Raw genomic sequence first — 109,145 nt, forward strand, 5'->3', positions numbered from 1 at the left:
TCTGGTCGTTCCAGACGTTGGGGTTCTCGAGGGAGGCGTTGACCTCGTTCAGTCGCAGTGCTTTGCGGTCGAAGTCAAAGATACCCCCTTAGCGCGTCGGTACGCGCTGTGAGGTCGGCAAGCGAGTTGCCAATTTGGTTGATGTGTTCGATGTCCATGTCAGGGCACGTCTTGTTCTGGCGAAAACGCGGATTTTCTCATGGGCCAGAATGAGACCGATGACAACGCCGACCCGCGACGACTATTGGCGCCGCACCCGCCGCCTCACCGCCTGGCTGCTGCTGGCCTGGGGTGTCGTCGCCTTCGTGCCGGTGTTCTTCGCGCGCGAGCTCAGTGTCGAGGTGTTCGGCTGGCCGCTGGCCTTCTGGCTGGCCTCCCAGGGCGCGCTGCTGGGCTTCTGCGCCATCGTCATCGTCTATGCCTGGCGCATGAAGCGTCTGGACGAGCAGGCACAGCCTCGGCAGGAGCGCTGACCCATCCTGCGCGCCGGGCGGCGCCGGGTGGCCCTTGGTTTCAGCGCGTGGTGGCCGCGTTGTACATGCGCCGTGTTTCGGCCTCGCCGAAATGCCGGACATAGGCCTGCCGCACCCAGCCGCTGCCCACCATCTGCGCCAGCCGCTTGTCGAGGGCGGCAATGGCCACTGCCGGCACGGCCTGCCGGTTGACGTAGAGCCCCAGCATCTGCGGCCGGGCCTCAGGGTCGTCGATGACGACGATGTCGGGCGGCAAGGCGCCGTCACGCTGCATCTTGACGTAGACCGCGTTGGGCATCATCGCGGCCTGCAGTCGGCGGGCGGCGAGCTTGGCGCTCAGGTTGGCGTAGTCGGGCGAGTATTCGGCCCGCCGGATGAAAAGCAGCTGTTCCACGTGGGCATCGATGCGGCTGTTGGTGCGGATGCCGCGCACGACGCCCAGGCGCATCTCCGGCCGCCGGATCAGGTCGGCGAGGCTGCGGATGCCGGCGGCGGCCTCGGGCAGTACGAGCAGATCGTGCTTGGTGTAGCCGTAGGGCAGGTAGGCGCCCAGCCGGTCGCGCTCGGGCGTGCGCAGCATGGACGTGACGATGTCGATCTCGCCGCGGTCGAATTCCAGCACCGCGCGGGCTCGGGGCAGCTGCACCAGCTCCAGCGGGCAGCCGCTGCGAGCCTGCAGTTCCTGCATCAGCTCAGGGATGATGCCGCGCACCTGGCCTTGCTCCACGTAGCTGCCCAGGCCCAGGTCCGACACCGCCACCTTCAGCGGCCGCTGGCAGGGGGTGGCTGCGTGTGCCGTGCATGCCAGCATCGCCAAGGCCAGCGCCAGCCAGCGGCGGCGGCCGGGGGTGGTGCTGCGGCGCCGCTCAGGCAAGGAAGGATTCCAGGCTCTCGGCCAGCGCCTCCGGCTGGTCGTGGTGCAGCATGTGGCCGGCGTCCTGCAGCACGGTGCGCGCCAGGCTGGGCACCAACGCGAGCCGCGCCTCGAAGTCCTCGCGCGGGTAGCGCTTGCCCCAGAAACGCGTCAGCTGGTCGTCGCTGCCCTCCACCCACAGCGTCGGCGCGGCAATGCGCTGCCAGCAGGCCAGCACCTCGGCCTTGCGGTAGAGCATGGGGTTGGCCAGCTTGTGGGCCGGGTCGGCGTTGAGCTGGAAGCCCTCCGGCGTCTCGCTCGCCCAGTGCTGGGCGAGCCAGCCCGCCTTGGCGGCCGGCAGGCGGGGGTTGTTCTTCATCAGCCGTTCCGCCACGTCAGCCAGGGTCGCGTAGGGCCGCAGCGAGGGCGGCTCCTTCAACTCGTCCAGCCACTTGGCCAGGCGCTCGGGCGCGGCGGCGGGCGAGATGTCGGGCATGCCGAAGCCTTCGAGATTGACGAGGCGCCGGATGCGCTGCGGGCGAACCCCGGCATAGCTCATCGCGACGTTGCCGCCCATGCTGTGGCCCAGCAGGTCCACCGGTGCATCAGGGCTGACGGCATCGAGCAAGGCATCGAGATCGCCGAGATAGTCGGGGAACCAGTAGCAATCCGCACCCGGTGTCGCGCTGAGGCCGAAGCCGCGCCAGTCCAGCGCGATGACCTCGCGGTCCTCCTTGAGCGCGTCGACGACGAACTGGAAGGACGCGCCGACGTCCATCCAGCCATGCACCATGACCAGGGGTGGGCGGCCGGGCAAGGGTTGACCCCAGCGAAGAATGTGGTGGCGCAGGCCACGCAGGCTCAGAAATTCGCTGCGGTGGCCGCGGCGCGGGGTGTAGACATCGGGCATACCGCACTTTAGGACAAGGGGCATGTCAGCCGACAATGGGCCATGCCCTCACGCCCCATCCTGCGCGCCGCCGAGCCGCGCGACCTGCCCGCCGTCGTCCAGCTCATTGGCGAACTTGCCGAGTTCGAGCATCTGACGCATCTGCTCGAAGTCACGCCCGCCAAGCTGGAGCCGCATCTCTTCGGGGACAACCCTGTTGCGGAGTGCACCCTTGGCGAGGTCGACGGCGAGGTCGTCGCCTTCGCGCTGTACTACACCAACTTCTCCACCTTCCTGGCCAAGCCGGGGCTGTACCTGGAAGACCTGTACGTGCGCCCGGCCCACCGCCGCAGCGGCCTCGGGCGGTCGCTGCTGGTGTACCTGGCCCAGCTGGCCTGCGAGCGTGGCTATGGCCGCTTCGACTGGACCGTGCTGAACTGGAACGAGGACGCCATCCGCTTCTACGAGAAGCTGGGCGCCGAGGTCATGCCCGACTGGCGTATCTGCCGCCTGACCGGCGACGCGCTGGAGCGCTACAGCGACGGCGACCGGCCGAGCATGTGGTCGCCCTCCGCCTGGCTCGGGCTGTAAGAAGCCTGGTTTCGGCCCCGGGCAATCCATGAGGTCGGCCCCTGGCAGGGTGGCTAGCATTCGCCCCCTTGTCCCAACCCGGGGTGGCCCATGGCGGAAGACCGTTACCAGCAGCTGCACGCCGCCTTCCGCTGGCAGGTGCCCCCGGACTTCAATATCGCCGAGGCCTGCTGCGGCCGTTGGGCGCGTGAGACGCCCAAGGCCACGGCCATCTACTTCGACAGCGAGAGCGGCTGCCGCGCGGTCTACAGCTACGCTCAGCTGCAACGCGCCGCCAACCGCCTGTCCAACGCGCTGCTGAACCAGGGCGTGCGCCGTGGCCACCGGGTGGCCATCCAGCTGCCGCAGCGCTTCGAGACGGCGGTGGCCCACATCGCCATCCAGCAGATCGGCGCGGTCGCGATGCCGCTGTCCATGCTCTTCGGCGGTGAGGCGCTGGAGTTCCGGCTGCAGGACAGCGGGGCCGTGCTGGCCATCGCGGCCTGCGAGGTGCTGCCGGCGCTGCGCGAAGTCAAGGCGAACTGCCCGGCGCTGCGGCGCATCCTCGTCGTCGGCGAATGCCCCGTGGACTGCGAGGAGCTGCCGTGGATGGAGGCTCTGCAGGCCGAGGAAGCCCGCTTCAAGCCGGTCGCCACCCAGGCCGACGACGCAGCCATCCTGATCTACACCAGCGGCACCACCGGCAACCCCAAGGGCGCGCTGATCCCGCAGCGGGCGCTGATCGGCAACCTGACCGGCTTCGTCGCCAGCCAGAACTGGTTCGGCTTCGACCCCTTCGATGCCAACCAACCCAGCGACGCCGTCTTCTGGAGCCCGGCCGACTGGGCCTGGACCGGCGGGCTGATGGACGCGCTGCTGCCCACGCTCTACTTCGGCCGACCCATCGTCGCCTTCCAGGGGCGCTTCTCGGCGGCCAAGGCCTTCGAGCTGATGGCGGCCTACGGCGTGACGCACAGCTTCCTGTTCCCGACGGCGCTGAAAGCCATGATGAAGGCCGAGCCGCGCCCGAAGCGCCACGGACTCAAGCTGCGCGCGCTGATGAGCGCCGGCGAGGCGGTGGGCGACGCCGTGTTCGCCTGGTGCCGCGACGCCCTGGGCGTGCCGGTCAACGAGATGTTCGGCCAGACCGAGATGAACTACGTCGTCGGCAACTGCCAGGCGCTGTGGCCGGCCAAGCCCGGCAGCATGGGCCGGGCCTACCCGGGCCATCGCGTGGCCGTCATCGACGACGACGGCCGCGAATGCGCGCCGGGCGAAACCGGCGAGGTGGCGGTGCATGCCCGCGACCGCCACGGCGTGGCCGACCCGGTGTTCTTCCTCAGCTACTGGAACAACGAGGCCGCCACCCGGGCCAAGTTCACCGGCGACCCGGCGGACAGCTGGTGCCGCACCGGCGACCTCGCGCGCAGCGACACCGACGGCACGCTCTGGTACGAGGGCCGGGCCGACGACGTGTTCAAGGCCGCCGGCTACCGCATCGGCCCCGGTGAGATCGAGAACTGCCTGCTCAAGCACCCGGCCGTGGCCAACGCGGCCGTGGTGCCCAAGCCCGACGCCGAGCGGGGCGCGCTGGTGAAGGCCTACGTCGTGCTGGCCGAGGGCCATGTGGGCGACCCGGCGTTGGTGGCGGCGTTGCAGGCCCATGTGAAGGCGCGCCTGGCGCCCTACGAGTACCCCAAGGAGATCGAGTTCATCGACGCCCTGCCGATGACGACGACCGGCAAGGTGCAGCGCCGCGTGCTGAGGCTGCGCGAGCTGGAGCGCGCTGCTTAGGAGCCCTTGATCGGCGCTGACAGGCTGCGCAGAAAGGCGACGAGGTCGGCCGTCTGCGCTGCGTCGAGGGTGATGGGGCTTCGCTCGGCGCGGCGTTGCCCGGCGCGGGCGAGCTCGCTGCGGCCGACCGCGGCGTCCGGTGCCGCCGTGTAGTGGGCGACGACCGCCTCCAGCGTCGCGATCTGGCCCGCATGCATGAAGGGCGCGTGCTCGGCAACGTTGCGCAAGCCAGGTGTCTTGAAAGCGCCCTCCATGCGTGGGTCGGCTTCGGCGATGAAGCGCAGCTCCTGGCAGGCCTCGGGCGGCGCATCGCTGAAGCGCCCCATGCAGTTGAAGGGGTCAGCCTGCACGCGGGCCACCGCCGGCGCACGGCCTCGGTCGGGCTGCAGCGGGTTGCGTGGTGCGACGCCGGTGTTGTGAAAGGCCTGGTCGGTCAGCAGCGGGCCGGCATGGCAGCTCACGCACTGGGCCTTGCCGATAAACAGGCGCAGGCCTCGCACTTCCTGCGGCGACAGCGCCGCCTCATCCTGCGCCGGCCCGCCAGTGACGGCGGCGACGTAGCGGTCGAAACGGCTCTCACCCGGCATCAACTTGCGTTCATAGGCCGCGATGGCCTTGCCGAGGTTGGCGAAGGCGCGGTTGACGGTCTCCTGCTGCTCGGCCGACAGCTGCCGCCAAGCTTCCCGCTCGGCCGCCGTGCCCAACGGGCTGGCCGCCGGCAGCCCCTTCAGCGGCGGCAGCGGGCCGAACACCGCTTCGTACTCTGGCCGGTAGGCGCGGGCGAGCAGCTGCACCAGCTGCACGCGGTTGGCGCCATGCTCGGCGCCGTCCTCCAGCGGGCCCAGGGCCTGGGACCAGAGGCTGTCCTTGCGGCCGTCCCAGAAGAACCAGCTCGCGTGGGCCGGCGCCAGCACCGGCATCGTGCGGCGGCTGCCGGTGGCGATACCCTGGCCCAGCGGGCGCCCGTCCTGGAAGCCGCGCTCCGGCGCGTGGCAGCTGGCGCAGGCCACCTGGCCGTTGGCGGACAAGCGGGTGTCGAAGAACAGCCGCTTGCCGAGAGCGGCTGCCTCGGGGTGGGCCTCCATGGCGTTCGACGGGTCGGCCGGCGCGGGTGCCAGCCTGCTGATGTGCAGCGTGGCTAGCGTCGCGCGCTCGGCCTCGGTCCAGCCCGCCGTGCCAGCGGAGGCCGGCCAGGGGCCGATGGCAGCCAGGGGCAGCAGGGCGGCAATGGCCAGCCAGATCCTCGGTGTCATGCGGCCTCCTCAGCGGCGATGCCGGCCGTCGTCCAGCACGACGTTGAACACCGCCGTGTCCGAGCGCTCGCCGGCGTGGATGCCCAGGCGCATGTCCCACCAGCCCGACATGCTGAACTTCACGCCGTCCAGTGCGTAGACGCCGGGGCTGATCTCGCGCGTGACACGTGGCTGGGTCGGGAAGCCGTGGCCGTGCTGGGGCATGCCGCCGCTGAACAGGATGCGGGCCTGCGAGACCGGCGTGCCGTCGGGTGCCGTCAGGCGCAGCTGCCAGGACTGGATCTGGTCGATGACGGGGCCGCTGGCCGGCGGCGTCAGGCCGACGACGAAATGGCCCTGCGTGCTGGCGTGCTGCAGCGACAGGTCGAGGTCTTTCGGTGGACTGCCGCAGGCGGTCAGGTAGGCGGCGCTGGCGAGGGCGGCTGCGGCGTTGAGGAAGGTGGAACGGGGCATGGTGGGAACTCCTTGGGGTTGAAGCGAGGGCGAGTGCGCCCCCGGGGCGTCGGGGCGCCCCATCGGTGGAACGGACGGGTAGGGAGGGGGGCTAGGGGTCGGGCTGGCGCGCAGCCTCGATCAGCCGGCGCAGTTCGGCAGGCACGGGCATCGGCTTGAATCCGCTGACGTCGGCGCCGCCGGTGTTGCCCACCGGCACCCAGGCCCAGGTCTTCAGCGCCGCGCCGGCCGTGCGCCAGGCCTGGCCCAGCAGCTCGTCAAGGTTTCGCTGGCGGTCAGCGCAAAGCAGCATGGCCCAGTGCACGCGGACATGCTCCAGCGTCGAGGCCTGGCCTAGGATGTGCGCGCGTTCCAGGTGGTGCCAGGCCAGATCGATGCAGCCGCGGGCCTCGTGCCACCGGGCCGCGGCGAGCTCGGCGGTCACGCTGGGGCGGATGCGTCGTGCGAAGTCCAGGGAGAGGTTCATCGTGGTCGTTGCCGGAGCTGCAGGAATGATCGGAATTCTTCGCGGGGTGACCGGATTGCGCTTGAACGAAACGGCTGACATGAAGGCGCTGGCATGACAGGGCCCGGCGCTGAATCGGTCCTGCCGTGGAGCCTCGCGGACCGCCCGGCGCGGGGCAGCGATGGCAGTGGCCGCATCTATTCCTGGCTAGGTGGCAGCCTGTGGATAGGCAGCAGCCAGGGCCGCACCGAATGGCACGCCCACCACGCCCATCAGCTGGCGTTGGCGCCCGAGGGCGAGCTGCGCTTTCGCACCGAGGCGCAAGGGCCTTGGACCGAGTTCACCGGCGCCCTGGTGCCCAGCCACTGCACGCATCAGTTCGAGGTGGACGGCCTGCGCGTCATCCACCTGTTCGTTGAACCCGAGAGCCGCGCCGGCCGGGCGCTTGTCCAGCGCTTTGGGGCGAGCCAGATGGCCTCTGTGCCGGCCGAGGAAGCACGCGCTGCGGCGCAGGCCTTGTTCGCGGCCTTTGCCGCGGACGCCGCGGCGCCAGCCATGCAACGAGCCGCGCTGGCGGCCATCGCAGCGCTGTGCGGTGCCACGACCGAGCCCGATGCCGAGCTGGACCCGCGGCTGACCCGGGCTCTGGAATTCATCCGCGCGCGCATCGCCCAGCCGCTGTCGCTGGGCGAGGTGGCAGCGTCGGTCTCCTTGTCGGAGAGCCGCTTCCGTCACCTGTTCGTCAGCGGTACCGGCAGCTCGTTTCGCGCCTATCTGCTGTGGCTGCGCATCAACTTGGCCATCAACGCCGCCATGGCCGGCGCGTCGTGGACGGCGGCCGCGCACGAGGCCGGCTTTGCCGACTCGGCCCACCTGAGCCGCACGCACAAGCGCATGTTCGGCATCGAGCCGACGGCCGTGCGGCCTCAGCCGCTGGCGCCCACCCGCTGAGCGCTCAGGCGGCGCGGTTGCGCAGCTTCAGCAGGCCCAGGCCCAGCAGCACGAACAGGCCGCCCGAGATGCGGTTGAACAGCCGCACGTGGCGCACCTCGGTCAGGAAGCGGCGCAGGCTGCGGAACAGGCCGACGTAGAAGGCGTGCGAGGCCAGCGCGAACGCCGTGAAGGTGGCTGTCAGCAGCAGGGTCTGCGTGACGACGGACTCACCCGGCGAGAGGAACTGCGGGAACAGCGCCATGAAGAACAGGATGGCCTTGGGGTTGGTGACAGCCACGCCCAGGCCCTGCAGGAAGAGCCGCCCGGCCGTGTGCGGCTGCGAGCCCGATGCCGGCGCGGCACCCAGTGGTAGCGGCGGGCTGCGCCATTGCTTGATGCCCAGGTAGACGAGATAAGCCGCGCCGACGAGCTTCACGGCGAGGAAGGCCGAGGCCGACACCGCCAGCAGCGCGCCCATGCCGGCCGTTGCCGCGCCCGACACGATGAAGAGCCCGACCGCATTGCCCAGCGAGCTGAACACCGTGTGCCGCGGGCCGACGGCAACCGAGTTCGAGATCGCCAGCAGCACGCCCGGGCCGGGCGAGAAGCTGGCGAGCAGGGCGGCGCCGCAGAACAGCAGCCAGGTCGAGAAGGGCATGGGTGTCGGGTTGGGGCTGGGACCTGGCCAGTCTAGGGCAGGGCGGCCGGCGCTGCTGCCGCCACTCAGTGTTCACTCGCTGCCACCAGGGTCTGTGTGTAGGGGTGCTGCGCCTCGCCCTGGCACAGCGCGTCGGTGCTCAGCGTCTCGACGATGCGGCCGTGCTGCATCACCGCCAGCCGGTCGCACAGATGCGCCACCACGCCCAGGTCGTGGCTCACCAGCAGATAGGTCAGGCCGTGGCGCTGCCGCAGTTCGGCCAGCAGGTTCAGCACCTCGGCCTGCACGGACACGTCCAGTGCCGAGGTCGGTTCGTCCAGCAGCACCAGCGGCGGCTGCAGGATGAGGGCGCGGGCGATGGCCACGCGCTGGCGCTGGCCGCCGGAGATCTGGTGCGGGTAGCGAAAGCGGAAGGCCGTGGACAGGCCCACCTGCTGCAGCACGTCGTCGATGCGCTCGTCCACACGGTCCAGCCCCTGGATGTGCAGCGGCTCTGCCAGCGCGGCGCGCACGGTGTGGCGGGGGTGCAGCGAGCCGTAGGGGTCCTGGAACACCATCTGCACGCGGCGCGCGTGGGCAGGGCTGCGTTCGCCGCGGAAGGCCTGGCCGTCGATAGACACCTGGCCCTGCCAGTGGCGGTACTGGCCGGCGAGGCAGCGCAGCACGCTGGTCTTGCCCGATCCGGACTCGCCCACCAGCCCGAAGGCCTGGCCGCGTGGCAGGTCCAGGTCCACGCCGTGCAGCACCTGGCGGGCTTGCGCGCCCTCGCCGAAAGAGAGGTTGAGGCCGCTGACGGACAGCATCGAAGCGGGCGTGCTCATGCGGCGCTCCAGGACGCTTCGCGCTGCAGCACCGGTAGCACCGCGCGCCGCCGCGCCAACGTCGGCATGGCCGCCATCAGCCCTTGTGTGTACGGATGCTCGGCACGGGCCAGGTCGGCGGCGGCCAGGCTTTCGACGACGCGGCCGGCGTACATCACCAGCACGCGGTCGCAGAAGCGCCCCACCATGTTCAGGTCATGGCTGATGAAGAGCAGCGAGAGGCCTTGCTCGGCCACCAGTTCGTCGAGCAGTGCCAGCACCTCCTGGCGCACCGACACGTCCAGCGCCGACGTCGGCTCGTCGGCGATCAGCAGCTGCGGGCGCTGGGCCAGCATCATGGCGATCATGACGCGCTGGCCCATGCCGCCGGACAGCTCGTGCGGGTACTGCCCCGCCACGCGCCCGGGCTCGCGAATGTGCACGCGGGCCAGCAAGGCCTCCACGCGCTCCTGGCATTCGGCGCGCGAGACGCCTGCCTCGGCGCGCTTGACGGCCTCGCCGATCTGCTGGCCGACGCTCATCACCGGGTTCAGCGAGTACTTGGGGTCTTGCATGATCATGGACAGGCGGCGCCCGCGCAGGGTCTGCATGTCGTTCTCGCTGGCGCGCAGCAGGTCCATGCCGTCGAACTGCAGGCGCTGCGCCGAGACGCGCGCCTGGCGCGGCAGCAGCCGCAGCAGCGCCCGGCCCACGGTGGTCTTGCCGGAGCCGGACTCGCCCACCACGGCCAGCTTCTCGCGGCCCAGCGTGAACGACACGCCGCGCACGATGGGGATGGGCGCGGCCGGCGTGCCATAGGCCACCTGCAGGCCTTCGACTTGGAGCAGAGGTTCGGTCATGACGATTGACGCGGGTCGAGCGCGTCGTTGAGGCCGTCGCCCAGCAGGTTGAAGGCCATGCTCACGGCGAGGATGGCGGTGCCGGGCGCGGCCACCGTCCACCAGCTGTCCAGCATGTAGCGCCGGCCCTCGGAGATCATGGACCCCCACTCGGGCAGCGGCGGCTGCGCGCCCAGACCGAGGAAGCCCAGGCCCGCGGCGGTGAGCACGACGGAGGCCATGTTCATGGTCAGCCGCACCAGCACCGAGGGCAGGCACAGCGGCGCGAGGTGGCGCCACAGCACGCGCAGGTGCGACGCGCCCTGCAACTGCGCCGCGACGATGAAATCAGCCTGCCGCAGCGTCATCGCCTCGGCGCGGGCCAGGCGGGCGATGGGCGGCCAGGCCGTGATGGCGATGGCCAGCACCGCGTGGTCCAGCCCCGGGCCCAGCGCCGCGACGAAGGCCAGCGCCAACACCAGGCTGGGGAAGGACAGGAAGACGTCGGCCACGCGCATGCAGACGGCGTCCACCCGGCCGCCGAAGTAGCCCGACACGACGCCCACCGCCATGCCCAGCGGCCCCACCACCACGGTGACCAGTACGACGATGAAGAGCGTGATGCGCGTGCCGTACACCAGCCGGCTGAAGACGTCGCGGCCGAACTCGTCGGTGCCGAACCAGTGCGCTGCGCCGGGCGGCAGAAGGGCCGATTCCAGGTGCTGCTGCAGCGGGTCGTGCGTTGCGATCCATGGTGCGAAAGCGGCAACGGCCACCAGCACGGCGACCACGGCCACGCCGATGGCCGTCAGCGGGTTGGCCAGCAGCTTGCGCACGGTGCCCAGGGCCTCGTGGCTCCAGGCCTGCCAGGCGCCCAGGGGCACGGCGGAAGTGGTTGCGGTCATGAGCGGGCTCTCGGGTCAAACACGCGGTACAAGGCGTCGGCGGTCAGGTTCAGCGCCACGAACAGGATGCCGATGATCAGCACCGACCCCATCACCGCGTTCATGTCGCCCAGCAGCAGGCTGCCGGTGAGGTAGCTGCCAAAGCCCGGCCAGCCGAACACGGTCTCCACCAGCACGGCGCCCTCCAGCAGGCCGCCGTAGGCCAGCGCGAGGATGGTGAGCAGCTGCACGCGGATGTTGAGGAAGGCATGGCCCCAAACCACCTGCCGCTGGCTCAAGCCCTTGACGCGGGCCGTGGTGACGTACTCCTGCGTGAGCTGGGCCAGCATGAAGCTGCGCGTCATGCGGCTGAGGTAGGCCATGGAATGCAGGCCCAGCACGCAGGCGGGCAGCACGAGGTGGCGTAGCGCGTTCCAGAACGCGGGGCTGTCGCCGGCCAGCAGGGTGTCCACCAGCATCAGGCCGGTGACGCGCGGCACCAGGCCCTCGTAGGCCAGGTCGATGCGGCCGATGCCGCCGGCCCAGCCCAGCCAGGCGTAGAACACCAGCAGGCCCATCATGCCGAACCAGAACACCGGCGTGGAGTGGCCCAGCAGGCCCAGCACACGGGCCAGGTGGTCGGGCATGCGGCGGTGGTGGGTGGCGGCCCACACGCCAAGCGGCACACCCAGCGTGGCGCCCAGCAGGATGGCCAGCGTGGCCAGCTCCAGCGTGGCCGGCAGCACCTGGGCCAGGTCTTGCGTGACCGGGCGGCCGGTAAGCAGTGCGTGCCCCAAGTCGCCGTGCGCCAGGTCACCCAGGTAGCGGGCGAACTGCACCCAGATGGGCCGGTCCAGGCCGAGCTGGCGGTAGACCTGCTCGTAGGTGGACTTGTCGGCGTCGGGCCCCACGATGGCCAGCACCGGGTCCAGCGGCATTACGCGGCCGATCAGGAAGGTCAGCAGCAGCAGGCCCAGCAAGGCCGTGAGGGCACTGGCAGTGCCTCGCATCCAGCGCGCGGTCATGGCTTGGCCCCCTTGTAAACCTCGCGCAGCCGCGTGGCCCCGCTGGGGTGGCCCACGTAGCCGTGCACGGCGCGGCGCAGCACCTGGGTGTCCAGCATCTGGTCCAGCGGCTGGATGGCGCCCACGGTGTCGTCAAAGCGCTGCTGCGCCTGGCGATAAAGCTCTGTCTGCTCGGCGGCGTCGCGCGTCAGCAGGGCTTGCTCGATGAGCCGGTTCAGCTCGGGGTCGGCATAGCCGGTGCGCCAGCCCTGGAAGTTGGTCAGCCGCGCGCTGTCGCGGTTGTCGGGGTTGTAGACGAGGGCCCGCAGGCTGGAGTGCGGGTGCCCCTCGGCGCCACCGCCGCCGCGGCCCACGACGATCTCGAAGCTGCGCTCGCGCATGGAGCCGTAGACCTGGTTGCCGGTGCCGGGCAGGATGCTGGCGCGGATACCGCCCAGCGCCAGCGTAGCCTGCAGGCTGGTGGCGATGCCGGTGAAGGGCGCCTCGGCCACCACGCGGATGGTGGTCTCGAAGCCGTCTGGCATGCCGGCCTCGGCCAGCAGGCGGCGGGCCGCCGCGGGGTTGAGCGCGTAGCCCGGTTGCGGCAGCGACGCCGGCAGGCCCAGGGGCACCGGGCGCATTTGCAACTCACCGTAGTAGGGCAGCACGCCATTGGCCAGGCCCTGGAAGTCGATAAGGTGGCGCAGCACCGCACGGCGCACGCGCTCGTCGGTGAAGCGGGGGTGGCGGGCATTCACGGCCACGTAGTGCATGGTGGCGCGGCGCACGCTGTCCACCACCAGCTCGGGCCGCTTGGCCAGCGCGCGCACGTCGGGGGCCGACATGCCGCCGGCCACGTCGAGGTCGCCGTGCATCAGCATCAGGCGCAGCGTTTGCGACTCGGTCATGTGCCGCATCACCACGCGCCGGAGTTTGGCCGGCTCGCGCCAGTGGCGGGCCGCGCGGCGCATGGTGAGCAACTCCTTGGGCCGCCAGTCCTCCAACTCGAAGGCGCCGGAGCCGGCCGCGTGCGTCGTCAGCCAGGCGTTGCCAAGGTCGCCCTTCACTTCATGCGCCAGCACCGCCTCGCGCTCGACCACGTAGCCGCTCATCGACGTGGCCAGCGTCATCAGCACCAGCGTGGGGTCGGTGGCCTGGGGCAGGTCCATCACCAGCGTGAGCGGGTCTTCGGCGCGGATGGCGCCGGGCGCGTTCGCGGCCGTGAAGCCGTAGCTCTTCCACACCGTGGCCAGCGCCAGGTTCAGCTTCAGCACCCGCTGCAGCGACCACGCCGCATGCCCCGCCGTCAACGGCCGGCCACTGGCGAACTGCAGGCCGGGGCGCAGGCGCAGCGTCAGCCGCCGGCCGCCGGCGTCCACGGCCCAGGCCTGGGCCAGGCTGGGCTTGAGCTGCGTGATGTCCGCCGCGTCCACCTCCAGCAGGCTGTCGTAGAGGTTGCAGGCCACGGTGACGGCGTCCAGCCCGGTGGCGGCGGCCGGGTCCAGCGAGAGCAGGTTGTTCATGCTCATGCCGATCAGCAACTGGTCGTCGGGCGAGTCGGCGCGGGCTACCGCGCTCCAGGCTGCGGCCGCAACGCCGGCGAGGTGGCGCCGGCGCAGCGGCAGGTGGGGTCCGGGCAACATGGCGGTCGGGTCAGTAGGTGGCGACCGTGTGGCGGGCGATGTAGTCGAAGTTGATGTCTTCGCCCAGGCCCGGGCCCTGGGGCAGGGCGACAAAACCTTGCGAATCCATCGGGTCGACGATGGCGTGCATGTAGGCCGGCACGTCCTCATAGTCCAGGAAGGGGTGCAGCAGCCCGCGCTCGTACCAGGTGCAGTTGCGGATGGCGCCGCACACGGCGAGGTTGGGGGCACCGTTGCCGTGCACCTCGCAGTTCATGCCGAAGGACTCGGCCAGGTGCGCCACCTTCATCGTCGGACTGATGCCGCCGCAGCCGGTGACGCCAGCGCGCAGGATGTCACTAGCTCCTGCCGTCACCCAGCCGGCCCGCGCGTAGTGCTTGCCCGACAGGCTCTCCGGGCCCAGGATGGGAATGCGCAACTGCTCGGCCAGCCAGGCGTAGGAGGCCGTGCTCTGCTCGTTCATCATTTCCTCGAACCAGGTGAACTCCAGCTCCTCCAGCGCGCGGCCGATGCGCAGCGCGTCGGTGCGGCTGTACTCGTGGTAACCGTCCAGCATCAGCGCGATGTCGGGGCCCACGGCCTTGCGCACCGCCGTGCAGGCCTTGATGTCCATGCCCGGGTCGGGTGCGAAGCGCACCGGCGGCATCCAGGTGTGCAGCTTGATGGCCTTGTAGCCGCGCGCCACCAATTGCAGCGCGAAGGCGGCGTATTCCTCGGGAGTTGACAGGCCTCCGGCGAGCTCATCGCCGCACATGGTGCTGCCGTAGGCGGGGATCTTGTCGCGGTATCCGCCCAGCAGTTGATAGACGGGCGTGTTGAAGGTGCGGCCCACCAGGTCCCAGATGGCGCTGTCCACCGCGCCCAGCGCGCGGTCGGTGAGCTGCCCGGCGCTGCCGCGCTGCCAGTGCTCCAGCTCGCACCACAGCTTTTCGCGGTTCAGCGCGTCGCCGCCCACCAGCACGCGGCGCACGAACTGATCGAGCACGTGGGGCCGCACCACCTGGGGCGGCGCGAAGCAGTGGCCTTCCACGCCGTCAGTGCTGCGCACGGTCAGCAACGCGAGGTGGCCCGTGCCCAGCGGGCCGGGGTGGGAGTGGCCGGCGGCGTCCACCGAACGCCGGGTGGGGTGGGTGAACTCCACCGCCTTCACGCTTTCGATCTTGATCATGGTGCGATTTCTCGTCAGTCGTCTGATGACTTGAAGTGTACATGCGATGAACTGGATATCCCATTTAATCGGGGTAAACAACTAGATTTGCCCGGAAATTAAGCCAAACAAGTTGTCTGATGACTTCTATACTGACATCAGTCGTCCGATGACTTGACCAACTTTGATCGATACCGCCGTGACCCAGCCCTCATCCCCCGCCGGTCGTACCCCCAGCCTCTCGCAGCGCGTGGTCGAAGGCGTCGCTGAGCGCATCGCCAGCGGCGCGCTCAAGCCGGGCGATCGCGTGCCGACCGAGCCTGTCCTGATGCAGGAGTTCGGCGTCAGCCGCAGCGTGGTGCGCGAAGCGCTGTCGCGGCTGCAGGCCAACGGGCTGCTGCGCACGCAGCAAGGCATAGGCAGCTTCGTGCTGGCGCCCAAGGTGGACGCATTGCCGCTGCAGCAGGCCCCGGGCGCCGAGCTGAGGCTGCAGCAGAAGCTGGCCATGCTGGAGCTGCGCCTCAGCCTTGAGCCCGAGGCGGCCGCGCTGGCAGCGCAGCGCCGCACGCCGGAGCAACTGGCCGACATGGAGCGTGCGCTGGACGACTTCGACACCCAGCACAGCACCGGCGAGGGCACAGCCGAGGCCGACTACCGCTTCCACGAGCTGATGGCTCAGGCCACGGGCAACGAGTACTTCGCCCATGTGCTGCGTGCAATGAGCAGCGCCACCATCCCGCGCCAGGCCGCAGGCGCAGTCAATCGCAAGCGGGGCGCCAAGGCCCCGCGCTTTGGCGAGCCCTCGCCCGAGCTGCGTTCAGGCAAGGACATCACCGCGCAGGAGCACCGCGCGGTGCTCGAAGCCATCCGCCGCGGTGACGCCGCGATGGCGCGCGCCGCCATGTTCATGCACTTGAACAACAGCCGCGAGCGCATGAAGAACACCAGCCGCTGAGCCTACGTCTCGGCCGTCCCTCAACCGCGATCCGCAAAAAACGATATTCCATTGGAGACAAGATCATGCGAATTCAACACCGCCCCACGGCCGTAGCCCTGGCCCTGCTGGGCCTCGCCACCGCGTCGCCGCTCGCGCAGGCACAGGAGCAGGGAAACCAGACGATTGAACGGGTCGAGATCACCGGCTCCATCATTCGCCGCTCGGTCAAGGACGAAGCCGCCTTGCCGGTCACGTCCATCAAGGCCAGCGAGCTGGATGCGCGGCTGAACACCGAGCTGAAGGACCTCATGCTCGAGCTGCCCCAGGCCAACTCCCTGGGCAGCTACGCCGGCACCGCCGGCCCCATGACCAGCCTGCGCGGCTTCGGCCCCATGCGCACGCTCACGCTGCTCAACGGCCGTCGTCTGGCCAAGGAGCCGCTGACCAACCAGTACGTCAGCGTCAACGTGATTCCGCGCATGGCCATGAGCCGCACCGACATCCTGCGCGACGGCGCCTCGTCGAGCTACGGCTCCGACGCCATGGGCGGCGTGCAGGCCTTCTACACGCTGGACCGCTACAAGGGCGTGGGCATCAAGCTGGAGACCGTACAGCCGGAGCGGTCCGGTGGTGGCTCGACCAAGTCCCTCGGATTGATCGGTGGCGTTGGCGACCTGGGCGCCGACGGCTGGAACGTCTATGCCGCGCTTGACGTGCAGCACCGCGACGTGCTGCCCCGCACGGCCCGCCCCGAACTCACCGACGGTTCCGCGCTGACGCAGCTGGGCATCAGCACCGCCCCGGGCCTGGGTGCCAACGCCACGCCGGGCAATTTCACCGACCCCAACAACCCCGCCGCAGCGCTGCGCACCGTGCGCTACAACCCGATGTACGCCGCCGGCTGCTTGCCGCCGTACTCGGTGCCCAGCACCTCGGGCGGCCGCCAGACCTGCTTCCTGGACGCCAACACACAGTACACGACGTTCAACAACAAGAACGACATCCTGAACTTCTATGCCCAGGGCAAGCTGCAGCTGCCCGGTGACCACCTGATCACGGCCGAGTTCAACCACAGCAAGTTCAGCGTCGATCAATACAACAACCCGGCCGCGCCGACGGTGCGGCTGACCAGCACCCATCCCTACTACCCCGGCAACGGCATCGTGCCCGCCGTGCCTGGCCTGAACCTCGCCGGCCGCCCCATCGACGTGCTGTGGTCGGTGGCCGATGCCGGCCCGCGCATCCGCGACGACATCCACACCAACGACCGCCTCGTCTTCACCGCCGAAGGCAGCCTCGGCGATTGGGAATACCGCGGAGGCCTCAACTTCGGCGCCTCCCAGCGCAAGACCCAGGCAGGCCCGGGCTGGCTGCATGTGACCGGCATCGCCAGCGTGCAGGGCACCACCTCGCGCACGCTCTTCCTCGACCCCAAGCTCAACCCCTTCGGCTTGCAGAGCGCCGAGGGCCTGGCGCTGCTGGCCGCCGCGGGCATGGATGGGCAGACGCTGCGCCTGCACAAGGCCGAGAACACCAGCATCGACGCCACCTTCAGCCGCAGCCTCATGAAGCTGTCCGGCGGCGACCTGATCCTCGCGCTGGGTGGTGAATTGCGTCGCGATACCTGGAAGGCCATCGGCCTGGCCAGCAACGACCTGTCTCCCGCGCTGAACGGCCAGATCGACCTGCTGGGTGGCGACAACATCGCCACCGGCGCCAACTCCAGCACCAGCACCAAGATCGGCCGCGACATCACCTCGCTGTATGCCGAGGCCGACGCCCCGCTGCTGAAGGACCTCACCTTGAACGTCTCGGTGCGTGGTGACAAGTACGGCGACCTGGGCGAGACGACCTGGAACCCCAAGCTCAGCGCACGCTGGACGCCCATCTCCAGCCTGGTGCTGCGGGCTTCGGCCAACACCGGCTACCGCGCACCCAGCCTGCCCGAGATCTACACCAAGGAAACCGAGCGCACGTCGATGGCGGTGTTCAACGACCCGCTGCTGTGCCCGACGGTCAACGGCGTGCCCACGCCCAAGGCCGGCTATGCGCCGGAAGTGGTGTGCGGCCTGACCGGCTACAACCAGATCACCAAGGTGCCCAACAACGCCGGTGTGAAGCCAGAGACCTCGCGCAGCCTGACCTTCGGCTTCGGCTACGAGCCCGTCAAGAACCTGACCCTCACGGTGGACTACTGGCGCACGCAGATCGACAGCGTCATCGGCAACCGCGCCATCGACTACATCCTCGCCAACCCCACGATCTACCCCAGCCTGTTCCTGCGCAACGCCGACGGCACGCTGGGTGTGCCGGCTGCATCGGGCGCCAAGGATGCCGTCATCAACACGCCGTCCAACGTGGGTGCGCTGCGCGGCGCGGGCCTTGACGTGAGCCTGAAGTACATCGCGCCCAAGCAAAGCTGGGGCACGCTGTCGGGCGGCATCGACATCGCCTACCTGACCCGCTGGGACGCCCGCTCCGAAGGCGTGAACAACGGCAACTGGGTCTCGGCTCTGGGCTTCTTCAACGACGTGGTGCCGGTGAACCCGAACGCCGGCCTGTCCAACGCTACTCGCGGCCTGAACAACCGTTGGCGCCACACGGCCCAGGTGGCCTGGCAGAGCCCGGACTGGATGGTGCAACTCTCGCAGCGCTACCAAAGCAAGATCGTTGACCAGAACCTCGCCGCGGCCACCGGCGCGGGCACCTCAGGCCCGCGCGACGTCAGCTCCTACGCCCAGTACAACTTGATGCTCAAGTACACCGGCATCAAGAACGTGGGCTTGTCGCTGGGCGTGAGCAACCTGCTCGACAAGCAGCCGCCGCTGACCAACCACAACGCCTACCGCGGCTACCTGACCAGCATCGCCGACGTGCTGGGCCGCGCCTACGTGCTGACGGCGGACTACAAGTTCTGAGGCACGCCGCTCACTTGCACTTGTAGGGCTTGCCGAACATCGGCACCGTGCGTGGCGCAACGCTGTTGTTGAAGGGGTCGGTGTCGGCGATGCGCGAGCGCAGCACCTCCACGCAGGTATCGCCGCGGCGTAACAGCGTGCGGTGGTCGCTGGTGCGCTCCGACACCCATTCGCCCGTGGCGGCGGCGGCGTCGGCGATGCGGTCTTCCAGCGTGCGCCGGGGCGTGTTGCTGCGCGCGTCGCTGAGGGCCGGGTTGCGCGCTGCCGCCGTGGAGGCGGCGTAGCCGGGCGGCAGCGTCAGGCGCAGCGTGCTGCGTGCGGGTTCGGTGCTGGCCGCCTCGGGCGGCGACACACCGGGCGCTGCAATGACGGGCGCGGCCGGAGGGGCCTCGGCCGTGAAGGCGGGCGGTGTGATGACCGGCGTGGCGGGCGCCACGATGCGTGGCGGGGGCAGGCGCATCTCGGGAGGCGGTGGCACCGTGAGCTTGGGCGGCACGATGCGCACCGTCGTCACGCGCTGCTCGCTGCGGACAAGGCTTGCGGGCTTGTGCAGCCACAGCGCCGTCAGCAGCGCCAGGTGCAGCCCGAGAACGAGGCCGCGTGCGACCCAGCGGTGGTCCACGTGCCTACAGCTTCACGCTGAGCTTGCTGCCTGCCGGCGCCACCAGTTGGGCCGCGTCGGGCCAGTTCTCCTGACCGGTCAGCAGCGCGCAGGGGCGGCTCTTCTCGCCTTTCTTGGTCTCCGGGTCGCGCTCGCCGGTGGCTTGCGGCAGCGGCAGGCCCAGCAGCTGGCCATTCTCCCGCCACTCCAGCTCCCAGGTCGGCGTGGGGCTGCAGATGCGCACGGCCTCGATGCGCGGGAAAAGCCAGCGCAGGTAGAAGGGCAGCAACTCCTCGCGCAGCGTGCGGGCCACGCGTATGACCTCGCGCACCTTGGCCAGGGTGAGCTGCTCCGGCGGCACGGTCAGCTCGAGGCTGCCGCGCACGGCCATCTGGCCCTTGGCGGCGTTGGTCGCGAGGTCGGCCGTCTTGCCTTCGGCCTCGGGCAGCACGGGCAGGTCGAAGCGGCCCTGGGCATCGAGCTTGAGGGGGTAGTCGGCATCGTCGCTGCGCACGGCCATGCGGATGTCGGGCAGCGGCACCTTGGTCTTGTCGAGGTCGACCCTGAAGTCCATGCGAAACAGGCCTTCGCCGTGCTTGCCCAGCTTGGTCAGCAGGCTATTGATCATCCCGTAGGGCAGCACGCTGCCGTCGCGCTTGAGTTCCGTCTTCACGGGGGGCAGCACCTCGGTCTGGGCCAGGGCGGCGCTGCAGGCGAGCAGAAGGGCAGTCAGGAGGAGGGGGCGCATCGGTCAGGTGGGTGTGAAGAGAGGGTCAACGCTGCTCGCAGCGGTAGGCCGGGGTGGCGCCCCAGGGCGTGGGTGCCGAGCTTTCGTTGAAAGGCTGCCGGCCGGCGGTGCGGTTGCGGTGCAGGTTGATGCAGGTGTTGCCGCGGCGCAGGCGCACGAAGTCAGCGTCCATGCGCTCTTCAACCCAGCGGCCATTGCCGCCCAGATCGTTGGCGATGCGGGCGCCGAAGCGGCTCACGGGCGTGTTGCCGCGCGGGTCGTCGAGCGCAGGCTGGCGCCGGGCGGCGTCGACCAACTCGGGCAGGTCCAGCCGCAGCGGATGCGGTGCCGGCGGGGCGGCGGGGCTGGGCGTGTCGGTCGGCTCCGGCGCGACCTCGGCGGGCGGGGCCAAGGCAGGTTCGGCGGCCGGCGCTGCCGCTGGCGCACGCAGCGCTGGCGTTGGCACCGCGGTGGGTGTCGAGGGCTCGGCGGCAGGCCGCACGGGGATGAGCCTCAGTTCGCTCCAGGGGCTTGGTGCGGTCTGGGCACTCCTGGAGCGGACGTTCAGCAGGGCCAGCATGCCGGCATGCAAGGCCAGGATCAGCAGCCAGGTCGGTGCCGACGGCGCGCGCCGTTCAGCCCACATCGCCGCCCTCCTCGGGCTCGGGGCCGGGCTCCCAGGCGAGCAGGTCGCCGGGCTGGCATTGCAGGACTTCGCAGATGCGCGAGAGGGTGTCGAAGCGCACGCCGCGCACCTTGCCGCTCTTGAGCAGCGACAGGTTGGCCTCGGTGATGCCCACGCGCTCGGCCAGCTCGCGCGAGCGCATCTTGCGCCGGGCGAGCATGACGTCGAGGGTGACGACGATAGGCATGGGCTTAGATGAATTCAGCGTTCTCGTCGGCGACGCGGGCGGCTTCTGCCAGCACCTGGGCCAAGGCCAGTAGCAGCAGGCCGAACAGCAGCGCGAGGTAGTGGTCGGCCGACAGCCCGAACCACAGCTGGCGCTGGCCCTTGGGGTTGCCCCAGGTCAGGGCCAGGATGGCCAGCGTCTGGCCCAGTGGCTGTGCGGCGGCCAGCGCGCACAGGCCCAGGCCCAGGCGTCGCAGATGCTGGGCCGGCCGGCGGGCCAGCAGCTCGCCCTGGGCGAAGCAGCCGAACAGCGACCACATCTGCCACAGCGCGAACAGGCTGACCGACGTGGGCAGCATCGAGGCCGCGAGGCCCCACAGGCGCGAGCCGATATCGAGCTGCAGCTTGTTGACGTTCCACAGATGCGACGCCACCTCGGCCACCCAGTCGGCCTCGGCCCAGAAGATGAAGGGCAGGGTGCCGATGACCACGACGCCGAGCAGGCAGAGCACCCGCACGACCCAGGCCAGGCGGCGGATGCGCCGCAGACCGTCGGCGGAGAAGGAGTCGGGCATGGTGACCTTCGCGAAACAAGAAAAACTTACTGTAAAACAATAATTGCTTGCTGTGATGAAGCAAGTAAACCTCTCCCCGAGAATTGGGGGATGAGCAAGAAGACCGCCCATGTCAGCGAAACCCCGGCAACCCAGGCCCTGAAGCGCGCCGGCGTTGCCTTCACCGAACACGTCTACGACTACGTCGAGCACGGCGGCACGGCGGAGTCGTCCAAGCAGCTGGGCGTCGAGGAGCACGCCGTCGTGAAGACGCTGGTGATGCAGGACGAAAAGGCCGAGCCGCTGATCGTGCTGATGCATGGCGACCGCACCGTCAGCCTGAAGGAGCTGGCGCGGCAGATCCCCTGCAAAAAGGTCGAACCCTGCAAGCCCGACGTGGCCCAGCGCCACAGCGGCTACCAGGTCGGCGGCACCTCGCCCTTCGGCGTGCGCAAGGCCATGCCGGTGTTCGTCGAGGCGAGCATCCTGGCGTTGGAGAAGATCTGCATCAACGGCGGCCGCCGCGGCTATCTCGTCGGCATCGAGCCGCGAGTGCTGACGGAGCTGCTGGGTGCACGGCCGGTGCACTGCGCCAACGCGGCGTGACGGCACTGGGAGGCGCGCGCCGCGGGCTCACCGCGAGCGGCGCGCTGTTGATCGAGTTCGCGCAGTTCGCGCGCAAGGAAGCGCAGGCCTGCCTGTTCGCGGGGCTGTTTTTCACGTCGGTGCTGTTCGTGCCGCGAGCGGGCGTGTTCGGCATCCCGCGCTACGACGCCCTGCTGCTGATCGCCGTGGTCATCCAGGCCTGGATGCTGTGGACCGGCCGCGAAACCTGGGACGAGCTGAAGGCCATCTGCCTGTTCCACGTGCTGGGGTTTGCGTTGGAGGCGTTCAAGACCTCGGGCGGCATCCGCTCGTGGTCGTACCCTGACTTTGCGTACACCAAGCTGTTCGGCGTGCCCCTGTTCTCGGGCTTCATGTACGCCGCGGTAGGCAGCTACATCATCCAGGCGTGGCGGCTGTTCCAGTTGCGCGTGGAGCACCACCCGCCGTATTGGATGGCCGGCCTGATCGCCAGCCTGCTGTACTTGAACTTCTTCACGCACCACTTCATCGGCGACTACCGGTGGATCCTGGCCGCGGCAGCGCTGGGGCTGTACGCCCGCTCGCGCGTGGTGTTCCGGCCGCACCTCGTCGACCGGCGCATGCCGCTGCCCCTGGCATTGGTGCTGGTCGGGTTCTTCATCTGGCTGGCCGAGAACATCGGCACCTTCTTCGGCTTGTGGGCCTACCCGCATCAGCTGGGTGCATGGGCGGCGGTGCACCTGAGCAAGTGGAGCGCGTGGTCGCTGCTGGTGCTCATGAGCTTCACCATCGTCACCAACCTCAAGCACATCAAGGCCAGCGTGCACGTGCCGCCTTGAGTGGGCATGGGAGCCGGGTTTGCGCAGGCGCGCGGCGACGGGCCTTGCTTCGGCAGCCGACGCCCGCTCGTTTTGCCGGGCATCGACCGCCCAGACCTGCCTGACAATCTCACGCCATGGACACCCTTTTCACCCTTCTTGCCGTCATCGCCGGCTACCTGATCGGTTCGCTGTCATTCGCCGTCATCATCAGCCGTGCGATGGGCCTGTCGGACCCACGCTCCTACGGTTCGGGCAATCCCGGCGCCACCAACGTGCTGCGCTCGGGCAACAAGGCCGCGGCCATCCTGACGCTGGTGTTCGACGCGCTCAAGGGCTATCTGCCCGTGCTCGCCGTGGTGATCTGGGGCCCCAGGTTCGGCCTCGGCGAGGGCACGGCAGCGCTGGTCGGCCTGGCGGCCTTCCTCGGCCATCTGTGGCCGGTGTTCTTCAAGTTCGTCGGCGGCAAGGGCGTGGCCACGGCGGCCGGCGTCATCTTCGGGCTCAACCCGCTGCTAGGGGTTGCGACGCTGGCGACCTGGCTCATCATTGCCTGGTTCAGCCGCTATTCGTCCCTGGCCGCCATCGTGTCGGCCGCGTTCGCGCCGATGTATCAGTTGCTCATTTGGGAAGCCGGCCCCACGGCGCTCGCCCTGATCATCATGGGTTTGCTGCTGGTGTGGCGCCACCAGGCCAACATCAAGAAGCTGCTGGCCGGCACCGAGAGCAAGCTCGGGGCCAAGGCCGCGGCCGCATCGAAAACCGTCAAACCTACCAAGAACCGGAAGAAAGCATGACCGCCTCCACCCCCGTTGAACGTTTCGACATCGGCGCCCGCCTGTCGGAGATGGCCGTCCACAACGGCGTGGCCTACCTCGCCGGCCAGGTGCCCGAGGACGCCAGCGCCGACATCACCGGCCAGACGGCCCAGGTGCTGAGCGCCATCGACAAGCTGCTGGCCCGCGCCGGCACCGACAAGAGCCGCATCCTGCGCGCCCAGATCTACCTGGCCGACCGCGCCGATTTCCCCGGCATGAACACCGCGTGGGACGCCTGGGTGTCCGCCGGGCACACGCCGCCGCGCGCCACCGTCATCGCCGGCCTGGCACGGCCGGAGTGGAAGGTGGAGATCGTCGTCACGGCGGCAGTGTGATGACTTTGCGGGACAGGCCGATCGAGCGAAGCGAGTAGCTCTGTCCCCAACTGATCAGGACTCGGCTGCGCGCTCGCGCCAGAACTCCACGTCGATGAGCTGCTCGGCGCCGGTGCGCGCGTTGACCAGCCAGAACTGACGCCCATCGGCGCTGATGCGCGCCACCTCGCCCACATGCCGCCCGGCCGCTACGCGCCGGCCGAGCGTGTTGGCCGGGAAGCCCGGCTCCCGCGCCAATTCCAGCAACGGCTGGGCCTCGCGGGTGTCGCCGGCCAGGCGCAGCCGCTGCACCAGCGGCGCCAGCAGCGGGCTCGCCGCATCGGCCGGCGACACGAACAGCACCAGCTTGGCCTGGGCGCGGCTCAAGCCCACGTTGAGCAGGCGCTGCGCCTCCTCGCCATGCAGGAAGGGCTGGGCGCCGTCGGCGGGGTCGAACAGCACCACGGGCGCCTCGCTGCCCTGGGCGCGATGCACGGTGCTGACGCGCAGCGACTCCGGCAGGCCCCGTGCGCGCAGCCGCTGGCGGATCAGCGCGCGCTGGGCGCGGAAGGGCGTCAGCACGATCAGCTCCTGCGGCTGCCACTGGCCGCTGGCCAGCGCGCGTTCCAGCAACTCGGCAATCGCCTCGGCTGACTCTCGCCGCACCGGCCCGCGTTCGGCGGCCACCCAGCCGCCATCCGTCTTCACGCGGTGTACATGCACATGCACGTCGGCGGCGATGTCGCCCAGCTGACGTTGGCGGGCCGCCTGCCAGTCGGGCGACGCTGCCGCGTCCGCCGCCACGCGCAGCGCGCCGTCGTAGAACAACTGGCTGACCAGCTCGCCGATGGGCGGCGCCATGCGCGACTGCTCGTCCAGCAGCGCAACGGACGCCCCGCCGCGCGGCATCTCCGCAAAGGCCGAGCGGCCCAGCCAGCGCCGCGCCAGGCGGTCGTCGCTGCGCAGCACCGGCGAGAGCTGTTGCGGGTCGCCCGCGAAGAGGCGCGCCCGGCCCAGCGGCATCAGCACCAGCGCATGTGCCAGGCTCACCTGGCTGGCTTCGTCGAACACCAGCAGGTCGAAGGGCGGCTCGCCATCGGGTGCCAGCTCGCGCAGGGCTTTCAGCGTGAAGGCCGCGCGCGTGGTGGTCATGCTGGCCAGGCGGCAGCGCTGCAACACCTTCAGCGACGCGCTGCGCAGCTCGTCGCGCAGCCCCGCCACGCGGTCGGCCCAGGCCTTCAGCGCGAGTGCATCGCGGGCCGACGGCCGGCCGGCTTCCGCGCGGGCCAGCCGCGTGATCAGCTCCCGGTCTTGCGTCGGGATGAGGTGTTCGCGGCCTTCGTAGGCGGCGGCGTCGAAGCGCGTGCCCAGGCGCTGCACGGCCTCGCGCAAGTGTTCACGCCGGCCTTTCTGCAAGGCCTTGTCCACGGCCAGCGTGGCCTGGTCCACCGCCTGGTTGGTGGTGGACAGCAGCAGCACGCGGGCGTGCGGGTTGCGGTCCAGGTACTCTGCCAGCAACACACCCAGCGTGGTGGTCTTGCCCGTGCCCGGTGGCCCCCACAGGAAGCCGCTGCTGTAGCCCGCCAACGCCAGCGCCGCGCGCTGGGCCGGGCGCAGCCAGCGGAAGGGCTCGCCCGTCAGCGCCGTGCCGCCGCGCAGTGGCTGCGGGCGCGACAGGTCGGGCAGGCAGGCGAGCGCCTGCTCGGCCCAGGGCGTGTCCCACCAGGCATCGGCCACGGCGTTCAGGAAGCGCGTGGGGTAGAGGCGGATCAGATGCCCGGCGGGCGGCGGCGGGCTGCTGGCGTTCTGCAGCACCAGTTGGTCGTCCTCGGCCACCACCGCCAGCACGCTTGCACCACCTTTGGCAGGCGCGCCCCACCAGGCCGCGGCACCGTCCAGGCTGTCGTCCAGCAGCGCCTGGGCCGACGCGGCGCCGGGCCGCTGGCCCTCGGCGAACACATAGCCGGGCTCCAGCGTCACCCGCCACAGCGTGCCGTCACGCTCGGTGTGCAGTACCTTGAAGTCGTAGTACTCGGGCGTGGCCGACAGCTCGGCGTTCAGGGCCGCTCGGAGGTCGGCGAGGCTCATGTCTCAGGGAAAGGGCAGGGCGGGGGAGGGCGCGACTGTAAGGGCCTTGGCAAAGGCGCCCGGGTAGCCCTACTGATCGCGCTGCAGCGCCGTCAGGGCTTTGAGTTCGCAGCTGACTTCCCTGGCATTTGAAAGTCCGCCGGCAGCAGCGTGACGACGCGCGTCATCTGCAGAGCCGGGACACCGTCGCTGCCACCGATCCTGTGCCCGAATGATTCGCCGGATGCGAGCATGCCCTTGTGCTCCCCCAGGGCCTTGCCGCCGTAGCTGGGCTGGGTCAGCACCTGCAGCTTGCCGTCGTCTGTGCGCGTGACCGTGAAGTCCAGCCGCCAGCTGTCGGCCGCCGTGGCGCCCCACTGCAGGCTGCTGCGTGCGCCCAGCGTCGTGATCAGCCGCGGCGCGGCCTTGAACTCGCCTGACGACACGTTGAGGCGGATCTCCACCTTCTGCTGTGCCGCGGCCTCGGCCGGCGATGCCGGTGCCGTGCTCTGCGCTGCATAGGCCAGGCCGGCGATGCCCAGCAGTGCCAGCCCGAGGGCGGCGCCACGGCGGCGCGACAAGAAGTGGGGGCGGTTCAACATGGCAATCCTTTCGACGAGAGGGTGGGAGCTGCCCCAGCGGCTCGCCAGTGGCGCGCCGAGGCTGTGAAGATCGTGGGCGGCCAGCAGCGCGCGGGTGTAGTCGGCCAACGCGCCCGGCCGTGAGGCCAGCACCGCGGCATCGCAGGCCAGTTCCTGGTCAGCCTGGAAGCGCCGCGCGGCCCACCAGGCCAGCGGGTTCCACCAGTGCAGGGCCGTGAGCCCGCAGGCCAGCAGGTTCCAGAGGTTGTCCAGGCGCTCGCGGTGCACCTGCTCGTGGGCCAGGATGAGTTCGCGCTGCGCAGGCGGGAAGCGCTGCTCGAAATCGGCGGGCAGGGCGATGCGTGGCCTCAGCAGGCCGACGAGTGCGGGGCTGCTGCCGGCCGGCAGGTGGCTGCCCAGGCGGGCGAGTCGCCATTGCCGATGGGCTTGAGCCAGGGCCACCAGCCCGGCGCCCGCCAACCACAGCGCCAGCCAGAACGCCGCCGTGTCTGTCGGTGGCCCCGGCAACGCGGGCAGCGTCGGTACAGCCTGTGTGCCCGTGGCCTGCAGCACCAGCCTCAGCGGCTCCTGCGCCGGCCGGGGCAGGGCGGGCGTCAGCAGCAGCGCCGGCACGAGCAGCCAAGCCGCGTAGACGGCCGCCGCACCCAGGCGCTTCAGCAGCACCGGCCGCAGCGCCCCCAGCAGCAGGATGGCCGCGCTGAAAAGCAGCGCCTGTCGAGCGAGCAGGGCGAGCCATGCCTCAGTCATGGCCCTGCTCCTTCAGCAGCGCCTTCAACGCCGCGATGTCGTCCGCGTTCAGCTTGCGCTCCGATGCGAACTGCGCCACCAGCGGCGCCAGCCGCCCGCCGAACAGCCGGTCGATCAGCGACAGGCCCGTGTCGGCCACCCAGGCGTCTTCGGGCACGGCGGGGGCGTACAGAAAGCGCCGGCCGTCGCGCTCGGCGGTGACGGCGCCTTTCTTCAACAGGCGGTTCAGCAGCGTCTTCACGGTGGCGAGCTGCCAGCCTTGCTGGGGGGCCAGCACCTCGGCGATTTCGTCGGCAGCCTGCGGTGCGCGTTGCCAGAGCAGGCGCATGACCTGGGCTTCGGCGTCGCTGATGGGGGTGGACGGATGGGTCATTGATTACGGCCGTAAACGATGACGAATGATTACGCGTGTAAACGCAACCGTCAAGCCCCTTGTCACAGCCCCGCCATGTCGCCCGCGTAGGCTCGCGGCCTACAGCCGCTGTTGCGGCCGGGAGCCGTTGTGAGCCACATCGAAGACGAGCTGGTGAAGCGCATTCACCGCGACCTGCAGGACGATTTCGACGAGGAGCTGGAGCTCGAACTGGAAGACCGCGATTACGGCGAGATGGCCAGCGACGCGCCGGCTGAGGCCCTGATCGAGCGCAAGCGCTATTTCCGCGAGCTGTTCAGGTTGCAGAGTGAGCTGGTCAAGCTGCAGGACTGGGTGCAGCACAGCGGCCACAAGGTCGTCATCCTGTTCGAGGGGCGCGATGCGGCGGGCAAGGGCGGCGTCATCAAGCGCATCACGCAGCGGCTGAACCCGCGTGTGTGCCGCGTGGCCGCGCTGCCGGCACCCAACGACCGCGAGCGCACGCAGTGGTATTTCCAGCGCTATGTGTCGCACCTGCCGGCGGCCGGTGAGATCGTGCTGTTCGACCGCAGTTGGTACAACCGCGCCGGCGTGGAGCGCGTGATGGGCTTCTGCACGGACGAGCAGTACGAGGAGTTCTTCCGCTCCGCGCCGGAGTTCGAGCGCATGCTGGCGCGCTCGGGCATCCAGCTCATCAAGTACTGGTTCTCCATCAGCGACGACGAGCAGCGCGTGCGCTTCCTGGGCCGCATCCACGACCCGCTCAAGCAGTGGAAGTTGAGCCCCATGGACCTGGAATCCCGCCGCCGCTGGGAGGAATACACCAAGGCCAAGGAGGTGATGCTGGAGCGCACCCACACGCCCGAGTCGCCGTGGTGGGTTGTGCCGGCCGACGACAAGAAGCGTGCGCGGCTGAACTGCATCCACCACCTGCTGTCGCAAATGCCCTACGAAGAGGTGCCGCACAGCGACATCGAGCTGCCCGCCCGCGAGCGCCGCGAGGACTACATCCGCCACCCGGTGGCGGGCGACATCATCGTTCCAGAGGTCTATTGAGGCGGCACTAGCATCGGGGCATGAAGTGGCCCCCGCTTTCGCTGCTTGTCGTCATCGCGTTGACGGCGTTGGCTTCCTGGGCCTGGCGTGGCCATCTGGCCGGCCAGGACGGACAACTGCTCGCGCAGCGCGTGAAGCCGGGCGATATCCGCATGATCTCGTCCGAGACCTGCCCCTGGTGCCTGGCCGCGCGGCGCTGGATGACCCAGCAGGGCATTCCGTTCCAGGAATGCTTCATCGAGCGGGACGCCACCTGCCTGGCTGACTACCAGGCCCTGGGCGCCGCGGGCACGCCCACGCTGATGGTGCGCGGCCAGCGTGTCATCGGCTTCGACCGCGCGCGGCTGATCGACATCCTGGGTCAACCGTGATGCCGCGCTGGCAGCGACTAAGCAGCCTCGGAATGCGCGTTTGGCGGCGCCGGGCTCAGCGCCTAGGCTCGCAGGCTTTGCCGTCCCTCGACCGGAGCTTGCCTTGCTGTTCAAGACCCTCGTGCTGCCACTGCTGACCCTGCTGCTCATCCTCGTTGCCGTGGCGGTGGCTGCCTTCCTGTGGCTGCGCGCACCGGACCTGCCGGCCGCCGAGCTGGAGGCCCGCTGGGCTACGCCGGCCGACCGCTATCTGGAGCTGAGCCCGGGCCTGCGCCTGCACTACCGCGACGAGGGGCGCGCGGATGCCCCGGTGCTGTTGCTGCTGCACGGCTATGGCGACGCCTACTCGACCTGGGAGGGCTGGGCCGCCGAGCTGAAGGCTGGCCACCGCGTCATCAGCCTGGACCTGCCCGGCCACGGCCTCACCGCGGCGCCCGAGGGCACCGTGCTGGACCGCGAGGCGCTGGCCCGCCTGGTGATCGACTTTGCGCAGCGCCTGCAGCTGCCGCCCTTCGTGCTCGCGGGCAACTCCATGGGCGGCGGCGTGGCCTGGCAGGCGGCGTTGCTAGCGCCGCAGACCCTGCGCGGCCTCGTGCTGGTGGACGCCGCTGGCTGGCCCATGCCGGCCAGCACGCCGTCGCTGGCCTTCCGCATCCTGGCGCACCCGCTGGGCCGCGCGGCGCTGGCGCGCATCGACAACCGGCCGCTGATCCGCCAGGGCCTGAGCGCGCAGGTCGGCGACAAGGCGCTGATCACCGACGAGCTGGTGGACCGCTGGGCGCTGTACCAGCGCTATCCTGGGCACCGTCCCATCCTGATGTCCGTCGCCCCGGGCGCCCAGACACCGGTCACCGCCGAGCTGCTCGCCGGCCTGCATCTGCCCACCCTCGTGCTGCACGGCGAGGTGGACACCATCCTGCCGGTCGAGCACTCGCGCCGCTTCGCCGCGGCCATCGCGGGGGCCGAGCTGATCGTCTACCCCGGCATCGGCCACCTGCCGCAGCGCGAGATCCCGGCGCGCTCGGCGGCCGATGTCGCCGCCTTCGTGGCACGGCTGCCCACTCAATGACTGCTGTCCGCCCTGGTCCTCTCAACCTGATCACCGATGTGCCCGGCCTCACGGTCGGCCACGTCACCGACGAAGCCGTGCGCTCCGGCGCCACGGTGCTGCTGGTCGACGGTTTCTGGGCCGCGGCCGTGGACGTGCGCGGCGGCGGCCCCGGCACACGGGAGACCGAAGCGCTGGCGCCCGAGAACCTCGTCGGCCGCGTGCATGCCATCGCGCTGGCGGGCGGCTCGGTCTTCGGCCTGGCCGCAGCCGATGGCGTGGTGGCCGCGCTGTCCAATCAGGGCAAGGGCCTGAAGCTCAAGCCCGGTTCGCCGGCCATCCCCGTCGTGCCGGCGGCCGTGCTGCACGACCTCGGCAACCGTGGCGACAAGGCCTGGGGCCTGGACCCGCCGTACCGGCTGTGGGGCCAGCAAGCGGTGGTGGTGGCGGGCAGGCCCTTCGCCCTTGGCCGCGTGGGCGCGGGCCGTGGCGCGATGGCGGGCTACCGGCCGGGCGGCATCGGCTCGGCGTCGCTGGACCTGGGGGACGGGTTCGTCGTCGGCGCGCTGGTGGCGGCCAACCCCATCGGCTCCGCCCACATGCCCGATGGCGAGAGCTTCTGGGCGTGGCCCTTCGAGATCGACGGCGAGTTCGGCGGCCACCGGCCCGACGGACACGCCCCGGTCATCGACCCGCTGCCCGACCTGTCGCGCCTGGCCGAGCTGGGCCGCACTCAGGCGGGCGCCAACACGACGCTGGCCGTCGTGGCCTGCAACGCCGACCTGACGACGGCCGAGTGCAAGCGGCTGGCGATGATGGCCCAGGACGGCATCGCCCGCGCCGTGCGGCCGGCACACACGCCGTTCGATGGCGACACGGTGTTTGCGCTGGCGTCGGGCGCTGCTCCGCTGGGCGAAGGCAACGCACGCGCGGTGCAGCTGGGGCGCCTGGGTTCTGCGGCGGCGGACTGCCTGGCCCGCGCCATCGCCCGCGCCGTCTACGAAGCCGGCCGCGGCTGATCCCGGTCGGCGAGCACGCGGGCGAGGTCGGGCGTGGCCGCCAGCAGCTCGGCCGTGTAGGCCTCGCGCGGCCGCGCAAAAACCTCCACCGTCGGCCCGCTCTCGATGAGCCGGCCGGCCTGCATCACGTAGAGCCTGTCCGTCGCCGCACGCACGACGCCGAGGTCATGCGTGACGAACAGCAGCGCGCTGCCTTGCTCGCGGCACAGCTGCTCCAGCAACGCAAGGATTTGCCCGCGCACGCTGACATCCAGCGCCGACACCGCCTCGTCCAGCACCAGCAGCGCGGGCTCCACGATCAGCGCACGGGCGATCGCCAGGCGCTGGCGCTGGCCGCCCGAGAACTGGTGGGCGAAGCGCTCGGCTGAATCTGCGCCGAGGCCCACCTGTGCCAGCCAGGCCTCGGCACGGCGGCGCTGCTCGGCGCGGCTGGGCACGGGGTCCAGCAGGGCCAGGGGCTCGGCCACCAGTTCCCAGGCGCGCCAGCGCGGGTCCAGGCTGCCGGCCGGGTCCTGGAAGACGATCTGCATCTGCCGGCGCAGCGCGCGCTCGGTGCCGCTGAAGCGCTGGCCGCCCAGGCTGATCTCGCCGGCCTGCAGCGGCTCCAGGCCGAGCAGCGCGCGCAGCAACGTGGATTTGCCGCAGCCCGACTCGCCCACCAGCCCGACGCGCTCGCCCGGCATCACCGTCAGCGACACCCCGTCCAGCGCCCGGTGCACGGTGGCGCGCTGCAGCAGGCCGCCGCCGTGCCGGTACTCACGCACCAGGCCGCGTGCGTCGAGCAGCGGCTCGCCGGGAGACACAACCTGTGGTTCGCGTGCGGGCAGTGCCGAGGCGGCGATCAGTGAGGAGGTAGTAGCCGTCTGTGGCGACCGCAGCAAGTCCAGCGCTGGCCCTTGCTCAACCAGGCGCCCACCCTGAAGCACCGCGATTCGGTCGGCCACGCCGGCCACCAGCGGCAGGTCGTGGCTGATGAGCAGCAGGCTGCCGCCCTGTTCGTGCACCAGCTCGCGCAGCAGCGCCAGGATCTGCGCCTGCGTGCGCACGTCGAGCGCCGTGGTGGGCTCGTCGGCGATCAGCAGGCGGGGCCGCAGCGCCATCGCGATGGCGATGACGCCGCGCTGGCGCTGGCCGCCCGAGAGTTCGTGCGGGTAGCGGCCCGCCGCGCCGGGCAGGCCCACGCGCGCCAGCGCCTGTTCAGCCGCCTCGGCCGCCGCACGCCGTGAAGTGGGGCGGTGCAGGCGCAGCGCCTCGGCCACTTGCTGGCCCAGCGTCATCAGCGGGTTCAGCGCATTCATCGGCTCCTGGAACACCAGGCCCAGCGCCGCGCCACGCCGCGCGTCCATCTCGCGTTCAGGCAGTGCCAGCAGCGCTTCGCCATCCAGCCGCACCTGGCCGCCGACCTCCGCACGCGGCGGCAGCAGGCCGGCAATGGCCAGCGCCGTCAGCGACTTGCCCGAACCCGACTCGCCCACGAGGCCCAGCACCTCGCCCGGCTTGAGCGCGAGGCTGAGGTCCTGCAGCAGCGCGCGGCCGCCCAGGCTGACGCTCAAGCCCTCCAGCTGCAGCAGCGGTGGCACGCTCATCGCGAGTCTCCGTGCGGGTCCAGCCGCTCGCGCAGGCCGTCGGCCAGCAGGTGAAAGGCCAGCACGGCCAGCGCGACGGCGAGGCCGGGGAAGAGGGCCAGCGTGGGCGACAGCGCCGTCAGCGTCTGCGCGTCGGCCAGCATGCGGCCCCAGCTCGGCTGCGGCGGCTGCGTGCCCAGGCCGATGTACGACAGGCCCGTCTCGGCCAGCAGCGCCAGAGACAACTGCAGGCTGAGCTGCACGATGAGCCCGCCGGCCAGGTTGGGCAGCACGTGCTCGCGCGAGATGCGCTCGCCGCTTTTCCCCGCCACGCGCGCGGCCAGCACGAACTCGCGCTGCCACAGCGGCAGCGCCAGGCCACGCGCCACGCGGGCGAACACCGGCACGTTGAACACGCCCACGGCCAGGATGGCGCTGACGGCGCCCGGCCCCAGCGCCGTCGTCAGCAGCACAGCCAGCAGCAGCGGCGGGAAGGCGAAGACGATGTCGTTGCCGCGCATCAGCAACTCGTCGGGCCAGCCCGCGCGCGCAGCCGCCCACAGGCCCAGCGGCACGCCGATGAGGGCGCCCAGCGTCACGGCCAGCGCCGCGACGCCCAGCGACGTGGCCGCGCCGCGCATCAGCAGCGACAGCACGTCGCGGCCGAGGTGGTCGGTGCCCAGCCAGTGGGTGGCGCCGGGCGGCAGCAGGCGCTCGGCGATGGCGAGGTGATCCAGCGGCGCGGGCGTCCAGACGAGGGACAGCAGCGCCGTGACGACGAAGGCGGCGGCCAGCGCCAGGCCCGCGATCAGCTTGCGGTTCATGCGCCACCTCCGCGCCGCGCCAGCCGTGGGTCCGCCGCACGGGCGGCCAGCTCAACGAGGGCCGACACGCCCACGCCCAGCGCCACCAGCACCAGCACCAGGCTCTGCACCAGCACCAGGTCGTGCGCCGTGACGGCCTGGAACAGCAGGCGGCCGACGCCGGGCAGGAAGAACACGTTCTCCACGATGACCGAGCCGGCCAGCAGATAAGCCGTTTGCAGGCCCAGCAGCGTCAGCACCGGCAGGCCCGCGTTGGGCAGCGCGTGGCGCCACAGCACGCGCCAGCGGCTCGCGCCCTTGGCCCGCGCGGTGCGCAGGAACTCGGCGTGAGCCAGCTCCGCCAGCGCGCCGCGCAGCACGCGCGTGAGGATGGCGGCCTGCGGCAGCGCCAGTGCCAGCGCGGGCAGGGCCAGCGAGCGCAGGCCCTCGACCAGGCCGGCATCCCAGCCCGCGAAGCCGCCCGCCGGCAGCCAGCGCAGCGCCACGGCGAACAGCCAGGCGCCCATGACGCCCAGCCAGAAGTCCGGCACCGACACGCCGAGCTGGCTGAACACGCCCACCGCGCGGTCCGCCAGGCCACCCGGGCGTCGCGCCGCCAGCAGTGCGGCCGGCAGCGCGACGGCCAGCGCCGTCAGCAGTGCCAGCGCCGCCAGCGGCATGGTCAGCGGCAGGCGCTCGGCCAGCAGCTGCGTGACGGGCACCTGGTAGGTCAGGCTGTTGCCGAGATCGCCCTGCAGCAGCGCGCCGATCCAACGGGCGTAGCGCGTCAGCGCCGGCGCGTTCAGGCCGAGCTGTTCGCGCAGCTGCGCCACGGCCTGCTCATCGGCCTGGATGCCCAGCACGTAGCGGGCCGGGTCGCCGGGTGCCACCTGCACCAGCGCAAAGATGATGACGCTGGCGACCGTGAGCGTCAGCAGCAGCGCCGCCAGCCGGCCCAGCAGCCAGCGCGGTTCGGCGCGGCGCAGCAGCGCGGCCAGGCCCAGCACCAACAGCACCAGCGCGGCGCCCGCCACGGCGCGTGGCACACCGCCGCGACCTTGTGCGTTGCCGGCGTTGGCGCCGTCCAGTGTGGCGCCGGCCAGTTCCAGGCTGCCCACCGCGTTGACCTGCACGCCCGCCAGCCCGGCACGCCGCACCTGCAGGCGCGGGTACTGGAACAGGAAGCCGTTGACGGCGTCGTCGCTCAACTGGCGTTGCAGGGCCTGCAGCGTCGCGCGGCGCTCGAGCGGCGCGGTCTGCTCGCCCAGCGTGCGCAGCAGGGCTTGCACGCGGTCGCTGTGATAGCCGAAGTAGTAGTCGTCGCGGCCGTAGATGCCGTAGTCCAGCGGCTCGGTGTGGGCCACGACGGTGAGGTCGAAGTCGTGCCGCACGAAGACCTGGTCCAGCCACTGCGCCCACTCCAGGTTCTCGACGCGGGTGCGGATGCCGACGGCGGCCAGCTGGCTCGCCAGGATCTCGCCGCTGCGGCGCGCGTAGGCCGTGGGCGGCAGCTTGAGGCTGAGCGTCAGGCCGTTGTCAAAGCCGGCCTCGGCCAGCAGCTTGCGGGCCTGGGCCGGGTCGTGCGGGCTGTTGCCCGTCAGGTCGATATAGGCGCTGTGGCGCGGCGAGAAGTGGCTGCCGATGGGCGTGCCGTAGCCGAACATCGCGCCGTCGATGAGGGCTTTGCGGTCGATGGCCAGCGCGATGGCGCGGCGCACGGCGAGCTGGTTCAGCGGCGCGTGGCGGTGGTTGGTGGACAGCAGCGTCTCGCCTTCGCTGATGCCCACCTGCAGCGCGAAGCGCTGGTCCGCTTTGATCTGCGCCAGGTGCTCGGGCGCGGGGAAGTTGGCGAAGAGGTCGATGTCGCCGGCCATCACCGCGGCGTAGGCGGCCGAGGGGTCGGCGATGAAGCGGTAGCTGAGACCGTCGAGACTGGCCTTGTCGCCCCAGTAGCCGTCGAAGCGGGCCAGTTCGATGGTGTTGCCGCGCTGCCAGCGCACGAAGCGCCAGGGGCCGGTGCCGTTGGGCTTTGTCGGGTTGGTGGCCACCGTGGCGGGCGCCACGATGACGAAGGCCGCGCTGCCCAGGCTTTGCAGCAGGCCGCCGTCGCGGCGCTTGAGACGGATCTCCAGCGTCAGTGGGTCCGGCGCGGTGATGGCCTCGATCGCGTCCAGCAGGCTGCGCTGCGGGTTGCCCGAGTTGGCGGCGCGGGCGCGGTCCAGCGCGAACTTGGCGGTGCTGGCGTCGAAGGGCGTGCCGTCGTGAAAGTGCACGCCGGCACGCAGTTGGAAGCGGATGCCGAGGCCGTCGGCGGCGATGTCCCAGCGCTCGGCCAGGCGCGGGCGCGGCTCGCCGTTCTCGGCCAGCGTGACGAGGCTTTCGAACAGGTTGCCGTAGACGACCTCGCTGATGGGCGCGGCGGCGCCGACGGTGGGGTCCAGCAGCGGAGGCTCCAGCTGCAGCGCGACGCGCAGCGTGCCGGCCATGGCGGGCAGGCACAGCGCGAACAGCAGAGCGGCGAGCAGGCGCCTCATGCGGCGAGCGCGCGCGCGTCGGCCGCGAGGCCGGGCAGCCCCAGGCGCTCGTACAGCACGGCCAGGCGGGCGTTGACGGGCACGTCCCGCGGGTCCACGAGGCGGCGCAGCTCCAGCGCCTGCTGGGCGTCGCCCCAGGCGCCGGCCTGCGTGGCGGCTTCGATCTGCAGCTGGGCGAACAGGTCGCGCTGCGCGTGGCTGCCGCCGATGCGGGCCAGGCGCGGCAGGGCCTGGGACAGCGCGCGGTCGGCGCCGGCGGCGTCGCCCTTGGCCAGCGCGATCAGGCCTTGTGCGGCGGGCAGGGCGGCTTCGGCCCAGGTGGCGCGGCGTTCGCCATCGGCGCGGATAGCTTGCGTGGCGATGGCGGCGAGCAGCGTGTGGGCTTCGGCGCGGCCGGCGCGCGCGAGGCCGTAGAGGTAGAGCAGGCTCAGGAAGGGCTCGGTCGTGTCTTCGGCGCGCGCGGCCAGGTGCTCGGCGAGCTGCTGCCAGCGCGGGCCCACGTCGATGCCCACCCACTCCAGCCGGGCCAGTAGCTGCACGGCGCCGATCTGGTCCTGCGAGTAGCCCGGCGACACGCCCCAGACCTCGCGGTCGTAGGCCGCCAGCGCCTCGGCGTTGCGGCCGCGCGCGAGGTAGAACAGGCACAGATGCCACCACAGGTGGGTGAGCATGAAGGAGTTCAGGTCCGTCCAGGTGGCCTGCACGCCTTCGAGGAAGCGCGTGCCCTCGTCCACCCGGCCGCGCGTGAGCAGCACATGGGCCAGGGCATGCTGTGCCCAGGGCTCGCGGCGCTTCAGCGTCAGGGCCAGCCGTGCGGCAGCCTCGGCCTCATCCAGTCGGTGGGCCTGCTCGTAGGCAAAGGCGGCCATGCCGTGGGCATGGGCGTTGTGGGCGTTGGCCGGCAGCACGGCCAGGATGCCGCGCAGCATGGCTGGCGCGTCGCCGCGGTTGAAGGCGAGGTACTGGGCCAGCTTGACGACGGCGAGGTCGTGCGGGAAGCGTGCCGTCAGCGCGGCGCTGCGCGCCTCGACGGCGGCGGTGTCGCCCGAGATCCAGCTTGCCAGCAGCTCGACGTGTTCCCGCTCGCGCTCATGGGCGGCTGTCGTGCCGGGCACGAGCGCTGCGCGGGCTGCGTCCAGGAAGGGCTGCGCCCTGGCCGGCGCCTCGGGCGCCTCCAGGAACATCCACAGCCAGCCGGCATACACCTGGGCCAGCACCGAGCCGGGAAAGGCTGCGGCGGTGGCCAGGATGCGTTCGGCCCGCGTCTCGTAGGCGAGAAAGCCGCCGACGAAGTCGTTCAGCCCCGCAATCAGCTCGGGGGTGTCGTCCAGCAGCGGGTTGCCGAGTTCGTCTTGCGCCATGGCGTCAGCATAGTCAGTAGGCGTAGCTGACCGTGGCTTGCCAGGTGCGCGGCTGGCCGGCGGCGGCCACGTTGAGGTCATCGGCCGTGCTGGGGCGGTTGCCGAAGAAGTTGCGCGTCAGGTCGTAGTGGCGGTCGAACAGGTTGCGCACGCCGAGGGTTGCCTGCCAGGGCGAGTTGGCGGGCGCGATCTCCAGCCGTGCGTTCGCCAGCCAGTAGGCCGGAATGTCGTACGCGTTGCCGCCGTCGACATTGAGCCGGTTCAGCCACGACGGGTAGCTGCTGCGGTAGCTGTAGTCGCCGGCCAGCTTCAGGTCCAGCCCGCTGGCCTGCCAGGCGTAGGCCACGGAGCCGCCGTAGCTGAGCTTGGGGATGAACTGGGCGTGGCCGGACAGGTTGCCCAGCAGCGGCGAGTTGAAGTCCTTGAACACCGCGTGCTTGTAGCCCAGCGACTGGCCGATGCTCAGGCCCGCCAGCGGCTTCCACTGCAGCTCGCCCTCGCCGCCGTCCACCTTGGAGCGGGCAATGTTGATGATCTTGCCGATCAGCGCGCCGGTGGGCGAGGTGGTGACGTCCTGGAACTGCTGGTCGCGGTAGTCGTAGTGGAAGAGGGCGGCGTTGATGCGCAGCTGGCGGCTCACGTCCGCCTTCACGCCGGCTTCCAGCGCGACGAGCTTCTCGGGCTGGAAGGGTGTCAGCGCGAAGGTGTTGAAGGTGTTGTGCGCCGTGATGCCGCCGGACTTCAGCCCGCGGCTCAGCGATGCATACAGTAGCGTGCCGGCCTCGGGCTTGAACTGCAGGGCCAGCTTGCCGGAGGTCTGGTTGCTGGTCAGCGAAGAGGCTGCGCCGCTGACGCCCAGGCCCTGGATGACCGGCGTGGTGCCGGTGCTGAAGTCGTGCACGCTGCGGGTCTCGCGCTCCTGGCGCAGGCCGGCCACCAGCGTCCACTGCGCGGCGAGCGGCACGTCCACCTGGCCGAACACGGCGCGGGTGCGACCGTCCTGGGCGTACTGGGTGCGCGTGATGAGGCCGTAGTCGTGGCGGAAGTCGGTGCGCCAGTCCTCGTCCAGGCCTTCCTTGGCGTAGTAGGCGCCTACAACCCAGGGCAGCGCGGCCTGCGGGCCGGAGGCCAGGCGCAGCTCCTGCGTCGTCACACGGGCGCTGTCCTGCCAGTAGACGTCGGAGTGGTTGACGGCGGTGCCGTCCCAGTCGCCCAGCTCGTGGCGGGTGAAGCGCTGGTGGGCGGTGATGCTGGTGAGCTTGGCGCCGCCGAGGTTCCAGTCCAGCGTCAGCGAGACGTTGGTGGCCTCGTTGTCCCGCCCGGGCTTGGCGCCGGGGCCGACGCCGATGAGCTGCGCGAAGTCGCTCTGCAGGCCCCAGCCGGTGCGGGTGGGGTCGGTGTCTGCCGCTTGGCTGGTGTGGCTGCGCGGCGTGAAGACGTAGAGCCCCTGCGCGTCGGAACGGTCCTGGTTGTGGCTGATGCTCAGGCGCGCCTGCAGATCGCGCGTGAGGTCCACCTCCAACTGGCCGCGCACGGCGTCCACGCGTTGGTCGCCGAGCTTTTCGCCGGTCAGGCGGTTGGTCTGCCAGGCGCCACCGCGCTCGCTGGCCACCGAGATCCGCCCGCGCACGCCGTCGCTGATCGGGCCGGACAGATAACCCTGGGCCTGCACGGCGGCATGCGAACCCAGCCCCAGGCTGAAGCCCGCCTCGGCCTGGCGGGTGGGCCGGCGCGACAGCAGGTTGATGGCGCCCGCCGTCGTGTTCTTGCCGTACAGCGTGCCCTGCGGCCCGCGCAGCACTTCCACGCGCTCCAGGTCGAACAGCAGGCCTTGCGTCTGCACCGGGAAGGCGTAGCCGACCTCGTCCACGTACACGCCCACCGGCGACGCGTTGTTGCTGCCGTAGTCCTGGAAGCCGATGCCGCGGATGCGGAACTGGGCCTGGCCGCTGCCGAACGCCGGCTCGATCTCCAGGCTGGGCAGCTCGCCCTGCAACTGGTTGATCTGGTTGATGCCCTTCGCCTTGAGTTCGTCGCCGGACAGCACGCTGATGGCGATGCCCACGTCCTGGGCGGACTCGGCCCGGCGCTGGGCTGTCACCTCGACGCGGTCCAGCGTGTTGACGTCGGCGGCGTGTGCTGCGGGGAGGAGCGCTGCGGCGAGGGCGGCAGCGAGGGTGTTCAGAAGGTGAGGGCGGTACTGCATGTCCCTGGAATCGCGAGCTGGAAAGCGTCGCACTCTAGGAACGCTGGCCGCGTTGGGCCACGAAGCATTGGGCGCATCGATATGCGCAAAAAAACACCGAGCCGAAGCGTCAGCGCTGACTCAGCAGCGTTGGCGATTCGGCTCGGCGGCGGTGGAAAAAGACGTCGTGTGCATGAGAGACGACGCCTGGTTCAGATGCGCTTGGTGCTGGTCTTGGCGGCAGCCAGGGTCTGGCGGGCCAGCGTGGCTTCGCTGAAACCGACGATGACGACGCGCGGCAGCTGGGCAACTTCACGTTGGGCGTAGCCGGTCACGACGACGCGCGGCAGTTGGGCGACTTCGCGGGTGGCCTTGCCGGTGACGACGACGCGTTCCAGCTTGACGGTGGCTTGCGGGGCGGCCTGGGCGGCGGCAGAGAAGGCCAGGGCGGCAACAGCGGCGAAGAGTGTGGTTTGCAGGCTCATGATGGACTCCGTTTGGCGGGTTTCGAACCGCGTGATTGCTTGTTCGATGGAGTCAGTTTCGGCAATGGACTCGCTCCCTTCCAGGCGCCTGCGATCAAGCGCGGGCCGCGCTGGATGAACTGCAGGCGCAGCGGATGAACTGAGGATGTGAATAGCGCCAATGAGGTGATGCCTGCCGCTTCCTACACTGTGTCGCCATCACCACCACACCGGCCAGCGCCGGCAAACCGCCATGGGAGCCTGGAGCCATGAAGCCTTCGGCAATGACGACGCCCTCGATTGGGTCCACGGCCTGGAGGAGGTAGACGATCTGTCGCTGATCGAAGCCGCGCTGGATGCGGTCCTCGACGAGCGCGATGGCTATCTGGAAGCGCCTCAGGCGACCGAGGCCCTGGCGGCCATCGAAGTGATCGCCCGGTTGCGTGGCCAAGCGGGGGAGGAGAGTTGCCCCGAAATCGCCGAGGACTGGATTGCGCGCACCCGGCTGACGCCGCCGCAGCCGCTGGTGAAACGGGCGCTTGCCGTGCTGGAACGCGTGGGTGGCGACGAATCCGAACTGAAGGAGCTGTGGGACGAGAGCGACAGTGCCGAGGCCTGGCAGGCCTCGCTCGCGGACCTGCGGCGGCGCCTGCTGGCGCCGCCGCAGGCGCTGCCCGCAGCGCTGGACGGCGTCGGCAAACTGTTGCGCAGCCTGGCCAGCCTCTCGTTCGTGGTTCCGGACTTCCCACCCGACGAGATGAGCAACGGCCCGTTTGCCGGCGCGGCGAGTCCCCTGCTCTTCGCGGCGATCCTGGCGGCCGAAGCCCTGGGCGACCCGGCCAAGGTGCGCGAAGGCATCGCCAGGATGTGGCGCCTGGTGGCTGCGGGGAACGAGGTGAAGATCATGTGGGACCTGGCGGTGCGCGAAGCCAAGACCTGGGCCGCCGAGGGGCGCCTGGACGCCGCGCTGGTCGGCCTGGCGCCGTGGCGGGACACCGCCGAGTCGCTCGCGCCGGGCACTTTCGACATGCGGTGCATGGCGGTCTGCCAGGAGGCAGGCGAACACGAGCAAGCCGAACGGTTGCGCGCACGCCTCATCGATGCCGGCCAAGGGGCCGCGATGCAATGGCTGGACCTCGCGTTGCGGGAGGCGCGCGCCGGCTCGCCGCAGGCCGCCCGGTCGCTGCTATCAACCCATGCTGGCCATTTCGACAACCCCGGGCTGGCGCCCTGGCGGGACTTTGCGCTCGGCATCCTGCAGGTGCGGGACCGGCAGCCCGGTGCCCTTGACCGACTCACGCCCTGGCTCGAAGCCAGGGTCACGCAGGCCTCGGCGGGCCCTGCGGTCTGGCTCTTTCTCGGCATCGGCGCCGGCTGGTGGGCACTGGCCCTGCACCAGGCTGGCCGCGTGGACGCTGCGCGGGCGGCGCTGGCGAGCATCCGGCCCTTGCTGATGACACCGGAGAACGCGCTGCTCGTGGACGAACTGAAGGTCGCCGGGCTGCTGGAGGCAACCGCCCAGGTCCCAGCGCTGCCACGCCCACCCTCGCCGGAGGCGCAACGGGCCGGCGTGCAGGCCGACCACGGCGTGTTCAAGACCCTCAGCGTACGCGGCGTGAACGCGCTCCAGCAGGTTGATGCGTACCGGCGCGCGTTTGCGCAGGGCAGCCGGCGCTACCCCTTCCTCATTGGCGATGCGGCCGACCTGGAGGCGCTGCTGGAGAGCCTGGAGCCACCCGCGGACGGCGGCCTGGCCAGCCTTGCCGCGTCGCGGGATGTGGATGCGGCCGGGTGGCTTCGTGCACAGGGCCTGGCGAAGCCGCCGCGCTGGCGAGATGGCGACGCCGGGCCGGCCCAGCTGCTGCAAACCCAGTTCGACGTGCTTTCGGGCCATCTCAAGCCACTGCAGTTCATCGGCCTGGTCGAGCTGGATGAACCCTGCGAGCTGTTCGCCCGCCTTGGCTATGGGGGCTGGAACGGCTGCCCCGGGCCTGAGGTGCATGTGGCGCTGCACCGCCATTGGCGCGAGCGCTTCGGTGCCGAGCCGATCGCCATCAGCGACGCGGTGGTGGAGTGCTGCGTTGCCCGCCCGCCGGCAGATCGCAAGGCCGCGCTGGCGCTGGCCGCCGAACAGCAGGTCTATTGCCCGGACATCGTCGAGCAGGGCGTGGGCAGCACCGCCGCGCTGGCCGCGACGCTGCTGGAGGCGTCGGTCTGGTACTTCTGGTGGGACTAGGGCCTGACAGGCCCTTTCAGTCCAGCTGCAGGCCCAGCCGCGCCAGCTCGCCCCGGCCCTGGCGCACCAGCACGGGCTCGTCGCCCTGGCTCAGGTCCAGCACGGTGGTGGGCTGCGCGGGGCAGGCGCCGGCGTCCAGCACGAACTGCAGCTGGCGGTCCAGCCGGGCGCAGACGTCGGCGGCGTCGTTCATGGGCTCGGTGTCGCCGGGCGGGATCAGCGTCGTCGACAGCAGCGGCTCGCCGAACAGCGCCAGCAGGTCCTGCGTGACCCGGTGGTCGGGCACGCGCAGGCCGATGGTGCGGCGGCTGGGGTGCGACAGGCGGCGGGGCACTTCCTTGGTGGCCGGCAGGATGAAGGTGTAGGCGCCGGGCGTGGCGAGCTTGAGCAGGCGGTACTGGCGGTTGTCCACCATCGCGTAGTTGGCCAGCTCGGACAGGTCGCGGCACAGCAGCGTCAGGTGGTGCTTGTCGTCCACGCCGCGCACGCGGCGCAGCGTCTCGGCGGCGGCCTTGTCGTCCAGGCGGCAGACGAAGGCGTAGCTGGAGTCCGTCGGGATGGCGCCAATGCCGCCGGCCTGCAGCATCTGCGCCGCCTGGCGCAGGAAGCGGGGCTGCGGGTTCTCTGGGTGGACTTCGAAGAGCTGGGCCATGGGATCAGGCGTGGATGCGGTCGGCCAGCTCCGCCCACACCGGCGTCAGCTTGGGCGCCAGAGGCGGCAGCGTGCCCAGGTCGACACGGCTTTCCTGGGGGCAGTGGAAGTCCGAGCCGCGCGAGGCCAGCAGGCCGAACTCGATGGCCGTGTCGGCGTACTGAACGAACTCGGCGGCCGTGTGGCTGCCGGTGACAACCTCGATGCCGCGCCCGCCGTGGCCGATGAACTCGGTGATGAGCGCGTACTCCTCGGTGGGTGTGAAGTCGTAGCGGCCCGGATGCGCGATGACGGCGACGCCGCCGGCGCGCGTGATCCAGCCCACCGCATCCTTCAGCGCCGCCCACTTGTGCGGCACGAAGCCGGGCTTGCCTTCGGTCAGAAACCGGCGGAAGACGTCGGGCACGTCGCTGCAGAAGCCTCCGTCTACCAAAAAGCGCGCGAAATGGGTGCGCGAGATCAGGTCGGGGTTGCCGACGTACTTCAGCGCGCCCTCGAAGGCGCCCGGGATGCCCACCTCGGCCAGGCCGGCCGCCATGTCGCGGGCCCGCGCCTCGCGGCCGCCGCGCGTGGCGCGCAGGCCGTTGATCATCTCCGGGGCCTGGTGGTCGAAGCCCAGGCCCACGATGTGCACGACGCGGCCAGCGAAGGTCACCGAGATCTCGGTGCCGGTCAGGTAGGGCAGGCCCACGGCCTTGGCGGCGTCGATGGCGCGCTGCTGGCCGCCGATCTCGTCATGGTCGGTCAGCGACCACAGCTGCACACCGCGCTCAGCAGCGCGTTCTGCCAGGGCCTCGGGCGTCAGCGTGCCGTCCGACACGACGGAATGGCAGTGCAGATCGGCGTTCAGGGTGGGATCGAGATTCACGTCTCGATTGTGTCAGCCCTGTCATCACCGAGCCGTTACAGGTGGCTATGCGGCAAGCAGGGTGCGCTGTGGCGAGCGGCGGTCCACGAAGAAGCGGCTGCCGCCGGCGCGGCCCTTGGCCACGCGCTTGGGCTCGGCCAGCGCGGCACTCAGCGCCCGCGCGTTCTCGAAATGACCCGGCAGGTGCAGCACCGCGCCGGCCGAGATCGTCGGCAGCGGGTGGAAGCTGGGCTGGTTCTGCCGATTCAGCGTGATGTAGCCGCCGGCGGCCAGGTGCTCGGCTGAGAAGAAGCTGCGCACGCCGGCATCAAAGGCTTCGCAGACGCGGCCGAGCCGGTCCTCCCAGTCGGCGCTGCCCAGCACCATGACGAAGTCGTCACCGCCAATGTGGCCGACGAAGTCCAACTGTGGGTCGGCCGCCTGGGTCAGCGCGCGGGCGGCCAGGCGGATGATGTCGTCGCCGATGCGGTAGCCGTAGACGTCGTTGAAGGGCTTGAAGTGGTCGATGTCCCAGACCACGGCGGCAAAGGTCTCGCCGGCCTCGATGAGGCGGTCCAGGTGGTTGTCGATGGGCACGTTGCCGGGCAGCAGCGTCAGCGGGTTGGCGTAGCGCGCGGCATGCACCTGCAGGTCGGACACGGCCTTGAGCAGGTCGGAACTGCGGCCCGAGCCGAAGTAGGTGCCGTCTCGGGTGACGATGAAGCCGTCGGTCAGCAGGCGTTCGTCCAGGTTGGCCATCGCGTCGCTCATCGCGCGCAGCGGCGTGCTGACGTCGAACACCAGCGGGTGCGGGTCCATCAGCTCGACGCAGCTGCGCTTGTCGAAGATGTCCATGAAATAGCGTTCGGTGCTGCGCTTGAGCACATGCAGGGAGCGCAGCAGGCCGACGATGCGTTGCTGATCGTCCAGCACCGGAATGGCGAGCAATTGCTCGTCGCGGTGGAAGAGGTCGACGATGCTGCGGCAGTTGGTAGTCGGCGTGACGGTCAGGCCGCGCCGGGCCAACTGGGCGGCGCTGGTGATGGCGCCCTGGCCCAGCGGCAAGGCCAGGTCGTTCTGCAGCAGGCGCGGCTGGGCGTCGGCGGCCAGCCGGCCGCTCCACTGCGCGCTCAGGTTGGCGCGCGGCGTGGCGCTCGGGCGGGCGAACAGATAGCCCTGGCAGATCGTCAGCCCGAGGCGGCGCAGCACGTCGAGATCGGGCTCCTGCTCCAGGCCCTCGGCGACGACCTCGCAGCCGCTGGTCATGGCCATCTCCACGATGGAGCGCACGAACTGCTGCTTCAGCGGTTCCTGGGCGATGCCGTCGATGAAGTGGCGGTCGATCTTGACGAAGTCGGGCCGCATCTGCATCCAGCGGCGCAGCGAGGCGAAGCCCTCGCCGAGGTCATCCAGCGCGACGCGAAAGCCGCGCTCGCGCAGGGCCTGCAGTGCATCGTCGAGTTGGGCCAGGTCATCGATGGGACGGGTCTCGGTCAGCTCGATGACGACGCGTGAGGTCGGCAGGCCGAGTTCGGCCAGCTCGGCCGCCAGCACGCCGACATGCTCGCGTGCGCCGAGCAGGGTGTCCGCGGTGACGTTCAGGAAGAGCTGGCCCGGCAGGCCCAGCGCCTTGAAGCGCTGGATGGCGCGGCGCACGATGAGGTGCTCCAGCTCGACGAGGCGGCCCAGCCGGGCAGCGGCCTCGAACAGCACCAGGGGGGAATGCAGCGGCCCGTCGGCCGGGCCGCGCGTCAGCGCCTCGAAGCCGAAGATCTCGGCGCGGTCGAGGGCGACGAGCGGTTGGAAGTGAATGTCGAAACTGCGCTGGGCGATGAGGCGGTCCAGCGCGATGGCAAGGGGGTCGAGCGCGTTGTCGCGCATGGCAGGGGCTCCGGTGGCCAGCGCCCGCGAGGTATCCGCAGGCGTTGCCGGAGCAAATTCTTGGCAGTCGTCATGACAGCTCGGTGAAGCTGACAGCAGCGCATGCTGCCGCCGCCAATTCCTTCACACCTGAGCCGCCTCGATGACGTATTGCACCCGCTGCTGGCCCTGCCATTCGTCGAGGTTGAGCCGGTAGGCCAGCGTGACGCGCTCGGGCAGCATGTCGACGTGGTTGAACCAGATGCCGTCGATCAGCTTGCCGTCCTGGCGCAGTCTGAGCTTCAGGTGCTTCTCGCCGACGAGCCGCTGCGACACCAGCTCGAAGCGGTCGCAGAACACCGGCGCCTCGAAGCCCTGGCCCCACACCTGTGCGTCCAGCAACCGCGCCGTCTCGGCGGTGGCTGATTCGGGCGGCAGCGCGCCGTCGTGGCGCAGCGTGCGGGTCAGGTCCTGCTCGTTCAACCATTCCTCGGCCACGCGGGCGAAGGCCAGCGCGAAGCGGTTGATGTCATCGACGGCCAGCGTTGCGCCGGCCGCCATCGCGTGGCCGCCGAACTTGGCGAGCAGCTCGGGCTCGCGTTTGCTGACGAGGTCGAGCGCGTCGCGCAGATGAAAGCCCGGGATGGAGCGCCCCGAGCCCTTCAGATGTCCGTCGGCGCCACGCGCGAAGACGAAGGTGGGGCGGTGCACGCGGTCCTTGATGCGCGAGGCGACGATGCCGACGACGCCCTCGTGGAAGTCGGCGTCGAACAGCGCCACGGCCGGCGGCAGCGCGCCTTGCAGCGCCTCGACGAGGGCGTCCAGCCGCGCCTCGGCCATCTCGCGCATGCCGCTCTCGATCTCGCGGCGCTCGCGGTTGATGGTGTCGAGCTGGGTGGCCAGCTCCAGCGCGCGCTCGGGGTCGTCCGTCGTCAGGCATTCGATGCCCAGCGTCATGTCGGCCAGCCGGCCGGCGGCGTTGATGCGGGGGCCTAAAGCGAAGCCGAGGTCGAAGCCCTGGGCCTTGCTCGCATCGCGCTTGGCGGCGCTGAACAAGGCCATGACGCCCGGCTGTGCGCGGCCCGAGCGCATGCGCTTGAGGCCTTGGGCGACGAGGCGGCGGTTGTTGGCGTCGAGCTTGACGACGTCGGCCACGGTGCCCAGCGCCACGAGGTCCAGCAGGCCGTCCAGGCGCGGTACTTCCGTGAACGCACCACGCGAACGAAGCTCGGCGCGCAGGCCCATCAGCACATAAAAGGCCACGCCCACGCCGGCCAGCGACTTGCTCGCGAAGGTGCAGCCCGGCTGGTTGGGGTTGACGATGGCCTCGGCCTCGGGGACGACGATGGCCTCGTTGACGAGCGCGGGCAGGTGGTGGTCGGTCACCAGCACCTTCAGGCCGACGGCTCGAGCGTGGGCCACGCCGGCCAGGCTGGCGATGCCGTTGTCCACCGTCACGAGCAGCGCGGGGTGCTGCTCCAGAGCCAAGTCGACGATGGCGGGCGTGAGGCCGTAGCCGTGCACTGCGCGGTCGGGCACAACGTAGCCGAGCTGATCCGGCCGGGCGCCGAGCAGGCGCAGGCCACGCAGCATGACGGCGCAGGCGGTGGCACCGTCGCAGTCGTAGTCGGCCACGATGACGAGGCGCTCGCCGCGCTGAATGGCGTCGGCCAGCAGCCGGCCGGCTTCAGTCAGCCCCTTGAGGTCGGTGGGCGGCAGCAACTGGGCCAGGCTTTCGTCCAGCTCGGCGGCCTCCCGTACCCCGCGCGAGGCGAGCAGCCGGGCCAGCAGCGGCGCGACGCCGGCCTGCTCCAGCGCCCAGGCGGTGCGCGGCGGCACGTCGCGTTCGATGAGCCTGGGTGAGTTCACAGGGCCTCCATCACGGTAGCCACATCGGGTGTCTGCCAGCGGCGCTTCAGCTTGGCCATGAAGGACAGCGGCTGGGCCGTGAAGCGGCGCGCGAAGCGTTCGCCGCACAGTGTCAAGCTGGTCAACTCCTTGGCCAGCGGGCCGGCGTCCAGGCGCTGCCAGGCCTCCGCCCAGGCGGCGAGGTCGCCCATCAGCAGGGGCTCGGTCAGGCGGGCGTCCACGATCACATCGGCTGGCTGGCCGTTTGAGCGGCCGATGTCGCCGATCCAGACCGAGTTGATCGCGTGTTCGCCGCGCGCCTCGCGCTCGACGTTCAGCGCGTGCTCGTGCAGCATCATCTGGGCTTCGTTCTGCCAGCGGCGCAGCACGCGGCTCTGGGGCAGCCAGGGTTCGATGGGCCGGCCGGCGGCGCGCTCGATGCTGGCGGCGGCCAGTCCGTCCAGCGCGTTGGCGTGGCCGATGGCCCAGTGCGTTGCATCCAGCAGCCGCCACTGCCAGCCTTCGGATTCTGGCCAGAGCTCGCGCAGTAGCGCGGTGAAGCGGGCCGCGTCCGACTCGGACAGCCGCAGCGCCGCCGGCGGCAGCACATCGACGCCATCGGTGCCCACGGCCAGATGCACGGGGCTCATCAGCGCCCAGGCCAGCTCGGGTCCTGCCTCCAGGCCCCAGGCGGCCGCGCTCGGCTCGGCCTGGCCACGCAGCGCAGCCAAGGCCAGATGATGGGGAGGTTGGGGCGAGAACTCGTCGGTGCCCCAGGTCTCGGCCGGGCTGAGCCGGTTCAGCAGCGCGGCCAGGTTGGGCAGGGCCAGGCTGGAGAACGCATGCCGCGCGGCCTCGTCCAGTGCGCCGGCATGGGGAATCATCAGATGCATCGTTCGGATTATCCCGGGGGGCTTTCAACGCTTTGTCACAGAAGCTTCATACACTTTTCGTTATGACCGACCCGACTCCGCTGAAGCTGCTCAACCGCGAACAGGCCATTCTCGAATTCAACCGTCGCGTGCTCGCCCAGGCCCAGCGTGAAGACGTGCCGCTGCTGGAGCGGCTGCGCTATATCTGCATCGTGTCGAGCAACCTCGACGAATTCTTTGAGGTGCGCTTCGCCGACATGTTGGAGGCCGCGCGCGATCCGCTCAGCACGGTGACGAGCCAGGACGTCGAGCGCGTCGGCCGCGCGGCGCATACGCTGATCGACGAGCAATACCTGATCTTCAACGAGCAGCTCACGCCGCTGCTGCGCAAGCAGCGCATCGTGGTGCTCAACCACGCGGACCGCGACGAACCGCAGCGGCGCTGGGTGGCCAAGTACTTCGAGCGCGAGGTGAGGCCGCTGCTGATGCCGGTGGGCCTGGATCCGGCCCACCCCTTCCCGCAGGTGGCCAACAAGTCGCTGCACTTCATCATGCGGCTGTCGGGCAAGGACGCCTTCGGCCGCGACAACCGCATCGCCATCGTCAAGGTGCCGCGCGTGCTGCCGCGCGTCATCAAGCTGCCGGCCAACCTCGGTGACGGCCGCCAGGCCTATGTGCTGCTGACCAGCGTCATCCGTGCCCACCTGGAGGAGTTGTTCCCGGGCCGCAAGGTGGAGGCCTTCTCGCAGTTCCGCGTCACGCGGGACTCCGACCTGGAGGTGGACGAGGAGGAAGTCGCCAACCTGCGCCATGCGCTGCGCTCGGGGCTGACGACGCGCCACTTCGGCCGCGCGGTGCGGCTGGAGGTCGTCAACACCTGCCCGGCGGAGCTGTCGGAGTTCCTGCTGGAGCAGTTCGGCCTGCCCAACGCGGCGCTGTACCGCGTCAACGGGCCGGTCAACCTGGTGCGCCTGAACGAGCTGATCGACCAGACCGACGCGCCGACCCTGCGCTTCAAGCCCTACGAGCCGGCCTGGCCCTCGGGCCGGCTGCCGCGCCACAAGTCCATCTTCGAGAAGCTCAAGAAGGGCGACGTGCTGCTGCACCATCCTTTCGAGAGCTTCGAGCCCGTCGTGCAGATGCTGCGCGAGGCCGTCAACGACCCCGATGTGCTGGCCATCAAGCAGACCATCTACCGCACCGGCGCCAAGTCGGAGCTGATGGACCTGCTCATCGAGGCAGCGCGACGCGGCAAGGAAGTGATGGCCGTGGTGGAGCTGAAAGCGCGCTTCGACGAGGAGGCCAACATCAACTGGGCTGAGCGGCTGGAGGCCGTGGGTGCGCAGGTGGTGTACGGCATCGTCGGCTACAAGACGCACGCCAAGCTGCTGTTGATCATGCGGCGCGAGAACGGCAAGCTGCGCCGCTACGCCCACATCTCGACCGGCAACTACAACCCGAAGACGGCGCGCCTGTACACCGACCTCGGCATGCTGACGGCCGATGCCGACCTGACGGCCGACGCCGACTCGGTGTTCCGCCAGCTCGCGTCTCTGGGCAAGTTCAAGGCGGCGCGGTGCATGCTGCTGGCGCCCTTCAACATGCACAGCCGCATGCTGGAGTTGCTGGCGCAGGTGGAAAAGGCCGCGCTGGCCGGCTACAAGGCGGCTCGCGTCGTCGTCAAGATCAACGCGCTGACCGACGCCGAGCTCATCCACGGCCTGCTGCGCACCGCCCAGGCCGGCGCCAAGGTCGACCTCATCGTGCGCGGCGCCTGCATGCTGCCGCCGGGCCTGCCGGGCGTCAGCGACAACATCGTCGTGCGCTCCGTCGTCGGCCGCTTCCTGGAGCATTCGCGGGTTTGCTACTTCCGCTGGGCCGAGGCGACCGAGGCCGACCCGGGCGAAGCGCTGTTCCTGTCCAGCGCCGACTGGATGAGCCGCAACATGTTCCGCCGCATCGAGGTGGCCTGGCCGGTGCTGGACGCCAAGCTGCGCCAGCGTGTCATCGACGAGGCCCTGCAGCCCTATCTGTACGACACCATGGACGCCTGGCAGCTCGGGCCCGACGGGCGCTCGGTGCGTGTCAGCGAAAGCGGCGTCAGCGCCCAGCAGGCGTTGATGCGGCGTTACAGCGAGTAAAGCCTATGGATCTGATCCTCTGGCGCCATGCTGAAGCCGAGGTGATTGCCCCCGGGCAGGACGACCTTCAGCGCGCGTTGACGCCCAAGGGCGAGCGTCAGGCGCGGCGCATGGCGGCGTGGCTCAACCATCGCTTGGCCGCGACGACGCGCGTGATCGTCAGCCCCGCGCTGCGTTGCCGCCAGACGGTCGAAGCGCTCGGGCGCGAGGTGCGCATCGTGCCGACGATCGCGCCGGATGCGCCCATCGCCGCGCTGATCGAGGCCTCGCGCTGGCCCAGGTCCAGCGAGCCGGTGCTGATCTGCGGCCACCAGCCCACGCTCGGGCTGCTGACCGCGCATCTGCTGGCCGGCGTCGACCAGGAATGGGCCGTGAAGAAGGGCGCCGTCTGGTGGCTGCGCTGGCGCCAGCGCGACGGCGAGCCCGAGGTGACGCTGCATGCGGTGCAGGGGCCGGATGCGCTTTGACGCGCAATAACTGAAACACAGGCGGCCGTGCGCGAAACGGCGCTGAATCAGGCCGGGCGCAAAGTCAGCTCCGTCCCGCACTGCGGGTGATCGTCACGGAGACTGACATGCAAACGAATCTGACTCGCCAGGCTGAAACGGTGCTGAACGCGCTGCGCCGCCATTTCTCGGCTCTGCCGCGCGCTGCGGCGCCAGTTATCACCGATGGCGATGAAGCACGCTGGCGCTCCCAGCAGTTCGAGCGAATCGAGCGAGAACAGGCGCAGTTCCAGCTGTGCGCACTGGGCTGGCCCAGCGCCTGAAGGGCACGCGTCTCATGCCAAGCGGCCTGCATGCCGCTGGTCGTTCGCCCCGCGTCGAACAGCACGCAGGTGCTGTCCTCGGTCCGGCCTCACAGGTGGCGAGTCTCTTCCGGCTTGTTCCACCAGTTGTTGTTCAGGCCGTCGTAGTACTGGATAGGCGCGGCGACCAACTCCTCGGGCGTCACGTCGTCCAGGCAATTGACCTTGACCGACACGAAGGGGCCGCCCATCTCCTCGATGTGGCCGTGGCCGAAGGAGCGAACTCCGCAGGTCTTGCAGAACAGGTTGTGGATGCTGTTGCTGCCGAACTGGTAGTCGCCCTGGGCGTCCTCGCCCGCCAGCAGCCGGAAGGCCTCGGGCTTGACGGAGGCGCTCCAGTTGCGCGTCTTGAAGCAGATGGAGCAGTTGCAGCGGCCGGTGCCGGCGGCCAAGTCAAGGTCGACTTCGAAGCGCACGGCTTTGCAGTGGCAGCTGCCGGTGTAGGTCTTGAGCATGATGGCGGTCTCGCGTGGCGGTTGGAGGAAAGCATCCTCGCGAGCATCGCTGTCAGCGCATGGCAGCAGTCAGCTTGTTGCTGATATTTACGCAACCACCAGTTCGATGACCCCGCTGCGTGCCCAGGCCTCGGCCTCTTCCTTGAGCTGGAAGCGCGTGCGGGCCTGGTCGGTCGACCAGGTCTTGGGGCAGCGCAGCGTCAGCTGCTTGCCGACGCGCTCCAGCTTCGGGCTGCCGGCGGGCAGCGTGCGTGCATGACAGAGGATGACGCCCAGGCGCAGCGCAATGAGCTGTTCCAGCAGGGTGGGGTCGGTCAGTTGGGCCTCGATCTTGCGCAGGCCGCCGCGCTGCCCCAGCGCCAGCGCCGCGATGCGCTGCAGCTGGTTGGTGGAGAAGCCTGCCGCGTCGACGTGGGCGATCACGTAGGCACTGTGGCGGTGGTGGTCGTGATGGGACACCAGCATGCCGACTTCGTGCAAGGCCGCGGCCCAGCCCAGCTCGCGCAGCAGCTCGGGCGTGGGCTCGGGCACCAGCTGACGGTAGAGCTTCTCGGCCTCGCCGGCCACGCGGTCGGCCTGCGGCCTGTCCACGCCGAAGCGTTTCTGCAGCTCGGCGACGGAGTGTGCCCGCGGGTCGCTCGTGCCGCTGGGCTGCAAGCGCTCGGCCAGGTCGAAGATGACGCCCTGGCGCAGCGCACCCTTGGTGGGCTTCAGCTCCTTGATGCCGAACTGGTTGAGCAGGGTGTAGAGGATGCACAGCCCACCGGCGACGACGGGACGGCGGTCGTCCTTCAGGCCGGGCAGCTGCAGCTTGTCCTGGGAGCCGGCTGCCAGGCATTGCTCGATGCACCAGCGCAGTGCCCCTGGCGTGACGCGGCCGTCCGTCTGCCCCGAAGCGGCGAGGATCTGCGACACCGCGCCCACCGTCCCCGAGGAACCCAGCGCTTCCTGCCAGAGTTCGGGGCGGAACAGCGTCAGCGCTTCCTCCAGCTCGGCGCCGGCGGCGACCTGGGCGGCGCGGAAGGCCTCGGCCGTGTAGATGCCGTCGGCGAAGAAGCGCATCGACAGGCCCACGCTGCCCACGCCGAAGGACTCGGCAAGCAAGGGCTTGCGGCCGCTGCCCAGGATCATCTCGGTGGAGCGGCCGCCAATGTCGATGACCAGGCGCGGCTTGTTGGAGGGTTGCAGCCGTGCGACGCCGGCAAAGATCAGGCGCGCTTCCTCGCGGCCGGCGATCACCTCGATGGGATGGCCCAGCACGGCCTCGGCGCGGGCCAGGAAGGCGTTGCGGTTGCGTGCCTCGCGCAGCGTCTGCGTCGCCACGGCGCGGATGCGTTGGGGTGCGATGCCGATGAGCTGCTCGCCAAAGCCCTTCAGGCAGGTCAGGCCGCGCTGCATGGCGGCCTCGGTCAGCATGCCCTCGGCATCCAGGCCGGCGCCCAGGCGCACGCTCTCCTTGATGTAGCTGACGCGCTGGTAGCGGTCGCCGGCCAGCCGTGCCAGCTCCAGGCGGAAGCTGTTGGAGCCGATGTCGATGGAGGCCCAGATCTGGTTGCCTGGGGCCTCCAGGGCCGGGCTTTTCTCGGCCCGCCCCGCGAGGGAGTCCAGCCGCCTTGGGGCGGCTCTGCGTCGGCTGAAGGCGTCGGAACGTGTCGTCATGGCGGCCGATTGTCCGGGCAAAATTTGACGCTCCGTCGTAACCCCGCCATCCAGGAGCTCCCATGTTGAAAGACGAGATCGACAGCCTCGCGCCATCCCGCGACTTCAGTCGCCGCAGCTTCGTGCAGACGACGGTGGGCAGCGGCTTCGCGGCCGCCGTGCTGCCGGTGACGGCGCAGACGATCACGACCGACACGGCCGGCCTGGAGGCTGGCCCCGTCAGCATCCCGGTGGGCGACCTCCAGATGCCAGCCTACCGCGCCATGCCGGCGGGCAAGAAGAACCTGCCCGTGGTGCTGGTGGCCAGCGAGATCTTCGGCGTGCACGAGCACATCGCCGACGTCTGCCGGCGGCTGGCCAAGCAGGGCTACATGGCCATCGCGCCCGACCTCTTCGTGCGCCACGGCAATGCCGGCGCCTACACCGACATCCCCAAGCTCATCAGCGAGGTCGTCAACAAGGCTTCCGGCGCCCAGGTCAACGGCGACCTCGACGCCGCCGTCGCCTGGGCCGCAGCCCAGGGCGGCGACACGTCCAGGCTGGGCATCACGGGCTTTTGCTGGGGCGGCGGCACGACCTGGCGCTATGCCGCGCACAACCCCAAGCTGACGGCCGCTGCGGCCTGGTACGGCCCCGTGGCACGCAGCTACCACGCGGGCGACAAGACGGTCATCGAGCTGGCCGGCAGCATCAAGGCGCCTGTGCTGGCCCTCTATGGCGCGGCCGACGGCGGCATCCCGGTCGAGACGTTGACCCAGCTCGAAGCCGCGCTGAAGGCCGCCGGCAACACCAGGTGCGAGTTCGTCGTCTACCCGGACACACCGCATGCCTTCTATGCCGACTACCGCCCCAGCTACCGCAAGGCCGCGGCCGACGACGCCTGGGCGCGGGCGCTGGCCTGGTTCAAGAAAAACGGCGTCGCTTGACCGCTCTGCTACGCTGACCGCCCTCGGGCCGCTGTAGCGGCCCGTTGCTTTGCGCCTTTTCCATGACCCTGATCTACATCGTGCTCGCCACCTTCGCGGGCGGGCTGCTGTCGGTGCTCGTCGCCGCCAGCCTGACCGTCGGCGTGCTGACCCACCTCGTGAAGAGCCTCGTCAGCCTGTCGGCCGGCATCCTGCTGGGCACCTCGCTGCTGAACGTGCTGCCCGAGGCCTTCGAGAGCCGCACCGCTGCGCCGCAGACGCTGTTCGCCGTGCTGCTGGGCGGGCTGCTGTTCTTCTGGCTGCTGGAGAAGGTGGAGCTGTACCGCCACGTTCACCACCACGAGGGTGACGGCCACCACCACCATCACCACTTCGACGCCGAGCAGGCGGGCCGCGGCGGGCTGACGGTGCTGGTGGGCGACAGCATCCACAACTTCTGCGACGGCGCCATCATCGCGGCCGCCTTCCTGGCCGACACGCGCCTGGGCTTCGCCACGGCGCTGGCCATCGTGGCCCACGAGATCCCGCAGGAGGTGGGCGACTACATCGTGCTGCTCAACGCCGGCCTGTCGCGCGGGAAGGCGCTGCTGTTCAACGCGATCTCGGGCATGGCCTCGGTCGTCGGCGGCGTGCTGGGCTATTTCCTGATCGGCAGCTTCGACGGCGTGCTGCCGTATCTGCTGGTGCTGGCGTCCAGCAGCTTCATCTACATCTCGGTGGCCGACCTGCTGCCCCAGCTGCAGCAGCGCCTGGCCTGGCGCGAGACTTTCTCCCAGGTGGCTTGGCTGGCCGTGGGCCTGGGCGTGGCGTTCGCGGTGTCGCAGTTGCTGCATGGCACTCATTGACGCGGGGCTGCGCGGCGCGCTGATCGCGCTGCTGGCCCTCGTCGTCTTGGCACTGCTGCCGCACTGGCGGCATGTGCGGCACGCACACCTCGTTCGCATCGGCATCGCGCTGGCGCTGTCCCTCATCGTGCAGGCTTTGTCGGCCTCGCCCTGGGTCGAACACGAGCTGACCTGCGCCGTGCAGTCGCCCGGCATCGGCATCTCGCTGGGTGCGGCCGCGCTGTTCTGGCTGTTCGCCCGAGCCGTGTTCGAGGACGGCTTTCGGCTGCGCGGCTGGCATGGCCTGCTGTGGGTTGCCGTCGCGCTGTACGGTGCCACGATCTGCCTGTGGTCGCGCTGGTGGCCGGGCTTCGTGCTGCTGCGGGCCGTGCCCATCGTGTTCGCGCTGGCCGGCCTGGCCGCGGTGGTCGGGCCGTGGCGGGTGGACCTGGTCGAGAAGCGCAGGCGTTGGCGCGGCCTCGTCGTTGGCGGCGGCACGGCCTATGCCCTCGTCATGGTGGGCCTGCGCATTGGTTCGGCGGACGGCAGCCTGAGCCGCGACGCTGCGCTGGGCGATGTGGCCATGCTGCTGACGCTGAGCAGCCTGGTCGCCTGGCAACTGCTGCAGCCGCGCGTGCACGGGCTGTGGGGCGATGACGCCGAACCGGTGGCCGCGCCCGCGGCGCCAGCTGCCGACCCCCAGGATCAGGCCGTCGCCGTGGCGCTCGCGCAGCTGATGAGTGCGGGCCGTGGCTATGCGCAGGAAGGGCTGAGCCTGGCCGGCCTCGCCGAGCAGCTTGGCTCGCCCGAGTACCGGTTGCGCCGCGTCATCAACCAGGGCCTGGGCCATCGCAACTTCAATGCCTATGTGAACGGCCTGCGTCTGGCCGAGGCCAAGCGGCGTCTGGCCGACCCGGCCCAGCGCCAGCTGCCGGTGCTGACGATTGCGCTGGACGTCGGCTTTGGCTCCATCGGGCCGTTCAACCGTGCTTTCAAGGCCGATACGGGTGTGACACCCACCGAATTCCGGCAAAAAGCGCTGGCCGAATCCTAAAAACCAGCGCCGAAACCTGCAAAGCGCGGGTTTCGGCCAGACGTGGCGAGTGCTGCCGCCGAGGCTGCGGGCTTCTCAACCTCCGAGGAGCCCACGATGTTCTTTCGCTTCCTGCTCGCCGGCCTGACGCTGAGCACCGCCGCGCACGCCGCCACGGTCGGCACGCTGACCTTGCCTGCCGAAGAGGATGGCGGCGCCGTCACGCTGTTCTATCCGACCGCCGCAGCCGGCCGACCGGAGACGCGCGGCGACCTGAAGCTGATGCTGGCGCCGGATGCGCCTCCGGCGCCGGGCAACGGCCGGCTCGTTGCCATCTCGCACGGCTCGGGCGGCGGACCCTGGGTGCACACGGCGCTGGCGCAGGCGTTGGTGGACGCCGGTTTCGTCGTCGTGCTGCCCCTGCACCGCGGTGACAACTGGACCGACCCCGGCCGGCCCGGCCCCGACAGCTGGAAGCAGCGCCCCGCCGAGATCAGCCACGCCATCGACCGCGTGGCCGCCGACCCGCGCTTTGCCGGCCTGAAGCTGGACAAGGTGGGCGGCTTCGGCATGTCGGCCGGCGGCCACACCATGCTCAGCCTGGCAGGCGGCGCCTGGTCGCCCGAACGTTTCCGGGCGCGCTGCGAGCAGGATCTGGCCGTCGACTTCTACAGCTGTGTCGGCCTGGCCACGCAGCTGACCGGCGGCTCGCTGGACGGCTTCAAGCTCTGGCTGGCGCAGCGCGTGCTGAACTGGAAATTCCGCGGCGACGCAGCGCCGCAGACGCACAGCGATCCGCGCATCGCCGTGCTCGTTGCCGGCGTGCCGGCCGCGGCCGATTTCGACCTCGCGACGCTCACCCGGCCGCGTGTGCCGCTGGGCCTGATCACGGCAGACGGTGACCGCTGGTTGCCGCCGCGCTTTCACAGCGGGCCGCTGCTGGCCGCCTGCCAGGGTTGCGAGCTGCTGGCCGACCTGCACGGCGCCGGCCATGGCGCGCTGCTGGCGCCCACGCCGAGGCCGGCCGAACTCGGCCGGCTGGAATGCGACCTGCTGTGCGACCCACCGGGCTACGACCGCCCGGCGACGACGGCGCTGTGGGTGGGGCGCACGGTGGGCTTCCTCCAGCGCCACCTGCTGAATTAGCGCGGCGGCAGCGCGCGCTCCACGTCGAGCAGCGCCTGGTTCAGCACGGCGAACACCCAGGTGCCGTCGTCGGCTGCGGTGTTGGTGAAGCAGAAGCTCGCGCTGCGGCCCTGCGCGTCGATGGCGAGCAGGCTGGAGAAGCCGCGGTACTCGCCGTCGTGGGCCAGCACGGCGCGGCCGTCGATGTCGGTGGCGATCCAGCCCAGCGCGTAGTCGCCCGCCTTCAGCGCCTTGATGCGCTGCAGATAGCCGCCGGCCAGCGGCGTCGCTTCGCCGCGCAGCGCGCGCAGGTGCCAGCGCACCCAGGCGGCGTAGCTGTCGGGCGTGATCGTCGTGCCCTCGCCGCCGGGGCGCAGCACGTCCAGCCAGGCGGCGGTGTCGGCGTCCTCGGGCGTGAGCGGGCTGAGCTTGCCCTTGCCGCCCTCGTGGCCCACGGGGCGGGCCGTGAAGGCCTGGTCGGCCGCCGTCCAGCCCACGGTCAGGCCCAGGGGCTTGGCGAGGTCCTGCTCGAACAGGTCGGTGAAGGGGCGCCCGGTGCGCGCTTCCAGCATCAGCGCGGCCAGCGCGTAGCCGGCGTTGGAATAGAAGAAGGTCTCGCCCGGCGTGACGTTGGGCGGCGGGCTCTGGGCCAGCAGCCAGGTGGCGAAGAAGCGCTCGCGGCCGGCCAGCGTGGCGGGCAGCTCGCCGCTGTAGGCCTGCAGATAGGCCAGGAAGCGCACGATGTCCTCGGCGCTCTTGAAGGCCAGCAGGCCGCCGCGATGGGCCAGCAATTGTTCCAGCGTGATGTTGCGGTAGGCCGGCTGCATGCCGGCGGCGAGATCGGGCAAGGCCTCGGCCAGCGTCGTCGTCCAGGCGATGGCGCCGCGCTCCACGAGGCGGCCGGCCAGCGCGGCGGTCATGGCCTTGGTCGTCGAGCCGATCATGAAGGCGTCGCCCGCCTGGATCTTGGCGGCGCCGCCAACCTGGCGCAGGCCGGCCAGGGCCTGGGTTGCGTCATCGGCCGTCAGGTGCTCCAGGGCGATGCCGGCCAGGCCGTTGGCGACGGCTGCGTCGGCCGACTTCTGGAGCTGGGGTGCGGGGCTCGAGTCAGAACCACCGCCACAGGCGGACAGGGCGAAGACGGTGGCCAGGGCGAGTGTGCGAAGCAACATGGAGAGGCGTCGTAGTGAAGACGCTTCTCATTCTTCGCAGCCGACCCCAAGGCCAGCCAAAGACCGTTCAGGGGAGGGCGCTGTCCACCCAGGCGCCGAGCTGGGCGGCCGTCATCGCGCCGCTCTGTCGCGCCACCTCTCGGCCACCGACGAACAGCACGGTCGTCGGGATGCTGCGGATCTGCAGGCTGGCGCTGCTGCGTTGTGCGGCGTCGCTGTCCACCTTGACGAAGCGGATGTCCGGCCGGGCAGCGGCGAGTTGCTCGAAATGCGGCGCGTAGGAGCGGCAGGGGCCGCACCAGGCCGCCCAGAAGTCGACAAGGACCGGCGCTTCCGTGCCCTGCAGGTAGGTGGCCAGATCGGCGTCGCCGAGGGCCACGGGCTTGCGCGGCGCGACCGGGCCGCCGCAGCGGCCGCAGGTCGGGTCGTCGGTAAGGCGTTCATCGGGCACACGGTTGCGGGTGCCGCATTGAGGGCAGACGAGCAGCATGGGATTGAATTTAGTCCAAGGGTTGCGGGGCAGCGCCGTGCGCGGCGCCGCGTGCCGACGTAGGTCGGGCCTGACAGCGTGATCTCAATCTGCGAGCTGCTCGATCTGCTGGCGCACCTGCTTCAGCACCTCGTTGGCCAAGGCCGCGTCGGTCTTCAGCACGCCGCGCGAGATGGCCATGGCGCCGATGAGGGCGGCGGCGGCCAGCGTGGCCTTGGCCGGGTTGTCGCCCTTAGCGGCCAGCACGGCCTGCAGGCCGTCGCGCAGCTCCAGGAAGCCGGCCGTGTAGCTCTGGCTCACCGCCTCGCTCTGGCGCCCGGTGTCGCAAGCGGACGTGACGACCGGGCAGCCGGCCGCGTGGTCGTCGCGCACGCGTCGGCTCAGGTATTGGTCGAGGTAGGTGGCCAGCGTGGGCGCCTTGCCGCTGCCGGCCTTGGTGGTCCAGTCGAAGCCCCGGCGGAAGCTGTGCGCGAAGGCCTGGGCCGCCAGGTCCTGCTTGTCGGTGAAGTGCTTGTACAGCGCGCCATGCGTGAGGCCGGCGGCCTTGCAGATGTCGGCCACGCCGACGCCGTCGATGCCGTGCTGCTTGAACAGCCGGGCTGCTGCCTCCAGCAGCGCCAGCCGGTTCAGTTCGGACTGTTCCTTGGTCACCTTCATCACAAAGCCTTCGGATCAGCAGGGTGGTTGCAGTGTTTTGATTATGGTTGATATCATTGATTTATTGAAATCAATCGCAATCATTGATTGCAAGGTGATGTGATGCTTGCTCCCCGTCTTGCCCAGTTGCTGCAGCGCCGCGGCATTCACTACGCCTGGGTCGTTGCCGCGCTGACCTTTCTGGCCATGCTGATCACGTCGGCCGCGCTGGGCTTGCCCGGTGCGCTGATGCAACCGCTGACCAAGGAGTTCGGCTGGAGCACGACGGAGCTCTCCTCGGTGTTCGCCACGCGCTTCGCGCTCTTCGGGCTGCTGGGCCCGTTTGCGGCCGTGGTGCTGATGCGCTTCGGTGTGCGCAATGTCGTCGCCTTGGCTTCGGCCACCATCGGTACCACCCTGCTGCTGGGTGCCTTCATGCACAACCTGACGCAGGCCTTTGTGCTGTGGGGCGTGGTGCTGGGCTTCGGCACCGGCATGACGGCCATGGTGCTGGGCGCCACCGTCGTGAACCGTTGGTTTGTCGAGCGCAAGGGCTTGGTCATGGGGCTGCTGGCGGGCAGCAGTGCGACGGGCCAGCTCGTCTTCCTGCCGCTGGCCACCTGGCTCATCGAGACCCATGGCTGGCGCAGCGCGCTCTTCCCGGTCGTGGCTGCAACCGCCGTCGTGGCCGTGCTGGTGTTGCTGTTCGTGCGCAACTCGCCCGCCGACCTGGGCCTGGCGCCCTATGGCGCGCTGGAAGGCCAGCCGCAGCCGGCCGCAGGCCCGAAGCCCACCTGGACGCTGCCCTTCGAAACCCTGGCCAGCGCGGCCCGCGTGCCGGCCTTCTGGGTGCTGGCCGGCAGCTTCTTCATCTGTGGCCTCAGCACCAACGGCCTGGTGCAGACCCATTTCATCTCCCTGTGCGGCGACCGCGGCCTGGGGCCCGTGCCGGCCGCCTCGGTGCTGGCCATGATGGGCATCTTCGACCTCGTCGGCACCACGCTGTCGGGCTGGCTGTCCGACCGCTTCGACAACCGCAAGCTGCTGTTCTGGTACTACGGCCTGCGCGGCCTGTCGCTGTTCTGGCTGCCGTATTCCGACTTCACCGTCGCCGGCCTGTCGACCTTTGCCGTCTTCTACGGCCTGGACTGGATCGCCACGGTGCCGCCCACCGTCAAGCTCGCGGCACAAGTCTTCGGCCCGGCCCGCGCCGGCCTGGTGTTCGGCTGGGTGTTTGCCTTCCACCAGCTCGGTGCGGCGACGGCAGCCTTCGGTGCGGGCTTCTCGCGTTCGGTGTTGCTGTCCTATTCGCCGGCGCTGTTCGTGGCGGGTGGGGCCTGCCTCATCGCGGCGGTGGCAGTGATGGGGGTGCGCTCGTCAGCAACAAGGGCGGCTGCGGTGGGGGCTTGAGGGCCAGATCCGTCACTCGGACCGGGCGCGACGGGAAAGCCACAACGCAGCACCGAAGACAACCAGGCCGACAGCTAGGGCCGGCACCAAGGTCACGACGAGGTTGCCGTCTGGCGTGGCCCACGACACGGCACCTGCGGTGATGACGGCAGCGGTCAACCCGAGCACGATGGCCGGCAATCTGGCTTTCTGGCGATCGTTCATGGATGTGCCTTCCAACGGGTTGCTGTCATGGGGTGCGGATGCGATCGCACTGCATGACTTTGCCATCGAACCCTTCCATGATGAACGACCCGCCGCACACCCGGCTGGCGGCGGGCCCGGATGATCGAGCGTTGCACGCACCCCGCTCAAGCCCGCTTGTCACGGGCGCGCTGGCTGCCGGCCTTGCCGATCGCCTTCCACTTGCTGCGCTGCTCGATGCGCTCCAGGGCTGTCATGTCGCCGCGATGGGCGTCACGCATCAGCTTCTGGTAGTTCTCGATGCGGTCCGCATCGACGTGCGCCCGTACCACGCACCCCGGCTCGCTTTCGTGACGGCAATCGCGAAACCGGCATTGCTGCGCGAGCGCCTGCACGTCGTCGAAGGTCGCGGCGAGCGTCTCGGCATCCGCATCGGGCCGGAACGTGCGCAGGCCCGGCGTGTCGATGATGCAGCCGCCCTGCGCGCAGCGATGCAGTGAGCGTGCCGTCGTCGTGTGGCGGCCGCGGCCATCGCTGCTGCGCACCGCGCCCGTCATCTGCCCAGCCTCGGCCAGGGTGTTGATGAGCGTCGATTTGCCAGCACCCGAGGACCCGAGCAGCACGAGCGTCTGGCCCGCGTGCAACCACGGGCCGATCTCGGTGCATGCCTGGCGCGACAGTGCATTGACCGGCAGCACCGGCACGGTCGCGGGCAGGCGGGCGTACATCTCGGCGATGCGCGCCTTCGCGTTCGGTGCGATGTCGAGCTTGGTCAACACGACCACGGGCGCCACGTCGCAGGCGCGCACCATGGCGATGTAGCGCTCCATGCGGCGCGCGTTGAAGTCCGTATCCAGCCCCATCACCAGGAGGGCCGCGTCCACGTTGCTGGCGAGCGCCTGGCGGCGCCCGTCGTTGGCGCGACGAGCAATCTGCGTGACGGGGTCGACTCGTTCGACGACCCAGGCTTGGCCGTGTGCGTCGATGTGAAAGCTGACCCAGTCGCCGACGGTCAGCTGTTGGGCTAGGGCCTGGAGGTGTTGCACCAGTCTTGGCAACACGCGCGCCTGCTGTTCAATGCGGCCGTCATGCAGCGTGAAGCGGTCGCGCTGGGTCTCGATCACGCGTGCCAGGCGCATGCCCGGTTCGAGCGCGGCGAGTTGCCCGGCTCTGCTTGCGAGGGCGTGTGTGAGCCCGAGCGCGCGCAGCGTCTCAAATTCGATGTCGATCATGGGAGTCCAATGAAAGTCGGCTTCGTCCGCGCGTGCGCGGACCCGCCCTGCGCGCGACGGCGCGCAAGGGACAAGAAGGAAGGGGAAGCCGGCCGCGACTGACGCGGCGATCAATGGACCCGCGGTGAACGCAGGGTCTGGCGCAAGTTCAGTGGTGCTTGGCGCTCAGGCAGCCGACATGAGGAGGGCGACACGATCTGCTTGTTCCATGGCTATCTCCTTTGCGGCTGCGTTGATGAAGGGCGCAAGTCTGCCAGCGGCGTGTGGCGCACGTCAACCGTTGATCGCTGCGTGGTGTTGGCGTTCTTCCAACTCCCGTTGAGAAACGACGGCGACTGTGTACCGCCCGACGTTCAGCAGGCGCTTGACGCCGCGGCTTGCCCGGTCTGCCAGATGCGCGGTGGCATAGGGGCCGAGCCTCTTGGCTGGGTAGAAGCCCTCTCCATCGACGACTTCGATCCAGTGCGTGTCGTCGTTTCCGTTCGTCATGCCATCTGCCTGTGGGAGCTGCCTTGCCCGCAGTGTGCAGATCGCCGGTGAGGCCCATATGAGGTCAGTGTGAAGTGCCCCGCTCGAACACGAGGGCGCAGCCGCGCCCGTCCAGCCCATCCTCGATGCGGATGCGGCCTCCCAGCCGCAGCGCGGCGCGGCGCACGATGGCCAGGCCCAGGCCGGTGCCGCTGACGTCGCTGCCGGCCGCGCCGCGCCAGAAGCGGGCGAAGGCAGCCTCGCGCTGTGCGGGCGGGATGCCAGGGCCGTCGTCGGCGACGCGCAGTGTGAAAGCACCTGAGCCGCCCTCCAGCGTGACGGCAATGCGCCCGCCGCGCGGCACGTAGCGCAGCGCGTTGTCGACGAGGTTGTTCAGCACCGATTCGAAGGCCGTGCGGTCCAGGCGGGCGGGCAGGGCAGGCGGTGCGTCGAGGGACAGCTCCAGCCCCAGGTCGAGCGCGCGCGGGGCGGCCTGGGCCAGGGTCTGTTCGACGATGGCAGCGATGTCCAGGCTCTCTTCAGACGCGCTGTGGCCTTCGTCCAGCGTGGCCAGTGTCAGCAGCTGACGGCTCAGGTGGGAGGCGCGTTGCAGTGCGGCGTCCAGCGCGGCAGCGGCCTGGCCGCGCTCTGTATCGTCAGTCGCATGGGCCAGCAGATGGGCTTGGGTTGCGACGACGGCCATGGGCGTGCGCAACTCGTGGGCGGCGTCCTGCACGAAGGCGCGCTCGCGTTGCAACTGGGCGCGCAGCCGCGCGAGCAAGTCGTCGAAGGCGGCGGCCAGCGGTTTGAGTTCATCGTGCTGCGGCGTGAAACCCAGCGGCGACAGGTCTTGCGCATCGCGCCGCGCGACGGTGTCGGCCAGCAGGTTCAGCGGGCGCATGCCGCGGCGCACCGCGATCCACAGCGGCAGCAGCACGAGGGGAAAGGCCAGCAGCAGATAGCCTGCCAGCTCGCGGCCGAACCAGCCCAGCACGGTGGTGTCGCCCACGCGGGGTTCGGCGAGTTGAAGGCGCCAGGGACCGGCCTGTGCCTTGCCCAGCCAGTGCGTCTTGCCGGTTGCGGTGGCGGCACCGGGCGTGGCGAACACGGCCTGCCCGTCGGCGGCCTGCAGGCTGAACTCGACATCGCCGACCAGCATGCCGCCCTCACGTCGCAACCGGTTCACCTCCCTGGCGCGGGTCTGCACCACGAGGCCGGCATCGCGGGCATCGGTGATGTCGGCCAGCGATGCGGCCATGGCCTCGGCCAGGGTCTGCACGCCGGGGTGCTCGGCCATGCCGACCTTGAACTGCAGGAAGTCCAGTGTCATCACCGCCGCGGCGACGAGAGCGAAGGCCAGCAGCAGCGCACCCAGCACGCGGCGCAGCAGCGTGGGCCGCCACAGCGGCTGCAGCAGACGCCTCATGCCACGAGCTGGTAACCAATGCCGCGCACGGTGCGGATGCGTTCGGCCCCGATCTTCTTGCGCAGATTGCTGACGTGCATCTCCAGCGTGGCGGCATCCACCGGCTCGTCCAGCGGCGCGAGGCGTTGGGCGATACGGCCCTTGGCGACAACGGCGCCGGGCTCGCGGGCGAGTTCGACGAGCAACTGGAACTCGCGCGCGGTCAGTTGCAGCGGCTCGCCGGCCAGGCGCGCTGCATGGCCGCGCGGCTCGATGACGAGATCGCCGAGTTGCCAGGATTCATGCGCCTGGCGGGCGCTGCGGCGCACGACGGCATGGATGCGCGAGACCAGCTCGGGAATGGCGAAAGGCTTGAGGACGAAGTCGTCGGCACCGCTGTCCAGGCCGGCGAGCCGGTCCTCCAGCGCAGTGCGGGCGGTGATGACGATGACGGGCGTCGCGGCATCGGCGCGGCGCCAGCGGGTCAGCAGGTCGAAGCCGCTGCCGTCGGGTAAACCGAGGTCGAGCAGCACGCAGTCGGCGGCCACGTCGCAGAGCTGCAGTGGCGCATCCTGCGCGCGGCGCAGCCATTCGCAGCTGAAGCCCTGCTGGCGGAAAGCGGCCTGCAGGCTGCGACCGAGGTCAAGGTCGTCTTCGATGAGCAGCAAATGCATGGCCGGCGATTGTGGCCGGCCAGGCTCAAGCGCAGCCAAAGGTCATTTGACGATGGAGACCACCAGCCGCAAACCCGGGTCACCATGCTGCGCGGTCAGCGTCCAGCCATGGGCCTGGGCGATCTCCTGGCAGATCGCCAGGCCCAGCCCGGCACCATGGTCGCGGCGGTGGGCACCGCGCCAGAAGCGCGCGAACAGCTTGGGGAGCTGGTCCGGCGTCACGCCGGGGCCGAAGTCGCGCACCGACAGCGTCGTGGCGTCCACGTCGATCATGATGGCCGTGCCGGCCGGCGCGTGCTGCACGGCGTTCTCCAGCAGGTTTTTTAGCAGCGTGAAGAGGGCGCCGCGGTCGGCATTCCATTCAACGGCGCCCGCCCGCGGCGCCAGCTCGATGCGCACCCGCGCGGCCTGGGCCATGCGCTCCAGGTATTGCGCCGCCTCGTGCGCCACGTCCTGCACATCGATGGGCGCGAAGCCGTAGTTGTGCGCTTCGCTGGCCTCGGCCAGCAACAGTAGCTGCTGCACCTGGCGCGTCATGTGGGCCACGTCGCGCAGCAGTGAGTCGCGATCGCTGCCCGGATTCGTCAGCTCGATCTGCGCGCGGATCAAGGCCAGCGGCGTCTTCAGCTCGTGGGCTGCCGTGGCCAGGAACTCCTGCTGCACGCGGTAGCCGTGCTCCACCCGTTCCAGCACGCGGTTGAAGCTCTCCACCAGCGGCGCGATCTCGGTTGGGGCGCGCTCGCTTTGCAGCCTGGCATGCAGGGAGCGCGGCGAGATCGCGGCTGCTGCGGCCGACAGCGCCTGCAACGGCTTTTGCACATGGCGCATGGTGATGAAGGCGCAGACGCCGAACACGAACAGCAGCACCGCGCTGAACAGGCCGATACCTATGCCCATGAAGGGCAGCGCGAACTCGAGCCTGATCAACTCGGCCAGCCTCGCGCTGTTGGCCATCTGAAAAAACCACTGTCGACCGCCGTGTTCGATGACCGCGGTGGCGCCTTGGAACGGGGTGCCCGCCCGGGTGAAATCGATACGTCCAGGCTTTGGCGCCCCCACCTTGTCGCTGGCCGGCGGCCAGAGGGCATCGCCCGCCGGCGACTGCAGGACGACCCGTCCCGAGCTGTCGAGGACGCGATACGCAACCTCTTCCTTCATGGTCTCGAAGACCCAGGCATGCTCCTCGTCAAAGCCGACGGGTGCCCCTGACGCGTCGAACCTCAGGTGTTCCGCCAAGCCTTCGGCGTTCTGGTTGACGTCTTCCTCCAGCAGGATGGGACTTCTGAAGACCAGCAGGCCCTTGATGACCAGCACGATGATCAGCACGCTCAGGACGACGCCGGCCACGTAGGCCAGGATGACCTTGAAGCTGAGGCTATTCGTCCACGCCCGATTCACGAAGCGCATATCCCTGGTTCCTCACGTTGACGATGCGCTGGCGCGAGCCGATGGCCCCCAGCTTGCGGCGCAGCCGGTGCAGGGCCACGTCCAGCGCGTTGGGCGTCACGGCCTCGTCCAGCCCCCAGCCGGCGGCTTCGAGCGCGCCGCGCCTGACGGTCTCGCCCGCCTTCTCCACCAGCAGCAACATGATCTGCATCTCGGCCGCCGCCAGCGTGACGTTGTCGTCGCCGCAGCCGAGCGTGCCGGCGTCCGGGCGCAGCAGCAGGTCGCCGTGCCGGGGCGCGAGCGTGCGGCTCTCCACCGGCCGGCGCAGCAGCGCACGCACGCGCGCCACCATCTCGTCCATCGCGAAAGGCTTGGCCAGGTAGTCGTCGGCGCCGGCTTCCAGCCCCTCGACGCGGTCATGCAGCGCGTCGCGAGCCGTCAGCACGAGGCAGGGCGTGCCCAGCCCCGCATCGCGCAGCCGCTTCAGCAGCTCCAGCCCGTCGCCGCCCGGCAGGCCGCGGTCGAGCACCAGGGCGCGGTAGGGAATCTGCTGCAGGGCTTGCCAGGCCGCACTCACCCGGTCGACCACATCGACGGCGATGCCGGCGTTGGCCAGCCCTTTGCTGATCAGCTGCGCCAGTCGTTCGTGATCCTCGACCAGGAGAATGCGATTCATCAGAAGCGGTAGAGATAGCCCAGCAACACGCGGTTCTCGGTCGAGCGATCGACCAGCGGGCTGTTCTTGATCTCCTTGGCCAGGCTGGTGACGCCGACGTCGAGGAACATGGAGTGGTGCCGGTCGAACATGTAGGCGCCGCGCAGGCCCAGCTCGGTGTTGATGCCGGCCTTGGCCGAATAGGCCGCGCGGCCCACCTGCGCCTCGTGGCTGCGGACGCCGAAATAGTAGTCGACGTATTTCTTGTCCAGCCACACCGCGCCCAGTCGCGGCGTCAGCATCATCTGCGGGCCGAGCTGGAAGTTCTTCTCCAGGCTCAGGCCGAAGCGCTGGCCCTTGCTGTGGCCGGAGGCGTCCGCCGACCAGTCGGCGTTCACGTGGGCGATGTCGTTGCGCCAGGTGGCCTTGGCCCCGACCCAGAACCCGCTCTTGCGCTCGTCCATGCCTTTCAGGATGGGGGCGTCGTCGGCCTCGTAGCCGCCCATGTCGAAGCGGCCCACCAGGCGGAAGTCGATGGATTGCCTTTCGCTGATGCCTAGGCGCGGCAGCTTGACCTCGGCGCCCAGGCCGCTGAACTTGAACCATGCGTTCTCGTAGGTCAGCAGGGGCAGCACCCGGGTTTCGCGGTCCATGCCGGCATAGGGCTGCTGCTTGGAGATCGCGGCGATGCCCAGACCCCAGGACGAGGCCTCGCCGTCCTTGCCATCCTTGTCTCCGGGAGCCGCCGCCGCAACCAGCGGCGCCGCCGCCGCGCACATCAGGGCCAGGCGCGCCAGCGCGGCAGGCAGTTGGGAGGGAGAGAGGTACAGCTGTCGCATGAGCGTTCCCGGGGCGGGCAAGGTGAAAGGGCGCCCATCGTCGGCGCGGCCGTCTTACCGCCTACTTACCGGGCGGCTGCGGCGCGTGGGGCCGGCGCAGTAAGTGCCCGGAAAGTCGTGCGGCCGAACAGTCGGTGCCGATGAGATTCACACACCCTTCCCGCCTGGTCTGGGCCGCTGCAGGCCTGATGCGTGCAGCGTCTGCGGCGCCGGGGCAACCCCGCTTGCCTCAAGGGGCGCAGCAGAGCGCTCTTGTCACGTTGCACGAGGAGGACGCGCGCGGCGATGACCCGGAAGCCGCGCGAGGCGCCCGTAACGACCTGGGCAGCACTTCACCGAGGACATGACATGCAAGCCTCCACCCAACGTCTCCTGTCGACCTTCTGCGTCGCCCTTGCCGGCGCGGCCGTCTCGCTCGTCAGCGCCGCAAACGCGCCGCCACCGGAGTTGGCGGCGCCCGTGGCGTGCGGCCTGCTGGCCCAGATCACTCTTGCGCCGCGGTAAGTGTTCGGCAAGACGACCCCGGCCACGATGCCCATTCCGTCAAGGATGAAGCGAGGCCTCTCATGCTGTCTGTCAAACCCTTCCTGCTCGCCCTGCTGCTGGGCGCCACCGCACTGCTGTCGGGCTGCGCCACGACGCAGAACCCCGACCCGCTGGAGTCGGTCAACCGCAAGACCTTCGCCTTCAACGAGGGCCTGGACAAGGTGGTGCTGAAGCCGGCAGCCACGGCTTACAAGACCGTCGTACCGACGCCGGTGCGCACGGGCGTGTCCAACTTCTTCGCCAACCTGGGCGACCCCTGGTCAGGCGTGAACCTGATGCTGCAGGGGCGGGTGAAAGATGCCTTGTCCGACTTTGCCCGCTTTGGCACCAACACGACGGTGGGCCTTTTGGGCTTGCTGGACGTGGCCACCGGGTGGGGGATGCCGCGCCACGGCGAGGGTTTCAGCGACACGCTGGGCGCCTGGGGTTTGGGCGGCGGCGCCTACCTCGTGCTGCCGCTGATGGGGCCGTCCGACCTGCGTGGCGCAGCGGCCTTTCCCGTCAACAGCCTGGCCAGCCCGACGGGCCAGGTCAACGACGTGGGCGCGCGCAACACGATGACGGTGGTCGGTCTGATCGACAAGCGCGCCAACCTGCTGGATGCCACGCGGATGATCGATGAGGTGGCGCTGGACAAATACCTGTTCGTGCGCGACGCCTACCTGCAGCGGCGTGCGCAGCGCGAGGGCGACCGGGCAGGAGAGGGCCAGGCTGAGCGCTGACAGCCCACTCTCTCACCGGCGCTTACTTGACGATCAGCACCGGCAGGTTGGTGTGGGTCAGCACCTTCTGCGTCTCGCTGCCGAGCAGCAGCGCCGCAACGCCGCGGCGGCCGTGCGAGGCCATGACGATGAGGTCGATGCCTTCGGTCTTGGCGTGGTCGATGATGGCTTCCCAGGCGTGCAGGGCCTCGACGGTGTGTGCCTTGCACGACAGGCCCTGCGCGGCGGCAGCGGCGCTGACGGCCTCGACGCGCTGGGTGGCAACGCGCTGCTGGGCGTCGATGAATTCCTGCGGCGGCACGGGCTGGATCTCGGAGACCGCGCTGTAGGGGAAGGGCTCCATGACGCTGAGCGTCAGCAGCTGGGCGCCATGCACCTTGGCAAGATGGATGGCGGTGTTGACCGCGTTGACGGTGATGTCGGAGCCGTCGGTGGGAACGAGGATGCGTTGGAACATTCGGTCCTCCAATCGTTGCGGAGAACCACAGTGTGGCCCATCAGGGGCCGGTGTGTTTGTCGGAGATCAACCCGCCGCAATCGGCCTGGCGGGGTCGGACGACCATTCGCTCCAGGAGCCGGGGTAGAGCAGGCCATCACCCAGGCCGGCATGTGCCATGGCCAGCAGGTTGTGACAGGCCGTGACGCCCGAGCCGCATTGGTGAACGACGGTGTCGGCGCCGTGTGGCGCCAGCAGCGGCTGGAATTCGGCGCGCAGCTGCTCGGCCGGCTTGAAGCGGCCGTCGGCGCCGAGGTTGTCCTTGAAGAAGCGGTTGCTGGCGCCGGGGATGTGGCCGGCAGCCTTGTCCAACGGTTCGACCTCGCCGCGGAAGCGCTCGGCGGCGCGGGCGTCGATGAGGCGGACGGTGCCGAGCTTCTTCAGCAGCGTGGTGGCATCGATCTGGCCGACCAGGGGCTGGCTAGGCTGCCAGTCGCTGGCTTGCGGGGAGGGCGTTTCGGTGCTGAGTTCGCCGTCCCAAGCGCCATCGAGCACGGCGACCTCGGCGTGACCCAGCCAGCGCAGCATCCACCAGATGTGGGCGGCGTAGGGGCCACCCTGGCGGTCATAAGCGACGACCTGGCGGCCGGCGCTGAGGCCGAGGCGGCGCATCAGCGCGGCGAAGGCTTCGCGCTCGGGCAGCGGGTGACGGCCGCGAAAAGACCCGTCGGGGCCGGTCTTGTCGCCGCAGAGGTCGCGGTCCAGGTGCAGGTAGAAGGCGCCAGGAATGTGGCCGGCCGCGTAGGCGCGCTCGCCGGCGGTGGTATCGGTTAGGTCGAAGCTGCCTTCGAGGATCAGCGGGTTCGAGAGCGCACGCAGTTCGGCGGGGGTGATCAGCGTCGTGTAGGTCATGACTCGGCGGGGTTGAACTGGCTGTCCTTGGGCGGCGGGGCGACCTTGCTGCGCAGCAGCGTGGCGGCCAGGCCGGCGCAGATGATGAGCAGCATGCCAAAGGTGGCGTACCAGGTCAGCGGGTCCTTGAACAGCAGCATGCCGTAGATGAAGGAGAAGACGATGCCCAGGTATTGCAGGCAGGCGTTCACCAACGGGCGGCCGATGGAGTAGGCGCGCGTCAGGCAGACCTGGGCGGTGGTGGCCAGCACGCCGACGGCGAGCAGCAGGGAAGCGCCCCAGAGCGTGTGGCTCTGCAGGCCGCCTTGAGTTACCGCTGTGATGACGGCACCGGCCACGCAGCCACCCACCGAGAAGTAGAAGACGACGCGAAGTTCCGGTTCACCGACGCGGCCCAGGGCCGTGACCTGCAGATAGGCCATCGCGGCGATCATGCCGGACAGCAGGCCGGCCAGGCCGTACCAGAGTTGCTGCTGGTCCAGCGTCGGCCGCAGGATCAGCGCGACGCCGACAAAGCCGAGCAGCACCGAGGCCATCAGCCGCCAGTCCAGCTTCTGCGCGCCCATCAGCACGGCACCGCCGAGCAGGAAGAGGGCCATCCAGACAGAGGACATGTAGTTCAGCGTCATCGCCGTGGCCAGCGGCAGATGGCTGATGGCGTAGAACCACAGGCACAGCGAGGTGACGCCAGAGATGCTGCGCCACAGATGCATGCCGGGCAGGCGCGTCTTGAGGCTGACGCCCTGACGGTGCGACAGCAGGGCCATCATGAGGGAGCCGACCAGGCCCCGGTACATGACGATCTCGCTGGCCGCGTAGAACTCGCTGGCCAGCTTGACGCAGACGCCCATGGTGGCGAACAACAGCGTCGCCGCCACCATGAGCAGCGGAGCCGGCATCAGAGGGCGGCGCCGATCTCGTTGCCGATTTCGTTGCGATACCACTCGTGGAAGTGCTGCATGCCGTCTTCCATCGGGCTTTGGTAGGGGCCGACCTCGTTGTCGCCGCGCATCATCAAGGCCTTGCGGCCGGCGTCCATGCGCTCGGCGATCTCGTCGTCTTCCACGCAGGTTTCCATGTAGGCGGCCTGGTGGGCTTCGACGAACTCACGCTCGAAGGCGACGATTTCCTCGGGGTAGTAGAACTCGACGAGGTTGACGGTCTTCTGCGGCGACACCGGGTGCAGCGTCGACACGACCAGCACATGCGGGTACCACTCGACCATGATGTGCGGGTAGTAAGTCAGCCAGATCGCGCCGGCCTCGGGTGGGCGGCCCTCGCGGAACTTCAGCAGCTGGTCATGCCAGCGCTGGTAGACCGGTGAACCGGGGCGCTCGAGCTCCTGGTGCACACCAACGGTCTGCACCGAGTGGTGCTTACCGAACTCCCAGGCCAGGTCGTCGCAGCTGACGAAGCCGCCCAGGCCGGGGTGGAAGGGGCCGACGTGGTAGTCCTCGAGGTAGACCTCGATGAAGGTCTTCCAGTTGTAGTTGCACTCGTGGACCTGGACCTTGTCGAGCACATAACCGGAGAAGTCCAGCTGGGCGCGCGGCCCGAGCTGGGCCAGCTCGGCGGCGAGGTCATGGCCGTTGTCCTCGAACAGCAGGCCGTTCCATTCCTGAAGCTTGTAGCGGTTCAGGTTCAGGCAGGGGTCCTGCTCGAAATGCGGTGCGCCGATCAGCTCGCCCTGATGGGAATATGTCCAGCGGTGCAGCGGGCAGACGATGTTGGACGGGGTGTTGCCTCGCCCGCGCAGCATGACCGCCTGGCGGTGGCGGCAGACGTTGGAGATCAGCTCGATGCCTTGAGCGGAGCGCACCAGCGCGCGGCCTTCGCCCTCTTGCGGCAGGGCGTAGTGGTCACCGATTTCAGGGACGGCCAGCGCATGGCCGACGTAGCGGGGCCCTCGCTGGAAGATGCTGGCCTGCTCGCGCTGGAACAGATCGGGGTCGAAGTAGGCGCTCACCGGGAGCTGGGTCTGGCTGCGTTGTAGCGCCGAGACGGGGAGGCTCAGGTCGGACATGATCCAGGCGGGTCTTTCAGGCGGAATGGGGTGCTGCGTCCCTCCGGCGCATCTCGGTTTTTGCCGAGGCGGCCAGGTTGCTAGGTGTTGAAAGGGGAGTTCGAGGCTGCGCGCGTGCGCGCTCGAGCGAGAGGGTCGGGATTCTACGCATGCCTGTGTCGCGCTGCCGACGGTTACGTCTGCGCTGCTCAGCGGGGGGAAACCCGCTGACTACAATTGCCGTTTCGCGTTTTGAAATGACAAAGACTTCGTCCCGCACCAAGGCTGCCGCTCCAGACGGCACGGAACCCAGCTACGAGCATGCGCTCGATGAGCTGGAACGCCTGGTGGCGGCGATGGAGGGGCAGCAGCTGCCGTTGGACCAACTCCTGCACAGTTACAAGCGTGGCGCCGAGCTGTTGGCGCTGTGCCGCGGCCGGTTGCAGGAGGTGGAGCAGCAAGTCAAGCTGCTGGACGGCGCTGAACTGAAGGCCTGGGAGGGCCCGGAATCTTGAATGCACAGGACTTTGAGCGCTGGACACAGGCGTCGCTGAACGCCTTCGAAGCTGCGCTGGACGACTTGGTGCCGGCCGGCGCACCCGCCGGGCTGGGTGAGGCGATGCGCTACGCGGTGCTCGGTGGCGGCAAGCGGTTGCGCCCCCTGCTGGTGCTGGCGAGCTGCGCGGCCGTGGGCGGCGACAGCTTCGCGGCGATGCGTGCGGCCTGCTCGGTCGAGCTTATCCATGCCTATTCGCTGGTTCACGACGACATGCCCTGCATGGACGACGACGTCATGCGCCGCGGCAAGCCAACGACGCACGTCGCCTTCGGCGAAGCCCAGGCCATGCTGGCCGGCGACGCGATGCAGGCACTGGCGTTCGAGGTGCTGACACCTGACACCGGCATCGCCCCCGCCCTGCAGGCGCGGCTGTGCTCGCTGCTGGCCCGCTCGGCCGGCCACGACGGCATGGCCGGCGGCCAGGCCATCGACCTCGCCAGCATCGGCAAGCAACTGGACGAGCGCACGCTGCGCGACATGCACCGCCGCAAGACCGGCGTGCTGTTGCAGGCCAGCGTCATGATGGGTGCGGCCTGCGGGCCGGCGTCCACGCAGGCCACCCAGGCGCTGTCCGACTACGGCGCCGCGCTGGGCCTGGCCTTCCAGGTCGTCGACGACATCCTCGACGTGACCCAGGATTCCGAAGTGCTGGGCAAGACGGCCGGCAAGGATCAGGATGCGAACAAGCCGACTTACGTCAGCGTGCTTGGCCTGGACGCCGCGCGGGTATTGGCCCAGGCGCTGCGTGCCGAGGCCAAGGCGGCCCTGGCGGCCAGCGGCCTGGCCGATGTGAGCCATCTGAGCCTGCTGGCCGACTCCGTCGTCGAGCGGGACAACTGAAGAGCTTCGCCATGGATTACAGCCTGCTGAACAGCATCGACAGCCCCGCGGACCTGCGCCGGCTGCCGCGTACCGAGCTGCGCAAGCTGGCCGACGAGTTGCGCGCCTTCGTGCTGGAGAGCGTCTCCAAGACCGGTGGCCACCTGGGCTCCAACCTGGGCACCGTCGAGCTGACCGTGGCTCTGCACTACGTCTACAACACGCCGGAAGACCGGCTGGTGTGGGACGTGGGCCACCAGACCTATCCGCACAAGGTGCTGACCGGCCGGCGCGACCGCATGCCGGGTCTGCGCCAGCTGGGCGGCATCAGCGGCTTCCCGCGCCGCGACGAAAGCGTCTACGACACCTTCGGCACCGGCCATTCGTCCACCAGCATCTCGGCCGCCCATGGCATGGCCATGGCGGCCAAGCTCAAGGGGGAAAGCCGCAAGGCCGTGGCCATCATCGGCGACGGTTCGATGACGGCGGGCATGGCCTTCGAGGCGCTGAACAACGCCGGTGTGGCCCACGGCGGCCTGATGGGTGACGTGCTCGTCATCCTGAACGACAACGACATGTCGATCAGCCCGCCGGTCGGCGCGCTGAACAAATACCTCGCGCGCCTGATGAGCGGCAGCATCTATGCCGCTGCGCGCGAAGGCGCCAAGAGCGTGCTGAAGAACACGCCGCTCTACGAGTTCGCGCGCAAGTTCGAGGAGCACACCAAGGGCATGGTCGTGCCGGGCACGATCTTCGAGGAATTCGGCTTCAACTACGTCGGCCCCATCGACGGCCATGACCTGGATTCGCTTGTTCCCACGCTGGAGAACCTGCGCGAGAAGAAGGGTCCGCAGTTCCTGCACATCGTCACCAAGAAGGGTGCCGGCTACAAGTTGGCCGAGAACGACCCGGTCAAGTACCACGCTGCCTCCGGCAAGTTCGACCCGGCCGTGGGCTTCGTCAAGCCGGCCACGCCGCCCAAGACGACGTTCACCCAGGTCTTCGGCGAATGGCTGTGCGACATGGCCGAGGCCGACACGCGCCTGGTCGGCATCACGCCGGCCATGCGCGAGGGCTCGGGCATGGTGGAGTTCCACAAGCGCTTCCCGCAGCGCTATCACGACGTCGGCATCGCCGAGCAGCATTCAGTCACCTTCGCCGCCGGCTTGGCCTGCGAAGGCATCAAGCCCGTCGTTGCGATCTACTCGACCTTCCTGCAGCGCGCCTATGACCAGATGGTGCATGACGTCGCCATCCAGAACCTGCCCGTGCTGTTCGCGCTGGACCGCGCCGGCCTGGTGGGTGCCGACGGCGCCACGCATGCCGGCAACTACGACATCGCCTACACGCGCTGCATTCCCAACATGGCCGTGCTGACGCCGGCCGACGAGGACGAATGCCGCCAGGCGCTGTACACCGGCTTCATGCACAACGGCCCGGTGACGGTGCGCTACCCGCGTGGCGCCGGCGCCGGCATCACGCCCGTCAAGGCGATGACGGCCCAGGCCTGGGGCAAGGGCGAAGTTCGACGCCAAGGTGAGCGCATCGCCATCCTGGCTTTCGGCACACTGCTTTACCCGGCTTTGGCCGCCGCCGAGCGCCTGAACGCAACCGTGGCCAACATGCGCTTCGTGAAGCCGCTGGACGCCGAGTTGGTGGCCGAGCTGGCGCGCACGCACGACGCCATCGTCACCGTCGAGGACGGTTGCATCATGGGCGGCGCCGGTAGTGCCGTCACCGAGGCGCTGAACGCCGCCGGCCTGAACGTGCCGGTGCTGCAACTGGGCCTGCCCGACGAATTCGTCGAGCATGGCGACCCAGGCAAGCTGATGAGCTTGTGCGGGCTGGACGCAGCCGGCATCGAGGCCAGCATCGTCAAGCGCTTCGGCGCTAGGCCGGTGGTGGTGAGGGCGACGGCGGCGGGTTGACGGATGGTGGGGCGTGCTGATCAAGCCGGATCAGCAGCAGGCTGATCAATCGCTCATCACCTCAGGCCATAGCCCGTTGCGCCGGTTGTCGGCGACCGTCGACGATGGGGACTCATTGCCGGTGTTAAGGGCGTTTGCCAACGTTTTGACATGAGAGTCGCTGACCGGCTTGGCGGCCAGCGTCCATCTCGATGGAAGGGTTGGGCGTCACCATCACCAGAGCCGATTCATTAATCGAGGGGTACGCCGTTGCTGAAGCGCGCGCGAATTCTCATGCGATCACCCAGCGTCAACGAGAAATCACCGTCCGGCTTTCCTTCGACAAAGCTCCCTGACCAGTCAGCAATTCCTTCACTACCCGATGCCTTCCCGCTGTATGGAGTGCCATCTGACAGCTTGGCCAAGACCGGGATGTAGCTGGAGCTCGTGTACTCAAACCAAATTTTTGGTGGAGGAGGCGGGATCTTGTCCGGGCCGGGATTCGGTGCCACTTCGTCGCCATTTGGATGCTTGACGTCGATTCGGTACATGGCCGAACTCAACTCGGATCCACCGTGAACGAAGAACGTGGCAATCACGCTGGCAGATGCAGCATTGAAGCCAGGGACCTTGTTCCTGTGAGCGGTGACCGTCATGAACGGTAGAAGAATGCCGGTGTCGATCTGTGGGGCACGCGCGTTGAGAATGACCTCGTCCACGACTTCCTTCTCCAACCACCCTGGGGCGATCAACCGGGCAAGGTTCGCTGCGCCGATGTGGATAGGACCTACCGCCTTCCATCCCTTGTTGCTGATGCTGATCTTCCACATGTCGCCGTGTTCGCTTTTCTGGATTGCGATTCGCAGCGGTGGATAGCGCGGAATCCTCCCCTCGGCGAAATCGATGGCCCGCAAACCCATCAAGCCCATCTCCGCGAGGTGATTCATACCCCGGAACTGACCGACCAGCCAGTACGAGAGCTTGGCGTACTTATGTTTGGCCCGCCACAACGAGACCAGCCGAAGCCACATCGGAAGCGTCGCGAGTATGAAAGCGAGCCTGTAATCGGACGCGACGACGGCAAGACACAGCGAGGCCAATACAAGCAGCAGCATCGCCGCTGGGCTGGCGATCACAACCAGAAGTCGGGCGATGAATTGCAAGGTTTCTCCTGGAATTGCGGCCGCCTAACGCTACTCGGAATTTGCGTTGCCGCTGAAGGGAGCCAGGATGCCAGTCCAGTTGCCGGGCTTGCTACCAAGCGGCCCCTCCGGCCTCGGCCCGTTGCAGCCGAATTGCCACTGCTGCGCTCAGTCCGCGAGCTACTATTTGCGCGAATGCCTGCGCTTCATGCGCACAGCCCGCGCGCCGAGGGCGCCACGTCTACTGGGTCAACGCGTTCTTCGCTTCCATGGGCTCCGGCAGTTTCTGGGTCTTCCCGCTGACGTTCAAGCGTGCGGTCTAGGCGGAGGCGCAGCGCGCTCGCCGCTGGACGCGCTGGCGCTTAGCCCTGGCTGAGCAGCCGCAGTAAGGCCGCCACCAGCGGCTGCGCCGGCCGGTGCAGTGGGATCAGCGCGCTGACGCGGTAGGGAATTGACACGGTCAGCGGCCGCACGGCGAGACCCGCACCCGCGCAGGCCTGGGCCGTCAGTGGGTTCACGATGGCCACGCCCAATCCCGCTCGGACCAGTTCGCAAACAGCAACGGCACTGTGCGTCTGCACGCGCAATCGCCGCGCGATGCCGGCGGCGCTGAAGCGTGCGTCGATCTCGCGGCGGTAAGGGTCGTCCGCGGCCAGGCTGATGAAGTCCTGACCCTCGAAATCCTTCAGCGCCAGCCGGCTGCGAGAGGCCATCGCATGGCCGTCGGGGAACACGGCCACTTCGTCCGCCTCAAGCACCGGCTCGATGCGCACACCCGGCAGCGGTGTCGCCTGCTCGGCCAAGCCCAGGTCGAAGCGCTGTTCGCTGATCCAGGCGTCCAGCAGCGGCGGCTCGGCGGGTGTGATGGACACACGCGCCGACGGGTGGGCGCCCAGCAAGCGCTGCAAGGCAGCCGGCAGCAGCGCATGGCTCAGTGCGGGCAGGCTCAGCAGGCTCAGCTCGGCATCTTCCGAGCGCCCCAGCGCCTCGGCCCGTTCGATGACCCGCGCCAGCCCCTGGAAGCTGCGCTCCACCTCGTCAAACAGCGCCCGCGCCCTCGCCGTGGCCTTGAGCCGGCCGCGTTCCCGCTCGAACAGGGCGTAACCCAGCAACTGTTCCAGCCGCGCGAGGTCGCGCGACAGCGTGGGCTGCGACGTGTGCAGCAGCGCGGCTGCGCCGGTAACGCTGCCGGCCGTCATGACGGCGCGGAAGACTTCGATGTGGCGGTGCTGGATATCCATATCAGGACTGAATTGTCACCGCATAAATTTCAATTTGATTGAATGGCGGGCGCCGGGCATCCTGCGAGCCATGACCAAGCCCCTGCCTCCCGCCCTGACCCCCGCCCGCCTGCAGGCCCTTGTCGCCGAGCACGGCACGCCGCTGTGGGTCTACGACGCCGCCACCATCCGCGAGCGCGTTGCGTCGCTGAAGCGCTTCGACGTCGTGCGCTTTGCGCAGAAGGCCTGCTCCAACATCCACATCCTGAAGCTGCTGCGCGACGCGGGCGTCAAGGTCGATTCCGTGTCTCGCGGCGAGATCCTGCGCGCGCTGGCCGCAGGCTATGAGGCCGGTGGCGACGAGATCGTCTTCACCGCCGACCTGCTGGACCACGCCACGCTGGCCACCGTCGTCGAGCACCGCATCCCCGTGAACGCTGGCTCCATCGACATGCTCGACCAACTCGGTACTGCATCGCCCGGCCACCCGGTCTGGCTGCGGATCAACCCCGGCTTCGGCCATGGCCACAGCCACAAGACCAACACCGGCGGCGAGCACAGCAAGCACGGCATCTGGCATGCCGACCTGGGCGCGGCGCTGGCGGCCATCCGCCGCCACGGGCTCAAGCTTGTCGGCCTGCACATGCACATCGGCTCGGGCGTGGACTACGAGCATCTGGCCCAGGTCGGCCAGGCCATGGTGGGCCTGGTGCGCGAGACGGTCGCGGCGGGGCATGACCTGCATGCCATCTCGGCAGGTGGCGGCCTGTCCATTCCCTACCGCGACGGCGATTCGCGCATCGATGTGGACCACTATTTCGGCCTCTGGGACGCCGCGCGCCGCGAGGCCGAGGCGCTGGTGGGCCATGCGCTGAAGCTGGAACTGGAGCCGGGCCGCTACCTCGTCGCCGAAAGCGCCGTGCTGCTGGCCGAGGTGAGGGCGGTCAAGAACGCCGGTGCGAACCGCTTCGTGCTGGTGGATGCCGGTTTCAACGAGCTGATGCGCCCGGCCATGTATGGCGCCTTCCACGCCATGAGCCTGCTCGGTGCCGGCGGCCCCGAGCAACCCACCGTCGTCGCCGGCCCGCTGTGCGAATCGGGTGACGTGTTCACGCAGGGCCCAGGCGGCGAGGTGCTGACGCGGGAACTGCCACCCGCAGCCATCGGCGACCTCCTTGTCATCCACGACGCGGGGGCCTACGGCGCCTCCATGTCCAGCAACTACAACAGCCGGCCGCTGGCGGCCGAGGTGCTGGTGGATGGTGACCTGACCCGGCTCATCCGCCGCCGGCAGACGGTGGAAGAGCTGCTGGCGCTCGAGGTCTGACGGCTGCCCGGCGCCCGGCCATCGATGGCGCCTTGGGTCATCAGCTATGAGCGCTGCGCGCATTTGTCCTCGAAACGAGGGGTGCAACGTCGTGGCAACCCTGAGAACTGAGGGCTTCCGAGTTTGCTAGGGTCGCGCCCGGAGACAAGCCGGGCGTGAAACTCGTACCAATTCAACAAGTCGGTGGCCACATCAAGGCCGGCGCGGCGCTGCCTTTCGGGGTGCGTGACGCTGACGGCAAGCTGCTGCTGGCCAAGGGCCAGATGGTGCCCAACGACCAGATGCGCGAGACGCTGCTCAACCGCGGCGTGTTTGTCGACCTCGACGAATTGCGCGATGCGTCGGCCCGCGGCAGCGATAGCGGCACGGGTGCAGAGGACTTCTTCGCACGTTGGGAGGCGCTGCAGACGCGGCTGTCCGTGCTGCTGCGTGCGCCGCAGGAGCCGCTCTTCCTGCCGCGCGTCAAGGAATGCGCTGCGCAACTGATCGGCTGGGCCGAGCGCTTCTCGGATCAGGTGCTCTTCGTCGTCATCCAGCACGACCACAGCCGCCACGAGGTCTATGGCCTCGCACACCTGCTGCACACGGCCGCCGTCTGCGCGCTGCTGTCGCGCCGCCTGGCCTGGGCGCCGGAGCGCCAGAAGAGCCTTGTCGGCGCGGCGTTGACGATGAACCTGTCCATCATCGACCTGCAGGGGCGCCTCGCCTCCCGCGGCGGCAAGCTGGCGCCCCCGCAGCGTGCCGCCATCGACCGCCACCCCGACGAGGCGGTGGCCTGGCTGCGCAATGCGGGCCTGGACGACGCCGAATGGCTGGCCGCCGTGGGCCAGCACCATGAACAGCCAGGCGGCGGTGGCTACCCGCAGGGCCTTGCCGAGCCCAATGAGACAGCGCAGCTGCTGCGCCTCGTGGATATCTTCCTGGCCAAGCTGGCCAGCCGCGGCGGCCGCGCAGGGCTGCCGGCACCGCAGGCGGCCAAGTCGCTCTACACGGGCAGCAACGGCCATCCCTTTGCCGCGCTGCTGGTCAAGGAGGTCGGCATGTTCCCGCCCGGCACTCTGGTGAAGCTCGCCAGCGGCGAGATCGCCGTGTCGGTGCGCCGGGGAGCATCTGGCAACACTCCCATCGTCAGTGCCGTCATGAATCGCCACGGCGATGCCTTAGGCTCCCCCGTTAGGCGCGACACGGCGGTTGCCGAGCATGCGATCACGGGTCTGGTGGCCGCTCAGGCGCTGCGCGTGAAGCTCAGCCCGAATCAGCTTTACGACCGCCGCTACGAGGCCTGAGCGCTTCCAGCGTCCGGCCTCATAGGCTGGATCAATGACGTCGATTTGATAAATGTTTTCTACTGAAAACAGTAAATCGATATAGTTACGCCTATCCCATCACCCAGCCCCCACGGAGCATTTGAATGTCCCTGATCAACACCCAAGTCCAGCCTTTCAAGACCGAAGCCTTCCACAACGGCAAGTTCATTACCGTTAGCGACGAATCCCTGAAGGGCAAGTGGTCCGTGCTGATCTTCATGCCGGCCGCCTTCACCTTCAACTGCCCGACCGAAGTCGAAGACGCGGCCGACAACTACGCCGAGTTCCAGAAGCTGGGCACCGAGGTCTACATCGTCACGACCGACACCCATTTCGCGCACAAGGTGTGGCACGAAACCTCGCCGGCCGTCGGCAAGGCCAAGTTCCCGCTGGTGGGCGACCCGACCCACACGCTGACCAACGCCTTCGGTGTGCACATCCCCGAAGAAGGCCTGGCCCTGCGCGGCACCTTCGTCATCAACCCCGAAGGCGTCATCAAGACGGCCGAAGTGCACTCCAACGAGATCGCCCGCGACGTGTCGGAGACGCTGCGCAAGCTCAAGGCCGCTCAGTACACCGCCAAGAACCCTGGCCAGGTCTGCCCGGCCAAGTGGAAGGAAGGCGCTGCCACGATCGCCCCGAGCCTGGATCTGGTCGGCAAGATCTAAACAGCCGTGCTGTTCGCAAGGAGCCCGGGAGGGCTCCTTCCTTCAGCAGAGCCTCACAGGTTCTGCTGAAAGGGCCTCCGTGCCGGGGACTCTTTCAGCAGTGGCCCGCCTCGCCACGTCTCACTGAAAGGAAGTCACCATGTTGGACGCCGCCCTCAAGACCCAGCTCCAGGGTTACCTGGACCACGTCAAGCTCCCGTTTGAAATCGTCGCCTCGCTGGACAACTCCACGTCCAGCGACGAGATGCGCGAGCTGCTCGAAGAAATCGCCGGCATGAACGACAAGATTTCGTTCCGCGCCGACGGTGTCGACACCCGCACGCCGTCCTTCCTGCTGCGCCGCACCGGCACCGAGCAGAGCCTGCGCTTTGCCGCAATCCCGCTGGGCCACGAGTTCACGTCGCTGGTGCTCGCGTTGCTGTGGACCGGTGGCCACCCGCCCAAGGTCGAGCAGGCGCAGATCGACGCCGTCAAGGCGCTGGACGCCGATCTCGACTTCGAGATCTACATGAGCCTGACCTGCCACAACTGCCCGGACGTCGTGCAGGCGCTGTCGTTGATGGCCATCGTCAACCCGCGCATCCGCACCACCATCGTCGATGGCGGCCTGTTCCAGAGCGAGGTCGAGGCGCGCGAGATCATGGCCGTGCCGGCCGTGTGGCTCAACGGCCAGCCCTTCGCCTCGGGCCGCATGTCGCTCGAAGAGATCGTCGCCAAGCTCGACACCGGTGCCGCCGCGCGCGACGCCAAGAAGCTCGACGCCGAAGAGCCCTACGACATGCTCATCATCGGCGGTGGCCCCGCGGGTGCGGCGGCTGCGGTCTACGCGGCACGCAAGGGCATCCGCACCGGCGTGGCGGCCGAGCGCTTCGGCGGCCAGGTGAACGACACGCTGGGCATCGAGAACTACATCTCCGTCTCGGTCACCGACGGCCCGAAGTTCGCCGCCGCGCTGGAAGGCCATGTGAAGGACTACAAGGTCGACATCCACAACCTGCAGCGCGCCGAGAAGCTGACGCCTGCCGCGCAGCCCGGCGGCTTCGTCGAGGTGGAACTGGCCAACGGCGCCAAGCTCAAGGGCAAGACGGTCATCCTGTCCACCGGTGCGCGCTGGCGCAATGTGGGCGTGCCCGGCGAAGCCGAGTACAAGAACAAGGGCGTGGCCTACTGCCCGCACTGCGACGGCCCGCTGTTCAAGGGCAAGCCGGTCGCGGTCATCGGCGGCGGCAACTCGGGCGTCGAGGCGGCCATCGACCTGGCCGGCATCGTCAAGCATGTGACGCTGATCGAGTTCGGCGCCGAGCTGCGTGCCGACGCGGTGCTGGTCAACAAGCTCAAGAGCCTGTCCAACGTCACCATCCACACTAACGCGCAGACGACCGAGTTCACCGGCACCAACGGCAAGCTCGACGGCCTGAACTACACGGATCGTGTGTCAGGTGAAGCCAAGCGCGTCGACGTGGAAGGCTGCTTCGTGCAGATCGGCCTGGTGCCCAACACCGAGTGGCTGCGCGGCACGCTGGAGCTGAGCAAGCACGGCGAAATCATCGTGGACCCCAAGGGCGCCACGTCCATTCCGGGCGTGTTCGCGGCGGGCGACGTGACGACCGTGCCGTTCAAGCAGATCATCATCGCCGCCGGTGATGGTGCGAAGGCGGCTCTGGGCGCCTTCGACTACCTGATGAGGAACTGACCGCCCCTCGCCCAGTCCCACTTCGCTGAACGCGGTGGGCCCGGTCGGTCCCCCGAGGGGACGGCGATGCTTGCCGGATCAACCGGCAAGCACATCGCCAGATGGGCCGGCTTGGGAGCGGCCCGGCGCTCGGCCCAAAAAATGCACTACGGCCGCGAGGGCTTTCAGCGCAGCGTGTAGCCGCGCCCGTCCATGCAGGCATCGACGGCGCGGTTGAACACGCTGGCGTCGGCCATCGCGGCCTGTTGCGTCGTCGCCCAGCGGTTGCATTCGCGGTTGTCGGCCTCGAGCTGCGCGCTGCTCTGCCCGTTGCGCGGGTAGATGACCGGCGCGGGGCGGCTGGCTGGTGCGTACGTGACGGGAGCAGGCGGGGCGTACACAACAGGCGGAGGCGGCGGTGCCGGCGGCGGCACGTAGACCACCTCGGGCGCACGTTCGGCCCGGTCTGCCTGACTCGCCAGCGCGATCAGCGGCACTGCGATCGCCAGGCCCACCACCAGCGCGCCCAGGCCAGAACCACCGTGATGGTGATGATGGTGGCGCGGCGGCGGCTCGTAGTAGCGCGGGCCGGCGCTGGCAAGGCCGGTGGTGGCCACCAGCGTGGAAACGATCAGCGTGCGGACAAGAGTTTTCACGGCGAACTCACTGGGCGGTTGGGCATCTGATGCAACGCTGCGCGGCCGGTGTGGGTTGACGCCCGCCGGCCTTGTTACAGCTTCATCTGCGCGAACGCGGCCTGAAGCCCGGCCACGCCACCAATGCGCTGGTCATTGATGAAGACCTGCGGCATCTGCCGCACGGCGGGGCCGCACTTCTCGTAGAAGGCCAGCCGCTGGGCCTCGTCGTCGATCTTGATCTCCTCGAACCCCAGGCTCTTGGCCTTGAGCAGGCTTTTGACGGTGTCGCACTGGGGGCAGGCGGACTTGGAATAGACGACGATCTTGAGTTGCATGGTTCGAGTTTAGAGAATCGGTTTGACTTGCAGCGAGCGGCGGGTTTGCCACAGCCCCTCGGCGCTGTAGACCGCCAGTGCGCCCCAGATGAAGCCGAAGGCGACCAGGCGGGTCGCGCTCATCGGCTCCTTGAACAGGAACACGCCGAGCAGGAACTGCAGCGACGGCGACACGTATTGCACCAGCCCCAGCGTTGCCAGCGGGATGCGCCGCGCGCCGGCCGCAAACAGCAGCAGGCTGCCGGCCGTGACGGGGCCGGTGCCGATCAGCCAGGCCCAGTCCACGGCCGTCTGGCCAGCCATGCTGCCGTCCTGCGACCACCAGATCAACCCGGCGGCGGCCAGCGGCGCGAGGATCAGCGTCTCCAGCGTCAGCCCCTCGATGGCGCCCAGGGCAGCCGTCTTGCGCATCAGGCCGTAGAGGCCAAAGCTCACCGCCAGCACCAGCGCCACCCAGGGCAGTCGCCCGGCCGCCACCGTCAGCCACACGACGCCGAAGGCCGCCAGGCCCACCGCCAGCCACTGCACCGGCCGCGGCCGTTCGTGCAGCACGGCAAAGCCCAGCGCCACGTTGACCAGCGGGTTGATGAAGTAGCCCAGGCTGGCGTCCAGCACGTGGCCGTGGCCGACGGCCCAGACGTAGGTGAGCCAGTTGATGGCGATCAGCGTGGCCGACACCGCAAAGCGCCGCCAGGTGGCCGCGCTGACGGCCTTCAGCCACACCAGATTGCGTGTCACCAGCAGCACGACGGCGACGAAGGCCAGCGACCACAGCGTGCGGTGCGCAACGATCTGCAGTGCGGGGATGGCGGCGATCTGGCGGAAGTAAAGCGGGAACAGCCCCCAGCTCAGATAGGCGCCGAGGGCAAAAAGGACACCAGAGTTCATCGCGGCATTCTCGTTGCGGGTTATCACGGAGGTTTTCGTAGGGGCTCCGACGTCGAATCGACCCCGCCTCATTCGTCGTCCGTCATGGCCCTTGTCGAATTCACCCCCCAGCTGCGCCGCTTCGTGGACGCGCCGTCCTACCGGTGCGAGGCGGCCACGCTGCGCGAAGCGCTCGATGCCGCGTTTGCCGAGCAGCCGCGGCTGCGGGGCTACATCCTCGACGAGCAGGGCCATCTGCGCGTCAACGTGGTCGTCTTCATAGACGGCCAGCGGGCGCGCGACCTGCGCGGCTTGAGCGACCCCTTGCGGGCCGACAGCCGTATCCACGTCCTGCAAGCACTCTCCGGAGGTTGAACCATGAATGACCGCGCCTGGGCCGCGACCCGCAAAGGCCTTTTCGAGCTGCGCCGCCGCGCTGGTAGCTGGCAGTTGGAGCGGCTCAGCTTCGTGGCCGACCCGGTCACCATGCTGCTGCCACCCGATGCCTCGGGCCACATGCTGGCCGGGCTCAACCTGGGCCACTTCGGCGCCAAGCTGCAGGCCAGCGACGACGCCGGCCAGACCTGGCGCGAGGTCGCTTCACCCAGCTTCCCGCCCCAGCCCGAGGGGGCGGAAGGGCCGGCGTGGAAGCTGGAGCAGGTGTTTTCGCTGGAGCGCTCGGGCGACGCCATCTGGTGCGGCAGCATCCCCGGCGGGTTGTTCGTCAGCCGCGACCGAGGCGAGTCCTGGCAACTCGACGAGACGCTGTGGGGCGACCCGCGGCGCGTGCAGTGGATGGGCGGCGGCAACCCCGCGCCGGCGCTGCACTCGATCTGCCCGCACCCCCTGCACGCCGAGGAGCTGCTGGTGGGCGTGTCCTGCGGCGGTGCCTGGCGCACCACCGATGGCGGGGACAGCTGGGGCCTGCGGGCCAAGGGCATGCGGGCCGACTTCATGCCTCCCGAACTGGCGGGGGACGAGAACTCGCAGGACCCCCACCTCATCGCCCGCTGCCGCGACGTGCCCGACGTGCTCTGGTGCCAGCACCACTGCGGCATCTTCCGCAGCACTGACAACGGCGCCACGTGGGACGAGCTGCAGGCGCAACCGTCCAGCTTCGGTTTCGCCGTCGCCGCGCATCCGCACGACGCGGACACCGCCTGGTTCGCGCCGGCCGTGAAGGACGAGCGCCGCATCCCTGTCGACGCCGCGCTGTGCGTGACCCGCACGCGCGACGGCGGCAAGACCTTCGAGGCCTTGCGCACCGGCCTGCCGCAGCAGCATTGCTACGACCTGATCTACCGCCACGGCTTGGCGGTGGATGACAGCGGCGAACAGCTCGTCATGGGCTCCACCACCGGCGGCCTGTGGGCCAGTGGGGACGCTGGCGACAGCTGGCAGGCCATCTCCGCCCACCTGCCGCCCATCTACGCCGTCAAGTTCGGCTGAGCTTGCCGCGGATCTCGGCCAGCTCGGCCGCGTCGCAACTCGGCTCGGGGTAGCGCATCTTCAGCGCCTCCAGCGCCTGCACGATGACTTGCGACACGATGAGGCGCGCGTTGCGCTTGTCGTCGGCGGGTACGGCGTACCAGGGCGCCTGCTTGCTGCTGGTGGCGCCCAGCATCTCGCCGTAGGCCTTCATGTAGTCGGGCCAGTGCTCGCGCTCGGCAAGGTCATCGGTCGTGAACTTCCAGTTCTTGGCCGGGTCGTCCAGCCGGGACAGGAAGCGCTGGCGCTGCTCCTCCTTGGACAGGTGCAGGAAGAACTTGATGACTTGCGTGCCGTTGCGGTGCAGGTGCTGCTCCAGGTTGTTGATGGACTCGTAGCGCTGCGGCCAGAGCTTGCTTCCACGCGTCGTTTCCTCGGGCAGCGACTGCGCCGCCAGGATCTCCGGATGCACGCGCACGATCAACACCTCCTCGTAGTAGGAGCGGTTGAAGATGCCGATGCGCCCGCGCTCGGGCAGGCATTGCGTGGTGCGCCACAGGAAGTCGTGGTCCAGCTCCTGGGCGCTGGGGTGCTTGAAGCTGAAGACCTGGCAGCCCTGCGGGTTCACGCCCGACATCACGTGCTTGATGATGCTGTCCTTGCCCGCCGCGTCCATGGCCTGGAAGACCAGCAACAGCGAGTAGCGGTTGTGGGCATAGAGCAGGTTCTGCAGCTCGCTCAGGCGCTCGACCTGCGTGCCGAGCTGGCGCTCGTAGTCGTCTGCGTCGCGGTAGAGCGGCTCCACGGCGGTAGGCCAGTGCTTGAGCTTGACCTTCTGGCCAGGCTCGACACGGTAGGGCTGGGTGGCAATCTTCATGGCGGCGGCTCCGGGCGGCTGAGTCTGCGCAGACTAAGGCCTGCGCGCGCGCCGCGGTGTCGGACGTTGCCGCGGTGCTGTCTTGGCCCGGGGGCTATCCTCGCCGGCTGGATGCCAAGGGCTTGAGCCGAGATGTTGCGACGACTGCTGCCTGCGCTGATGCTGTTTGCCTCGCTGTCGGCCCAGGCTGTCTGCACGCGGGCACTGCGTGTGCCCTTCGAGGACTGGCGGCCCTACTCCTTCATGGCCGACGGCCAGCACACCGGCCTGGAGACCGAGCTGCTGGCCGTGGTGGCCAAGGAGGCGGGCTGCCGCGTGATCTACGTGCGCGAGGTGCCGCGCAACCGCCGCCTGCCCATGCTGCTGGCCGGCGAGCTGGACCTGCTGCTTGCCGCCACACCCCGCGCGGATGCCGCCTGGTACACCCGGCCCTACCGCGACGAAGTGCTGGGCGTCTTCATGCGCGCCGAGGAGGCCCGCATGGACACCCGCTCGCTGGACGAACTGCTGCGCGCCAACCTGCGCCTCGTCACCCACCGCGGGCCAGCCATCGTGCCCATCGTCAACGACTTCAGGGCGCGCGGCCTGCTGACCTGGTTCGAGGAATACGCCAAGGGCGTGCAGCTGATGCAGCTGGGTCGAGGCGACGTGCTGCTCGGCGACAGCGTCGCCATCGCCTTCGCTGCACGCGCCGCCGATGTGCCCCTCATCGAACTGCCCGTCACGCTGCTGCGCGACCCCGTGACCTACAAGCTCAGCCGCAAGTCCCTCACCGAGGCCGACCTGCGTGCCTTCAACCAGGCCATCCAGCGGCTGGAGGCGCGCGGCGAGTTGCAGCGCATCCGCGCCCGTTGGCTGGGCGCAGTGCCCGTGAAACGCTAGCGCTTGAGCCGCCGCGCGACGGCCCCCGTCATGCGCCGCACCAGCCAGCGCGGCGTGCTTCGGCCGGCCAGCGTTGCGGCCAGGTTGAGCACGCCGGGCACCCGGATGACCTCGCCGGCCATGCAGGCCTCGAAACCCTCGTTGGCCACCGACTCGGCCGAACCGATGACGAAGCCGGGCAGGCTCCCGAGTTCGCTGCTGCCGGCTTGCGCCTTGTCCAGCATGGACGTGGCCGTGATGCCCGGGCACAGCGCCGTGATGGTCACGCCCGTGCCCTGCAACTCCTCGGACAGCGACTCGGTCAGCGACAGCACATAGGCCTTGGTGGCGGCATAGGTCGCCAGCATCGGGATGGGCTGGAAGGCCGCGATGGACGCCACGTTCAGCACCCGGCCCGAGCCGCGCGCCTGCATGGGAGGCAGGAAGTGCGCCAGCATCTCGGTCAGCGACGTCACGTTCAAGCCGATCAGTTCGCCGTGGCGGCTGGCGCGCATGGCGGTGAACTCGCCATGCTCCAGCACGCCGGCGTTGTTGACGAGGATGTCGATGCGCCGCCGCGAGCGCTTCAGGCTTGCGGCCAGGCGCTCGGCGGCACCGGGTTGGCTGAGGTCGGCGGGTACGACCCAGGCCTTGATGCCGTGCTCTTGCGCCAATGCTTTCGCCAGGATCTTGAGCTTGTCCTCGCTGCGCGCCACCAGCACGAGGTCGTGGCCGGCGCGCGCGAAGCGGTGGGCCAGCGCCTCGCCGATGCCGGAGGACGCACCGGTGATGAGGGCGGTGTCAGCCATGCTGGGGCACGACCAGGATCTTGCCGTCGCGCTCGCCGGTGGCTGCGGCGGCAATCGCTTCCTTGATCTGCTCGACGGGATAGGTCGCGTGGATGCGCGCCTTCAGCTGGCCGGTGGCGATCAGCTTGGTCAGCTCGCCGTAAAGCGCCATCTGGGCTTCGCGCGAGGCCACTTTGAACCACTTGGCCAGCCAGAAGCCGCGCAGCGTCAGGTCGTTGAAGACGAAGGACTGCGGCGACACCACGCAGGGCTCTCCGCTCATCAGCCCGTAGTTGACGACGGTGCCGCCCTCGGCGATGCACATGGCCAGCCGGTTGGTGGCCTTGCCGCCCACGGCGTCGATGCCCAGGCGGATCGGCGCGCCCGACACGGCGTCCTTCACGCGCTTGTGCAGGTCGTCGCCATCCACCAGCACCACATCGCCGCCATCGGCCTTCACGACGGCCGCCGCACCTTCGCGCCGCACGATGTTGACGGTGCGCAGGCCGCGCAGCTTGGCGAGCTGGGTGAGGTAGCCGCCAACGCCCGAGTTGGCGACGTTCTGGATGACCCAGTCGCCCGGCTGCAGCGTGACGAACTCCGACAGCATCAGCGAGGCCGTGGCCGGGTTGACGGTCAGCATCGACAGCTGCTGCGCGTCTGCGCCTGCAGGCAGCGGCACGAGGCGCTTGGCGTCGGCCACCAGATGGCTGGCCCAGGTGCCGCTGCCGGCGGGCAGCAGCACGGTCTGGCCTTCCTTCAGATGGCTCACACCCTCGCCGACGGCGACGACGCGGCCCACGCCCTCGCTGCCGCCCACGGCTGGCAGCGGTGGCAGGATGCCGTAGCCACCGGTCAGCATCAGCACGTCAGACGGGTTGATGGGCGCGGCCAGCACGGCCACGACCGCCTGGCCCGCTGCGGGCGCGGGCACGTCGAACGGCACCGCACCGATGACGTCCTGCGGCACCGGGCCGCGTTGTTCGTAGAGTGACTTGATGCCCTGGATCGCCATGCCTGTCTCCTGTTTTGGATGAAGCGGTTGATTCTGAGCCGCTCGGGGCTCCGTGGCCATCGCCGATGCGACAGCTTTCAGGCGGGCCAGCCAGGTCCCGGCGGGGCTTGCAGGTGGAGCGGTGCGCCGGTGGCTGGGTGAGTCAGCTGGAGCTCGCGCGCATGCAGCCACAGCCGCTGCGTGCCGAGAAAGGCCGCCACGGCGCGGTTCAGCGGCCCCTTGCCATGCGTCGCGTCGCCGAGGATGGGGTGGGCAATGTGCTTGAGGTGGCGGCGGATCTGGTGGCGGCGGCCCTGCAGCGGCTCGGCTTCGAGCAGCGCGAAGCGGGTGGTCGCGAAGCGCGCATCGGTCACGAGCGGCCACTCGATGCGCTCCAGCACGCGCCAGCGCGTCTGCGCGTCCAGCATCGTCTGCCCCGCCGACGGCAACTCGGGGTCGCGGGCCAGCGGGTGGTCGACGAGACCTTCGTCGGCCTGCGGCCAGCCGCGCACCAGGGCCAGGTAGCGCTTCGCCATCCGCCCCTGCTCGAACATGGCGCCCAGCAGCGACGCAACCTCGGGCGACAGGGCAAACAGCAGCACGCCCGACGTGCCACGGTCCAGCCGGTGCGCGGGCCACACGGGGCGGCCGAGCTGGTCGCGCAGCAGCTGCAGCGCGGCTTTGTCCTCACCGGCTGCAAGCTGGGTGCGATGCACCAGCAGGCCGGGCGGCTTGTCGATGGCGACGAGGTGCTCGTCGGCGTGCAGGAGGGTCAGCGTCAAGACAGATCGCCGTCCACGTAGAACCACTCGCCGTGCTCGCGCACGAAGCGGCTGACCTCGTGCAGCCGGTGCGCCCGGCCACCCAGCTTGCTGCGCGCGACGAACTCGACGGTGCCGTGGTCCGCGTCCTGCATCGCGCTGCGCTTGACGTCCAGGCCGAGCCACTTCAGGCCGGGTTCTGGCGGCTCAAGATCGGCCGGCCTTGTGCTGGCATGCCAGCTCGCGAGCAGGTAGTCGCGCAGGTCCAGCACAAAGGCCGAGTAGCGCGAGCGCATCAGCGCCTCGGGCGTTGGCGCAGTCAGCCCCTGGCCGGCGGTGAAGGCGTGATGCAGGGCGCCGCAACAGCGGATGTAGGGGGCGGGGCGGCCACAGGGGCAGGGCATGGGGCTGTCCATGCCCGGCACTCTAGCGGGTCGGTCTTCCCGAGCGGCCGTCCGGGAAGGCCTCGATCAGCCCCGCCAGCGGCAGCGGCCGTCCGAGCAGATAACCCTGGCCGAAGCCGCAGCCGCATTCGCTCAGCACCGCGAGCTGCTCCGCGCTCTCGATGCCCTCGGCGATGACCTCCAGCTGCAGATGCCGCCCCAGGTCGACGATGGTCTGGGCGATGGCGCGGTCGCGCTCGCCGGTGGGCAGGTCGCGCACAAAGCTGCGGTCGATCTTCAGTGAGCTGATGGGCAGGCTCTTCAGCATGGCGAGCGACGAGTGCCCCATGCCGAAGTCGTCCAGCGAGATCTCGAAGCCGATCTCGCGCAGCTGGTGCATGACGCGTTTCACCTGCTCGGGCTGGCGCATCAGCATGCCCTCGGTGAGCTCCAGCACGACCTGGGAGGGCGGCACGGCCAGGTCGGTGGACATGGCCCTCAACATCTCCGGCAGGGCGCTGCTGGTGAACTCCGACGCCGCCATGTTGACGTGGATCTTGAGCCCCTCCAGCGCGCTGCCCTTCAGCGAGGCCAGGTCGCGCAGGGCCTGGCCCAGCACCCAGCGGCCGATGTCGACGATGAGGTCGCTCTGCTCGGCAATCGGGATAAAGACGTCGGGCGGCACGGTGCTGCCATCGGGCTTGCGCCAGCGGATCAGCGCTTCCACGCCGTGCAAGGCGCCAGCGGCGATGTCGACGATGGGCTGGTAGACCAGGCTCAACTGCCCGGTCTGCAGCGCCTTGTGCAGATCAGCCTCGATGGCCAGGCGCTGGGCCAGCTTGGCGCGCTGCTCGGCCAGCGTGTCGGGGCTGCTGGTCGAGAACACGTTGCTGCCGTTGCGGCCGTTCTGCTTGACGCGGTACATGGCCGCGTCGGCGCTGCGCAGCAGCTCGGGGCCGGTCTGGCCGTTGTCCGGGAAGCGGCTGACGCCGACGCTGGCCGACACCGTCAGCGCCACGCCCTCGTAGCTGAATGGGCGGTTGGCCGCGGCGAGCACGGCGTCCACCAGCGCCGCCAGCGCCTGCTCGTCGCCGCTGTCGGGCACCAGCACCGCGAACTCGTCGCCACCCAGGCGGCCGACGCGGGCCGGCGGCGGCGCCAGCGTGCGCAGCCGGCGGGCGAACTCCTGCAGCACCGCGTTGCCGGCCTCGTGGCCGAAGGCGTCGTTGATGGGCTTGAAGCGGTCCAGGTCGATGAACATCAGCGCGAAGCGGCCGCCCAGACGGTGGCTCTGCGCGCAGTGGCGGTTGAGCTGGACGTAGAAATGCGAGCGGTTGTCCAGCTCGGTCATTTCGTCGACCTGCGCCAGGCGGTGGATGACGGCCTCCGTCTCCAGGCGCTGGGCGGTCTGCGCGATCAGCGCGCCGATGGTGGCCGAGACCTTGGGCAGCTGCGCCTCGGGCTGGCGCGACAGGCTGCTGTAGAACTCCAGCACGCCGGGGCGGTGGTGCTCGCCGTTGTCGGACACATAGGTGACCGGGAAGACATAACCCGACCACAGACCGCACATCTGCGCGTTGCCACGGCGCAGGAAGCGCTGGTCGGTGCTCATGTCCTCCACCCATTCGGCGCCGCCCGTGGCCCAGACGCGGCCCACCAGGCCTTCGCCGGGCGCCATGCTGAGCGCCGCGCTGGCGGCGCTGAAGGGTTCGAGGTCGCTGTCCGGCGAGTGCCAGGCGTGCCGGCAGCGCAGCCGCCCGTCGGCGTCCATGCTCCAGTAGGCGCCCCATTCCCAGCCCAGGTTGCGGCAGATGAGCTGGATGACGTTGGTGATCGCATCCTCCAGCGCGTGGCTGCCGACGAGGTACTCGGTCAGCGCATAGCCCAGGCGCTCGCGGATGGCGGCATGCGTGAGGTCCGTGACGTCCTGCAGCAGGCCGTGCCGCCAGCGCGGCCGCGCCGAGTCGGCGGGCAGTGGCGTCACGCGCAGCCAGCGCAGGCCGCGCGCCAGGCCGATGACGCGGATGTCCACCGCGCGCTGGGTCTGGGCGCCGGTCCAGAGGCGGATCAGCTCCGGCAGATCATCGTCGACGACGTGGCCGAAGCAGGTGTCCAGGCCGCTGGCCGAACGGCTGGGCATCTCCAGGTATTCGGCGGCCGTGGGCGACAGGTGGGTGACGCCAGTCTGGGGGTCGTACCACCATTGGCCAAAGCCGGCGGCCTGTTCCAGGTGCTGAGGGCAGGCGGCGGCGGGCGCGGGCAGGTGTCTCGGCGGCCCGAACTGAATGGACGCGGCCGGCATGCTGACTTCCCGATTGCTTGTCATGCGCGTGCATTGCGCAAATCGCATGCCAGCGCAGGCCGGGCCAGGATGCGCAGAACCTCACGGTTGCACGGAGGGTGCGCTGCGGGGGAGCCCCGTAACCGTGCGGTGCCATGGGTGGCCCGCACACCGCTGGTGCGGCGGACCTAGAGGGTCAGCTCCCAGGTCTCGTTGATGACGTCCAGCCCGAAGCCGTGGCCAGCCTCGCTGCGAACGAGCTGATAGCCCTCTGACGCGTAGATCGCCCGGGCCGAGGTCAGCGCGCTTTGCGTCCACAGCACGATGTGCTTGTAGCCCGCCGCGCGCGCGAAGTCGCTGCACTGGCGTACCAGCTGCTTGCCCAGCCCCAGGCCGCGTGCATGCGGCTCCAGCAGCAGCAGGCGCAGCTTGGCGATGCCGGGGCGTACCTTGCCCGTCGCCTCGTCACGCGCCTGCACGAGCATCACGCTGCCCAGGCGCTCAGCCCCGCGCGCGGCGATCCAGCAAGCCTCGCGGCCTGGCTGGAACTGGTCGACGAAGTCGGCGCAGATGCGGGCAACCAGCGCTTCGAAGCGGCTGTCCAGCCCGTACTCGGCAGCGTAGAAGGCGCCATGCCGCTCGATGATCCAGCCCAGGTCGCCGGGCTGGGGCGCCCGCAGTGCCACGGGGGCGGTCACATCGGGCTCCAGCATGGCCTGGATGCGTGACATCGAACCCAGCAGCGCCTGGCGCTGCGTCGCCGACAGCGGGGCCAGCATCGCCTCGGCCTTGGCCGTGCCTTCGCGGTCCAGCGGCGCAAAGGCGCGCTTGCCCGCCGCGCTGAGCTTGAGCAGGGTCTGGCGGCCGTCGCTCGGGTGGGCCTGCTCGGCCAGCAGGCCGCGGTTTTTCAGCCCGCGCAGCAGCCGGCTCATGTAGCCAGCATCCAGCTGCAGGCTCTTGCTCAGCGCCGTGGCGCTGACGGGCGCATGGTGGGCCAGCTCCCACAGCACGCGAGCCTCGGGCAGCGTGAAGTCGCTGCCCGCCAGCTTGGGCGCCAGCACGCCGATGCGGCGCGTGTAGAAGCGGTTGAAGGCGCGGACGTCGAGGGCTTGGTCAGCAGTCATGGCCGCATGATCTGAAAAATACTTGCTTTTGGCAAGTAGTTGGGTGGGGTGGCCGAAGCGCTACGCTGCGGGCACGTCGGCAAACCGGAGACCTGCTTGGGCATCGTTGTGTATTGGTTGGAAGTTCACGAAGACGGCGACGCCGAGCCCGGCTGCCAGGCCTTCAGCAGCCAGCAGCTGACCCAGGCGCTGGCCTGCGCCGAAGAGCGACGCAAGCAGGGGCATCGCCACGTCAGCATCTCGACGGAACTGGAAGACCATGTGGGCCAGCCGGGCGTTGCAGCGGTGGAGGGCGGCAAGACGCCGGATGGGCAGGCCTACGAATGGTCCAAAGCCGGCCGCGCCGGCAAGCCCAGGCGGCGCTAGAGAGGGGCGGTGACCCCGCTCTCTAAAATGCGGCGATGACCTTTTCTCCCGCTGATGCCCTCGCCCCGGCCCAGGCCAGCCCGCTCCTGAAGAACCTCAACCCTGAGCAGCTCGCCGCCGTGACGGCGGAACCCGCACCCGCGCTGATCCTGGCCGGTGCCGGCTCCGGCAAGACCCGTGTGCTGACCACCCGTATCGCCTGGCTGCTGAACACGGGCCAGGTCACCCCCGGCGGCATCATGGCCGTGACCTTCACGAACAAGGCGGCCAAGGAGATGCTGGCGCGGCTGTCGACCATGCTGCCGTTCAATGTGCGGGGCATGTGGATCGGCACCTTCCACGGCTTGTGCAACCGCTTCCTGCGCGCGCACTGGAAGCTGGCGAACCTGCCACAGGCCTTCCAGATCCTGGACGCGAGCGATACGACGTCTGCCGTCAAGCGCGTCATCAAGGCGATGAAGCTGGACGAGGAGCGCTTCGTGCCCAAGCAGGTTGGCTGGTTCATCGCCGGCTGCAAGGAAGAAGCCCACCGCCCCGGCGACGTGGAGGCTCGCGACGAGCAGACGAAGAAGCTCGTCGAGATCTACGCCAACTACGAGGACCAGTGCCAGCGCGAGGGCGTGGTGGACTTCGCCGAGCTGATGCTGCGCTCCTACGAGCTGCTGCGCGACAACGCGGCCGTGCGCGAACACTACCAGCGGCGCTTCCGCCACATCCTGGTCGACGAGTTCCAGGACACGAACAAGCTGCAGTACGCGTGGCTGAAGATGTTCGCGCCGCCGGGTGTCGACAACGGCCAGAGCCTGCTGGCGGTGGGCGATGACGACCAGAGCATCTACGCCTTTCGCGGCGCGCGCGTGGGCAACATGGCCGACTTCGAGCGCGAGTACCGCGTCAAGCGCGTCATCAAGCTGGAGCAGAACTACCGCAGCTTCGGCCACATCCTGGACGCGGCCAACGAGCTCATCAGCCGCAACAGCCAGCGCCTGGGCAAGACGCTGCGCACCGACGCCGGCCAGGGCGACCCGATCCGCGTGCAGGAGTCGCCGAGCGACTTTGCCGAGGCGCAGTGGCTCATCGAGGAGATCCAGGGCCTGCACCGCGCCGGGATGGACCGGCAGGAGATCGCCATCCTGTACCGCAGCAATGCGCAGTCGCGCGTCATCGAGTCGGCCCTCTTCAATTCCGGCATTCCCTACCGCGTCTACGGCGGCCTGCGCTTCTTCGAGCGCGCCGAGGTGAAGCACGCGCTGGCGTACTTGAGGTTGCTGGAGAACCCGAGCGACGACACCAGTTTCCTGCGCGTTGTGAACTTCCCCACCCGCGGTATCGGCGCCAAGACGCTGGAGAACCTGCAGGACGCCGCCAAGGCCTCGGGCCGCAGCCTTTACCAGAGCGTGGGCGCCATCACCGGCAAGGGCGGCACCAACCTGCTGGCGTTCACGAACCTGATCGACTCCACGCGCAACCTCACGCAAGGCATGACGCTGCGCGAGATCATCGAGCAGGTGCTGGACACGTCGGGCCTGCTCGACTTCTACCGCACCGACAAGGACGGCGCCGAGCGGCTGGAGAACCTGGAGGAACTGATCAACGCGGCCGAGGCCTTCGTCATGCAGGAGGGCTTCGGCAAGAACGCCGTGGGCCTGCCGGTGGACGAGGTGGCCGAGGCCGGCACGCCGGGCGCCGTGCCCGACGCCGAGACCGGCGAGATCATGTCGCCGCTGGTGGCCTTCCTGACGCACGCCTCGCTGGAGGCTGGTGACAACCAGGCCCAGGCCGGCCAGGACGCCGTGCAACTGATGACGGTGCACTCGGCCAAGGGCCTGGAGTTCGACGCCGTCTTCATCACCGGCCTGGAAGAAGGCCTGTTCCCGCACGAGAACTCCATGTCCGACCACGACGGGTTGGAGGAGGAGCGCCGGCTGATGTACGTGGCCATCACGCGGGCGCGCCAGAAGCTGTCGTTGAGCTTCTGCCAGACGCGCATGCTGCACGGGCAGACGCGCTACAACGTCAAGAGCCGCTTCTTCGACGAGCTGCCCGAGGACGCGCTGAAGTGGCTCACGCCGCGCAACCAGGGCTTTGGCTCCGGCTTTGCGCGCGAGTACCAGCAGGCCTGGGACCGTGGCACCGGCCTCAAGGGCATGGTGGGTGCGGGCCGTGTGGCGAATCCCAACCAGCGCGCCGCCTGGGTGGAGCCGCCCGTGCCGGCCAGCATGAAGCAGAAGGTGTCCGAGGAGCACGGCGGCCTGCGCGTGGGCAAGGGCGTGTTCCACAACAAGTTCGGCGAGGGCGTGCTGCTGACGCTGGAAGGCTCGGGCACGGATGCGCGCGCGCAAGTGAACTTTGGCAGGCACGGCACCAAGTGGCTGGCGCTGTCGGTGGCCAAGCTCACCCCGATCGACTGAAGGCTGTGCGCGGTCAGCGGCCCACGATGACGACGTGGGCCTGGATCAGCGTGTCGATGGCGCCGGAGCCGAAGCGATCGGCAAACGCACGGGCCACGTGCGCCGTCAGCTCAGGGAGGCGGCCCGGCGCGCGGGCCTCGATCTCGCTGCGCAAGGGCGTGCCCTGGCAGTAGCCCAGGGCGGCCGGGGACGGCGATTCCGCGCAAGCCCGCAGCGGCAACGTGACGATGTCGGCCTCGTGCTCGAAGCCACCGGCGGCCAGATCCTCGCGCAGCACATCAACGTCGTGATAACCGTGCGGCGTGCGGGCCATGAAGCGCGGTGGATCGTCCGGGAAGGCCTGGGCCAGCGCCTCGGTGGCGGTCTTGGCCAGCTCGTTGCTGTCGATGTGGTCCCAGACGTTGAACAGGAAGACGCCGCCGGGCTTGAGCACGCGGCGGATCTCGGCGTAGGCGCCCGGCTTGTCGGGGAAGAACATGGCGCCGAACTGGCAGGCCACCAGGTCGAAGCTCTCGTCGTCGAAGGGCAGGGCCTGGGCGTCGGCCAGCCGCCATTCGACCGGCCGCGCCGTGCCGAGGGTGGCTGCCGCGTCGAGCATGGCCGCGTTCAAGTCGCTGGCCACGATGCTGGCCTCGGGCGGCAACTGCGCAGCGAGATGCCGGGTCAGCACGCCGGTACCGGCGGCGATCTCCAGCACCCGGGCCGGCTCAAGCGCAACGGCCCGCGCCGCCAGATCGGCCGCATACGGCTCGAAGATCAACGGCACCATGTAGCGCTCGTAGAGCTGGGGGATGGAGCCTGTGAAGCCCCGGTCGGCGACAGTCATGCGCCGATTCTGAGGGCGGTGCTAGGCTCGCCGGCGATCCCCACGCAATTCCTTGCAATTCGCCATGACCGAACACCGTCCCTCACAGGCCGAGCTGACCGCCTTCCTGCAGGCCGAGTTCCCGCAGAACCGCTGCACGCTGGAGGAGGTGGACGAGGACGGCAGCGTCGTCGTGGCGCACCCGGTGGGCGAGCGGGAGCTGAGGCCTGGCGGCACGGTGTCGGGCCCGGTCATGATGACGCTGGCCGACGTGGCGCTCTACATCGCCATCCTGGCGCGCATCGGCATCGTGCCGTTGGCAGTGACCACCAACCTGGCCATCAACTTCCTGCGCAAGCCGCGCGCCGACCGGCGGGTGGTGGCGCGCTGCCGGCTGATGAAGCTGGGAAAGACGCTGGCCGTTGGGGAGGTGTGGATCTATTCCGAGGGCGAGGATGAGCCGGTGGCGCACGCGACGGGGACGTACGCGATTCCGCGGGAGCGCTGAGGGCCTCTTCTGGGAAACGGCCGAGGCCTGAAGGACAGCGTTGCATGCCCAGGCTGACCACCGTGTTCGAGGGACCGCAGCCGACCCAAAGCTGAAGTAGCACAAGGCCCGGTGAACCGCCCCAAAGCTGACGTTCACGCTGAGCATCAGCCGCGACGCGTCTTCCTTGGCCTCGGCCGCATGCTCTTGTTGGCGGAGCTCTCACGTATTCATGATTTGCTGTATCGCGTATGCCACGAACAGGAGAAGCAAAATCAGCAAAGATCCGATGATTGCGAAGAACGCGTAGACCCGAGGCTTCGGCGCGATGTGCCAGAAGGGGGGCTCATGAAACCCCGGCTCAAATTCTCTAACCATCGCCAACAAAGATGCGTGGAGTGCTCGTGATGGATTACGAGTTGGAGCCACGAGTACCTCAGGGATCCAATCCTCCCGAAACCTCAGAAAGTAGCTGCCATCGAGCGTCGCAGGAAGTTCGCGAGGAAAGTGCTGCTGGACGGACTCTTTGAACGCCTGGTAGTGCTGTTCATGGTCTCCTCTAGAAGATGGAAAGAAGAACACGAGTTGCTCGGGGCGGAGGGTCGTCAGTGCCCGTTGGATCTCCCAGTGGACACCTCGCGTCGCAGCTCGCCCTAGCATGACAGTCATGCGGCAGCGCGACATGAGTTCCGCCACCTTACTCTTCCACTCGGTGTCGTCGACGTAGAGTCGGTAGGCGCCAGTCTCTGGCAAGGCCTCCCCGGGCTTTCCAATTGCGACAAAGGGCCCGATGCAATTGATCAATGGAGCCAGCGAGTCCTCGGCGCGCGGGTCCGGGACGAATGCCATGACGCCGAGTTTCACTCGCGTGATTTGCTGCGATGCAGAGTCACTGATGAACGATCGAAGGTAGACAACGGGAGGTCGCTCGTCCCCGCGCAGGATCTCTTCAGCAGCGGGCTGCAGCGAGCGTAGGCCGCGCTTCAACAGGACGAAGCTACAGGAAAATCCTAGGCCACCAGCCGCGAACACCAAGATGGAGGAGGTTCCGAACCCAGTAGCGGGCAGAACGAATCGACCCATCAACATCGCACCTGCTGACGCGGCGACCAGCAAGACGGCGGCAGTTAGATATCCCACGCCAGCGGCCTTACGCATCGTCCGCCCCGGGGTTGTCGCGCCGCCCAACTACTAATTTATCCGGCACGTTGTTCTGCATAACTCCACCGGCTGCTGCATAACCAAGTCCACGAGATTTGCGGTAAGGTCTTGTGCAGCAGAGGAAACTCGTCCGGCGGAGCGGAACCGGTTTCCATTAAATTGATGTCAAAAGCGGCACTCATTGGCGCGACTCTGCCAGCCGCTCGAACCCGGTGCAACGGTGGAATTTTCCTCACGGAGGCCTGGCGACCGAACCTGTGCCGATTGGCCTTGCTGGCCTCCGCATAACAGCCGCTCGCGGGTGACTGCTCATGGCCGGCAGCGGACCTTCTGCGTTGGTTAGCTGACCGACCGCTATCGCTTCAGAGTCGCCGTTCCTGAGGCGCTGTCGGCTCCAGGCGGGTGTGAGTCGTTCGTGGCGCAGGGCCCGAACGACCGCTTGGGCTGGAACCAGTCACTGAGCGCAGGTGGCCCGGCCGGCATGCGCACGGCCGTAAATCGCCCGCTGCAATCGCGCGCGTTCCTCGGCCTTCATGGGAGGCTCAAGTCCATGCCGAGCCTCCTGGCCAGTCCGAAGGTCAAGATCAGCAAGACGAGGAGCAACAGCACGAACACGGCGACGAACTTGGCGCCCATGCTTAGTAGCGCGCTGCGGTCCGCCCACTTCTTCTCTCGGTCGTAGTGCCACTTGATGGCGAAATACATGCCTGTGACGAATACCAGACCTTTGAATGAAACGAAGACGATGAGAACCCAATCCACCTGAGCATTCCTGGATGTTGCTCGACACCATCCATCTTGACGGTAAACAAGAGCAGCGGACATTGGGCGTTTTGACTCAGGGCCTGCGCGCAAACATGACGCAGCCGTCCGAGGCCTTCAAGTTCGAGTGGCCGCCCAACGGAATCTGCACGTTGCGGGATCAAGCCCGTGGGACTGACAGGTCTTGGCCGGAAGCTGCCGCTCACCGCCGTCAGCAACCTCGCAGGACGCACCGGAGCCCCGCGCGGCACGCCGCTTGCCGCTGCCATGCAAGCGCGCGACATCCGTGCGTAGAAAGGAAATGCGATGCAGGTACAGATCGAGACCGACAACCATGTTGAGGGCCGCGAGAAGCTGATCGAGCATGTCGAGGGTGTGATCCGCGACGCCGTGGACCACTACAAGGGCCAGGTGACGCATGTGGAGGCGCACCTTGGCGACATGAACAGCGGCGAGAAATCGGGCCCCGACGACATGCGCTGCTTGCTGGAGGCACGCGTGGCGGGGCTAAAGAACATCGCGGTCAAGCACCAGGCCGAAAGCCTGCACTTGGCGATCGAGGGCGCAGCCGACAAGTTGACGAGGGCGCTCGACTCGGCGCTGGGCAAGCAGCAGGACCGCGAGCGGCGGCATGCGGGCACCGGGGAGCTGAGTGCCGACGTGGCCCGCGAGTTCGACGATGAGGCGGCGCCTGGGGCCGGGCTGCAGTGATGCGATAGGCCCGGCTTCTGACGGGCGGCGTGGCGGGCCAGGTGACTCGCGCTGCCGCTGTCCGGCAAGTTGCCCGCTCGCCCAACGAGAAGGGGCTGCTCCCGCAGCCCCTTCCCTCACGCGACGATCAAGCCCGCTGTCAGGCGATCTTGGCCAGCTTCACGCTGGTCGCCGCGCCGGTCAGATAGCCCACCTGCGCCCCGAAGCGGTCCTTGTAGTTGGCGCGCACCAGCGGGTCCAGCGTGAGCTTGACCTTGTCGTGCAGGCCGGTGCCGGCGGCGTTGGTGATCCAGTCGCCCGGGTGCTGGAAGTTGCTGGTGATGTAGGTCCAGCCGTTCAGGTCGTCCACCACGCCCAGGCCGGTGGCTTCAGCGCCCGACGGCATGGACACGAGGCGGGTCAGCGTCTTGGTGTCGACGTTGTACGCCCAGATGAAGTTGTTGACGTGATACGCACTGTCCTCGCCGATGAAGAGGGTGCGCAGCTTCTCGGAGAACTTCAGGTTGTCCGGCGCGCCGATCTTGTCGGGGTTGGCCAGGTTGCCCAGCGCGTCGGCTGTGGCGAGGTCTTCGCCCACCAGCAGCGTCTTGGTCAGCGAAGGCACCCAGTCGCTCGTGATCGCGGCGCCGGCGCTGTCCTTCTGGCCGCTGCTGAGCGTGTGGGCCAGCACGCCGCCAGCGTTCAGCGCCTTGTCGATGGTGATGCCGTAGGCCTCGTTCCAGGCCGCGTTGCCGCGCACCATGGAGCTCTGCATGTTCTGCAGTGCAGAGTAGGCGATCTTGTCCTTGGCGTTGACGGTGGTGCCCTCCATCTTCGTGAAGGCCATCGAGCCGCCCTTGAGCGCGGCGTAGCGGTGGGTCTCCAGGAAGGCGGCGGCCTTGTCCATGCCGGCCTTCACGCGCACCCACTGCACCTTGCCGCTCAGCCAGATCTTGGTGAACGTGGCGTCCGCCGGGTCGGTGTTCGACACGTCCATGATGTCGGCGGCCTTCAGCGTGTCGGCCAGGGCCTTGATCTCGGCGCTGGTGGCCGAGCCGAGCTTGATCCAGCTGATGGACGCACCGGCGGCGGCCGGGTCCAGCGAGAAGCCGGCACCGAACTTGGCCACGTACAGCGAGCCGGCGGAGAGGTCTTTCTCCTTGTCGGCCACGAACATGAAGAAGCCGCCGTTGGTGGCGTCGTCGCCCATGATGGCGGTGCGGTTGTCGGGCATGACCTGGATCAGCTCATGCGAGATGCGGCCCAGGCAGTAGTGCTTCTTGATGGTGCCGCTGCCGTCTGCATTGACCGTCACTTCGGGCAGGTGGCCGTAGTGGTAGGGGTTGGCCTTGGTCGCGTCGCCGAACAGGTTCTGGCTGTAGGCCTTGAACTGCGTGTTGCTGGCAATGGTGAAGGCATCGGGCTCGTACTCTTCGCTGGAGAGGTGGGTACCCCAGGGCGAGAGGCTGGCGCCGCAGGTGATCCACAGGCCCATGGCGGGGGCGGTGTCCACGTTGTGGTACTTCACGAGCGAGAGCTTGCCGGTGGCGGGGTCCTGGTCCAGCGTCAGCACGGCGATGGGGGAAGGCAGCTTGCCGTACATGTCGGTCTTGCCGTCCTGGGCCCAGGTCGTGTACTCGAACTGCACGACGGCGAACACGGTGTTGCCCTTCACGCCCGCAACCGTGGCGTTGTCGAGCTTGAGCAGCGAGGTGCCGTCCGGCGAATCGCTGAAGTACTGGCGGTCCTTGCCCGCCACGGTGGCGTCGACGATGGGCTTGCCCGCGAAGTCGACGTAGCCGCCTGCGAGCAGCGTGCCGCCCTTGCCATCGGGCACGAGGTCACCGGTCGTGAAGAAGGGCGCGTAGGCCAGCGAGAAGCCTTGCGTGCTGTCATCGCTGAACTTGGCCATCAGCGTGGAGTTCACGAGGGTCTTGGCCATGTCGGCCGGCGTGGCCAGGCTGGGTGCCGCCATGGCGACGAAGCTGGCATACGCGAACGTGGGTTTGAGTGGGTCGTCGGAGCCGCCGCCGCAGGCGGTGAGCAGGCTGCCGACGGCGGTGCCACCCAGGGGCAGCATCAGCGGGGCGCCGAGGAACTTGAGGGCTTGGCGGCGATGGAAAACATTGGCTTGGGACATGGAAGCGACAGCGACTGCGCGTGCAATGACAAAGCGCGGCAATCTATGTGGCTTGCGTGTCGCCCCCGTGAAAATCTGCGTGACAGATCCGTGACGGTCGATTCAGGCCTTGGCGTCGTCGAGCAGGCCCGGCGGCGCGCCGAACATGAAGCAGTCGACGAAGCTGAAGTAGAGCGAGGCGTAGAACACGGTCGACAGCATCAGCCCGGTGGCCATCAGCACCACCGGTGCCACCTGCGACAGGCCGATCAGCGCAAAGACCAGGCTGACGCTGCTCGCCACGGCCATCAGCAGCCCGCCCCACAGCAGCATGTTCACCGCGAAGGCGCCTTTGTTGCGCCACAGCGCCAGCGTGCTGGAGAACATCGACTGCGCCACGCCCTGGCCGCCCCAGTGCACCAGCGCTGGCGCATGCCAGTAGGGCACCGACAGCAGACTCATCAGCACCAGGCGCGTGGCCAGGCCCCAGAACAGGCGCGGGTCGGTCGCTGCGTTGGCGATGGTCTCGTTGTCGGCGTTCTCGGCAATGAGCTTCTGCAGGTCGCGTGTGCTGCCGCCGTCGATCCAGTCGGCCAGCAGGCCAATGACCAGCATGGCGCCGGCATAGCCGAAACACAGCAGCAACTGGCTGCGTCGCCGCTCGGCGGTCAGCTTCAGCGGTGCGACGAAGACGCCGACCGTGGGCGTCTTCTTCTGCAGCACGAGGTGCGTGGCCAGCATGAAGCCCAGCGACAGCAGCGGCAGCGTGGCCATCGTCAGCAGCAGGCCGACACCGGGCACCAGCATGGCCACGAAGCCGACGAACAGGAAGAGGCCGAACAGGCCCGCGAGCGCCAGCGGCTGGCGCTGGAAGACCTTGAAGCCGTGGCGGATCCACAGCCGGCCGTTGCGCGCCGGCACGTTCTGCAGATGCAGCTGCATGGTCATGCCGTAGCCCCGTCCGGCATCGCATGCCACGGTGTGTCAATACGCTCCCGCAGCACCCGCTCGAAATGGCGCGGGTCGTGGGCCTTGAGCAGGCTGGCCTCGCGTGGCAGGTGCAGGTCGTACAGCCGCGACAGCCAGAAGCGGAAGCCCGCGGCGCGCAGCAGGGCCGGCAGCAGGCGGTGCTCGGCACCGGACAGCGGCCGCACGCTCTCGTAGGCGGCGACGAAGACGGCGGCACGCTCCTCGATGAGGCGGCCGTCGGTCAGGTCGATGCACCAGTCGTTCAGGCACACGGCGAGGTCGAACAGCCAGGTGTCGCAGCCGGCGAAGTAGAAGTCGAAGAAGCCAGTCAGCCGCTCGCGGCCCGGGCCCTCGCCAGGCTCGAACATGACGTTGTCGCGGAACAGGTCGGCGTGGATGGGGCCCGCGGGAAGGTGGGCGAACTCGGCCGAGCCGGCCAGTTGCTCCTGGTAGGCCAGCTCGCTCGTCAGCAGCTCGGCTTGGGGCTTGTCGAGGAAGGGCAGGATCTGAGGCGCCACTTCACGCCACCAGGCCAGGCCGCGCAAATTGGGCTGGTGCAGGCTGAAGTCTTGCCCGGCGAGATGCATGCGCGCCAGCGTTGCGCCCACCTGCCGGCAATGGAAGGCGTCCGGCGCCATCTGATGCCCGCCGTGCAGGCGGTCGACGATGGCCGCGGGCTTGCCCGCCACTTCGAACAGGATCTCGCCGGCCGCGTCGGCATGCGGCTCCGGCACCGGCACGCCGCTGCGCGCCAAGTGCTGCATCAGCCGCAGGTAAAAGGGCAACTGCTCGGCCGTCAGGCGCTCGAACAGCGTCAGCACGTAGTGGCCGGCCTCGCAGTCGACGAAGTAGTTCGTGTTCTCGATGCCGGCACCGATGCCGCGCAGGGAGGTGAGGCGCCCGAGGGAGAGATGGTCCAGCAGGGCTTGCGCCTGCTGCGGGCTGACTTCAGTGAAAACGGCCATGGGTCGAAAAAAAGCGACTGAAACGGCCTGGAGGCCGAGCGCGATCAGAAATTGAGAACTCGCCAGACCCGTGTGCCCGAGCCGCTCTTGGGCATGCCCGTGCCGGTACCGCCAGCCGATTCACGACCTACGTCAGTGACGACGATTTCGTAGTCCGGTGCCTTGGTGATCTTGTTCTTGACCGTGACCTTCTTGGCCTCGCCCCGCACCTTCAGCTCCTCGATGCGGACCTGGTCATCCTCGGCCACGGTCTTCTCGACCTTGGGTTCGGGTGGCGGGTCGGCGAGGGCACCGCCAGCGAAGGCGACGATCAGCAGGGGTACGGCAAGGCGCAGCATGCTGTCGATTCTAGGTGGCGGGCTGGCCGAGAATCCCTCTCCATGAGTAAACCCATCCTGCTGCTGGTCGACGGCTCCAGCTATCTCTACCGCGCCTTCCACGCCATGCCCGACCTGCGCGGGCCCGAGGGCCAGCCCACCGGGGCCGTGCACGGCATGGTGGCCATGCTGAAGAAGCTGCGCAGCGACATCGGCGCCGAGCATGCCGTCTGCGTGTTCGACGCCTCCGGCCCGACCTTCCGCGACGAGTGGTACCCCGAGTACAAGGCCCAGCGCGCGCCCATGCCGCCCGAGCTGCGGGCGCAGATCGAGCCCATCCACGAGGTGGTGAAGCTGCTGGGCTGGCCGGTACTGACGGTGCCCGGCATCGAGGCCGACGACGCCATCGGCACGCTGTGCCGCGTGGCGGTGGAGCAGGGCCATCGCGTCGTCGTGTCCACCGGCGACAAGGACCTGGCCCAGCTCGTCAACGCCGACGTGGAGCTCATCAACACGATGAGCAACGAGCGCCTGGACGAGGCCGGCGTGTTTGCCAAGTTCGGCGTGCCGCCGGACCGCATCGTCGACTACCTGACGCTGATGGGCGACACGGTGGATAACGTGCCCGGCGTGAGCGGTGTGGGCCCCAAGACGGCGGCGAAGTGGATTGCCGAGCATGGCTCGCTGGACGGCGTTGTTGCCGCGGCCGATGCCGTCAAGGGCAAGGCCGGCGAGAACCTGCGCGCGGCGCTGGACTGGCTGCCCATGGGCCGCAAGCTCGTCACGGTGAAGCTGGACTGCGACCTCGCCGAACACATCGCCGGCTGGCCGACGCTGGAGCCGCTGGCCCTGCGCGAGCTGGACAAGGCCGCACTGGCCGAGTTCTACGCGCGCAACGGCTTCAAGAGCTGGCTGAAGGAGCTGACCGGCGAAGTGCCGGCGCCCAAGGCCAAGGCAACGGCGGCAGCGGCCAACCCCGGCCTGTTCGACGAACCCGAGCCGCCCGCCGGGGCGTCCGACATTGCACGGCAGTACGACACCATCCTGACCTTCGACCAGCTCGACGCCTGGATCGCCCGCCTGCGGGCCGCGCCGCTGTGCGCGCTGGACACCGAGACCGACTCGCTGGACCCGATGGCCGCGCGCATCGTCGGCATCTCCTTCGCCGACAAGCCCGGCGAAGCCGCCTACATCCCGCTGCACCACAGTGGCCCGGATGCACCCGAGCAACTGCCCTTCGACGAGGTGCTGGCGCGACTCAAGCCGTGGCTGGAGGACGAGTCCGCCAAGAAGATCGGCCAGAACCTGAAGTACGACCGCCATGTGCTGACCAATGCCGGCATCAACCTGGCCGGTGTGCGGCACGACACGCTGCTGCAGAGTTATGTGCTCGAAGCCCACAAGACCCACAACCTCGAGGCGCTGGCCGAGCGCCACCTCGGCCGCAAGGGCCTGAGCTACGAGGACCTGTGCGGCAAGGGCGTGCACCAGATCCCGTTCGCGCAGGTGGACGTGGCCAAGGCGACGACCTACTCGGGCGAAGACTCCGAGATGTGCCTGCACCTGCACGGCGTGCTGTGGCCGCAGATCGAGGCCGACGCGGGCTTGACGCACATCTACCGCGACATCGAGATGCCGACGGCCGACCTGCTGGCGCGCGTCGAGCGCCAGGGTGTGCTGATCGACTCGGAGCGGCTGAAAGCCCAAAGCCACGAGATCGGCCAGCGCCTCGTGTTGCTGGAGCAGCAGTGCTACGAGATTGCCGGCCAGCCCTTCAACATCGGCTCGCCCAAGCAGATCGGCGACATCCTGTTCACCAAGCTGGGCTTGCCGGTCGTCAAGAAGACCGCCACCGGCGCGCCGTCCACCGACGAAGAGGTGCTGACCGAGCTGGCTGCCGACTTCCCGCTGCCGGCCAAGATCCTCGAATACCGCGGCCTGGCCAAGCTCAAGAGCACCTACACCGACAAGCTGCCCCTGCAGATCAACGCCCAGACCGGCCGCGTGCACACCAACTACGCGCAGGCCGTGGCCATCACGGGGCGGCTGTCCAGCAACGAGCCCAACCTGCAGAACATCCCCATCCGCACGGCCGAGGGCCGGCGTGTGCGCGAGGCCTTCATTGCGCCCGAGGGCTGCAGGATCGTCAGCGCCGACTACTCGCAGATCGAGCTGCGCATCATGGCCCACATCAGCGAGGACCCGGGCCTGCTGAAGGCCTTCCAGGAAGGCCAGGACGTGCACCGCGCCACCGCCAGCGAGGTCTTCGGCGTGGCGCTGGGCGAGGTGTCCAACGAGCAGCGCCGCTACGCCAAGACCATCAACTTCGGCCTCATCTACGGCATGGGCGCCTTCGGCCTGGCTTCGGCGCTGGGCATCGAGCAGAAAGCCGCCAAGGACTACATCGAGCGCTACTTCACCCGCTTTGCCGGCGTGAAGCGCTACATGGACGAGACCAAGGCGAGCGCCGCGGAACTCGGCTACGTGTCGACGCTGTTCGGCCGCCGCATCTACCTGCCCGAGATCCGCGGGGGCAACGGCCAACGCAAGGCCGGCGCCGAGCGCCAGGCCATCAACGCGCCCATGCAGGGCACGGCGGCCGACCTCATCAAGCTCGCCATGCTGGCCGTGCAGGCCGAGCTGGACCGCGCCGGCAAGCAATCGAAGATCGTCATGCAGGTGCACGACGAACTGGTGTTCGAGGTGCCCGAGGCCGAACTGGACTGGATGCGTGTTGAGGTGCCCCGCCTGATGGCCGGCGTTGCGGCGCTGAAGGTGCCGTTGCTGGCCGAGGTGGGCGTGGGCTCCAACTGGGAAGAAGCCCACTGATTCCCTATTTCCCATAAATTGGGCAAAATATAGGTATTCCGATAGCCCAAGGTCGCTCATGTCCGCCGTCCTCGAACAAGCCATCGCAGACCAACTGCCCAGCGTGTCGGCCACCCAGCTCGTGGCCGGCATCCAGAAGGTTGGCCGCGCTGTGGCTGCCCACGGTGCGGTGCTCATCACCAAGCATGATCAGCCCGCCTTCGTGCTGATGTCGGTCGAGCATTACCGCGAAATGCAGCGTGCTGCCGAGCCCGACCTGGGTGCGCTGGGCGGCGAGTTCGACGCGATGCTGGCGCGCATGCAGGGGCAGGGCGATGCGCTCGCCGACGCCTTCGCGATGCCGCCTGAAGGCCTGGGTGCCGTGGCGGTGAAGGCCGTCAAGCCCCGTCGCAAGGCCGCCTGAGCCTTGCCCGCCAAGCTGTTTGTTCTCGCCGGTGTCAACGGTGCCGGCAAGAGTTCCCTGGGTGGCGCAGCCATCCAGGCGAGCGGCGCCGAGTTCTTCAACCCCGACATCGCAGCGGCCCGCCTGCGCGAGCAGCAGCCAGGCTTGTCCACGAGCCAAGCCAACGGCCTGGCCTGGACGCTGGGCCGCCGCGGCGTGGAGAAGGCGCTGGCGGAGGGGCTGACCTATGCCTTCGAGACGACGCTGGGCGGCAACAGCATCGCCAAGCTGCTGCTCGAAGGCGCTCGCGCCGGTGCCGAGGTGCATGTCTGGTACGCCGGCCTGGCCACGCCCGAGCTGCATATGCGCCGTATCCAGGCGCGCGTGGCGGCGGGTGGGCATGACATCCCCGAGGCCAAGGTGCGCGAGCGCTTCGACGCCAGCCGCAGCAACCTCGTCAAGCTGATGCCGCAGCTGGCCAGCCTGCGCGTCTATGACAACAGCTTCGAGGCCGACCCGCGCCTGGGCCGCCGGCC

The 109,145-nt window shown here is 69.2% G+C and carries 110 protein-coding genes (2 of these 110 running past the window's edge); 42 read left to right on the forward strand and 68 right to left on the reverse strand.

The window, feature by feature from the left end; genetic code table 11:
• Window positions 1-158 (reverse strand): peptide chain release factor 2 gene (prfB, locus tag AC07V5_RS13075; protein WP_495116107.1). Its coding sequence is split into 2 segments (ribosomal slippage): window positions 1-76 and window positions 78-158, totalling 1,104 coding nucleotides; it reaches 947 nt to the left of the window's first position; the frame shifts between segments, so codons are not numbered across the junction.
• Window positions 159-218: 60 nt separating this feature from the next.
• On the opposite strand from prfB, the gene AC07V5_RS13080 reads away from it, so the two are divergent.
• Window positions 219-473 (forward strand): DUF4212 domain-containing protein, encoded by a 255-nt coding sequence (locus tag AC07V5_RS13080; RefSeq protein WP_495116108.1) that lies wholly within the window; start codon window positions 219-221, stop codon window positions 471-473.
• Window positions 474-513: 40 nt separating this feature from the next.
• Here AC07V5_RS13080 and AC07V5_RS13085 read toward each other — a convergent pair whose 3' ends face one another.
• Together AC07V5_RS13085 and AC07V5_RS13090 are read right to left on the reverse strand one after the other, a co-directional pair.
• Window positions 514-1,347, reverse strand: a complete 834-nt coding sequence (locus AC07V5_RS13085; protein ID WP_495116109.1) for a substrate-binding periplasmic protein — start codon at window positions 1,345-1,347, stop codon at window positions 514-516.
• Window positions 1,340-2,260 (reverse strand): alpha/beta fold hydrolase, encoded by a 921-nt coding sequence (locus tag AC07V5_RS13090; RefSeq protein WP_495116110.1) that lies wholly within the window; start codon window positions 2,258-2,260, stop codon window positions 1,340-1,342. Before AC07V5_RS13090 ends, AC07V5_RS13085 begins: the two co-directional genes overlap by 8 nt.
• A gap of 18 nt (window positions 2,261-2,278) precedes the next feature.
• Between AC07V5_RS13090 and AC07V5_RS13095 the strand changes: the two genes are divergently transcribed.
• Both AC07V5_RS13095 and AC07V5_RS13100 read left to right on the forward strand, forming a co-directional pair.
• Complete coding sequence (locus tag AC07V5_RS13095) at window positions 2,279-2,806, forward strand: GNAT family N-acetyltransferase (RefSeq protein WP_495116111.1); 528 nt, start codon at window positions 2,279-2,281, stop codon at window positions 2,804-2,806.
• Window positions 2,807-2,896: 90 nt separating this feature from the next.
• A complete protein-coding gene (locus AC07V5_RS13100) occupies window positions 2,897-4,579 on the forward strand; it encodes an acetate--CoA ligase (RefSeq protein WP_495116112.1) in 1,683 nt (560 codons plus the stop codon).
• On the opposite strand, the gene AC07V5_RS13105 is transcribed toward AC07V5_RS13100, so the two are convergent.
• From AC07V5_RS13105 to AC07V5_RS13115, 3 genes are all read right to left on the reverse strand, one after another.
• Window positions 4,576-5,832, reverse strand: coding sequence for a cytochrome-c peroxidase (locus AC07V5_RS13105; RefSeq protein WP_495116113.1), 1,257 nt, complete (start codon window positions 5,830-5,832; stop codon window positions 4,576-4,578). The genes AC07V5_RS13100 and AC07V5_RS13105 overlap by 4 nt on opposite strands.
• Window positions 5,833-5,841: 9 nt before the next feature.
• Entirely contained in the window at window positions 5,842-6,285 is a 444-nt protein-coding gene (locus AC07V5_RS13110; RefSeq protein WP_495116114.1) for a FixH family protein, read from the reverse strand.
• Between the two features lie 91 nt (window positions 6,286-6,376).
• Window positions 6,377-6,751, reverse strand: a complete 375-nt coding sequence (locus tag AC07V5_RS13115) for a DUF3703 domain-containing protein (protein ID WP_495116115.1) — start codon at window positions 6,749-6,751, stop codon at window positions 6,377-6,379.
• 93 nt (window positions 6,752-6,844) lie between these two features.
• Between AC07V5_RS13115 and AC07V5_RS13120 the strand changes: the two genes are divergently transcribed.
• Window positions 6,845-7,681 carry a helix-turn-helix domain-containing protein gene (locus AC07V5_RS13120; RefSeq protein WP_495116116.1) on the forward strand — a complete coding sequence of 279 codons (837 nt, stop codon included), beginning with the start codon at window positions 6,845-6,847 and terminating at the stop codon, window positions 7,679-7,681.
• Window positions 7,682-7,685: 4 nt separating this feature from the next.
• Here the strand turns inward: AC07V5_RS13120 and AC07V5_RS13125 are convergent, their stop codons facing one another.
• The 7 genes from AC07V5_RS13125 to AC07V5_RS13155 form a co-directional block, all read right to left on the reverse strand.
• Window positions 7,686-8,321 carry a LysE family translocator gene (locus AC07V5_RS13125; RefSeq protein ID WP_495116117.1) on the reverse strand — a complete coding sequence of 212 codons (636 nt, stop codon included), beginning with the start codon at window positions 8,319-8,321 and terminating at the stop codon, window positions 7,686-7,688.
• A 65-nt stretch (window positions 8,322-8,386) separates the two neighbouring features.
• Entirely contained in the window at window positions 8,387-9,142 is a 756-nt protein-coding gene (locus AC07V5_RS13130) for an ABC transporter ATP-binding protein (protein WP_495116118.1), read from the reverse strand.
• Entirely contained in the window at window positions 9,139-9,981 is an 843-nt protein-coding gene (locus AC07V5_RS13135; RefSeq protein ID WP_495116119.1) for an ABC transporter ATP-binding protein, read from the reverse strand. The genes AC07V5_RS13130 and AC07V5_RS13135 overlap by 4 nt, the downstream gene beginning before the upstream one ends.
• Window positions 9,978-10,865 carry an ABC transporter permease gene (locus AC07V5_RS13140; RefSeq protein ID WP_495116120.1) on the reverse strand — a complete coding sequence of 296 codons (888 nt, stop codon included), beginning with the start codon at window positions 10,863-10,865 and terminating at the stop codon, window positions 9,978-9,980. Before AC07V5_RS13140 ends, AC07V5_RS13135 begins: the two co-directional genes overlap by 4 nt.
• Window positions 10,862-11,869 (reverse strand): ABC transporter permease, encoded by a 1,008-nt coding sequence (locus AC07V5_RS13145; protein WP_495116121.1) that lies wholly within the window; start codon window positions 11,867-11,869, stop codon window positions 10,862-10,864. The genes AC07V5_RS13140 and AC07V5_RS13145 overlap by 4 nt, the downstream gene beginning before the upstream one ends.
• Window positions 11,866-13,491 carry an ABC transporter substrate-binding protein gene (locus tag AC07V5_RS13150; protein ID WP_495116122.1) on the reverse strand — a complete coding sequence of 542 codons (1,626 nt, stop codon included), beginning with the start codon at window positions 13,489-13,491 and terminating at the stop codon, window positions 11,866-11,868. Before AC07V5_RS13150 ends, AC07V5_RS13145 begins: the two co-directional genes overlap by 4 nt.
• A 10-nt stretch (window positions 13,492-13,501) precedes the next feature.
• Window positions 13,502-14,659: a mandelate racemase family protein gene (locus AC07V5_RS13155; protein WP_495116123.1), complete on the reverse strand. Its 1,158-nt coding sequence runs from the start codon at window positions 14,657-14,659 to the stop codon at window positions 13,502-13,504.
• A 178-nt stretch (window positions 14,660-14,837) separates the two neighbouring features.
• On the opposite strand from AC07V5_RS13155, the gene AC07V5_RS13160 reads away from it, so the two are divergent.
• Window positions 14,838-15,593, forward strand: coding sequence for a FadR/GntR family transcriptional regulator (locus AC07V5_RS13160; RefSeq protein WP_495116124.1), 756 nt, complete (start codon window positions 14,838-14,840; stop codon window positions 15,591-15,593).
• A gap of 65 nt (window positions 15,594-15,658) precedes the next feature.
• On the forward strand, window positions 15,659-18,493 hold the full coding sequence (locus tag AC07V5_RS13165; RefSeq protein ID WP_495116125.1) for a TonB-dependent receptor domain-containing protein: 2,835 nt from the start codon (window positions 15,659-15,661) through the stop codon (window positions 18,491-18,493).
• 10 nt (window positions 18,494-18,503) lie between these two features.
• Here AC07V5_RS13165 and AC07V5_RS13170 read toward each other — a convergent pair whose 3' ends face one another.
• Genes AC07V5_RS13170 through AC07V5_RS13190 form a run of 5 tightly spaced genes read right to left on the reverse strand, consistent with a single transcriptional unit; the run spans window position 18,504 to window position 21,246 of the window.
• Window positions 18,504-19,115 (reverse strand): hypothetical protein, encoded by a 612-nt coding sequence (locus AC07V5_RS13170; protein ID WP_495116126.1) that lies wholly within the window; start codon window positions 19,113-19,115, stop codon window positions 18,504-18,506.
• A gap of 4 nt (window positions 19,116-19,119) precedes the next feature.
• A complete protein-coding gene (locus tag AC07V5_RS13175) occupies window positions 19,120-19,842 on the reverse strand; it encodes a hypothetical protein (RefSeq protein ID WP_495116127.1) in 723 nt (240 codons plus the stop codon).
• Between the two features lie 25 nt (window positions 19,843-19,867).
• Window positions 19,868-20,467, reverse strand: coding sequence for a hypothetical protein (locus AC07V5_RS13180; RefSeq protein ID WP_495116128.1), 600 nt, complete (start codon window positions 20,465-20,467; stop codon window positions 19,868-19,870).
• Window positions 20,457-20,693: a helix-turn-helix domain-containing protein gene (locus AC07V5_RS13185; RefSeq protein WP_495116129.1), complete on the reverse strand. Its 237-nt coding sequence runs from the start codon at window positions 20,691-20,693 to the stop codon at window positions 20,457-20,459. Before AC07V5_RS13185 ends, AC07V5_RS13180 begins: the two co-directional genes overlap by 11 nt.
• 4 nt (window positions 20,694-20,697) lie before the next feature.
• Window positions 20,698-21,246, reverse strand: a complete 549-nt coding sequence (locus tag AC07V5_RS13190; RefSeq protein ID WP_495116130.1) for a DUF2975 domain-containing protein — start codon at window positions 21,244-21,246, stop codon at window positions 20,698-20,700.
• Between the two features lie 90 nt (window positions 21,247-21,336).
• Here AC07V5_RS13190 and ybaK point away from each other — a divergent pair, with 90 nt between their 5' ends.
• The 4 genes from ybaK to AC07V5_RS13210 all read left to right on the forward strand — a co-directional run bounded on the left by ybaK (window position 21,337) and on the right by AC07V5_RS13210 (window position 23,781).
• A complete protein-coding gene (gene ybaK / locus AC07V5_RS13195) occupies window positions 21,337-21,831 on the forward strand; it encodes a Cys-tRNA(Pro) deacylase (protein ID WP_495116131.1) in 495 nt (164 codons plus the stop codon).
• Entirely contained in the window at window positions 21,828-22,649 is an 822-nt protein-coding gene (locus AC07V5_RS13200) for a DUF817 domain-containing protein (protein ID WP_495116132.1), read from the forward strand. The genes ybaK and AC07V5_RS13200 overlap by 4 nt, the downstream gene beginning before the upstream one ends.
• A gap of 116 nt (window positions 22,650-22,765) precedes the next feature.
• A complete protein-coding gene (gene plsY, locus AC07V5_RS13205) occupies window positions 22,766-23,425 on the forward strand; it encodes a glycerol-3-phosphate 1-O-acyltransferase PlsY (RefSeq protein WP_495116133.1) in 660 nt (219 codons plus the stop codon).
• Entirely contained in the window at window positions 23,422-23,781 is a 360-nt protein-coding gene (locus AC07V5_RS13210; protein ID WP_495116134.1) for a RidA family protein, read from the forward strand. The genes plsY and AC07V5_RS13210 overlap by 4 nt, the downstream gene beginning before the upstream one ends.
• A gap of 54 nt (window positions 23,782-23,835) precedes the next feature.
• On the opposite strand, the gene AC07V5_RS13215 is transcribed toward AC07V5_RS13210, so the two are convergent.
• From AC07V5_RS13215 to AC07V5_RS13225, 3 genes are all read right to left on the reverse strand, one after another.
• On the reverse strand, window positions 23,836-25,848 hold the full coding sequence (locus tag AC07V5_RS13215) for a DEAD/DEAH box helicase (protein ID WP_495116135.1): 2,013 nt from the start codon (window positions 25,846-25,848) through the stop codon (window positions 23,836-23,838).
• Window positions 25,849-25,940: 92 nt separating this feature from the next.
• Complete coding sequence (locus AC07V5_RS13220; protein ID WP_495116136.1) at window positions 25,941-27,176, reverse strand: M56 family metallopeptidase; 1,236 nt, start codon at window positions 27,174-27,176, stop codon at window positions 25,941-25,943.
• On the reverse strand, window positions 27,169-27,549 hold the full coding sequence (locus AC07V5_RS13225) for a BlaI/MecI/CopY family transcriptional regulator (RefSeq protein ID WP_495116137.1): 381 nt from the start codon (window positions 27,547-27,549) through the stop codon (window positions 27,169-27,171). Before AC07V5_RS13225 ends, AC07V5_RS13220 begins: the two co-directional genes overlap by 8 nt.
• Before the next feature lie 129 nt (window positions 27,550-27,678).
• Between AC07V5_RS13225 and ppk2 the strand changes: the two genes are divergently transcribed.
• The 4 genes from ppk2 to AC07V5_RS13245 all read left to right on the forward strand — a co-directional run bounded on the left by ppk2 (window position 27,679) and on the right by AC07V5_RS13245 (window position 31,022).
• Entirely contained in the window at window positions 27,679-28,584 is a 906-nt protein-coding gene (gene ppk2 / locus AC07V5_RS13230; RefSeq protein WP_495116138.1) for a polyphosphate kinase 2, read from the forward strand.
• 20 nt (window positions 28,585-28,604) lie between these two features.
• Window positions 28,605-28,955 carry a glutaredoxin family protein gene (locus tag AC07V5_RS13235; protein ID WP_495116139.1) on the forward strand — a complete coding sequence of 117 codons (351 nt, stop codon included), beginning with the start codon at window positions 28,605-28,607 and terminating at the stop codon, window positions 28,953-28,955.
• Window positions 28,956-29,058: 103 nt separating this feature from the next.
• A complete protein-coding gene (locus AC07V5_RS13240) occupies window positions 29,059-30,024 on the forward strand; it encodes an alpha/beta fold hydrolase (RefSeq protein WP_495116140.1) in 966 nt (321 codons plus the stop codon).
• A complete protein-coding gene (locus AC07V5_RS13245; RefSeq protein WP_495116141.1) occupies window positions 30,021-31,022 on the forward strand; it encodes a P1 family peptidase in 1,002 nt (333 codons plus the stop codon). The genes AC07V5_RS13240 and AC07V5_RS13245 overlap by 4 nt, the downstream gene beginning before the upstream one ends.
• Here AC07V5_RS13245 and AC07V5_RS13250 read toward each other — a convergent pair.
• The 6 genes from AC07V5_RS13250 to AC07V5_RS13275 all read right to left on the reverse strand — a co-directional run bounded on the left by AC07V5_RS13250 (window position 31,001) and on the right by AC07V5_RS13275 (window position 39,955).
• A complete protein-coding gene (locus AC07V5_RS13250; RefSeq protein WP_495116142.1) occupies window positions 31,001-32,608 on the reverse strand; it encodes a dipeptide ABC transporter ATP-binding protein in 1,608 nt (535 codons plus the stop codon). The genes AC07V5_RS13245 and AC07V5_RS13250 overlap by 22 nt on opposite strands.
• Window positions 32,605-33,411 (reverse strand): ABC transporter permease, encoded by an 807-nt coding sequence (locus AC07V5_RS13255; RefSeq protein ID WP_495116143.1) that lies wholly within the window; start codon window positions 33,409-33,411, stop codon window positions 32,605-32,607. The genes AC07V5_RS13250 and AC07V5_RS13255 overlap by 4 nt, the downstream gene beginning before the upstream one ends.
• Entirely contained in the window at window positions 33,408-35,924 is a 2,517-nt protein-coding gene (locus AC07V5_RS13260; protein WP_495116144.1) for an ABC transporter substrate-binding protein, read from the reverse strand. The genes AC07V5_RS13255 and AC07V5_RS13260 overlap by 4 nt, the downstream gene beginning before the upstream one ends.
• Entirely contained in the window at window positions 35,921-37,285 is a 1,365-nt protein-coding gene (locus tag AC07V5_RS13265; RefSeq protein ID WP_495116145.1) for a tetratricopeptide repeat protein, read from the reverse strand. The genes AC07V5_RS13260 and AC07V5_RS13265 overlap by 4 nt, the downstream gene beginning before the upstream one ends.
• A 13-nt stretch (window positions 37,286-37,298) precedes the next feature.
• On the reverse strand, window positions 37,299-39,491 hold the full coding sequence (locus tag AC07V5_RS13270; protein ID WP_495116146.1) for a TonB-dependent receptor: 2,193 nt from the start codon (window positions 39,489-39,491) through the stop codon (window positions 37,299-37,301).
• Between the two features lie 191 nt (window positions 39,492-39,682).
• Entirely contained in the window at window positions 39,683-39,955 is a 273-nt protein-coding gene (locus tag AC07V5_RS13275; protein WP_495116147.1) for a hypothetical protein, read from the reverse strand.
• Between the two features lie 232 nt (window positions 39,956-40,187).
• Here AC07V5_RS13275 and AC07V5_RS13280 point away from each other — a divergent pair, with 232 nt between their 5' ends.
• Window positions 40,188-42,170: a DUF4253 domain-containing protein gene (locus AC07V5_RS13280; protein ID WP_495116148.1), complete on the forward strand. Its 1,983-nt coding sequence runs from the start codon at window positions 40,188-40,190 to the stop codon at window positions 42,168-42,170.
• A 16-nt stretch (window positions 42,171-42,186) separates the two neighbouring features.
• Here the strand turns inward: AC07V5_RS13280 and AC07V5_RS13285 are convergent, their stop codons facing one another.
• From AC07V5_RS13285 to AC07V5_RS13305, 5 genes are all read right to left on the reverse strand, one after another.
• Window positions 42,187-42,822, reverse strand: a complete 636-nt coding sequence (locus AC07V5_RS13285; protein ID WP_495116149.1) for an L-threonylcarbamoyladenylate synthase — start codon at window positions 42,820-42,822, stop codon at window positions 42,187-42,189.
• A gap of 4 nt (window positions 42,823-42,826) precedes the next feature.
• Window positions 42,827-43,690, reverse strand: a complete 864-nt coding sequence (locus tag AC07V5_RS13290; protein WP_495116150.1) for a 3',5'-nucleoside bisphosphate phosphatase — start codon at window positions 43,688-43,690, stop codon at window positions 42,827-42,829.
• A 45-nt stretch (window positions 43,691-43,735) separates the two neighbouring features.
• Window positions 43,736-45,550, reverse strand: a complete 1,815-nt coding sequence (locus tag AC07V5_RS13295) for a bifunctional diguanylate cyclase/phosphodiesterase (RefSeq protein ID WP_495116151.1) — start codon at window positions 45,548-45,550, stop codon at window positions 43,736-43,738.
• A gap of 123 nt (window positions 45,551-45,673) precedes the next feature.
• Window positions 45,674-47,398, reverse strand: coding sequence for a single-stranded-DNA-specific exonuclease RecJ (recJ, locus tag AC07V5_RS13300; protein WP_495116152.1), 1,725 nt, complete (start codon window positions 47,396-47,398; stop codon window positions 45,674-45,676).
• Entirely contained in the window at window positions 47,395-48,270 is an 876-nt protein-coding gene (locus AC07V5_RS13305) for a hypothetical protein (protein ID WP_495116153.1), read from the reverse strand. The genes recJ and AC07V5_RS13305 overlap by 4 nt, the downstream gene beginning before the upstream one ends.
• Window positions 48,271-48,332: 62 nt before the next feature.
• On the opposite strand from AC07V5_RS13305, the gene ppk1 reads away from it, so the two are divergent.
• The 3 genes from ppk1 to AC07V5_RS13320 all read left to right on the forward strand — a co-directional run bounded on the left by ppk1 (window position 48,333) and on the right by AC07V5_RS13320 (window position 51,159).
• Window positions 48,333-50,390, forward strand: a complete 2,058-nt coding sequence (gene ppk1 / locus AC07V5_RS13310) for a polyphosphate kinase 1 (RefSeq protein ID WP_495116154.1) — start codon at window positions 48,333-48,335, stop codon at window positions 50,388-50,390.
• 5 nt (window positions 50,391-50,395) lie between these two features.
• Window positions 50,396-50,857, forward strand: a complete 462-nt coding sequence (locus AC07V5_RS13315; protein ID WP_495116155.1) for a SixA phosphatase family protein — start codon at window positions 50,396-50,398, stop codon at window positions 50,855-50,857.
• Window positions 50,858-50,964: 107 nt separating this feature from the next.
• Window positions 50,965-51,159: a hypothetical protein gene (locus AC07V5_RS13320; protein ID WP_495116156.1), complete on the forward strand. Its 195-nt coding sequence runs from the start codon at window positions 50,965-50,967 to the stop codon at window positions 51,157-51,159.
• An 89-nt stretch (window positions 51,160-51,248) separates the two neighbouring features.
• Here AC07V5_RS13320 and AC07V5_RS13325 read toward each other — a convergent pair whose 3' ends face one another.
• Window positions 51,249-51,653, reverse strand: a complete 405-nt coding sequence (locus tag AC07V5_RS13325; protein ID WP_495116157.1) for a GFA family protein — start codon at window positions 51,651-51,653, stop codon at window positions 51,249-51,251.
• Window positions 51,654-51,740: 87 nt separating this feature from the next.
• Window positions 51,741-53,312: a Ppx/GppA phosphatase family protein gene (locus tag AC07V5_RS13330; protein ID WP_495116158.1), complete on the reverse strand. Its 1,572-nt coding sequence runs from the start codon at window positions 53,310-53,312 to the stop codon at window positions 51,741-51,743.
• 62 nt (window positions 53,313-53,374) lie between these two features.
• On the opposite strand from AC07V5_RS13330, the gene AC07V5_RS13335 reads away from it, so the two are divergent.
• The 4 genes from AC07V5_RS13335 to AC07V5_RS13350 all read left to right on the forward strand — a co-directional run bounded on the left by AC07V5_RS13335 (window position 53,375) and on the right by AC07V5_RS13350 (window position 57,241).
• Window positions 53,375-54,238: a dienelactone hydrolase family protein gene (locus tag AC07V5_RS13335; RefSeq protein ID WP_495116159.1), complete on the forward strand. Its 864-nt coding sequence runs from the start codon at window positions 53,375-53,377 to the stop codon at window positions 54,236-54,238.
• Window positions 54,239-54,300: 62 nt separating this feature from the next.
• Window positions 54,301-55,083 carry a ZIP family metal transporter gene (locus AC07V5_RS13340; protein ID WP_495116160.1) on the forward strand — a complete coding sequence of 261 codons (783 nt, stop codon included), beginning with the start codon at window positions 54,301-54,303 and terminating at the stop codon, window positions 55,081-55,083.
• Window positions 55,070-56,116 (forward strand): AraC family transcriptional regulator, encoded by a 1,047-nt coding sequence (locus AC07V5_RS13345; RefSeq protein ID WP_495116161.1) that lies wholly within the window; start codon window positions 55,070-55,072, stop codon window positions 56,114-56,116. The genes AC07V5_RS13340 and AC07V5_RS13345 overlap by 14 nt, the downstream gene beginning before the upstream one ends.
• 96 nt (window positions 56,117-56,212) lie before the next feature.
• Complete coding sequence (locus tag AC07V5_RS13350) at window positions 56,213-57,241, forward strand: alpha/beta hydrolase family protein (protein WP_495116162.1); 1,029 nt, start codon at window positions 56,213-56,215, stop codon at window positions 57,239-57,241.
• Here the strand turns inward: AC07V5_RS13350 and AC07V5_RS13355 are convergent.
• From AC07V5_RS13355 to AC07V5_RS13365, 3 genes are all read right to left on the reverse strand, one after another.
• The gene (locus tag AC07V5_RS13355; RefSeq protein WP_495116163.1) at window positions 57,238-58,392 is read right to left on the reverse strand and encodes a serine hydrolase domain-containing protein; all 1,155 of its coding nucleotides are present in this window, start codon (window positions 58,390-58,392) and stop codon (window positions 57,238-57,240) included. The genes AC07V5_RS13350 and AC07V5_RS13355 overlap by 4 nt on opposite strands.
• 67 nt (window positions 58,393-58,459) lie before the next feature.
• Window positions 58,460-58,882, reverse strand: coding sequence for a thioredoxin TrxC (gene trxC, locus AC07V5_RS13360; RefSeq protein ID WP_495116164.1), 423 nt, complete (start codon window positions 58,880-58,882; stop codon window positions 58,460-58,462).
• Window positions 58,883-58,966: 84 nt separating this feature from the next.
• Window positions 58,967-59,539: a TetR/AcrR family transcriptional regulator gene (locus AC07V5_RS13365; RefSeq protein ID WP_495116165.1), complete on the reverse strand. Its 573-nt coding sequence runs from the start codon at window positions 59,537-59,539 to the stop codon at window positions 58,967-58,969.
• A 102-nt stretch (window positions 59,540-59,641) separates the two neighbouring features.
• On the opposite strand from AC07V5_RS13365, the gene AC07V5_RS13370 reads away from it, so the two are divergent.
• Window positions 59,642-60,928 carry an MFS transporter gene (locus tag AC07V5_RS13370; protein ID WP_495116166.1) on the forward strand — a complete coding sequence of 429 codons (1,287 nt, stop codon included), beginning with the start codon at window positions 59,642-59,644 and terminating at the stop codon, window positions 60,926-60,928.
• Between the two features lie 12 nt (window positions 60,929-60,940).
• Here AC07V5_RS13370 and AC07V5_RS13375 read toward each other — a convergent pair whose 3' ends face one another.
• From AC07V5_RS13375 to AC07V5_RS13410, 8 genes are all read right to left on the reverse strand, one after another.
• The gene (locus tag AC07V5_RS13375) at window positions 60,941-61,132 is read right to left on the reverse strand and encodes a hypothetical protein (RefSeq protein ID WP_495116167.1); all 192 of its coding nucleotides are present in this window, start codon (window positions 61,130-61,132) and stop codon (window positions 60,941-60,943) included.
• Between the two features lie 146 nt (window positions 61,133-61,278).
• Entirely contained in the window at window positions 61,279-62,343 is a 1,065-nt protein-coding gene (gene rsgA / locus AC07V5_RS13380; RefSeq protein ID WP_495116168.1) for a ribosome small subunit-dependent GTPase A, read from the reverse strand.
• 273 nt (window positions 62,344-62,616) lie between these two features.
• The gene (locus tag AC07V5_RS13385; protein ID WP_495116169.1) at window positions 62,617-62,832 is read right to left on the reverse strand and encodes a hypothetical protein; all 216 of its coding nucleotides are present in this window, start codon (window positions 62,830-62,832) and stop codon (window positions 62,617-62,619) included.
• A 64-nt stretch (window positions 62,833-62,896) separates the two neighbouring features.
• The gene (locus AC07V5_RS13390) at window positions 62,897-64,237 is read right to left on the reverse strand and encodes a sensor histidine kinase (RefSeq protein WP_495116170.1); all 1,341 of its coding nucleotides are present in this window, start codon (window positions 64,235-64,237) and stop codon (window positions 62,897-62,899) included.
• Complete coding sequence (locus AC07V5_RS13395; RefSeq protein ID WP_495116171.1) at window positions 64,234-64,890, reverse strand: response regulator; 657 nt, start codon at window positions 64,888-64,890, stop codon at window positions 64,234-64,236. The genes AC07V5_RS13390 and AC07V5_RS13395 overlap by 4 nt, the downstream gene beginning before the upstream one ends.
• A gap of 42 nt (window positions 64,891-64,932) precedes the next feature.
• Window positions 64,933-66,297, reverse strand: a complete 1,365-nt coding sequence (locus AC07V5_RS13400; protein ID WP_495116172.1) for a sensor histidine kinase — start codon at window positions 66,295-66,297, stop codon at window positions 64,933-64,935.
• Window positions 66,266-66,952, reverse strand: coding sequence for a response regulator transcription factor (locus AC07V5_RS13405; RefSeq protein WP_495116173.1), 687 nt, complete (start codon window positions 66,950-66,952; stop codon window positions 66,266-66,268). Before AC07V5_RS13405 ends, AC07V5_RS13400 begins: the two co-directional genes overlap by 32 nt.
• A complete protein-coding gene (locus AC07V5_RS13410) occupies window positions 66,952-67,770 on the reverse strand; it encodes a MipA/OmpV family protein (protein WP_495116174.1) in 819 nt (272 codons plus the stop codon). Before AC07V5_RS13410 ends, AC07V5_RS13405 begins: the two co-directional genes overlap by 1 nt.
• 348 nt (window positions 67,771-68,118) lie before the next feature.
• Between AC07V5_RS13410 and AC07V5_RS13415 the strand changes: the two genes are divergently transcribed.
• Together AC07V5_RS13415 and AC07V5_RS13420 are read left to right on the forward strand one after the other, a co-directional pair.
• Window positions 68,119-68,274 (forward strand): hypothetical protein, encoded by a 156-nt coding sequence (locus AC07V5_RS13415; RefSeq protein ID WP_495116175.1) that lies wholly within the window; start codon window positions 68,119-68,121, stop codon window positions 68,272-68,274.
• Window positions 68,275-68,336: 62 nt separating this feature from the next.
• On the forward strand, window positions 68,337-69,038 hold the full coding sequence (locus AC07V5_RS13420; RefSeq protein WP_495116176.1) for an MlaA family lipoprotein: 702 nt from the start codon (window positions 68,337-68,339) through the stop codon (window positions 69,036-69,038).
• Window positions 69,039-69,060: 22 nt separating this feature from the next.
• Here AC07V5_RS13420 and AC07V5_RS13425 read toward each other — a convergent pair whose 3' ends face one another.
• From AC07V5_RS13425 to AC07V5_RS13440, 4 genes are all read right to left on the reverse strand, one after another.
• Window positions 69,061-69,495, reverse strand: coding sequence for a universal stress protein (locus AC07V5_RS13425; RefSeq protein WP_495116177.1), 435 nt, complete (start codon window positions 69,493-69,495; stop codon window positions 69,061-69,063).
• A 66-nt stretch (window positions 69,496-69,561) separates the two neighbouring features.
• Window positions 69,562-70,386 carry a sulfurtransferase gene (locus tag AC07V5_RS13430; protein ID WP_495116178.1) on the reverse strand — a complete coding sequence of 275 codons (825 nt, stop codon included), beginning with the start codon at window positions 70,384-70,386 and terminating at the stop codon, window positions 69,562-69,564.
• Window positions 70,383-71,285 carry a DMT family transporter gene (locus AC07V5_RS13435; protein ID WP_495116179.1) on the reverse strand — a complete coding sequence of 301 codons (903 nt, stop codon included), beginning with the start codon at window positions 71,283-71,285 and terminating at the stop codon, window positions 70,383-70,385. Before AC07V5_RS13435 ends, AC07V5_RS13430 begins: the two co-directional genes overlap by 4 nt.
• Complete coding sequence (locus AC07V5_RS13440) at window positions 71,285-72,409, reverse strand: aromatic ring-hydroxylating oxygenase subunit alpha (protein WP_495116180.1); 1,125 nt, start codon at window positions 72,407-72,409, stop codon at window positions 71,285-71,287. Before AC07V5_RS13440 ends, AC07V5_RS13435 begins: the two co-directional genes overlap by 1 nt.
• Before the next feature lie 236 nt (window positions 72,410-72,645).
• Here AC07V5_RS13440 and xseB point away from each other — a divergent pair, with 236 nt between their 5' ends.
• From xseB to dxs, 3 genes are read left to right on the forward strand one after another with little or no spacing between them, the layout of a single operon-like run.
• Window positions 72,646-72,903: an exodeoxyribonuclease VII small subunit gene (xseB, locus tag AC07V5_RS13445; RefSeq protein ID WP_495116181.1), complete on the forward strand. Its 258-nt coding sequence runs from the start codon at window positions 72,646-72,648 to the stop codon at window positions 72,901-72,903.
• Entirely contained in the window at window positions 72,900-73,787 is an 888-nt protein-coding gene (locus tag AC07V5_RS13450) for a polyprenyl synthetase family protein (RefSeq protein WP_495116182.1), read from the forward strand. The genes xseB and AC07V5_RS13450 overlap by 4 nt, the downstream gene beginning before the upstream one ends.
• 11 nt (window positions 73,788-73,798) lie before the next feature.
• Window positions 73,799-75,694 (forward strand): 1-deoxy-D-xylulose-5-phosphate synthase, encoded by a 1,896-nt coding sequence (gene dxs / locus AC07V5_RS13455; protein ID WP_495116183.1) that lies wholly within the window; start codon window positions 73,799-73,801, stop codon window positions 75,692-75,694.
• Window positions 75,695-75,924: 230 nt separating this feature from the next.
• On the opposite strand, the gene AC07V5_RS13460 is transcribed toward dxs, so the two are convergent.
• On the reverse strand, window positions 75,925-76,836 hold the full coding sequence (locus AC07V5_RS13460) for a hypothetical protein (protein ID WP_495116184.1): 912 nt from the start codon (window positions 76,834-76,836) through the stop codon (window positions 75,925-75,927).
• Between the two features lie 341 nt (window positions 76,837-77,177).
• Window positions 77,178-78,056, reverse strand: coding sequence for a LysR family transcriptional regulator (locus tag AC07V5_RS13465; protein WP_495116185.1), 879 nt, complete (start codon window positions 78,054-78,056; stop codon window positions 77,178-77,180).
• Between the two features lie 70 nt (window positions 78,057-78,126).
• Here AC07V5_RS13465 and lysA point away from each other — a divergent pair, with 70 nt between their 5' ends.
• The 4 genes from lysA to ahpF all read left to right on the forward strand — a co-directional run bounded on the left by lysA (window position 78,127) and on the right by ahpF (window position 83,030).
• On the forward strand, window positions 78,127-79,362 hold the full coding sequence (gene lysA / locus AC07V5_RS13470; RefSeq protein ID WP_495116186.1) for a diaminopimelate decarboxylase: 1,236 nt from the start codon (window positions 78,127-78,129) through the stop codon (window positions 79,360-79,362).
• Between the two features lie 155 nt (window positions 79,363-79,517).
• Window positions 79,518-80,648, forward strand: coding sequence for an HD-GYP domain-containing protein (locus tag AC07V5_RS13475; RefSeq protein WP_495116187.1), 1,131 nt, complete (start codon window positions 79,518-79,520; stop codon window positions 80,646-80,648).
• A gap of 125 nt (window positions 80,649-80,773) precedes the next feature.
• Complete coding sequence (ahpC, locus tag AC07V5_RS13480) at window positions 80,774-81,337, forward strand: alkyl hydroperoxide reductase subunit C (RefSeq protein WP_495116188.1); 564 nt, start codon at window positions 80,774-80,776, stop codon at window positions 81,335-81,337.
• Between the two features lie 139 nt (window positions 81,338-81,476).
• Complete coding sequence (gene ahpF / locus AC07V5_RS13485) at window positions 81,477-83,030, forward strand: alkyl hydroperoxide reductase subunit F (protein ID WP_495116189.1); 1,554 nt, start codon at window positions 81,477-81,479, stop codon at window positions 83,028-83,030.
• 164 nt (window positions 83,031-83,194) lie between these two features.
• Here ahpF and AC07V5_RS13490 read toward each other — a convergent pair whose 3' ends face one another.
• The 3 genes from AC07V5_RS13490 to rarD all read right to left on the reverse strand — a co-directional run bounded on the left by AC07V5_RS13490 (window position 83,195) and on the right by rarD (window position 84,870).
• Complete coding sequence (locus tag AC07V5_RS13490) at window positions 83,195-83,665, reverse strand: hypothetical protein (RefSeq protein WP_495116190.1); 471 nt, start codon at window positions 83,663-83,665, stop codon at window positions 83,195-83,197.
• A gap of 74 nt (window positions 83,666-83,739) precedes the next feature.
• A complete protein-coding gene (locus AC07V5_RS13495) occupies window positions 83,740-83,982 on the reverse strand; it encodes a glutaredoxin domain-containing protein (RefSeq protein ID WP_495116191.1) in 243 nt (80 codons plus the stop codon).
• Window positions 83,983-83,991: 9 nt separating this feature from the next.
• Window positions 83,992-84,870 (reverse strand): EamA family transporter RarD, encoded by an 879-nt coding sequence (gene rarD, locus AC07V5_RS13500; protein WP_495116192.1) that lies wholly within the window; start codon window positions 84,868-84,870, stop codon window positions 83,992-83,994.
• 84 nt (window positions 84,871-84,954) lie between these two features.
• Between rarD and AC07V5_RS13505 the strand changes: the two genes are divergently transcribed.
• Window positions 84,955-85,224: a MoaD/ThiS family protein gene (locus AC07V5_RS13505; protein ID WP_495116193.1), complete on the forward strand. Its 270-nt coding sequence runs from the start codon at window positions 84,955-84,957 to the stop codon at window positions 85,222-85,224.
• 3 nt (window positions 85,225-85,227) lie between these two features.
• On the forward strand, window positions 85,228-86,298 hold the full coding sequence (locus AC07V5_RS13510) for a WD40/YVTN/BNR-like repeat-containing protein (protein WP_495116194.1): 1,071 nt from the start codon (window positions 85,228-85,230) through the stop codon (window positions 86,296-86,298).
• Here the strand turns inward: AC07V5_RS13510 and AC07V5_RS13515 are convergent.
• The gene (locus tag AC07V5_RS13515; RefSeq protein WP_495116195.1) at window positions 86,285-87,154 is read right to left on the reverse strand and encodes an ADP-polyphosphate phosphotransferase; all 870 of its coding nucleotides are present in this window, start codon (window positions 87,152-87,154) and stop codon (window positions 86,285-86,287) included. The genes AC07V5_RS13510 and AC07V5_RS13515 overlap by 14 nt on opposite strands.
• Window positions 87,155-87,286: 132 nt before the next feature.
• Between AC07V5_RS13515 and AC07V5_RS13520 the strand changes: the two genes are divergently transcribed.
• A complete protein-coding gene (locus AC07V5_RS13520; RefSeq protein ID WP_495116196.1) occupies window positions 87,287-88,036 on the forward strand; it encodes a substrate-binding periplasmic protein in 750 nt (249 codons plus the stop codon).
• On the opposite strand, the gene AC07V5_RS13525 is transcribed toward AC07V5_RS13520, so the two are convergent.
• The 6 genes from AC07V5_RS13525 to AC07V5_RS13550 all read right to left on the reverse strand — a co-directional run bounded on the left by AC07V5_RS13525 (window position 88,033) and on the right by AC07V5_RS13550 (window position 94,346).
• Window positions 88,033-88,824, reverse strand: coding sequence for an SDR family NAD(P)-dependent oxidoreductase (locus AC07V5_RS13525; protein WP_495116197.1), 792 nt, complete (start codon window positions 88,822-88,824; stop codon window positions 88,033-88,035). The two genes, AC07V5_RS13520 and AC07V5_RS13525, sit on opposite strands and share 4 nt — an antisense overlap.
• Window positions 88,817-89,818: a zinc-dependent alcohol dehydrogenase family protein gene (locus tag AC07V5_RS13530; protein ID WP_495116198.1), complete on the reverse strand. Its 1,002-nt coding sequence runs from the start codon at window positions 89,816-89,818 to the stop codon at window positions 88,817-88,819. The genes AC07V5_RS13525 and AC07V5_RS13530 overlap by 8 nt, the downstream gene beginning before the upstream one ends.
• A gap of 77 nt (window positions 89,819-89,895) precedes the next feature.
• Window positions 89,896-90,579 (reverse strand): pseudouridine synthase, encoded by a 684-nt coding sequence (locus AC07V5_RS13535; protein WP_495116199.1) that lies wholly within the window; start codon window positions 90,577-90,579, stop codon window positions 89,896-89,898.
• Window positions 90,576-90,974, reverse strand: a complete 399-nt coding sequence (locus tag AC07V5_RS13540) for a YchJ family protein (RefSeq protein WP_495116200.1) — start codon at window positions 90,972-90,974, stop codon at window positions 90,576-90,578. The genes AC07V5_RS13535 and AC07V5_RS13540 overlap by 4 nt, the downstream gene beginning before the upstream one ends.
• A 10-nt stretch (window positions 90,975-90,984) precedes the next feature.
• On the reverse strand, window positions 90,985-93,267 hold the full coding sequence (locus tag AC07V5_RS13545) for a putative bifunctional diguanylate cyclase/phosphodiesterase (RefSeq protein WP_495116201.1): 2,283 nt from the start codon (window positions 93,265-93,267) through the stop codon (window positions 90,985-90,987).
• A 143-nt stretch (window positions 93,268-93,410) separates the two neighbouring features.
• Window positions 93,411-94,346, reverse strand: coding sequence for a bifunctional helix-turn-helix transcriptional regulator/GNAT family N-acetyltransferase (locus AC07V5_RS13550; protein ID WP_495116202.1), 936 nt, complete (start codon window positions 94,344-94,346; stop codon window positions 93,411-93,413).
• A gap of 96 nt (window positions 94,347-94,442) precedes the next feature.
• Here AC07V5_RS13550 and AC07V5_RS13555 point away from each other — a divergent pair, with 96 nt between their 5' ends.
• Both AC07V5_RS13555 and AC07V5_RS13560 read left to right on the forward strand, forming a co-directional pair.
• The gene (locus AC07V5_RS13555) at window positions 94,443-94,712 is read left to right on the forward strand and encodes a hypothetical protein (RefSeq protein WP_495116203.1); all 270 of its coding nucleotides are present in this window, start codon (window positions 94,443-94,445) and stop codon (window positions 94,710-94,712) included.
• A 35-nt stretch (window positions 94,713-94,747) separates the two neighbouring features.
• The gene (locus AC07V5_RS13560) at window positions 94,748-97,123 is read left to right on the forward strand and encodes a UvrD-helicase domain-containing protein (RefSeq protein ID WP_495116204.1); all 2,376 of its coding nucleotides are present in this window, start codon (window positions 94,748-94,750) and stop codon (window positions 97,121-97,123) included.
• 13 nt (window positions 97,124-97,136) lie between these two features.
• Here AC07V5_RS13560 and AC07V5_RS13565 read toward each other — a convergent pair whose 3' ends face one another.
• Entirely contained in the window at window positions 97,137-97,949 is an 813-nt protein-coding gene (locus tag AC07V5_RS13565; protein ID WP_495116205.1) for a class I SAM-dependent methyltransferase, read from the reverse strand.
• Window positions 97,950-98,013: 64 nt separating this feature from the next.
• Between AC07V5_RS13565 and AC07V5_RS13570 the strand changes: the two genes are divergently transcribed.
• Entirely contained in the window at window positions 98,014-98,436 is a 423-nt protein-coding gene (locus AC07V5_RS13570) for a PaaI family thioesterase (protein ID WP_495116206.1), read from the forward strand.
• Between the two features lie 201 nt (window positions 98,437-98,637).
• On the opposite strand, the gene AC07V5_RS13575 is transcribed toward AC07V5_RS13570, so the two are convergent.
• Window positions 98,638-99,531 (reverse strand): hypothetical protein, encoded by an 894-nt coding sequence (locus AC07V5_RS13575; protein WP_495116207.1) that lies wholly within the window; start codon window positions 99,529-99,531, stop codon window positions 98,638-98,640.
• A 576-nt stretch (window positions 99,532-100,107) separates the two neighbouring features.
• Window positions 100,108-100,338, reverse strand: a complete 231-nt coding sequence (locus tag AC07V5_RS13580) for a hypothetical protein (RefSeq protein ID WP_495117082.1) — start codon at window positions 100,336-100,338, stop codon at window positions 100,108-100,110.
• A 306-nt stretch (window positions 100,339-100,644) separates the two neighbouring features.
• Between AC07V5_RS13580 and AC07V5_RS13585 the strand changes: the two genes are divergently transcribed.
• A complete protein-coding gene (locus tag AC07V5_RS13585; protein ID WP_495116208.1) occupies window positions 100,645-101,049 on the forward strand; it encodes an HPF/RaiA family ribosome-associated protein in 405 nt (134 codons plus the stop codon).
• A gap of 139 nt (window positions 101,050-101,188) precedes the next feature.
• Here the strand turns inward: AC07V5_RS13585 and AC07V5_RS13590 are convergent, their stop codons facing one another.
• From AC07V5_RS13590 to AC07V5_RS13605, 4 genes are all read right to left on the reverse strand, one after another.
• Window positions 101,189-103,168, reverse strand: a complete 1,980-nt coding sequence (locus AC07V5_RS13590) for a PhoX family protein (RefSeq protein WP_495116209.1) — start codon at window positions 103,166-103,168, stop codon at window positions 101,189-101,191.
• A gap of 102 nt (window positions 103,169-103,270) precedes the next feature.
• Window positions 103,271-104,095 (reverse strand): BPSS1780 family membrane protein, encoded by an 825-nt coding sequence (locus tag AC07V5_RS13595; protein ID WP_495116210.1) that lies wholly within the window; start codon window positions 104,093-104,095, stop codon window positions 103,271-103,273.
• Entirely contained in the window at window positions 104,092-105,081 is a 990-nt protein-coding gene (locus AC07V5_RS13600; protein WP_495116211.1) for a homoserine kinase, read from the reverse strand. The genes AC07V5_RS13595 and AC07V5_RS13600 overlap by 4 nt, the downstream gene beginning before the upstream one ends.
• Before the next feature lie 44 nt (window positions 105,082-105,125).
• On the reverse strand, window positions 105,126-105,419 hold the full coding sequence (locus AC07V5_RS13605; protein ID WP_495116212.1) for a hypothetical protein: 294 nt from the start codon (window positions 105,417-105,419) through the stop codon (window positions 105,126-105,128).
• A gap of 42 nt (window positions 105,420-105,461) precedes the next feature.
• Here AC07V5_RS13605 and polA point away from each other — a divergent pair, with 42 nt between their 5' ends.
• The 3 genes in view from polA to AC07V5_RS13620 are tightly spaced (at most 58 nt apart) and all read left to right on the forward strand, a layout consistent with a single transcriptional unit that may run on beyond the window.
• Window positions 105,462-108,227 carry a DNA polymerase I gene (gene polA / locus AC07V5_RS13610; RefSeq protein ID WP_495116213.1) on the forward strand — a complete coding sequence of 922 codons (2,766 nt, stop codon included), beginning with the start codon at window positions 105,462-105,464 and terminating at the stop codon, window positions 108,225-108,227.
• A 58-nt stretch (window positions 108,228-108,285) separates the two neighbouring features.
• The gene (locus AC07V5_RS13615) at window positions 108,286-108,630 is read left to right on the forward strand and encodes a type II toxin-antitoxin system prevent-host-death family antitoxin (RefSeq protein ID WP_495116214.1); all 345 of its coding nucleotides are present in this window, start codon (window positions 108,286-108,288) and stop codon (window positions 108,628-108,630) included.
• A gap of 3 nt (window positions 108,631-108,633) precedes the next feature.
• Window positions 108,634-109,145, forward strand: the 5' portion of a protein-coding gene (locus AC07V5_RS13620) for an ATPase (RefSeq protein ID WP_495116215.1). Its footprint extends 109 nt past the window's final position; only the first 512 of its 621 coding nucleotides appear in the window; the start codon lies at window positions 108,634-108,636; its stop codon lies off the right edge, out of view.

Source organism: Roseateles sp. GW821-FHT02E12 (assembly GCF_059421665.1).

Excerpts from the sequence above, each read along its gene's own strand:
- AC07V5_RS13530 (WP_495116198.1), bottom strand. The coding sequence starts at position 89,818 with ATGGCGATCCAGGGCATCAAGTCACTCTACGAACAACGCGGCCCGGTG.
- AC07V5_RS13150 (WP_495116122.1), bottom strand. The coding sequence starts at position 13,491 with ATGTTGCCCGGACCCCACCTGCCGCTGCGCCGGCGCCACCTCGCCGGC.
- AC07V5_RS13115 (WP_495116115.1), bottom strand. The coding sequence starts at position 6,751 with ATGAACCTCTCCCTGGACTTCGCACGACGCATCCGCCCCAGCGTGACC.
- AC07V5_RS13615 (WP_495116214.1), top strand. The coding sequence starts at position 108,286 with ATGTCCGCCGTCCTCGAACAAGCCATCGCAGACCAACTGCCCAGCGTG.
- AC07V5_RS13395 (WP_495116171.1), bottom strand. The coding sequence starts at position 64,890 with ATGCATTTGCTGCTCATCGAAGACGACCTTGACCTCGGTCGCAGCCTG.
- lysA (WP_495116186.1), top strand. The coding sequence starts at position 78,127 with ATGACCAAGCCCCTGCCTCCCGCCCTGACCCCCGCCCGCCTGCAGGCC.
- AC07V5_RS13135 (WP_495116119.1), bottom strand. The coding sequence starts at position 9,981 with ATGACCGAACCTCTGCTCCAAGTCGAAGGCCTGCAGGTGGCCTATGGC.
- AC07V5_RS13250 (WP_495116142.1), bottom strand. The coding sequence starts at position 32,608 with ATGAGCGTGCCACCGCTGCTGCAGCTGGAGGGCTTGAGCGTCAGCCTG.
- AC07V5_RS13185 (WP_495116129.1), bottom strand. The coding sequence starts at position 20,693 with ATGCCTATCGTCGTCACCCTCGACGTCATGCTCGCCCGGCGCAAGATG.
- AC07V5_RS13370 (WP_495116166.1), top strand. The coding sequence starts at position 59,642 with ATGCTTGCTCCCCGTCTTGCCCAGTTGCTGCAGCGCCGCGGCATTCAC.
- AC07V5_RS13330 (WP_495116158.1), bottom strand. The coding sequence starts at position 53,312 with ATGACGACACGTTCCGACGCCTTCAGCCGACGCAGAGCCGCCCCAAGG.
- AC07V5_RS13375 (WP_495116167.1), bottom strand. The coding sequence starts at position 61,132 with ATGAACGATCGCCAGAAAGCCAGATTGCCGGCCATCGTGCTCGGGTTG.
- AC07V5_RS13190 (WP_495116130.1), bottom strand. The coding sequence starts at position 21,246 with ATGCCCGACTCCTTCTCCGCCGACGGTCTGCGGCGCATCCGCCGCCTG.
- ahpC (WP_495116188.1), top strand. The coding sequence starts at position 80,774 with ATGTCCCTGATCAACACCCAAGTCCAGCCTTTCAAGACCGAAGCCTTC.
- AC07V5_RS13345 (WP_495116161.1), top strand. The coding sequence starts at position 55,070 with ATGGCACTCATTGACGCGGGGCTGCGCGGCGCGCTGATCGCGCTGCTG.
- AC07V5_RS13405 (WP_495116173.1), bottom strand. The coding sequence starts at position 66,952 with ATGAATCGCATTCTCCTGGTCGAGGATCACGAACGACTGGCGCAGCTG.
- AC07V5_RS13165 (WP_495116125.1), top strand. The coding sequence starts at position 15,659 with ATGCGAATTCAACACCGCCCCACGGCCGTAGCCCTGGCCCTGCTGGGC.
- AC07V5_RS13125 (WP_495116117.1), bottom strand. The coding sequence starts at position 8,321 with ATGCCCTTCTCGACCTGGCTGCTGTTCTGCGGCGCCGCCCTGCTCGCC.
- AC07V5_RS13315 (WP_495116155.1), top strand. The coding sequence starts at position 50,396 with ATGGATCTGATCCTCTGGCGCCATGCTGAAGCCGAGGTGATTGCCCCC.
- AC07V5_RS13415 (WP_495116175.1), top strand. The coding sequence starts at position 68,119 with ATGCAAGCCTCCACCCAACGTCTCCTGTCGACCTTCTGCGTCGCCCTT.
- dxs (WP_495116183.1), top strand. The coding sequence starts at position 73,799 with ATGGATTACAGCCTGCTGAACAGCATCGACAGCCCCGCGGACCTGCGC.
- trxC (WP_495116164.1), bottom strand. The coding sequence starts at position 58,882 with ATGCTGCTCGTCTGCCCTCAATGCGGCACCCGCAACCGTGTGCCCGAT.
- AC07V5_RS13435 (WP_495116179.1), bottom strand. The coding sequence starts at position 71,285 with ATGCCGGCTCCGCTGCTCATGGTGGCGGCGACGCTGTTGTTCGCCACC.
- AC07V5_RS13285 (WP_495116149.1), bottom strand. The coding sequence starts at position 42,822 with ATGGCCCAGCTCTTCGAAGTCCACCCAGAGAACCCGCAGCCCCGCTTC.
- AC07V5_RS13340 (WP_495116160.1), top strand. The coding sequence starts at position 54,301 with ATGACCCTGATCTACATCGTGCTCGCCACCTTCGCGGGCGGGCTGCTG.
- AC07V5_RS13510 (WP_495116194.1), top strand. The coding sequence starts at position 85,228 with ATGAATGACCGCGCCTGGGCCGCGACCCGCAAAGGCCTTTTCGAGCTG.
- AC07V5_RS13505 (WP_495116193.1), top strand. The coding sequence starts at position 84,955 with ATGGCCCTTGTCGAATTCACCCCCCAGCTGCGCCGCTTCGTGGACGCG.
- ybaK (WP_495116131.1), top strand. The coding sequence starts at position 21,337 with ATGAGCAAGAAGACCGCCCATGTCAGCGAAACCCCGGCAACCCAGGCC.
- AC07V5_RS13430 (WP_495116178.1), bottom strand. The coding sequence starts at position 70,386 with ATGACCTACACGACGCTGATCACCCCCGCCGAACTGCGTGCGCTCTCG.
- AC07V5_RS13325 (WP_495116157.1), bottom strand. The coding sequence starts at position 51,653 with ATGCTCAAGACCTACACCGGCAGCTGCCACTGCAAAGCCGTGCGCTTC.
- AC07V5_RS13605 (WP_495116212.1), bottom strand. The coding sequence starts at position 105,419 with ATGCTGCGCCTTGCCGTACCCCTGCTGATCGTCGCCTTCGCTGGCGGT.
- AC07V5_RS13120 (WP_495116116.1), top strand. The coding sequence starts at position 6,845 with ATGACAGGGCCCGGCGCTGAATCGGTCCTGCCGTGGAGCCTCGCGGAC.
- polA (WP_495116213.1), top strand. The coding sequence starts at position 105,462 with ATGAGTAAACCCATCCTGCTGCTGGTCGACGGCTCCAGCTATCTCTAC.
- AC07V5_RS13210 (WP_495116134.1), top strand. The coding sequence starts at position 23,422 with ATGACCGCCTCCACCCCCGTTGAACGTTTCGACATCGGCGCCCGCCTG.
- AC07V5_RS13545 (WP_495116201.1), bottom strand. The coding sequence starts at position 93,267 with ATGACAAGCAATCGGGAAGTCAGCATGCCGGCCGCGTCCATTCAGTTC.
- AC07V5_RS13440 (WP_495116180.1), bottom strand. The coding sequence starts at position 72,409 with ATGTCCGACCTGAGCCTCCCCGTCTCGGCGCTACAACGCAGCCAGACC.
- AC07V5_RS13225 (WP_495116137.1), bottom strand. The coding sequence starts at position 27,549 with ATGACCCATCCGTCCACCCCCATCAGCGACGCCGAAGCCCAGGTCATG.
- AC07V5_RS13495 (WP_495116191.1), bottom strand. The coding sequence starts at position 83,982 with ATGCAACTCAAGATCGTCGTCTATTCCAAGTCCGCCTGCCCCCAGTGC.
- AC07V5_RS13215 (WP_495116135.1), bottom strand. The coding sequence starts at position 25,848 with ATGAGCCTCGCCGACCTCCGAGCGGCCCTGAACGCCGAGCTGTCGGCC.
- AC07V5_RS13080 (WP_495116108.1), top strand. The coding sequence starts at position 219 with ATGACAACGCCGACCCGCGACGACTATTGGCGCCGCACCCGCCGCCTC.
- AC07V5_RS13585 (WP_495116208.1), top strand. The coding sequence starts at position 100,645 with ATGCAGGTACAGATCGAGACCGACAACCATGTTGAGGGCCGCGAGAAG.
- AC07V5_RS13400 (WP_495116172.1), bottom strand. The coding sequence starts at position 66,297 with ATGCGCTTCGTGAATCGGGCGTGGACGAATAGCCTCAGCTTCAAGGTC.
- AC07V5_RS13305 (WP_495116153.1), bottom strand. The coding sequence starts at position 48,270 with ATGCATCTGATGATTCCCCATGCCGGCGCACTGGACGAGGCCGCGCGG.
- AC07V5_RS13270 (WP_495116146.1), bottom strand. The coding sequence starts at position 39,491 with ATGCAGTACCGCCCTCACCTTCTGAACACCCTCGCTGCCGCCCTCGCC.
- AC07V5_RS13265 (WP_495116145.1), bottom strand. The coding sequence starts at position 37,285 with ATGGCGCAAGACGAACTCGGCAACCCGCTGCTGGACGACACCCCCGAG.
- xseB (WP_495116181.1), top strand. The coding sequence starts at position 72,646 with ATGACAAAGACTTCGTCCCGCACCAAGGCTGCCGCTCCAGACGGCACG.
- AC07V5_RS13145 (WP_495116121.1), bottom strand. The coding sequence starts at position 11,869 with ATGACCGCGCGCTGGATGCGAGGCACTGCCAGTGCCCTCACGGCCTTG.
- AC07V5_RS13110 (WP_495116114.1), bottom strand. The coding sequence starts at position 6,285 with ATGCCCCGTTCCACCTTCCTCAACGCCGCAGCCGCCCTCGCCAGCGCC.
- AC07V5_RS13420 (WP_495116176.1), top strand. The coding sequence starts at position 68,337 with ATGCTGTCTGTCAAACCCTTCCTGCTCGCCCTGCTGCTGGGCGCCACC.
- AC07V5_RS13280 (WP_495116148.1), top strand. The coding sequence starts at position 40,188 with ATGGGAGCCTGGAGCCATGAAGCCTTCGGCAATGACGACGCCCTCGAT.
- AC07V5_RS13095 (WP_495116111.1), top strand. The coding sequence starts at position 2,279 with ATGCCCTCACGCCCCATCCTGCGCGCCGCCGAGCCGCGCGACCTGCCC.
- AC07V5_RS13175 (WP_495116127.1), bottom strand. The coding sequence starts at position 19,842 with ATGCGCCCCCTCCTCCTGACTGCCCTTCTGCTCGCCTGCAGCGCCGCC.
- AC07V5_RS13560 (WP_495116204.1), top strand. The coding sequence starts at position 94,748 with ATGACCTTTTCTCCCGCTGATGCCCTCGCCCCGGCCCAGGCCAGCCCG.
- AC07V5_RS13590 (WP_495116209.1), bottom strand. The coding sequence starts at position 103,168 with ATGTCCCAAGCCAATGTTTTCCATCGCCGCCAAGCCCTCAAGTTCCTC.
- ppk1 (WP_495116154.1), top strand. The coding sequence starts at position 48,333 with ATGACCGACCCGACTCCGCTGAAGCTGCTCAACCGCGAACAGGCCATT.
- ahpF (WP_495116189.1), top strand. The coding sequence starts at position 81,477 with ATGTTGGACGCCGCCCTCAAGACCCAGCTCCAGGGTTACCTGGACCAC.
- AC07V5_RS13600 (WP_495116211.1), bottom strand. The coding sequence starts at position 105,081 with ATGGCCGTTTTCACTGAAGTCAGCCCGCAGCAGGCGCAAGCCCTGCTG.
- AC07V5_RS13525 (WP_495116197.1), bottom strand. The coding sequence starts at position 88,824 with ATGGCTGACACCGCCCTCATCACCGGTGCGTCCTCCGGCATCGGCGAG.
- AC07V5_RS13275 (WP_495116147.1), bottom strand. The coding sequence starts at position 39,955 with ATGAGCCTGCAAACCACACTCTTCGCCGCTGTTGCCGCCCTGGCCTTC.
- AC07V5_RS13465 (WP_495116185.1), bottom strand. The coding sequence starts at position 78,056 with ATGGATATCCAGCACCGCCACATCGAAGTCTTCCGCGCCGTCATGACG.
- AC07V5_RS13100 (WP_495116112.1), top strand. The coding sequence starts at position 2,897 with ATGGCGGAAGACCGTTACCAGCAGCTGCACGCCGCCTTCCGCTGGCAG.
- AC07V5_RS13180 (WP_495116128.1), bottom strand. The coding sequence starts at position 20,467 with ATGTGGGCTGAACGGCGCGCGCCGTCGGCACCGACCTGGCTGCTGATC.
- AC07V5_RS13155 (WP_495116123.1), bottom strand. The coding sequence starts at position 14,659 with ATGATCAAGATCGAAAGCGTGAAGGCGGTGGAGTTCACCCACCCCACC.
- AC07V5_RS13520 (WP_495116196.1), top strand. The coding sequence starts at position 87,287 with ATGTTGCGACGACTGCTGCCTGCGCTGATGCTGTTTGCCTCGCTGTCG.
- AC07V5_RS13410 (WP_495116174.1), bottom strand. The coding sequence starts at position 67,770 with ATGCGACAGCTGTACCTCTCTCCCTCCCAACTGCCTGCCGCGCTGGCG.
- AC07V5_RS13565 (WP_495116205.1), bottom strand. The coding sequence starts at position 97,949 with ATGACTGTCGCCGACCGGGGCTTCACAGGCTCCATCCCCCAGCTCTAC.
- rarD (WP_495116192.1), bottom strand. The coding sequence starts at position 84,870 with ATGAACTCTGGTGTCCTTTTTGCCCTCGGCGCCTATCTGAGCTGGGGG.
- AC07V5_RS13320 (WP_495116156.1), top strand. The coding sequence starts at position 50,965 with ATGCAAACGAATCTGACTCGCCAGGCTGAAACGGTGCTGAACGCGCTG.
- AC07V5_RS13350 (WP_495116162.1), top strand. The coding sequence starts at position 56,213 with ATGTTCTTTCGCTTCCTGCTCGCCGGCCTGACGCTGAGCACCGCCGCG.
- AC07V5_RS13515 (WP_495116195.1), bottom strand. The coding sequence starts at position 87,154 with ATGAAGATTGCCACCCAGCCCTACCGTGTCGAGCCTGGCCAGAAGGTC.
- AC07V5_RS13425 (WP_495116177.1), bottom strand. The coding sequence starts at position 69,495 with ATGTTCCAACGCATCCTCGTTCCCACCGACGGCTCCGACATCACCGTC.
- AC07V5_RS13220 (WP_495116136.1), bottom strand. The coding sequence starts at position 27,176 with ATGACTGAGGCATGGCTCGCCCTGCTCGCTCGACAGGCGCTGCTTTTC.
- AC07V5_RS13235 (WP_495116139.1), top strand. The coding sequence starts at position 28,605 with ATGAAGTGGCCCCCGCTTTCGCTGCTTGTCGTCATCGCGTTGACGGCG.
- AC07V5_RS13130 (WP_495116118.1), bottom strand. The coding sequence starts at position 9,142 with ATGAGCACGCCCGCTTCGATGCTGTCCGTCAGCGGCCTCAACCTCTCT.
- plsY (WP_495116133.1), top strand. The coding sequence starts at position 22,766 with ATGGACACCCTTTTCACCCTTCTTGCCGTCATCGCCGGCTACCTGATC.
- AC07V5_RS13540 (WP_495116200.1), bottom strand. The coding sequence starts at position 90,974 with ATGGACAGCCCCATGCCCTGCCCCTGTGGCCGCCCCGCCCCCTACATC.
- AC07V5_RS13385 (WP_495116169.1), bottom strand. The coding sequence starts at position 62,832 with ATGACGAACGGAAACGACGACACGCACTGGATCGAAGTCGTCGATGGA.
- AC07V5_RS13245 (WP_495116141.1), top strand. The coding sequence starts at position 30,021 with ATGACTGCTGTCCGCCCTGGTCCTCTCAACCTGATCACCGATGTGCCC.
- AC07V5_RS13140 (WP_495116120.1), bottom strand. The coding sequence starts at position 10,865 with ATGACCGCAACCACTTCCGCCGTGCCCCTGGGCGCCTGGCAGGCCTGG.
- AC07V5_RS13365 (WP_495116165.1), bottom strand. The coding sequence starts at position 59,539 with ATGAAGGTGACCAAGGAACAGTCCGAACTGAACCGGCTGGCGCTGCTG.
- AC07V5_RS13335 (WP_495116159.1), top strand. The coding sequence starts at position 53,375 with ATGTTGAAAGACGAGATCGACAGCCTCGCGCCATCCCGCGACTTCAGT.
- AC07V5_RS13090 (WP_495116110.1), bottom strand. The coding sequence starts at position 2,260 with ATGCCCCTTGTCCTAAAGTGCGGTATGCCCGATGTCTACACCCCGCGC.
- AC07V5_RS13570 (WP_495116206.1), top strand. The coding sequence starts at position 98,014 with ATGACCGAACACCGTCCCTCACAGGCCGAGCTGACCGCCTTCCTGCAG.
- rsgA (WP_495116168.1), bottom strand. The coding sequence starts at position 62,343 with ATGATCGACATCGAATTTGAGACGCTGCGCGCGCTCGGGCTCACACAC.
- AC07V5_RS13105 (WP_495116113.1), bottom strand. The coding sequence starts at position 5,832 with ATGACACCGAGGATCTGGCTGGCCATTGCCGCCCTGCTGCCCCTGGCT.
- AC07V5_RS13550 (WP_495116202.1), bottom strand. The coding sequence starts at position 94,346 with ATGACTGCTGACCAAGCCCTCGACGTCCGCGCCTTCAACCGCTTCTAC.
- AC07V5_RS13255 (WP_495116143.1), bottom strand. The coding sequence starts at position 33,411 with ATGAACCGCAAGCTGATCGCGGGCCTGGCGCTGGCCGCCGCCTTCGTC.
- AC07V5_RS13390 (WP_495116170.1), bottom strand. The coding sequence starts at position 64,237 with ATGAGGCGTCTGCTGCAGCCGCTGTGGCGGCCCACGCTGCTGCGCCGC.
- AC07V5_RS13595 (WP_495116210.1), bottom strand. The coding sequence starts at position 104,095 with ATGACCATGCAGCTGCATCTGCAGAACGTGCCGGCGCGCAACGGCCGG.
- AC07V5_RS13295 (WP_495116151.1), bottom strand. The coding sequence starts at position 45,550 with ATGCGCGACAACGCGCTCGACCCCCTTGCCATCGCGCTGGACCGCCTC.
- AC07V5_RS13355 (WP_495116163.1), bottom strand. The coding sequence starts at position 58,392 with ATGTTGCTTCGCACACTCGCCCTGGCCACCGTCTTCGCCCTGTCCGCC.
- AC07V5_RS13260 (WP_495116144.1), bottom strand. The coding sequence starts at position 35,924 with ATGAGGCGCCTGCTCGCCGCTCTGCTGTTCGCGCTGTGCCTGCCCGCC.